Source organism: Mesorhizobium sp. M0998 (assembly GCF_040318885.1).
Taxonomy (GTDB): domain Bacteria; phylum Pseudomonadota; class Alphaproteobacteria; order Rhizobiales; family Rhizobiaceae; genus Mesorhizobium.
On record NZ_JAMYND010000025.1, the window covers coordinates 1 to 89,597 of the forward strand.

Sequence of the window (89,597 nt, forward strand, 5' to 3'; positions counted from 1 at the left end):
ACGACCGATGTGCTCACACCTTCCTGTCGGCGATCGCCTTCGCTGCAGCCTTCATCTTCTGGATCAATGAGTCCTGACCCTAGCTGGACTATTGCTCGACCGCAAGCGGCTCGTGCTGCGGCTCAGCGTGGTGGAAGACCTGTCCAAGATCGCGCGCGTCGAACGTTTGGCCGCAGACTGGGCAGTAGACCAAGTGCTTCGACTCGTCCTCTACCGGCCCGTCATGCGGCCTGCCCTCATAGCCTGTCGCGATGTTGTCGGTTCTAATCCGGGGCAACGACAAGTGCCTTTCGTCGTTTTGGCGGCCGATATTTCTCCAATAGCCGGACCTTGTCACGGTCGACCGTGACCAGCGGCCCGAGGTCGATCGTCACGGTGTCCTCGTCGATGCGCGTGACCTCGCCTTTCAGGTCGATTTGCTGGCCTCGGTTCACCTTGGTGTGGTCGATGATGGAATGTGGGAAATCGTAACCTGGGATCGAGACGCTTACGCGGTCCTCTGTTATCCGCCTTCGAACCGTGGCAGTAATCGACACCTGGTCACCAATGCCTATTCCCCGAGCCATGCCATGGATTCTGGTGCGGGCAGTGTCTTCTTCAAGAGGCTTCTAATATACGCCGGCCATCCTAAGGCTGACCTACGACCAGAGTTACAAAAGTTGAACTTCATCGGGGAACACTCCTTCTGTCTGCCTGTTCAATTTGCCAGGCGCATCCCGCGCATTCAGACAGGAGAAAGAAGATGAAACGCATCCTTTTGGCTTCGGCCGTGCTGGCAGTGTCGGCGGGGCTTTCCTTTGCCCAGACGACCAGCGGAACTTCGAGCGGAACTTCGAGCGGAACCTCGACGAGCGGAACCTCGACCACGACAACCATGCCCAGTACGACGGATCAGGGCACCGGCACGACGAGCAGCGGGACCAACATGTCCGGCGATCAGGGCACCGACACGAACACCACCAGCGGCATCACAAATCCGAACTCGGCCAGAGACTGCGCGCCCGGCCAGCAGACTGGCAGCGCTCAGCAGGCTGCGCCAGGTCAGCAGGACACGACAGCCAACACCGCCGCGCCAGGCCAGGTGAAAAAGACCGACGAAGGTTGCTGATTGGCACATCGGCACAGGTTGGAATCACCAGCGTGTGGCTGGCCAGTCTCCCCCGACCATCGCCTGAACTCAACTCGGCTGGCGAGCAAGTTCCCGCCAGCTCAACGCTCTGATGCTGAAAATACTGGACCAGATCTATGCGGTCTCACCGTTAGCGCCAGCGAAGCGATGACACCGGGGCGGGACAGGCGAGGCCGCTACAGCTCCAGGCTTGCGCACGGCGTCGACGACTTCGCGCATCGAGTCGAGGACGAGCTGCCGACGATCCGCATGCGGATCAGCAACTCAGGGTCGATCGAGGGACGGCCGATCGGGCAGGCCGCACCATAATACCCAAGCGGAAAGGCCACGCCCACGCCTGGACACTGCCAGTGTATATCGGCGGGCTGCTTGCCAATGAGCTCTAGTGATGTCGAGCGCCCGCTGCGCCGATATGAGCGTGGAGGCCATGAACAGGCGTATCAAAGGCGGGGGTCCGTCGCCTCTCCTTGCTGGCGGCGGGCTCCGCAAAGCGCGGTGTTGGTCGGAGACAATAGAACCTTATACCGCAATCCAACTTAGCTAGTTGTAATGTCCCCTCCTCTTTTGCAGCAGCCAGGAATGCCCTGCAGGCCTCCTCCGGCTCCATCTGACGCTGCCCCCAGTTTCTATCCATTTTTGAGTTCCTCAGCCCTCCAGGAACGCCAGAAGCGCCGCATTCACCGCGTTGCTCTCTTCGCGTTGAACCCAATGCGTCCCTTTCTCGAAAGTCTGCACGCGGCCATCGTCGCAAAGGGCGAGACTGCGCTTGGCCAGCCCGGATTCCAGAGCCTGGTCCTGCATCCCCCACATAACAAGAGTGGGCGTCGTGATCCGCTCCTTCAAGCTCGGGCGAAAGGGCAAGGCGCGATACCAGTTGAGCATGTTGGTCAGCGCCCCCGGCCGCTCCCAAGCCTGCCGATATTCTGCAATCTCCTCTTCTTCGAAGGCGCCTTCCCGGCTGGATGTCCTAAGTGCTCGTGCGAGCAAGGCGGAGCGCCGCGCACCCAAAACGGCTTCGGGCAGCAATGGGATCTGGAAGAAAACCACGTAACTGCTCCGCAGAAACTGCGTCGGAGATCGCAGGGCATGGGTAAACACAACGTCGGGATGGGGCGCATTCAGGATGACGAGCTTGTCCAGGCGATGAGGCAACTTTGCCCCGGCGGCCCAAGCGACGATGCCGCCCCAGTCATGTCCGACGAGGTGAAACCTTCCGATGCCGAGCGCGTCGGCCAGGGCGAATACATCGCCGAGCAGCTTGGGGAGCGTGTACTCGCTGATACCCTCTGGCTTGTCGCTGGTGTTGTAGCCCCTTCTGGTCGGGAACGATGACCCGATATCCGGCGGAAGCGAGCGTACCGATCTGCCGTCTCCACCCGATCCAGAAGTCCGGGAAGCCGTGCAGGAGCATGACCGGCTTACCCAGAGCAGGCCCGGCCTGAACGACGTGAAGCCGAATGCTTCCGGCGTTGACGAATTGATGTTCAGGCGCCAGCGAGATCATGGCTGGTAACGTGGGTGTCGTTAAAGTGATCCAGCGCAATGAGGATTTAGATCAGGCTGCGTCGTCCCGACAACATGCACGCTCAGCCGTCGCATCCCCCGCCAGATGAGCATGGGAGCCGAAGGGCCAAGTGGGGATGGCGCAGGTGTTGCTGCAGGCGGCGGATGTTTATTTGTAAGCGCAGGTCTGCACCTGCATCCTTTGGCGCTATTATACGTTTGCCCCGCGAAGAAGATGCTCCGGACCGGCGGCCATGTCGAAGAAAACAACCGAGGACGCTTACGAAGGTCAAGTGCAACTTGAGCGGCGGGCCGAACGGGAGAGCCGCGGACGCAATGCCGAATGGCCGTCAGAGATTCCCAGCCGCGGCTGGAAGGACGTGCTGTGGCGGGTCTTTGCTGAGGTAACCGAGGACCGTGTTATGCTGATCGCGGCGGGGGCTGCATTCTATCTGCTTCTTGCCCTCTTTCCAGCGCTTGCCGCGTTCGTGTCCATCTATGGTTTCGTCGCCGATCCTCAGACCATCGCTGAGCACATTGCGTTCCTTGGCGGCGTACTGCCTTCGGGAGGTCTGGATATTATCAGATCTCAGCTTGCGTCCTTGGCCGCTCAGAAGGCTGGCGCGCTCAGCTTCGGCTTCATCTTCGGCCTTGCCGTCGCACTGTGGAGCGCCAGTAACGGCATAAAGACGCTATTCGAAGCCATGAACATCGCCTACGAGGAGAGTGAAAAGCGCGGCTTCATCCACCTGAATCTCCTGGCCTTGGGCTTCACACTTGGCGCCATCCTCATTGGTATCGGCTTTATCATCTCGGTGGGGATTGTGCCGGCCGTGCTTGCGCTGCTGAACCTCGGCGGCTGGACCGAAGCCCTTGTGCGGATCTTTCGGTGGCCGATGATGCTGATCATGGTGGGCGTCGGGATCACGCTGATTTACCGCTACGGACCCAGCCGGGAAAGGGCAAAGTGGCAATGGGCGACATGGGGCGCCTTCCTCGCCGCTGTGGTCTGGATCGCAGTCTCGATAGGCTTCTCCTATTATCTTGAAAACTTCGCCAACTACAACGCCACGTATGGAGCTCTTGGGGCAGTCATCGGCTTGATGATGTGGACTTGGATTTCTGTGATTATCCTGGTTGTAGGTGCGGAGCTGAATTCCGAGATGGAGCATCAGACAGCGATGGACACCACCACAGGTGCGCAGCAGCCGATGGGTGCGCGAGGTGCCACGGTTGCCGACACGCTGGGCGGATCGGCCGATGCCGCCGACCAGCAGTCGCGTTTTGACGAGCGCAACGAGTAGCGCGCAGATCACTTTGGACGCCATGGTCAAGCGGCTGTAACCAACGCCGCGGCGCGTAGCCCAGAACGGCTCAAGGCGCTGGTCGCCCGGCTTGCCCAGGTGACTGGCGATCTCACCATCCAGAAGCAACGCAAAAGCGCCGTCGCCGATGCCGAACCCCTCGCCAGCCTCGACGAGGTCATTGTTCTGCTCAAGCGTCAGAGCCGCCGACTTGAAGGGCGAGATCGCCTCGCTAGCGACGACGACCCGCTGTGGGGCCTGTCTCGATTAGGTCTTCCGTTCGGTCAACGGTGTCGCCCGCGTACTCCTGATGGCCGAGTTGCCCGAGATTGGCACCCTTTCCAATAAGGCCATCGCCAAACTCGTAGGCTTGGCGCCGATCGCCAGTGACAGCGGCAGGCGCAGCGGTCGAAGACCGGTGCGCGGCGGCCGTGAAGGTCCGCGCTCCAGCCTCTCCTCGTCGCGCTCACCGTCGCCAGATATGATCCCCTCGCGCCTTCAGACAGGAAAGGAAAAGATGACTATTCGCATTGCGCCCGCCCGCAAGCTACCCATCATTCCCAATGCAAAAGCACGCGATGCGCGCCTCGAGTTCGCAAACGCAACTTGACACCCCAGATAGTCACTCATTGGGAACCAACGGGCCTTACCTCCGTTTGCTCCTCGAATGGAGGAAACCATGAACAACCGGAATTCTGAACGGCGTCCCCCGACTGCGGTAAGAGTTGGTGACGGTACCTCGGAAGACATAGGAGCGACCGTAAGCGGCACGTTATCCAAAGCGTCCGACATAGCGCAAGGGGCAGCGGAAACCGCCAAACGGGCGGCCGTTGGTGGCGCGTCCACTGTGACCAATCAGGTGAAGGAGATGTTGGACCGTCAGGTCGGCAGCGGCGCCGAGGTGATGGGCCAACTGGCGAGTTCGACCAAGCGTGCGGCCGAGGACCTCGACGCAAACGCACCGATAGTCGCTGGGGTCGTGCGCACCTTCGCGAATAGGCTTGATGGATACGCAGACGACCTGCGAGACAGGTCCGTCGATCAGCTGGTTCTTGCAGCGTCCGATTTCGCGAGGCGCAAGCCGGGTTTGGTGTTTGGGCTGGCCGCCGTAGCGGGCTTTTTGACGTTCCGCACACTGAAGAGCGCGCCTCCCGCACCAGAGTCCATCAAGGGAAGGCGGCAGGGAGCGAACTGATCTGATGGCACAGGAACAACTGAAGAATTCGCCTCTCCCTCAAGCACTGTCGGCAGTGTTGGCGGACGTCGCGGACCTCTTTCAAAAAGAGTTGCGCCTGGCTCATGCGGAGCTGTCCGCCAACGTCTCAACGAAGCTCCAAGCAGGTGTGTGGATGTCTGCTGCTGGCGTGCTGGGAGTGGTCGCCGCTCTGCTTCTAGTGCAAGCCCTCGTACTTGGAATAGCCAGCTTAGGGATGGCCCTGCACTGGTCGTGTCTGATCGTCGCGGCCGCAACGGCCCTCGCCGCTGCTTTCGCTTACTATAGGGGCCGCGCTGACGCGCAAAAAGAACTTCTGCCGACACACTCCATAAGCCAAATAAAGCAGGATATTGCGACAACCAAGGAGCAACTAACATGAGCCGCAATTCACAGGTCCAGGATTTTGGAACGAAAGAATGGCTTCTCAGCTCCGCTAGGAACAATCCCGAAGGCCTTCTGCTCGTCGCAGCAGGGTGCGCGCTGCTAATGCGCAGCCGCGGTTCAAGTGCCGGGCATCGCGAGCAATCCCGTGCAACCGACGGGCGCCAAAATGCTCCGCACGTACGCACCGCCAGCGGCGGGGCGTCCAAAGCGCAGGAAGAGGCTAGCGAGACAGCAGAGGCCATGCGCGACAATTTAGCCGGCATTGGGGAGAAGGTGAGTGAAACCGCAAGTCAGTACGCATCATCCGCCGCGTCATACGCAGAACGGGCCGGTCGCTCCGTATCCGAGAAGTCAGGGCGCGTGGTGCAGCAAGCCCAATCATCGTTCCAAGACACGATTGGCCGCATGGTGGAAGAACAGCCATTGGCTTTTGTTCTGGCCGGCTTCGCAGCCGGTGCCGCTATAGCTGCTGCTTTGCCGGCCAGCGATGTCGAGAGGCGCACGCTCGGCCCAGCAGGAGAGCGATTGACGGATGCTGCTGAAAAAGCTGGGGACCGCTTGAAGTCCTCGACAGCAAAGGCGGGCGAACGGCTCAAAAGCGCCGCCGAGGAACATGGGCTGAATTCGGACGGCCTCAAGGAGGTCGCAAGGGACGTTGCGGGCGCCTTTGGAAGCGCCTTGTCAGAAGAGCAATCAAGTGAACCCGTGCAGCCGCTTTCGCCAAGCCCAAGTGGATCGAGCGGTTCATCCACTCCGGCCGCCAAGCTGCAACCGGGCAGCGCCACCCCTTCGGAAGGAATAACGGCCAAATCGCAGCGGTCGGGCAACGCTCGGTCGAGCAAACCTGCCCGCCCCGGTGGCAAGAGAGATTTATGATGGCCGATCCACAACTTGAGCATCTTGAATACGAAGTTGAGGCTGCCCGGGCTAAGCTCGCCGAGGACTTGTCGACACTTCGGTCGCCAAACACGCTCTCCGAATTTACCGATGATTTGAAACACGAAGCGCTTGAGGCAAAGGATGCCCTGGTGGAGAAAGCAAGAGCCTCAATGCAATCGGTGGCGCAGGCGATTATTGACGATCTCAAGGCCAAGGCGGCTGCCAATCCGAGCGCTGCTTTGGCGATTGGGGCCGGTTTGGGGTGGCGTTTCCTCCGCCATCCGCCGATCGCAACCGCACTCGTCGGAGCGGGATTGATCAGCTTGTTGCGGACCAATTCAGCCCGGCCACCCGGCGAGCAGCAGGTTGATCACCTATCGTACGCCAAGGAGCGCCTGAAGGAGCAATCTAGCGATTTGGCGGAAAGCGTCAGTGATTTCGCTCTTGAAACGGCTGGCAAAATAAAACGGGAAGCTGCCGAGTTGACCGGCGTGGCCAAGGAAACTGTTAAAGAGAAGACAGAACGTCTGGCTGCGGGTATCCGCCATAGCGGCGTTGGGCCGCACCAGGGCGAGACTGTCGCAAAAGCATCCGCACCCTTCGATGAAGCTTCGTTAGCTGTTCAAGACGCATCGGGCAATGAGCATACCGAGGACAAACTCCTTCTGGCGGCGGCGGGTTTGGCAGTCGCCGCGGCTGTCGGCTTTGCCTATCAACGACGTCTGAATGAGCAGATGGACACCGACCGAACTGGATGAGCGTAGACAGAGGTCATTGCAGAGAAACAGTCGTCCTGAAGGCAAAGTATGATGCCGCGCTGACATTTATCGAGTCCCGACGAGTTCAGCCATCGGATTGCATATTCTGGAACCACGGACGGCGCGATGACGATGCGCACGGCGGAGAAGATCGGACAAAGCGGTCAACCCGAGCATGATGATCGTCGGCCGGTCGGTCACGGCCTTCAGCGAAACCGCCAGCGACCGGCTGAAGCGGAATTCACCCCGAAAACCGTGCAAGTGCTGCCGACCCCATAACGTGAGCGCAACGGCGCGCTCTGTCCGCTGTCAGGACGAACTTTCTCCGATCCGGCTTGGCGCTGCCGGTGCCCGCGCACGCAACTGCTCAGTCATCTGGGGCGTTCTCGGGCATTCCGCTATCGCGACCTCGTTTCGAACGTTTTAACACGCCCACTCGAGCTTGATCTCGCCGAGCGCTGCGCTAGCCCTTCCGATCTGGCTATTGCCAATGCGTATTTGACCAGGCTTGCGCAGGCGAACGCTTCGACTCGACCAGGCTTCCGCAGGCGAACGCTTCGACTCTCTAAGTGACGACGCCGCAATATTAGCATCGCTCGTCGTTGCAATTTCTCGAAATGCGCAACTCGACGACCGCCTGCTAGGCGTGTTCGTTGCCCAGCGTTCACGAAGGGGGACGCGCTAGCGGACGAATCCCGATCACCCAGTTTACGGGTACAGCGTTCCTACCCGATCACCGCTTGGCGCTGTCGCTGTCCGCTTCGGCCCGCGCAAGGAACTGCTCGGTCGTGGAGGGAAGACGGGATTTCAGCCAATCCGCCATCGCGACTTCCTCTTGCAGATTCTCTTCGCAAGCCCGAAGAACCTCGGTTTCGCCGAGCGATCGAGCGGCGGCAATCAGGATCGTGTAGGAGGCGATTTCCATGTGCTCGAACGTGTAGCTCGCGAGCGATCCTTTCATCACCTCGTCTCCAGCGAAGACGCCGCTCAGCGATTGCGCCATCGCCGTCAGCTTACCGCCAGCGTCCTTCATCGTGGATGAACCCTCGTCCATCTGATCGAGACAAGTCTTCAGCCGGGCAGCCTGCTGCTTCGTCTCGTCGAGGTGCTGTCGGATCCGGTCGCTCAGCTCGGGATAGTTCTCGATGCGACCCAACTGTCCGTTCAACATCGTTTCGGCCTGCTCTTCCATGGCATGGGCATCTCTAAGCCATTGGACAAACCATTCGCGGCTTTCTGACATGTCGAATCTCCTTTGCGATCTAAGGAAACTTTCAGAAGAGGACATTGTTCCGGAGTAGAGCCCGCCGAACGGGCCTTGACCGTCGCAGAGATCAGCGTCGTGGCGGGTCTCAATTCACCTCGCGAAAAATCCTGCAGCGATGCGTGGAAAAGGCCAAGATCGCGGAAGATCGGCGCAAGGAAAACGGCCCGTGGACGCTCGCCGCTGCGCCGCTCCATCACAAAGTCCAACTGGCACTGGCCGCTTCCTGGCCATCCGACGCGGCGACATACGGCGACATATTGAAGGTCCCGCATGGCATACTGCGACCGCTGCATGTCGTTCCTGGCAAGTAAGAACGGCAAGCAGATGAAGCTACCAGCGCTCGGCGAAGCTGAAGTGGATTCTCGACGAGGCGCTGATCGCGGCCGCTGGCGCTCCGCATTGAGCCTTGTGCCTCACCGCGCCACCGCAGTCACAAGGAACGCGACGGCCTCTCCGCTCGTTGATTGCTTTTCGACTCGAGCCGCCGTCATGAGGTTCTAATATACGCCGGCCATCCTAAGGCTGACCTACGACCAGAGTTACAAAAGTTGAACTTCATCGGGGAACACTCCTTCTGTCTGCCTGTTCAATTTGTCAGGCGCATCCGGCGCATTCAGACAGGAGAAAGAAGATGAAACGCATCCTTTTGGCTTCGGCCGTGCTGGCGGTGTCGGCCGGGCTTTCCTTTGCCCAGACGACCAGCGGAACTTCGAGCGGAACCTCGACGAGCGGAACCTCGACCACGACGACCATGCCCAGCACGACGGATCAGGGCACCGGCACGACGAGCAGCGGGACCAACATGTCCGGCGATCAAGGCACCGACACGACCACCACCAGCGGCACCACAAATCCGAACTCGGCCAGGGACTGTGCGCCCGGCCAGCAGACTGGCAGCGCTCAGCAGGCGGCGCCAGGTCAGCAGGACACGGCAGCCAACACCGCCGCGCCAGGCCAGGTCAAAAAGACCGACGAAGGTTGCTGATTGGCACATCGGCTCAGGTTGGAATCACCAGCGTGTGGCTGGCCAGTCTCCCCCGACCATCGCCTGAACTCAACTCGGCTGGCGAGCAAGTTCCCGCCAGCCGAGCATCAGTTCAGGAACCTTTGCGCTTGCTTGTGCTTTCAGTGGGGCACGCGTGGTTTCTTTTGCTTTCGGTCAGATAGATATCCGTCTGCTCGCGCATCTTGCCTGAAGGGAGCTGCGGTCGCGCTCAGAGGAGAGCCGCGCTGTATTGCCGATAGCGCTAGAGCGAAGAAGCCCTACGGCAACCGGCAGTTGGACTGACACCAAGTTGGCTCCGAGAGCGTTGGGAACAGCCTGGCACGGCACGTTGCTCAGTTTGGACCTTCGCAAAGGATGCATGGAATGGCGAAAGACGTTTCTCGCGAGGAAGAGCAACGCGGCACCGGAAAGGTCCTCATCTGGGGCGCCGCGATCGCCCTTGTTCTCTTTGTTGCCCTGCTGGCCATATTCGTTCTGGGGTAGTCCTGACTGCTGCAGCAGGATCTAACTTGGGTGCACGACGTTCTGAGCCTAGAGAGCTGCAGAGCCTACTTGGATCTTGAGCACCGTGGGGTTGAATGCAAGCTCCCGTGTGGTGCAAGTGACTGCTAGGCTTTCGCGGTTTTGGTGTCCTCTTCGGTTTAGATGCCGCGGGCCGACGTCACAGCAAGTGCGGCCTTCAGGCGCTGCTCCCGAACACGCGGTCTTTGCGTCTCGTGCCGCACGCTCAATGTCGGTCAATCCTCGTGCAGCATCCGAGGCGCGCTCGTCTCTGGCTTGTCTTTCTTTCTCGGTAGGCAACTTCCTACACTCCGATGTGCCAGCGCAGTCGGCTGTCGGCACCCAACCACGGTCGCCATATCGTATTCCACGCCAACAGAAAAAACCCGCCTCGACTGCCGCTGAGCCCGCGCATCCCCGCCTCTGGAACGCTTCAAACACTTTGCCGTTGTTAAAGGCACCTGCAGGAGCCAGGCATGAGAGTATTCCAACGAATTTTGCCGCTCGCCGTGTTCGCGTTGCAACTCTTTGCCGTGCAGTCATTTGCTCAGACCGAGCAGCAAGATCTTCCGGGGCAAGGCGCATCATCGACAACCGAAGATGCCGAGGATGTCGGCGTCGACGTTTCGCTTGGCAGGCACGAAGTGAAACAGCAGATCGCACGGGAGCTTGGAATCTCCGAGGTGGAAGTGCCTCTGGCAGTTCATGTGCCTATCGAGCTCGCCAAGCGGGTCTGCGAGAAAGAGGTATTCGACGCACGCGCCAATGTGAACCGAAGCTGCACCGCGACGAAATACATCCCGGAAATTGCCGAAGCAGCACGAAATCGTCCGCAAACCTCTGCCGTTCCGGAGCAATAGGCGAAGACGAATACTCTGGGATAAAGAAGGGGTGCTTGGCTACTCTGGGCCATCGACAAAGCGCCGCCCCGAAAGTGTGGAGCGCTTGCGCGTAAGTTTTCAGGCAGCGTCGATACCGCTTGGCTTCCCCAGAGGATGAATCAGTTTGGGGCCGTATGCTTCGACAAAAGGCGCACACCAGATTGCGAAGGCAACCTTCGACCGGTAGAGGCGGACACTGCTTGTTAGCAGCATCTTGATGATCGCCAGACTGACGAGCTTCTCTGGTCAGCATAGTAGCTTTTTGAGACTCCCCGCCCTTTTAGGTATACTTTCCCCTGACTGTCGACAATTGTTAGGGCATCGTCAGCTGTGAGCGACCATCGCCCTTCCGCCCCGATCGGGAGACAGCGCAGATGGAAACCTCGTTCAAGAACGAACTGTTGCGGCGTCTGAGCGCACCGGATCTGACGTTGCTGCAGCCTCACCTCGAAGCCCGTCACTTGGGACTGAGGACGCACCTGGAGCAGACCTCGGTCCCGATTGACACCGTCGATTTCTTCGAGAGCGGTCTCGGGTTAATGGTGGCGAAGCTTCGGGCTGAGGTCGAGGCCGAGGTTGGCCTTATTGGCTTTGACGGTATAACCGGGGCAGCCCTGGTCATGGGTGAGGACCGGTCCCCACACGATTGCTTTGTTCAATTGAAGGCTGAAGCTATTGCTATAGACGCGCGTTGGCGGATCGTTCTTATGGGCAGCCCGAGGCGGAATACATCCGACTGATCGGGACGCCCCCGTTGCTCATGATGTCACCCGTGCTGCCCTCTCTCCCGTCGCTGACCACATTCGGGAGGTGGCGATTGGCACCTGTCAGGACGTTCTGGCAAGGGTTGTCCAACGGTATGAAACCGCAGTGTCGATCCAGGACAGGATCGTTGAACATTGCAAGGAGGTCGGATTAACACCGCAAGCAGATGAAGCTTTTTTGCAGGCCCTGTGGTTGTCGCTGGCGAAGGCCAGGACGGCCTTGGAGCGTGAGGTCCCCCCGGCACCGCTGCACCTGGCCGGCCGCTCTAGTCCTGGACAATTGCCGACCTCGTCGCTGGTCAGCATGCCAGAATGTCGATGGCGGAAGCCATGAGGACCCCGATTGAATGTTCTCATTCGTTTGTGATCGGGGGTGCAAGTCAATCCGGCTCCAGCGCATGTTGGCCTCACGAACAAACCGCCGTCGCATCCGTTCAGCATCGCGAAGGACGACACGGCTGTCCACGGCCTTTCCGGTACTGCAAAGGAGACATGACATGCTCGGTCCGCAGAGGGGGTTTTCGAAGACCATCTGAGGCTTCGCGCCGCTGGCGACATCGAGGAGGATCTTAGGTGCAACTATGCTGTGGACGTGGTCCTCTTGACCTCGAATTCGAATTTAGAGGCCATGATGCCGTCCGCCTGTCGTCCAAACGCCTGCGCGAGCAGCTGCCTCAAGGTGAGTTCAACTACATCGCAAAACAGGCCCGCGGCCCCTATACACTGCTGATCTGGTCGGCAACTTCGTCCAGGTTCGACGCCATTGGGGGCCCGAGAAGAGATCGGGAACCTTGATCAGGTGCGGGCAAAGGTCCGTTGCGAAAAATGCGGCCGCAAGGACTCGATGACAGCGGAAACCCTTCAGGCAGACGATCCTCATTCCGGAACTTCCGCAATGGAGCGCAGCCGAGATGCTCAAGCCGCTGCTGGCGCGGCGGACTGAAATCAGCGGTCAACCCGACCGTCGCTCGCTGTTGGCTGCCGGTGTGCCGTCGCCGAAGGAACAACAAGAGACTGGTCCAGTTAGAGCCATGCATGCGTCGATAGAAATGAAAGAGGAGATGACAATGGCGACGAAAAAAAGCTCTCAGGGCAGCTCCAAGGGCTTGGAAGACCTTTTCTATGATGGTCTGAAAGACATCTACTACGCCGAACGCAAGATTCTGACGGCGCTCCGGAAAATGGCAAAGGGCGCGGAGTCCGAAGAGTTGAAGGCGGCGTTCGAAAAACATCGTGACGAGACGGAAGGTCAGATCGAGCGTCTGCAGCAAGTTTTCGACGCCTTTGGCAGGAGAGCCCAAGGGAAAACGTGCCCGGCGATCGACGGCATCATCGAAGAAGGACAAGAGATTTTGGAGGAGTTCCAGGAGGCTCCGGCATTGGACGCGGGTCTCGTGGCTGCAGCCCAGTCCGTCGAACATTATGAAATAGCGCGCTACGGAACTCTTGTCACATGGGCCGGCTTACTTGGTCTGAAAGACGCAGTCCCGCTACTCGAACAGACGCTCAAGGAAGAAAAAGCAACCGATGAGGCGCTCACCCGACTAGGCGAAGCAGGCGTCAACGAACGGGCGATGCAACAGGCCGCATAACTTCGGATCGACTCGACGCGACCGCGGCCAAGGCAGACGAGATTGGAGCTTGGTTGTATTCGCCAATCCTGGCACACGCGTATAGGCCGCCGAGCCGTCGACGTGGTTGGTAGCCGACCGGTTTCGACTAGCCCCGGAACTGACAATGGGGACTGCGAATGCGATCACTTGCGCACGTCTTGGGCGACAGGATGTTGGTATGAACGAGGATACCGCTCGTCGGCCCACGGCAGGCTCTTCCGGGTTCGACAGCTTTTTCATGGCTGGTTTCGAGTGTTCCTCCCACAGGCGCGCCGACGGGGCCCGTCTTGATCTGATCCGCGCGACCTCACATGACATCCATGCACATGGCGACTATCGCCGTTGTGCCGAGCTTGGGCTTCGCACGATCCGCGACGGCTTGCGCTGGCACCTGATTGAAACGGCGCCCGGAGTCTTCGACTGGTCGAGTTGGACGTCGGCGATCGAAGCAGCCCAGGCGGCCGGGGTGCAGATTATCTGGGATATCTTCCACTATGGCTCGCCAGACCATATCGACCAAGGTGGCCCGGGGTTTATCAAGGCCTACGTCCGTTTCGCCGCGGAAGCTGTTCGGGTTCATCGCTCCGCAACCGGGGTGGCTCCCCTGGTGTGCCCGATCAACGAGATTTCGTTTTTTGCATGGGCGGTGGAGGTCGGCTATTTCCCCCGCGTCGGGCCGAACAAGCGTGGATGGTTCAAACGACACCTTGTCAGGGCAGCGGTCGCCGGCGTGAGGGCCATGCGGGAGGCCGAACCCGGCTGCAGGTTCATCTGGGCTGAACCGCTGATCCATATTGCTCCTCGTGACCGTACTCACCCCGAGCGGCGGCGCGCCGAAAATGCTCGCCAGGGCCAATTCGAGGCGTATGACATGCTGATCGGGCGCGTGGAACCGGAGTTGGGCGGCAGCGAGGACGTTGTGGACGTCATCGGCCTCAACTTCTATCCGCACAACCAATGGTACTTGAATGGCCCAACGATACCGATGGGGCACCACGAATACCGTGCACTTTCGGAAATGCTGGTCGAGGTCGCCGAGCGATACAAGAAGCCGATGTTCATCGCCGAGACCGGCGCCGAAGGTTCAGGCCGGCCAGCCTGGCTTCACTACGTTTGCGACGAAGTGCGCGACGCGACGAGCCTCGGTGCACCTGTTCAGGGTATATGCCTGTACCCGGTGACGGCCTACCCAGGTTGGGACAATTCGCGCCACGCCGAAGTCGGCTTGTTCTCCACCATTCATGCGGACGGCTCGCGCACTGTTCGCAAGCCACTTGCGGACGAGTTGGAGCGCCAGCGCCAATCGTTCTTGGCGTTTGAGGAACAACAAGCAAGGGCGCCTTAGGCTCGCTGATACGACAGTGCGCGCTTTTCAGCTGCATCAACAGCACAGCATATCTAGAGCTGTTCGCCGAGAAGCCGAGAAACATGGGCCTCTTTGGCCGTGGGTCGCCCGACGCCGGTCAGGCCGGCGCATCATTCACTCGGCCGCCTCGCGCTGCGTCGGCGTGACGAGCATCCCGTTTGCTGGCAGGCGTGTCTGAATGCGCCCGAACGTAGCCAATGCCTGGCCGACCACCTGATCCATATTGTAATAGCGATATGTTGCAAGACGTCCGACGAACCAGACCTCCGGGCACGCCGCGACCAAAGCTTCGTATCGTTTGTACAAAGCCTCGTTTTCGGCCCGCGGCACCGGGTAATAAGGATCTCCGACGTCGGTGGGGTATTCGTAGGTGAGGCTGGTCTTCGGACTCTGCTGACCGGTCAGATGCTTGTACTCGGTGATCCGTGTGTATTTCTCCGTCTGCGGATAGTTGACGACGGCGACCGGTTGAAACTGCTCGCAATCAAGCGTCGTGTGCTCAAAGCGCAGCGAACGGTAGGGCAAGCGACCAAGCTTCCAGTCGAAATACTCGTCGATCGGACCGGTATAGATCATCCGCTGGAAGGGGATCTTGTCGCGAATTTCGCGGTAGTCGGTCTGCAGCATGATCTTGATCTTAGGGTGATCCAGCATGCGCTGAAACATGCGCGTATACCCGCCTGCCGGCATGTTCTGAAAGCTGTCGCCAAAATACCGATCGTCGCGATCGGTCCGGGTCGGGACTCGCGCCGTCACTGACTTGCTCAACTGGGAAGGGTCGACACCCCACTGCTTCCTGGTGTAGCCGCGGAAGAATTTCTCGTAGAGCTCTCTGCCTACTGTGCTCACCACGACGTCCTCGGCGGTGCGGACTTCTTTGACCGTTTCGCGTCGGAAAGCGAAGAAGTCCTGCAGCTGCTCGGACGTCAATTCAAGGCCGTAGAGGCGGTTTATGGTGTCGAGATTAATCGGTATCGGCAGCAGCTTTCCATCGACCAGCGACAGCACGCGATGTTCGTAAGGCCGCCATTGCGTGAATTGCGACAGATAGTCGACGATCGATTGGGCGTTGGTGTGAAAGATGTGAGGCCCGTAACGGTGAATTAGTATTCCCGCCTCGTCGTAGCAGTCATAGGCATTGCCGCCGACGTGATTTCGTCGGTCTATGATCAGGACGCTTTCCTGCCGTTGCGATGCGATACGCTCGGCCAGCACACTGCCGGCGAAACCGGCCCCTACGATCAACCAGTCGAACACGCTCACGCCCTCCTCAGGAATGGGACGACGCTCTTCATCGCATGGGCGCGCTCGATGTGGGCAGCCATCGCGCTCCAGGTCTTCTCCCAGGACATGTCGGCGAGGTAGGCGTCGGCCTTCTTCACCAGGAAATCGCGGGGGTGGGCCAGGATCGAGCGAAGCTTGGCCTCGATGTCCTCCGCCTCGACAATCTCGACAAGGCCTTCGACGCCGTAGGTACGCACAACGTCGACGATCGCCGTGGACAACACCGGCAGTCCTGCCGCAAGAAACTCGGGAGTCTTGGTCGGGCTGATGTAGCGGGTCGCTTCGTTGAGCGCGAACGGCATCCAGCCGGCACTCCAATGCCTGAGATAGTTCGGCAGGTCTGCATAGGACTTGCCGCCCAGCCAATGCAGGTTGCCTGCCGTGGGAAGGCTCGCCCGATCGATCTTGACGACAGGGCCGAGCATGACAAAATGCACGTCTGGCATTGCCGCAGCCGCATGCGCGATAAGTTCAAGGTCGAGCCGTTCGTCGATGACCCCGAAGTACCCCACCCTCGGGTGAGGTATGTCGGCCTGATCGAACGGGTCTTCACCTGGCGCCCTAGCCTGATGGAAATGGGTAACGTCGATGCTGCTCGGGAAGGGAAAGATCGCCCGATGCAAGCTGCGCTTGGCCTCGTAGAGGCTCTGCCCGCCCGTGAAGACGACATCGGCACGTTGCAACAGCGCCTTTTCCAACTGCGTCAACTCTGCGGGAGCGTCTTTGAACGCGGAGAGTTCATCCATGCAGTCGTAGACGCAGACGTCACAGGCGAGATGATCGCTGAAGCGTAGCGCCATGGGCGTGTAATACCAGGTCGTCAATCGGTCATGCGGCGTGGAGGCGAGGATCTGATCGACGAACCTGCGCTGGATTGCGTCCGCCCTGGTCGCGGAAGTACCAACTGGGATCAGCGGCGTCACTATTCTGATCTTGGGGGTAATATTGTGCACCCGCATCGAAGGGTGGCGCCTCTCATCGAAGATTGGCTCTTCGAAGTAAATTAGCTGTTGCTGTTTTGACGCCAGGGTCAGAATGTGTTGTGGTCTCTGATATACGAAGTTCCATCGGAGGTGTGAAAAGCAAATTAAAATAGACGGTTGTACAGGGTTTTTTGGTGTTTTGGCCCGGCCCGCCGCCATTTCCATGTAGATTATCCTTCGATATAGTTACAAAATGCCTCGACTAACAAAAGTCAATCGAGGCAGCTTTGACATGAAGTTCGCAGCCTTCTATATAACTTCCATCCCGATAAGTTGTTCCATAGCTCCAAACTGTCTCGGGCGAGACCAGCCGTCCGCTCCACTTGCGACGGCTCGACAGAGAAGGGGCGAGCCGGCCGCCCATTCGATCCACATGATGAAGCCCCTCGCGTCAGGTCGGGCTCCCCAAATGTGGCCCTTTGCCACAGAGCGGTTCAAATCCTTCAATCGTTCAACAACCGTTCATCAGCGGAGCTATAAATACGCTTGGAATCGATTCATCTGAGTCGCGCCGGTGGTTCATTTGAATGGAGACCGAGACGAATCGAGGGATGGCTGGCGAATGAAGATCGACTTTGAAACCAACGTCTTTCCATTGTTTCACCCGCAGGTTGTGGATGATCTGAAGGACCCTTGTCCGGTGTTCGACGGCACGCTCTGGCACGTCTTCGGCTCCAGCGGCACCGTCACAACAGAGAGCTGGAAAATCCTCCACGCCACAGCGCCGGATCTTTATGGACCCTGGACAGAGCACGAGGCGATCGTTTTGCCCGTAACCGGATCTGGCATTGCGGCGCCCGGCGTCATTCATGAGTGCGGCGTCTTCCACATGTTTATCCAGACCGAATTCATGAAGTCCGGCGGACGTTGCGAGCACGCGGTGTCCAATGACGGCTTTCATTGGGTGGTGCTCAATCCGGCGATATTGTCGCTGCCCGACACCGATGAGGACGGCATCTACGATCCCCACCCCGCAATCGTCGGAGGCAAGCGCTATATCGTCTATTCAGGCATGCCCAAATTCACCAGGGTGCCCCAGCCTGATGTCTATCTGGCGCGCAGCCAATCCGATTCCTGGTTCGGGCCATGGAAACGTCTCGGCAAGATACTCGATCATCTCGACGTGCCACATCACAATGCGCGCGAGCACCCCGATTACGAATGGGGGATCGAAGGCGCGCAGCTCGTCGAGCTGCCGGACGGTCGTGTGCTTCTCAACGCCACCTGCTTCCTCCCCGAAGGTCCGCGCGGCAGCCGGCAGCGCGTCTTCTTCGCCATCGCCGATGACGTCAAGGGTCCATACGTTTCCGTTGGCCCCGTTCTCGACCCTGGTGAGCCCGGCGAGAATGGCCATTCGACGGTGATGATCGACGGCCGGCAACTGACCTTGTTCTACCAGAGCAGGCGTGAGGCTACGAACCATCGCTGGCGGTTCGGGTTGGCTAAGTGTGACCTGGATCGGCATATACTTTCGAGAGTTGCCTAGATGGTAAGTTCCGGCATTTGCCGGAACGGAGGATAATCTGGCTGTTGGTTGGTGGGACGGATCCCTTTGTACTGGTGATTGAGGGTAGCAGGGGATTCGCAGCCAGTGGGCAAAGCTTGCGACGAGGGATCTATACACGTCAGGCAAGCCGGTCGCCTCATGGACGGCGGTGCCAGCTGCAAGCCTAGCCTAGCAATGAACTGTAACTGAGCGCAGCAACGCGGCCAGTCGATTCACGCGGTTTTGATCCTGAGCACAATGTCCTGATCGTAATTTCCAAAGCCCTTGCCGAAAATATTGATCCCGCCGGGGCGCTTGGCATCGTCCTTGACGCCGATACGGACGCGGATTGAATGATGGCTCTTCAGATCGAGTGCAGCGAGGCCGGTTTCGGAAATCCTGAGGCCGTCGACATAGGTGCCGTCATTGGCAATTCGCCAGTTCTTCAGCTTACCGTATTGCGAGCCCTTGAGCTTCCACCAGGTGGGCGTGAAGACGCCGCGCTTGTCGCCGAAATCCCCCGGCGACGTCCAGGTGCCGACATCGACGCCATTGATCGTCAGCGTGATGTCCGAGGGCCAATCGGCGCTGGTGCCCGGCACTTCCGAAGACAGCTCTATCGCAACTTCGAGTCCGGTGATCTCGGCATTGGCGAGCTTGGCATTGTTGGGGAACTGGTATTCGACAAAACCGCGCGTGAACCATAGCAGACCAGCTTTCATGCGGTCCGGATCGAGGAAAGTGTTGGGAACATCGAGCAGACCGATGATGCCGTCTGGCGAACAAAGGCCGCAGGGCGCGGTAACCTCGAAGCCGGTATAAAGCCCGATCGGCATCGACACTTCGATCGCGTCGTTCTTGACCGCACGATATTCGCTCTTGAACACGACGAGCACTTTTTCGGCGGTCGGATAGCAGATTTTCCGGTTGCCTTTCTTCGCTCTCTCGGTGCGGATCAGCCCCGCATCCTCCAGCACCTGGATGTTGGTCGAGACGGTCGACTGCGGAAGCGACAGCACGGCGGCGATTTCGTTGACATTCATCGGCCCCTTCTCATGCAGCAGTTTCAGCATCGAGATCCGCGCCGAGGAGGCAAGCCCCTTGAGCACGGCAATGCCTTCCTCAGGTTCGATCACCAGAAAATTGCGATTCATGAAATCGCCAGTCTATGCTCGTGACAGAGGTTATGGCTTCGCTCATTGCAACGGCGCTGACCGAAACGCCGAGCCGTTGATTTGGTTACATTAAGCCCTCGACCGTCAGTATGCATCGCAAGCCGTACCCGCAAGGATGGTGCGACATGTCTACATTTGTTCTCCGACCGCCAGCTCCTTGTAGTGCGGGGGTGCTTGTCAGTCCGTGGCCTCGATTTGCAGACGACTAGATGCTGGCAGCCACCAAGAGAGGCAGAAGCCGAACACGGAATTGGGGCCGTTCCCCTGGCCAAATCCCCAAGATACGGGACCTCGACGTCGATGTTAGCCGAACCGGCGCGGATGGATGCACAGGATGCGGTTCGCTGAAGTGCGTGCCGCCGTGAAGTAAATCATCGGATTCGCCACCCGATAGAGTCGGGACGGGGTTCTACCTATTGCTTTTGAGCATGATCTTTTCCGAAAATCGCGATTCCACTTCTTCGGGATCGCGCCAGTGCCGGCCTACTTCATGCTGGCCGCGGCAGCGACCCTGTCCACCATGGCGAGAACAGCTAGCGGTGCGGTGTGGTGGACCATGTGGCCGGCCTGCGGGATGATATCGACAAAGGAACCAGGAATCTCCTATTGTAGTCTAAGAGCCTCGGCTTTCGCATCGAACAACCGGTCGCCGGCCCCGGCAATAATGCCGGCAGGCATCAACAGGGTGAAGCGGCCGCCGGCCAGCGCGTCGGCCAGCATCAATCCCGATTCGGTCGCGATCGACCGCAGCTGTGAGGCCGCTGGCGATGTCCTTTGCCGACGAAGCAAACCCTGCAGAGACGATGCCGGGGCGAAATACTTGCCCATGGCGAGCGGCCAGGTGAGCAGCACAAGCAGCGGCAGCAAAATGTGGGGGAAAACACCACCGGCGACAGGCAAGGCCGGCAGCCCGCCAGTGCAAGGCCCAGGCGCGGCGGCAAGAACGGACCGATGAAGACTCCCGATCGAATCGTCGTGGCGTCACAAGGCAAGTGAACTAAGAAGCTGCACGAACCGCGGGTGATCGCGAATGGCGTCGAAATGACTTCGTGACGGATTCGTTCCAATACGTTCTGACTCACGCTTCCTCCGACGGCTCTTTCCAGGTACCGCACCGCTTCCTCCACTTCCCCGAGCACGGAATACATGCAAGCGGCGTTGTACTGCGTCACGAAGTCGTCCGGATCGATCGCCAGCGCTCTGGCCAGCCAGGAACGCGCCTTCTTCCGCTCACCGATATACGCGAGCGAGGGCGCCGCGATGCAGCGGTGCCGCATTTTCAGGATGGCGGCCAGTTGAGCGTTCGGCGCGCTCGAAACAGACCCTTGGTTCGCGAGCGGATGAAGGCGATCGCGCAGGAGCGTCCCCCCGTGTAGAGTTGCCACCCTGGATCTCGCCTTGGCCGGCTGCATTCCTGGCTGTGTCCCCTAGGATACATTGTCGAGCAGGGTCGACTTATCCAAGCCATGTGTCGGCTCAGGCGGCCATTCACCATTCGGCGTCATCTCGTTGACTGTCTCGGGTAGATCCCGCGCAATCCTTCTGATTAGCTCCTCGCGCGAAAGACCCGTCTGCATCGAAATGGACGTGAGTGTACCTTCGTCCATTGCCGCTTGGACGTCCCTTGGCTCAATCGGTTGGTTTGGCCCGCTGCCAACCCACGAGTCGACCTTCGATCCTGCCCCCACCTCCCTGAACCGGTCGAGGATCTCACCAAGGTCAGCCCTCGACACGCCATTCGTTATCTGAGCCAGAATTCTGCGTTGCGGGTCGTTTGGGTTAAGATACCCCGCTCCCGGAATCAATTCACAGAGCTTGTCGCGATTTTGGTATGCCAGAACGCCAAGCATCGCGATCGCCAATCTTCCCAGATTTGCCATTTGATCTCCTCCACGGTTTTGGCCGATGAGCGAATCGAAGCCAAGTCTTGGCCGATGACGACCCGTGTGGGCTCGAACAACTTCTTGCCGGTCGGCTCGCCGGCGGAGAGGACGCGTCCTTCGGGTTACTCGTTTTCATCTGACGTCTTCTCCTGACGCAGAATTTCGGGGCGCTGGGCCCGCAGTCGCCCTGCGCCGATCGAACGCCCTAACCCGGCGCCTTCCGGGTTTGTTCCGCTTGTCAGAGTTTGTCGGCGACGATGGAGAGCGCGACCCGACGGGGTAACTCTACCGGGTCGAGAGACAGAGTCTGCCCAATTTGACCATATTTCAGAACGACGGCGGCTCGGTTAGCCTCAGCTACCTTGGACTGCCGCCGGCTCGCGCACGAATTTCAATTTCGGCGGGACGGCGAACACCCTGAACCGCTCAGCCAGGCTGTCAAGAGCTTGACGCATGCCCACTCCCGCGGCAGCCGCACCGTGTCCACTGATGACCATGTGCGGGTTCAGGGCAGCCAAGTGCTTCACGGATCTTTCCGCCGCATCCCAGTCCGGCGTGAAGTAGCGCGGCGGACCGTGCATCTCAAGATCCTGAACGGCGACCTCATAGACTGACTCCTGACCGGTGGTGATGAAAGCGTCCCCTACGATCAGCGAGCGGTCCTCCTCGCGCCAGAGCGAGATATGCCCAGGAGCGTGCCCGGGTGTGTGTAGCCATCGCCATCCGGGCATTCCGGGGATCGATCCGTCGGCAGGTAGGAGTTCCAAACGGTTGCCAAGATCAATTGGCCCCCGTGGAAAAAGCGGCGAAAGCAGCGCCATCAGTCCACCCCCGACCCAGGGATCCGGTGGCGGATAGGATGCGGTTCCGTCCAAATAGGGGCGCTCGAGTGGATGCGCGAAGACAGGCACGTCCCACCTATTCGCGAGGTCTAGAACCGTTCCCACATGGTCGAAATGGCCGTGGGTCAGGATGATCGCGGCCGGCCGTGCGTTCGTGCCAAACCGCTTTTCCGCGACCGCAAGAATGCTGCCGCGGGACGTCGGCAACCCGGTATCGATCAGCATCCAGTTCCGATCTCCGCTGCCCGGTGCGCCGAAGAACACGACATTGACGATTGCTAGGCGCAAATAGCCCAAGTCCGGTGCGATGCTCCAAGCGCCGTCGCCACGATCCTCGCGCCTGGCGTGGTCGATCTCGGAAAGTCGAATCTGAACGGTCATGTGATCCCGTGCCTCTCTTGTTGCTGAGCAGCCGCTCGAGTCGATCGGCGGCGGTGGTATATCGCCCCGAACTTGGCACGGCCCTCCTTGTTCCTCCTTCGCCACCCAGCTCCGGACAGTCCACCACAGGAACAAAGGCTCGACCAAATCGGTTCGGCATTACCCGGTCACGCCAGGACGAGCTGGACTGAGCAACGAAGATGGCGCGCGCCCCATTGGATGCGGTATTTCGCCAACGCGGTTCCCGGTCCTAACAAGGCGGCCGAGTTCGAAGCCGACTGCTGAAAGAAGACTTCGAATGAGCGAAGTGGGGCGTATGGACGAGCACCAGGTGGAGGCTCCGGTTCCGCAAGCTTCGCCTATGACTGGTCAAGTTGGGCGCCAATGGTCGAGGCGGCCCGATCGGCCGGTGTCCAGGTTATCTGGGACATCTTCCATTACGGATCTCCAGACCATGTCGATCAGGGATCGCTGCATTTCATCGATGCCTATGCCTCGTTCGCGGCAGAAGCCGTGAGGGTACAGCGTTCGATCGCCGGAACACCGCCTCTGTTGTGTCCCATCAACTAGATCTCCTTTTTCGCATGGGCTGTTGAGGTCGGCTATTTCCCGCGTGGGGCCGAACAAACGTGCTGGTTCAAGCGGCATCTCGTGAAGGCTGCCATCGCGGGTGTTCGTGTAATGCGGGAGATCGACCCCGCCTGCAGATTTGTCTGGGCCGAGCCCCTTATCCAAATCGCTCCTCGTGACCGGACCCGCAGCGAACGGGGTCGGGCCGAAAACGCCCGTCAGGGGCAGTTCGAAGCTTACGACATGTTGCTGGGCCGCGTCGAACCTGAGTTGGGCGGGAGCGAAGATGTTGTCGATTGTCGTGGGCCTGAATTTCTAGCCGCACAATCAATGGTAAATAAACGGGCCGACGATATCGATGGGGACACCATGAGTACCGCGCTTTGTCGGAAATGTTGCTCGAGGTTGCTCATCGATGCGGTAAGCCGATGTTCATTGCCGAGACCGGCTCAGAGGGATCCGGCGGGCCGGCTTGGCTCCACTATGTATGCCGCGACGAGGTGCGTGCCGCTATGGGTGTCGGAGCATCGATTCGAGGGTATTTGCCTGTACCCGATAACGGCCTACCCGGGCTGGGACAATTCGCGTCATGCAGAGGTGGGGTTATTTTCGGCCATCCACCCGAATGGCACACGCCGCCTCCGTCAGCCCGTCGCGGACGAACTGGTGCATCAGCAAGATCTGTTCACGGCAAACCGGACGCGCTGATTGTGTTGCGACACACCGCAAGGGCGAGCACCGAAGACCAGGGCAAATTACGGTGTATTCCTCAGCCAAAATCGGCGCCACGCGATGCCAAGTGGCATGGGTGCGAGGATGACCGTGCAGCATCAGGCAGCGGTGGCCCCTTCCACCAACCCGCACTCTGAGCGTCGCTTCCGGAAGTTTGATCTGCTCCAGCGAGAAACCTTCAAACATGCAACTCCCTCCATTCGCAACATTTGCCAAACGTGTAAACGGAGAGGCAGTTCAATGTCGGCTTCCGCGGGATCTGAACTTGCCTTGTATTCCGCGAAGAGGTCGTGAGCCGAACGGCGGCTTTAACTGGTCCCTCGGCAATAACCGGACGGACAGCAAACGGCCCCCAAAAAGCCGCCAGGCGGCGACGCGCCTGATATCGCACTTCGAGATCAACTCTGCCGTTTCCTGTTAGCCGAAGTTGCAAACGGCCCCGCTCACAATCGTGGTTGCGCCTTTGGGCATCGTGGTTCAGACCGCTGGCGGATTAGAACTCATATTGGCTTTGCGATCGGCTCATCGCTGCCGACTATCGGGGACCTATATAAAGGGGCATGTCCACGCGCCGTAAAATCAATGCAACAGCGAAGCTGATTGGAGAGTGGCCTTTAACCCCGGCTGCAACGTTTGGATCGTCGGTCAGAGCGAGGGGTATTTTTCTCGAAATACGCGCCCGCCTTCCAACGGAGTTCAGGAAATTGCTCAATATCGAGTCCCGCGTGCTTACCCTGCGCCTGTCTGAGGGCGCCGAGAATGATGGGCAGGTGGTATTCGGGATCATATCCAAAGCACTGCAGAATATCGAAGACCTGCCCGTAATCCCCCGTGAAATCGAGGACATTCTGACGATCTCGACGGCCGAACGGCACCGCTGGCTGAAAGATGGTCGCTTGCAGAGCGCCGGGACGAAAACGGTGAAACTTCGCGGGCGGGCAAGGAACATCACCTTTCACGTGTTCGACCCTCAGCACGTGGAAGATGTGCTTGACCGCGACCTGGTTACGGTCTGGCGCGAACAGGACGCAGCGACAGCTGCAGAGAATAGGCGGCGAGCCGCGGGGAGGGCCGCTATGAAACGCGCTCAAAGAAGCGGTCGCGGAACTGCAGCTTCAGCTGGTTATGGGCCCGATGAGAGCTCGCACTCCAGTTTGCGCGGCTGGGAAGATTTTGAGAATGACGGACTCCTGCGCGATAAGCCGGGCGCACAAGCAGGCTAGGACGTTTGCCTGCGCCGTGCGAGATGCGCAAGGAGGGCCGTCAAACGCATCGCGTTCAGGACCCGCTTCGCAGGGACACCGCCCTTGCGCGCCATCTCGACACCCCAATGCATGTGATCGAGCTCGCGGATCGAATGAGCGTCCGGATTGATGCTGAAGATGCAGCCCTGATCGAGTGCCTTTTGATGCCAGCGCCAGTCGAGGTCGAGTCGCCACGGATGTGCGTTGATTTCGACGGCAACGCCGTATTTCGCACACGCTTTGAGGACCTTGTCGATGTCGAGATCATAACCGGGCCGGCGCAACAGCTGGCGACCGGTCATGTGCCCGATGATTGTCGTCCGAGGATTTCCGATCGCCTCAATGATACGCTCCGTCTGCTCTTTCTTCGGCAACTTGAAGCGGCTGTGCACGCTCGCGACGACGAAATCGAACGTCTCCAAAATATGATTCGGGTAATCGAGCGAGCCATCAGCCAGGATGTCCGCCTCGATGCCCTTCAGTATGCGAAATTTTCCATTGTATGCCTTGTTCAGCCGGTCAGCTTCGCGGTGCTGTTCAGCAATCTCCTGCAACGAAAGGCCGCCTGCGTAGTGAGCGGACTGCGAATGATCGGCGACACCATAGTATTCGAAACCGCGCCTACGCGTGGCTTCAGCCATTGCCTCAAGCGTTTCGGTGCCATCGGATGCGGTCGTGTGAGAATGCAGGATGCCATGCAGATCTTCATCCCGAATGAGGGCGGGTAGCTTCTGCTTTGCCGCTCGCTCAATCTCATCCCTGCCTTCGCGCAATTCAGGCTCGATAAACTGCAAGTCTAGAGCTTGGTAGATTTCTTCTTCTGTCGCTGACGCGATCAGCTTTCTCCCGCGATGAAGCCCGTCGGCGTTTAGGGTGAATCCCTTGTCGGCCGCGAACCTCTTCAGTTGCTCAAGGTGGTCTGCCGAACCGGTTGCTTCGAGCAGGCTCGCGCCAAAGTGCTTCCTGTCCGTGACAACAAGCCTGAGGGTCATATCCTCGATTCCAGTCGACGTTAAGCCCTGCGCTACCAGAACGAAGTCGGAAACGAGCTCGCAACCGCGTCGGAAGTCACCTGCAATTTCGACGCGCGAAAACTCTGGATGCTCTTCCTTTACCGATATGACCGCATGGTGGAGAAGAGCGGCGGCCTTGTGCAGGTGAAGTTGCGTTTCGCCGCTTCGCACGATGGCCAGGTTCTGCAGGAGTTTTGTCTGAAGCGCGGCGCCGAGGCCTTTGACTGGGCGGATGCGGTCTTCTCTCGCTGCGGCCTCGAGCTCCGCCAGCGAGTTCACGCCGAGCGCCTGATGAAGCTTCAGTATCTTATCGGGACGAAGCCCGGGTATGGCAAACAGCTCCATCACGCCCGCTGGAACATCCTCGCGCAGCTTCTCAAGGCTTGGGTGCGTGCCGGTTTGGTAAAGCTTGGTCACGATGTCTGCGATCGCGTCACCGATCCCCGGGATCTTGGTGAGGGCGCCGGCGGCGATGATCCGATCAAGCGGCTGCGACAGCGCCGTCAGACTGTCTGCCGCGCGCAAGTATGCCTTTGTGCGATAGGGATTGTCGCCGCGCATAGACGCCCGTTGCGCGTATTCCTTCAAAAGACTGGCGACGGTCCTCGGATCGCTTTTTGCCATGGCTTCAGCCCAACGAGGCCGATCTCCGCAGGTTCCAATCAGGCAAGATCACGAGCGCCGCGTTGCCCTTTAAATCCCGGCTTTACTGCCTTCTTCCCGCGTCGGACGCTACAGATTGGGCAAGCATTGGTCAGCGCGACCCCATCCAGCCAGAGTTTTGGAGGCTGCGCGTTTCTTTAATTCAGGAGCATCGCCCACGTGGAAATGAGAGGGCGCGTCTATTGTCTTCATCTCCGCCCACGTGATCGGTGCCGCGAAAGGAGCGCCCGGACGTGATCTTGCGCTGTAAGGCATGATCGCGGTCGCCCCGCGCTGATTGCGTAGATAGTCCACAAAGATGCGACCCTTGCGGCGCGGCTTTGACAACACGGCCGTGAAATGGGCCGGATCGCTCCGGGCGACCGCCTGCGCCAGGCGAGACGCGAAGTCCTTAACCTGTGGCCACTCGGCGCCAGGGGTGAGCGGCGCGATGACGTGCACTCCTTTGCCTCCCGTCAGCATCGGGAAAGTCGTAAGGCCCAGCGATTTAAGGATAGCGCGGAACTGAAAGGCAGCGGCGCGGACGGCCTCAAAATCGAGGCCTTCATCGGGGTCGAGGTCGAACACGAGGCGGTCGGCCTTTTCGACATCCTCGATCCGAGCCCCCCATCCATGCAGCTCGATCGTTCCCATCTGGACGCAAGTCATCAGTCCATCGGCATCGTCGACATAGAGATATGGTTCCTCGTGCCCGTCCTTCGCCGTGATGCCGACGTGGTGGACTTTGTCGCCAAAGCTGCCAGCGTCGTGTTTTTGGAAGAAGCACTTCTTCGCGCGGCCCTGTGGGCATCGAACCAGACTGATCGGCCGGCTGCCAACCCAAGGAAGCATGATCGCCGCGACCGCTGCGTAATGGTCGGCGAGCTGTCCCTTGGTGATGTTGGACTCCGGATAGATGACGCGGTCACGATTACTTATCGCGATGGCGGTCGTCGCAGACGCGGCGAGATCGGCTGCATGACGTTCCGTCTCGAGCACGACCGCCTCCGGCTTCTTGTCTTCGCGGAGACCAAGATAGCTCGGATGTCGTAACGTCCCTTCATTTGTCATTTCGGTGAAGGCAATCTCAGCGACCAGTTTCGGACGGAGCCAGTGTGCGCCGCGCACTTCGGCGCGTGGTGCGTCGACGCTGGCGGCCTTCTGCTCGAGCGGCGCCATGATCTTCAAGAGACGAAGAAGTTCAGCGGTATCGAAGCCGGTGCCGACTTTCCCGGCGTAACGCAGCTTGCCGCCATCATGAACGCCAAGGATCAAGGACCGAAACGCGCGGAGCTTGTCGGACGGCGTCCAGCCGACAATCACAAATTCTTGCCGCCTGATGCATTTGATCTTCAGCCAGCTTGCGCCGCGGGCCGCCACATAACTCGAATCCGCGAGCTTTGAGATGACGCCCTCAAGGCCGGCTGCGCAGAAGCGATCGAGCAGCTCTTCTCCGCGGCCGAGGATATGGTCGGAGTAACGAAGGACCGGATTTTTCGCAGGCAAGATCGCCTCCAGCTTTGCTTTGCGCTCAACAAGAGGAAGCCTTGTCAGATCTTCGCCGTCGAGCTGCAGCAGATCGAACGCGTAAAAGTCGATAGTCGCCGGGGCACCCTTCAATGCATTCTGAAGCGCCTGGAAGTTAGATCTTCCTTCCGCATCGACAACCACGGCCTCGCCGTCAATCAGGGCGGAGCGCACCTTGAGGTTGCGAGCCTCGGAGAGGACCGAGGGAAAACGGCTAGACCAGTCCAGACCAGATCGTGTGTAGGCTCGCGCCTCGCCTCCGCCGACGGCAACGAGAATACGATAGCCGTCGTATTTCATCTCATGGATCCAACGATCGCCGGCAGGGACCGTGTCCACGAGCGTTGCGAGCTGGACCGGCCGGAAAGCGGGCGGCGCTAAAGTGACCTCGTCACGAGCGGGCGACTTCGCTTGACTAGCGCCCGACGCATTGATTGCCTTACGCGACGTTGGCTTGACCACTCTGACCTAAACCATACTCAGAGACAACAGCGTTATCCGCCGTCCAACGCGCGACTACTTCTTTAGTTTCGCTGGCGGCCGTGTTGAGCTTTTCGCGATCATTGCCGACCCGCTTGATTAGCGCCTCGGCCTGAGGCCGTGCTTCCTGCCTCCGGCCCTTCCATTCCCGATTTTCGCGCACAGCTCACAGGCAATAATCAAGAGCTGGAACGTGCCCTCAAATGCCGCCACCGCGTATCCGGTTTCTGCCATCGGCTTTAGAAGCCTGACATTCCGGGTCCGGTCCCCTATAGTATGCGTTCGGTTTTGATCTTCTCGTCGAAACCAGGTTTCGATTGATGACTACTCGACGTGCCCCATTGACGCCGAGTACCTCGCCCAGAGCAGCTCCGATGCCAGTTTCGAGAAGTGCAAAATGGCCCATAAATGCGCCGACCAGAGTGAATGCTCTCGTATCCGGGTCTATTTCGAGCAGCGCGGACTTGGTCAGCATTAGACAGCCTAACGGGTCCTTCCCAATATAGCCATGGGCACCGGCCTGCTAGTCACGGAACACCCCCTCCTCCTTGGCGGCAGCCTCGAAAGCCTGACGGACCTCTTCCGGAGTCACTTGGTCCTGAAAAGCGTCGGCGCACAGTGCACAGCCTTCCTCCACTTAGGTCCCATCTTGGTCCACTTCATGAGTTCCTCGGCGGCACCCTCGACGTTGTTGCACCCGTAGGTGACCCCAGGTCGGTCGCTCTTGACGTACACCGGAGGGGAGAACCAGTGGTTGCCACGACAACTCCTCCTACGGGGAAAGATACATCTTTGCCTCCTTAGCGGCAGCCTCAAAGGCCTTTCGTATTATGTGGGGATCAATTGAATCGCCCTCCAAGGCTGACAGGCAGAGGGTCACCGCCTTATGCCAGTGAGGGCCCTCGCCGGGTCCATATCTTGAGCTGCTCAAGGGCTTCCTTCGCATTGGTGCAACCATGTCTGACACCGGTTTCAGTCTTCACGAACACCGGAGGGACGAACCAGATGGGCGCCATGATACCTCCTACTCAGGGGAGAGATACATGTTGGCCTCCCTGGCAGCCGCCTCAAAGGCTTCACGGACCTCTTGGGGGGACACCGTGCCCTCGAACGCGTCGACGCAGGATTGAACCGCCTTCGTCCACTTCGGGCCCTTTGTGTCCCACCCCATGAGTGCCTCGGCGGTTCCCTCGACGTGGCTGACCCCATTGCGAATGCCCGGACGTTTCGTCTTCACGTAGACCGGTGGAGAGAACCAGAGAGGACCCATAAGGGGGAACTTAGAGCGGCAAGAGCCCGCTGACCAACCCCGCTTTAGCCGCAGCTAAGGGAACGATGTAGGCCCTCGCGGGTTTGGAGGTGGCAGCGGGATTCTTCGTGGATGTGCAGCCGCTGTAGGGGGGTCCGTCGCCTCTCCCTCACCGGCGGCGGGCTCCTTTCGCGAAGGCGGTGTTGGTAATAGACACCTAGAACCTTATACCGCATCCAATTTAGCTAGTTGTCATTGGGGGGGAGTAATGTCCCCTCCTCTTTGGCAGCAGCCAGGAATGCCTTGCGGGCCTCCTCAGGTTCCATCTCGTCGAAAATCACGGCCATGCAAACGCGCACCGCGAGGTCCCAGCAAGGGCCACGCTTGGTCCACTTCATCAGCTCCTCGCCGGCTGCTTCGGCGTTGTTTACGCTGCGGATGACCCCGGGACGCTCGGTCTTGACCGGGGCCGGAGGGTTGAACCAGTGGGAGCCATGCGGTCACTCTTTGTCGGCCCGATCAAGTTCCTCCAGCAAATACTTTTGCTCAGCCCAGTTCCCGTTCTACAGGCAGAGTGAGCAGGTTGCGAAGGTAATTACGGATTACCTCTGACTATTGAAATGGCGCAGGACGGCGCGCTTCCGTTGCGATGCCACAGCGGCTGAAGTTGGCTGACAGCTACTCGCGACCGTCGATAGCCACGCAGAGGCCCATGGCAGTTGCTGCCTCGACGATCGCCTCGGTTAGTTCTTCGTTGGAGGCCACCAAATAAGGCGCAGTCTCCCGAGCTTCGCGTAGTGCCGCTTTGATCGAGACCGTGTCGCCACGGTCCGCCCTATTGAGGAGGCGGTTATTCGCGAAGATCGAACCCGACGAACAGGCCAAAGGCTGGGGCAACATTGACAATAAGCTCCACCAGCTCGCAGTCAGTTTCCGCCAGATGTGGCCCGTCTCGGCGCACCGCTGCGATAGTCTCTTTGACGGAGATGATTTGGCCGCGACGGGCTTGTAGGATCAGCTCGTGAACAAGGTGTTTGGCAGTCACTTTGTCGGGTCGGCAGTTCGTCCAAACGTTCATACAAGGCCTCCCACCTCAGCGAGAACCCAAGGGAACATTCATGATCCTCTGTCGAGAAGAATGTTTGATAACTTCTGAGTGGGAATCAGGGGGACAAGCCACGAAGCGAGCCTCTATACTCTTTGACCTGACGCTCAGCCAGCCCGCTAAGGGACTTCTTCCGTCGGCCCCTGTTTGGCCCGATCAATAGCCGCAAGTAATGACTGTAGGGTTGGCGGCAGTTCTGGTTCGACCCCCAGATTTAAGAACGTTTGTACGTGATGACGATAGCCTTCGGAACGGATCAGTTTCCGAAACGCTCCGGAGACAGACTGATGGTCTGCTTTGTTGCTCGTTGTCATGTTCGGGAAGTCCGTCCCCAATGAGCCGTAACTCGCCCGCAACGAACGGGTTCCATCAGGAGGTCGGAATATTTTGGCTGAAATTTCTGAGCGGGAGATCGGCTAACTGGCTCGCGCGAAGACCCCCGTGCCCCCTTCGATCCGCCGAGCATTAATCCCCGCTGTTTGAACAGAAGATCGTGTCGATCTAGCGTCGGTGTTGCACATAGCGACCGTTGAAATGCTTCTGTCCAATGTTTGCTCACGCTGTGATGCCAACAGGGCAGGCTCTTGCGGCAGGGTGCCGCAAGGTCGCGACGATGAAACGCCGGCCCAGTTCAACCCGCGCGACGTCCTTCAAAGCTGGGGGGATCGATCTTCACCAAGCGGTCTGCGGCCTCGACCGCAGTTCGTATCCTGCTGCACAGCGCGAGATTTTCGGCCAGCATTTCTTCAGTGCGTTGAATCGCGAGCTCGGTCCGGTGGATGCGCTGCCTGGCATTGTCAACTTCCGATGTCAAAATATCGGCCGCCATCCCGTGGCCGTGGGGTTCCATAGTGTCCATGGGTTTCTAATACATGGGGGGCGATATCGTTCCCTGATGTCGGGCGAAACGGCCGGCCGCAGAAAAGCGCGATGGGCCGAATGACCAATGCACTCCCTGTCAAAACAGCGCCAGAAACAGGCGAACGGCTTCGGCCGCTCTACCTGCCACGGGCAGAGGCGATCACGGTCCAGAGGGTCATTGATCTGTTCAGGCACGACTACAACGCAAGCGACGACACACTCAGGCGGCTGGTGATCAAGCCCCGTCTTCACAATCAGACAATGCCCGGCGCTCCGTCGAGAATAAGCGCTCCCGGTTTGGCTATGGCGCTCGCCGGCGATGATGACGCACTTGCGCGGTTGAGGCGGGACGATCGCGAGCACCGCACAACTCGGTATTTCAAGCGGCTCGGCATCCCGCGACCCTGACCTGTTATCAAAAGTTATGGTCGCGGCGACTGTCTAAAATAGACATTAAGTAGATGTCGCGGCCCGACAGGGCTCCAAGAGCGAACCGTTGCTGCCTTGCGCATCGCCCTCTAGGCCGCCGGCGTCGAGTTCATCCCGGAGAACGGCAGCCGCGCCGGCGTGAGGCTCCGCAAACCTTAGGCGTAGACTCGTTACTGCGCAGCCACACACCTACTTTTCGCCATCGGACGAAGCGGTTGCAACAGGTGGTGCGCGGGCCATAGCGCTGAGGCAGGTCGCGCCATGGAGCACCGGAGCGCAGCACCCAGAAGATGCCGTTCAGCACGCGCCGATCATCAACACGTGGCACACCTCTTGGCTTGTTGGGTAGACGCTTTATTCCATTGCTGACCATTGTCCAAAAGCGCTGTTAACCAAATTTTCTCACCCGCCAATGCTTATTCGCGCGACTGAAGGGGTGAGGTGATCGATGTGTGATTCAAACATAAGCGCGTTTCCGCTGCATCGGCGGCGGAAGTTGGTCGAAGGGATCGCCCGGGTCCTGGAATTCAAGAACGGGAAGGACGCGAACGCCTTCTGGCGCAACACCGCCAAGGCAATTCTCGTTCAACTGTCCGAATCAGGAATTGCACCCGGGGTCGCCGAACAGGAAGTTGGAACGCTTCTTCATGCTGTCTTGGCCGATATCGCCACCCGCAGTGCTGCGAAACTTGCACAATAGCATCGGCTCACGATGAAGGATTGCCGCATAGAGACGCCCCGGGGCTCCACAAGCGTAGCACCACTGCATCCGTCAAACGCAGGTTTCTCACTGCGGATGAAAAGATAGGCGCGTTCGTCGAAATAATGCGCGCGAATGTGCTCTCGGGCGGAGATACGGCTCCGCCTCGCCTGTCCGGCGGTCATCGACCAAATCGAGGTAGGCGGTGCGGAAACCCGCATTCACGAAAGGCCGACGGACCTTTTCCACGAGCTGAACCCGCAAAACCAATGAGCCGCCGTTGAGTTCCACACTGCCATTTATGCGACTGGAAACGCACAAACCGCGAACAATTCCCGGAAATCGGTCATCGGCAGTTGCATGTCGCGGCAGATGTGTTGAAAGCTAATCGGCAACGTTAGCAAACCTGAATGCTGCTCTGTTTGACGGAAAATGCAACCGTTTCCGCTCGTCACCATTCGCGGCGGCGCGCCGCCGGGACGAACTTGTCGTAAGTATCGAGTTCCGGTTCCGCTTCCTCGTAGGATACGGGGCGTCCGTCTTCGAGGAGAAGCAGAGACAGCGAGAAGTCGTAATACTCGGCGAACACCGTCATCTCGCGCACGGGCTCGCGCAGCCAGACGCTGTGGGGATGTTCGATACTGCCCCGGCCGTCAACCAGCAGTTCAGGGCGGGATGGAAGGGCAGCCGCCGGAATCTCTATGGGACCGGCCGACGTCTTGAAATACGCGCCGCTGCGCCACGCCGCATCGCTCGACCGCGCCCACAGGATATAGCCATCGCGCGAAACAACAAGAATGGCGCGCTTGCGGGTATAGCCGAGCCAGCGCAGCACCGCCGCGATAAGCGAGACGTTGTATCGTTCCGCGCAGGCACGGAGCAGCTCGATATCGACCTTCGCGCCTTCGGGAATTTGGCGTCGGAAATCGTCGAGGGGCATGAGGAAATTAGCAGCGAAGACGTTGGCCTGATGCTCGACCTGCCCGTATTCCGAATCCCACCGCACGATCTGCTGCTGGCCGCACTGAAATCCTTGCGGATACGCGAGACGGTGCAGCAGGTAGTGACCAAATTCATGCGCGAGGGTGAAATTGATCCGGCCTTTGGACGCGATATCGTTGTTGTAGATGATTCCCCAGCCCTTGCGGCCGTCCTTGGCCTTATACAGCGCGCCGTCGAAAGTGGGCAGCCGGTCGCCCTGAACGCTGACGATCGGGTCCTCGGGAAATCGCTGCTTCGAATACTCCCGGGCGATCATCGGAATATCGATCGGGAACCGGTCGGCCCCAAATGCGGCATTCAGGACATGAGTGATTTCGAAGGCCCAACGTTCGGGCGAGAACGGTGCTGTCATTCATCGTCGCCGATCAGGTCGAGCATCCGCCGAATCTTGTCCTTGGTGCCCGGGTCCATGCTGCGATATTTCCGGAAGAACGCGGTGTCCGTCGCGTCCTCGACCAGAACCGAATCAGTGATGAGATAATCGGGGGTGACGTCGAGTGCGATAGCGATCTTGGCGATCTTGTCGGCCGAAGGACGAGGGGGGTCCTTGTTCTCCAATTCCCAGATGTAGCTCTTGCTGGACTCGGCCATCTCGGCCAGCTTGTCGAGGGTGTAGCCTTTTCGTTTGCGCAGGCTGCGGATTTTGTCGCCAATCGGCGTAGCCAATATCGAACTCCTTTTGTTCCGAGTTCAGAGTAGCACTACACCAGGTGCTTGACAACGCTCATTTCCCGAGTCCATCATGTTCGGAGTAGGCGTACTCGATCTGACCTTAGTCCAGAAGGAAACCAAATTATGGTAGGAAAGCGCGGACCTGACACACATCATGTAGTACCCCATCACGGCGGCGGCTGGGATGTCAAGCGGGGCGGCGCTGACCGCGCCTCGGGGTATTTCGACACTAAACAGGCGGCGATTGACCACGGGCGGCAGGTCAGCCGCAACCAGGAAACGGAGCTGCGCATCCACAATCGCGACGGGCGTATCGCCCAGAGCGACAGCCATGGCCGGGACCCCAACCCGCCCAAGGGCTGACCACCTGGCCGTGCCCGCGGGCGCGGCCCCGTCTCAACAGGCGCCCGAGGCGGCGCCGGAAAGCGAACTGCGATGAAGCACACGCCGACGATGGACCTTGCCGACCTCCCGAAAGGCATTCAGCGCAATCGCCCCCTGCCGGACCCGGCGCTCGGCGCGCTGTGGGAATCCATCATCCTCGACGAGGACATCAAACGCCGCCTGTTGTCCCAGGCCGTGCTGAACTTCACGATGCGCGGAAAGGTGGACCGCAGCGTGATCCCGCTGCACGGCGTCATCCTGCTTGTTGGCCCGCCGGGCACCGGGAAGACATCGCTCGCCCGCGGTCTTGCGCACCGCACTGCGGAGTCTTTCGCGGGTGGCAAATTCCGCCTGCTGGAGGTGGAGCCGCACACCCTGACCAGCTCGGCGATGGGAAAGACCCAGCGCGCGGTGTCTGACCTCTTCTCTCAGGCTATCGCGGAAGCGGCAGCGACGGGCCCCACCATCGTCCTGCTCGACGAAGTCGAGACGCTCGCCGCGGACCGCTCCAAGATGAGTTTGGAAGCCAATCCGATCGATATCCACCGCGCCACCGACTCGGTCCTGGTGCAGCTCGACATCCTCGCCGAAACACATCCCAATCTGCTGTTCGTCGCGACGAGCAACTTCCCGCAAGCGGTCGACAGTGCCTTTACCTCGCGCTGCGACCTGGTCGTCCACGTACCGCTGCCCGACCGCGAGGCTTGCGGCCGTATCCTCAAGGATTGCCTGACCGGCCTTTCGCGGACCTACCCGGCGATCGGCAAACTCGCTGCCGCGCCGCAGTTCGCGCAATGCGCCGCCGCGTGCGTCGGGCTGGACGGGCGCGCGATCCGCAAGATGGTCTCCAACGCCATCGCGACGAGCCCGCAGACGGCGATGAACCCCGGCGAGGTCACGATCGACGACATCCTCGCGGCGGCCAAGGCCGCCAAGGCGAGCCGCGCGGCGGGAGGCAAGGACTGATGAGCACCGTCGCCAGCCGTACCTTCCAGAGCAGCCCGGGCCGTGACGCCCTCGCGACCTGGAACGCCATCGTCGATCTCCTGACCAAGGGTACCGCGGGCGCCGCGCGCACCGAACTCCTCGCGGTCGGCGGCGTCGCCGCCAGCATCATCGCCGACCAGGCGCCGCGGGACGCCGCAATCACCGTCACCTGCGATGGCCCCCGGACGCGCATTTATTGCCTCTATGACGACGACGCCATCGACGGCGGTGGCGCCAACGAAAACGCCCTTGCCTACGATCCTCTGAAGGGCGACTGGCGCGTATCGCTGCCGTGCGAAACCGATGACCTCGCATGGGTCCAGGCCGCGCTGAAGAAGCACAGCACCCGCATCACCGCCCGCGACCGCGAGGAAGCCGTCAAAGACACGGGCGGCGCGGAGGCCGCGGCAGCGCAGACCCTCACCCTCGATCCGAAAGGGTTCCTCGGCTCATGACCCGCGTCGCCGTCAACACCTATACGCATTCCGCGACCTACGTGGCGGACAACATCCTGAAGAGCTTCAAGGACATCGTCCGGCTCAGCGGGCTCGACCCCGGCAAGTTCGCCGCCGACTGGGAAACAAACATGCGCGCGCTGAAAACGTGGCTCGGCACCGGCGACCTGCAGTCCGTCGTCCTGGAGGTGTTCAATCCCCGGACCGGGGCGCTCATCGTCCGCTGGGATATCAACGTCGTCTACGACTGGTCCTCGGGGGACGGCAGCTTCTGGACCGACACCGACCAGCTCAAATACCACATCCGCAAAGCCTGCCTCGCGCCGTCGGACGCCAGCTACGACATCTTGCTGCACACCAAGCCGGGCCGTCCCGATGTTAGCGGGTGGGGCAAGGGTGCCTACCGGTCGACGGACGGATTCGTAAGGCACAGCCTGGGCACGACGATTGAGCACAGCGGCCTTGGCGGCAACGCGGCTTACTGGCGGAGGGCGAGCTGATGCTGACGGTCGACGACGCTTTCCGGAAATTCAAGAGCCGCCTTGAGCTGAACGACAGGGAGCAGGCGAACGCCTCCGCGCGGCAGAACGAGGTGCGCGACTATCTCGACACGAAATTCAAGATCGAGACCAGTTTCCTCACCGGCTCCTACAAGCGCCACACCAAGACGAAGCCGCTCAAGGACATCGACATATTCTTTGTGCTGAAAGACGCCGAGCGCCATTACCGCGACAAGGCGCCTTCCGTCGTCATCCAGGATTTCTGCGACGCGCTCGTCGCTAAGTACGGCAAGGACGCCGCGCGCAAGCAGAGCCGCTCGGTCAACGTCGATTTCGGCGTGTTCGTCGACGCCGAAGACAATACCGATTACCGCATCCTCAGCGTCGACGTGGTGCCCGCCTTTGCCAAGGGCCAAGACTACGAGATTCCCGACACCGACAGCGGCACGTGGATCAAGACCAACCCGAAGATTCACGCCGAGAAGGCGACGGCCGCCCACCAGGCATTCTCGAACGAGTGGAAGGGCCTCGTCCGCATGGTGAAGTACTGGAACAACAACCCCAAGCACGGCGCCGACAAGCCGGTAAAGCCCTCCTTCCTGATCGAGGTGATGGCCCTCGAATGCCTGCATGGCGGCTGGCAGGGCCGGTTCGACAGAGAGATACAGGCGCTGTTCGCCACGCTCGCCGACCGCATCTTCGACACTTGGCCGGAACCGGCGGGATTGGGACCGGCTATCAGCAACGGCATGGACAACGCGCGTAAACAGCGCGCCCGGGAGCTACTGACGGCGGCGAGCCGGGACGCCTCCCTCGCCATCAATCACGAGCGCCAGGGCCGCCACGGCGACGCCCTTGCCGGGTGGCGCGCCCTCTTCGGCAAAAAGTTTCCGCTGTCATGACGGAGAGGACCGATGGCTGAAGGCATAACGGCGCGCTGGCACGGGGACAATTACCAGTCGCGCGTCTTCTGGGAGAACGCCTTCAATCTTCTCGACGACCATTCGTGCGTCGTCGAAGTCACGTTCGAGGCAAACGGCCCTAAATCGTTCGACGATGTCGTGGTGCGCTACGATCCGCCGGTGGCGCGCTCGGGGCCCGACCGGGTCAATGCCGAGTACCACCAGATCAAGTGGCACGTGGAAACCGGCGGACGGTTCGGCTACGAGGACTTTGTCAGGCCCGACTTCATAGGGGCGAAATCCTTCTCGTTGCTCCAGCGCCTCAAGGAAGCGCGCGCCAAAGTGCCGCCGGGCCAGACAGCGCATTTCTCCTTCCTGACCACCTACCGCGTCAAAGACGGCGACCCGCTTGCGGACCTTATTTCCGGCAACGACCGCACGCTGATGGTGGAAAAGTTGTTCGACGGCACAGGCGATCGCAGCCGGATGGGGAAGGTGCGCCGGCTGTGGCGCGATCATCTGGACCTGGCGGACGATAATGAACTGAAGGCCGTAATGCGGGGCTTCCGGATTATCGAGGGTCACCGCACGCTCGACGAGCTGCGTTCGGAGATCAACCTGAAGGCGCAGGTCGTGGGAGTGATGGCTTTCAGCGCCAGCGACTCCGACTTCCGTTATGACGAGCTCGCACGGCAGATGAAGGTCAGGCAGCTCAATGCCCTGACCCGCGAGACGCTCTTGCAGCTCTGCCGCGACGAAGGGCTGCTGGTCCCGCGACCTGCGAAATCAGATGCGTGCCTGCCGGTGGCCATCCGCAGCTTTCTCGGGCCTGCGGCGGATATCGCCGGCGCCGCGCCTGAGAACACATTGGTTCTCACCGACGATTTCCGGCAGCGCTATCTCCAGGACAGGCGCGACTGGCAGCGCGACATCAGGCCCCGCGTTGAAGAGTTCCTGCGCGCGGCGGTGAAGAAGTCCGGGCAATTGCGCCTGATCCTCGACGCCCACGCGTCGATCGCCTTCCTCGCGGGCGCTGTTCTGGACGTCAAATCAGGCGTGGAAACCGAACTGGTGCAGAAGGGGCGGGTCGGGACGCGCGTCTGGCGCGCCGATGACGGGACCGCCTCGAAGGGCGCCCGGTTCGACGTGGCGCGGCATCGTCTTGGCGAGGGCAAAGAGATCGCCGTGGCCGTCAGCATCGCGCAGCCGGCCGAGGCGCAGGCCCGGCAGTATGTGTCGGCGCAGTTGCCCGGCGCAGGGCAGCTCATCACGTTCTCGATGCCGGCGGGGACGGGGCACCAGACCGTCACCGGCGGAGAGCACGCCGCCGCACTGGCGGAACAAATCTCCAATGTGTTGCGGCAAGACAAGCAAGACGACCCCGATGCGCTGGTCCATATATTCGCCGCGGTGCCGAACAGCCTGCTGTTCTATCTCGGGCAGCATCACCAGAGCGTCGCGCCCTGCGTGGTCTATGAGTTCGACTTCGATCGCCGCGGGTCCAAGACCTATCAGCCATCATTCACCGTCGATTAGCGCCTGACAGGCGTGGGCAGCACTCGTGGTCGAGAGCTTGTATCGCCGTCGATGGTGGTGGACGATTGTCTCTTAAACAATGCCCTAAGCTTGACCGTCCGGAACTCCGATCAACGTGCGACTCCATCATCGACTGAGACTACTAATCACCGGCCTCACCAACCTGCCAGGCATCAGCCTGGCCAGGTTGTTCCAATAGCCGGTTCCCGCGGAACCGTCTGCTTCCCTGCGCGGAGGGCAAGTTCATGGATCCTACGTTTGTTTCAGCCCGACTGGAAGTGCTGCACGGCGACACAATCAGGCTGTGGCCGAGCTTCGGCAGAACGATCAAAGTGAGTGGTCCAACCATGCTACGGGGAACAATAGATCCTCATGCCGATGTTCGCCCGATTGGCCGACGTTTGGAGCGATGCCAAGTAGTAGGTCATCTGCCGAGACCGAGGACTTGGCTCAGGTTTATTGAGCTCGTCGACCAGCGCCTGGCGTTCAAGGATGTTGCCTGCCCAGATCCAGATCTCCTTCTTGTAGCGAGCTGACCTGGCAGCGTCGCGTGCCCTCATCCAGAGCTTCGATCCCGGTTTGTTGTCCCGGACGATGCGTCTGGTGATCTTTCCGCCCGCGATCGTGACGGGCTTTTTCCATTCGGCGGCTCGGTCCGGCAGGGACTCTATCCGCGTAAGGAAGGCGATGCTCGCCTGCGCTTGTCGGCCGACCGCCTGGAGCGAATTCAGACTCATTGTGGTGTCGTCTACTTTCGCGTGGATGAGGACCACTCGCGGATCGATATCGTCGATGCAGATGAAATCGCAGGTTTCGGTGCCACCGTCATCACAAACGACGACGGAGAACTGATCGAGCAAATCAGCCATCGTCGGGTCGGACTCGCGTATCGCGTCTTGATGTTGAGTATCTGGCTTACCGTGAGCGGCAAAACCGAGGTGTGCGTAGACGCCTCCAAAAATGCTCTCTGATGTCCACTCCTTGACGCTCGATTTCGCTCCACCCTTTTCAGTTTTGACACCCGCTAGCCACGGAGATCCGATGACGAATTCGAGCGGCCCTCCGGGCAAGTCCTTCGCTATTTCGTCAATCGACCGTCGAGGGTGATAAAAATGCTTCTGCGCGTAGATGAGAGATGGATCGGTTGGAATGACCCTGAAGACCTGATCGCGTGTCAGCATGCCGGACAGCAGCTGCGGCTTCTCCTTTTGAGTAGCGTCCTTCCCTATTAGGTAGGAATCTAGACCGGGGCACTCGACGACATAACGGCCGCGCCGCCGCAACGTCCCGGTGATCTCATATTTGAGCTTGCCCCCGAAGTGATCGTTATCGAGTTGTATGGAGAACGACCCATCCGCTTCGACATCAAGACATCGGTCGGCGGAGATCAAACCCGCAACGCGTTCCGGTTTCCAGTTCGGTGGGGCGTCGGCACCGCTTTCGCCGATCAACTCGGCAAAGTCGAAAAGGACGTTCAAAGGAACCGCTTTGCCGGGGGAAGGAGCCGGAACCGCTTGCGCAAATCGCTCAAACGTTTTGCTGGGTTTGTCTGCCGAATCCAATTGCGCGGATACTGACGCTATCCAACTGGCATACTCCGAGACCGGCACATATTTGCCGCTGCCATCGGACACTGCGGAGCGTTGAAGGGAGAGGTAGCGCAGAGCCGAGTTTGGAGCGCCATCGCGACGAATAGAGGCGCGCACGGATGTGGTCGCCTGCATGCCCTGTGCGAGGTCGTAGAAACCCTCGCTGAAGTCTCGCATTCGCACGGTTGCAGCCCGGACACCCATGTCTGAAATATCGAGACTAAGGGCCGAGGCAACGGTCACTCGAGATGTCTCGCCGGGCTTGGCCATCGGCACCAAGAGCTGCATTTTTTCGGGGGCCTCGGGTTCGAGGCCGAGCTGCTCCGGGTCTATAACGAGCCCTTCGGTGTCCATCAGGTATAGTCTGTCACCGGCCGTGGATAGTGACATTATGCCGAGATTCCAGCTCGGCATCGCGCGTTGCGTGAGCAGCGGTGAATTGCCCCACAGCACATAGGCGATCAGGCGAACGTTCGACGGATCATCGGCGCCTTTGGGTCCAAGTATGGTGGCGTCGTGACGATCTTCGAGCCCCATCGCCAGCCTCGAAGCTTCTGCGATTTCGTCGAGGGATTTTCCACCAACGTTTCGCATCACATATGCGCGGCACGGCAGCTGGATATCGGCGAAACCGACCTGTTCGTCATCGATATCAAACCGGTCGCGGAAATCGCCCGAGATGTACTGAACAGCCGGCGAGGCAGATCGCAGCGTCTCAAAAAACTGCGTTTCCCTCCGGAGCGCATCACTGGGGTTGGCATCGAACCTTTTTTCATATGACAGGTAGCGCTCGAACCGCTCGGCAAGATCGGCACTGAATGTATCTCTTCCCATGATGAGAGCAGTCTCATTGCGTCGGCGGTCGCCATAGCGGAGAACGCGCCCAATCTGCTGTACGACGGCGCGACTGGTTGAGAACGGTTCACTTATCGCTACTCCTCCGAATCGACTGTCATCGACTCCCTCAAGCAGCTTCCATTGATGCAGCCAAAATCGAACATCGGCAGTTTCGTCAGCTGCAAGGGCCTCTGTCACACTATGGAAACGCAGCGCTGAGGCGTTCCGCTTCTCCTTATGATGGATGAGTACGCTTTTCTCGCCGCGCGCCAGGAGTTCGGTCCGAAGTGTGATTAGACTCTCGTGCGTGTCGCCACGCACAATGATACGGGCATGGTCAGGTCTTTTGGGGTTGGTCTCCTTGCCAACGGCCTCGGCGAAACGGATGAGCTGCTGCGAAAAGCTTTCGCCGGACGCTGCTCCAGGACTATCCGACAAGATCCTAACGCCGCGAATGAGCCGCCGCTGTTTCGCTTCGTGGAACGAAAGGTTGAATGCGAAACCACCGTCGATGTCGAAGTAGCGGAAGTCGTTCCGATAGGGCGTGGCACTAAATAGGATCGTTGGAAGGCCAAGGCTCCGAATGCATTGGGACCAAATGAACGCCGGCTCATAATGGCTTTCGTCAACGATCACGAGATCGAAGCTGTTCAGCAGCGCGACGAGTTTCTTTCGGTCCGGTTCCTTGAGGTCGTCGCTCTCCTCCGTGTCGGGCGGAACTGCGTCGGGGCCGACAGGCCTGCGACCGCTCAGGCGATGCGCGGGTCGGTCAGGCCGTAGAATCTGCTCTAGAGCGGCAAAGGTCCCGACTACGACGATTCGATCATCGGCGAGCGCTGCCAGGGTGGCAGCATCACTCGGTAGCAAGCGCCTGACGGGACCGTTTGATGCTCGCGATCCGATTTCGGGATCCCCGGCTGCGCGCTGCCGCACCTCGTTACCAGAATAGATCAGTCCAAAGCGGCTCCAAAGACGCGTGTGAAGATCAATCAGCATCTGATCGACCAATGCCCTACGCGGCGTGATGACCAGCGTCCGCTTGATGTCGTCAAGAGCGCAAGCCAGCGTTGCGATTACGCCGGTCTTGCCTGTTCCAGTCGGCATCTTCACGAGAGCAGCGCCCTTACTATCTTTTGCCGTGCGGCGAGCGGCTAAGTAGGCGAGCGAAAGGCCGACCGCACGACGCTGTGGCGCCCACAAGCCTTGATCCGGCAAGTACGAGCCCTGGCTGAGCGCGGCCGTCCAAAATGAGTGCGCGTCGAGCTGCGCGGACAAGTGCTGGAAATGCTTTGCGCCCGCTTCCGTTATTGCATTCTTGTCGAGGGAAATGCGACCGCCTTGCTGATTGATGGATGAATGCTGTCTTCCATCGTCAGTTTCGAGTAAGTCTTGCAGCTGCAATTCGCCCCCCCAAAACCAGCTATCGAGAAACCGTATCACCACTAAAGGCCCAGGTGGAAGAGTTGATAGCGCTGCTGATTTGAAGTGATCTCAGATTCAACTAACAATGGGATTCCGACCGGATAGAGCGGGGCAAAGAACGGGAATAAGTTTCGTTGGCACAATTGGACAGTGAACGGAAATCCTCATGCCACAGCCGCCGCGCAAGCGAATAGCAATGTTTCTCGATGGGACTTGGAACACAGTCGCGGACAATACGAATGTGTGGCGACTCCATGCGCTCTGCGCAAAGACGAGCGCCGATGGGTTGGAACAGGTTCTTTACTACGACCAAGGTGTTGGCACGCGGCTGGGTGAGCGGTTCCGGGGTGGAATCTTCGGCTACGGTCTCGACCGCAACATCATGTCGGCGTATCGATGGTTGGTCGAAACCTATTCCCCCGGGGACGAGATTTTTGTCTTTGGCTTCAGCCGCGGCGCCTTCACAGCACGGTCGTTGGTGGGCTTGGTTGCCCGATGTGGTCTGCTTCAGCCCGGCGCTCCACTTTCCCTTGAAGAGGTCTTTGAACGCTATCGACGGGCTTTGACCCTGCGTCCGCTGTATAGACTCGAATTTGAACAGCGCGAGCTGCGGCGGCGCGAAAAGCGTGGCGGCACCGCAATGGAGGATCCGCCGATCTACCCGCTGTCGCGCGAGGAAGCCTCCCTCTTGGCCTATTGCAAGCGCGTGCCGATCAAGATGGTTGGGGTGTTTGATACGGTCGGAGCGCTGGGCGTGCCCTTCGGAACCTCGCACTGGTTTCACAACACTCATCTCTCGACGATCTACAAAAACAGCTATCAGGCACTCGGCATCGACGAGCATCGCGCTGCGTTCGCGCCGACGCTGTGGACCCGCTTCACGCCTGATCCGCCCGATGCATCTGCTCGACGGTCGAAACGCAGCGCAAATATCACCGAGCAGCGCTGGTTCGTTGGTGCTCATGCCAATGTTGGAGGCGGCTATCCCTCCAACAAACTATCGCAGTTGCCGCTCGCCTGGATGGTCGAGAAAGCGGAAAGTCACGGTCTCACTTTCCGCTATCCCGTGATCGTCGACGGGGATTCTCACCGGGATCAGATCGTCGATTCGTATAGCCAGTTCATGTACGGTCTTTATTCGAAAGTGACGAACCGCCATCATCGCATTATCGGTGCACCCCGGCGCACTGTGACGAAGGGGTACTCTGACAACGTCAACGAAAGCATCGACCCTTCCGTATTTGCCCGCTGGCGAGAGGACCGCCACTACCGGCCGCCGGGACTCGTTGACTGGGCCGAACTTCGTAAGCATGATCCAGCCCAGCTGACCGCAGTTACCCCCGCATGAGGTGCGGTTGGTTAGGTCTTGCCCGGAGTGGCTTCGGAGACCCCTGCTTTATCCAATAGAAAATTGACAAGCTGTTCGTCGAACCTTGCGTCGCGGCGCAGCTGCTGGATGGCGGTCGCACGCTCCAACAATGCTTGCCGGTTGCCGACGCTTTGGTTCGCCTTCCATGCTTCGAGCGCGGTGAAGTATGGTTCCAGAAGCGATCGGACCTCGACGAAGGCCGCCATCATCGCAGCAGTCATCGCGTGGTAAGGCGCTTCGCCATCGACAAACGTGTGAAGATTGGTTTCCGCATCCGTCAGCTGCGCTGCCATGACCGGATCGTGTGGATAGACTCGCCTATTCCGATCCGCACGAAGCACCGCCTCCATCGCTCCTTTCGTCCGCAGCGCCCATTCGCGGCGCACCCCCACAAGAGCGTCCCGCGCCAAGCCGCAAACATCGATTGTGGACCTTCCTCGACCGGCAGCCCTTTCTTCTGCGGTGAGTGCAGGCTGGAGAAATCCGTCGGCGAAGAATTGCAGGTGCAGATGGGGCTGATCCTCACAGGGGTTGAGCAGCATCGGACGCTCCAGGGCAACCGCGGCCGGCGTGGTGGCGTATGAGGTTCCAGGCAGGATCGGGAAGCGATTGGCCTTGCCCGACTTGCTCTTTACAATCTTTCCGTCCCTCGACCGATGATGCTGCTTTCGCTCGCGATTGCAGTCGATGCACGACGGTAGAAGGTTGCCCCAGCTGGCTGCAAGCCAATAATAGCCGGGCTTTTTAAGAACGCCGTGCTCGTCGATATACCCGCCCTTCGGACGATAGTGTTCCACTTCCATCTGCGCGAGATGGGGGTAGTTACTCTCGCAGTATGCGCATCGTGTCCCGAACAGAGCCCGCAACGCATCTCTGACAGGCTCCTCCTTGTAAACGGAGAACGCCGGCGGCTTGGTCGGCTTTGGTGGCAGGGGATTTTTCTGTGGTGCTATCCCGCCGAAGAACCAGAGCGCATGTTCGAGTTCGGTCAACCCGTTTGAACCGATCTTGTTCAGTGCCGCGCACGCCACCACGGCTTGGTCTCGAACGACCGGGATCACGCTGCTCCCTCCACCCTAACCAGTGCCTCGCTCCATATCGACGAAAGCTCGGCATCAAGCGACTGTTCGCGTTCGGCGAGCTCAATCGGGTCGGGCGACTCAATGCGGCGCGCGAGAAATCGGTCGATGGCCTCCAGCATGCGGCGCTCACGTTCGTTCACGCCAAGCTTCTGCTTTTGATTGATATCGTTGCGCAGTGTTTCCATTCGTTGGCGGTCATCGAGGCTCAGGTCGTCCTCCCGGAGAAGCGCGTAATACTCGTCGAAAAGTGATTGGAGCGAGGGATCGAGGGTGCTTTGCAGACCAAAGTGCTCGGACATCAGGATCTGGTCCACCCGCATTCCGTCGATCGCCGGCAAGTCGGCGCGCATATGGATTCCACCGCGTGGCCCGCGTTGCAGAACGGCAACTTCACCATGGTGCAGCCCCCGCAGACATAGGGGCTCGTGCGTGGTCGCTATGACCTGCATCCCAGGCAGGATGCTCCGTACGCTCTCGACAAAGCGGAGCTTCCAGGAGGGATGGAGATGGTTCCCCACCTCATCGATCAGGACCAGGCCTTGCGCCAGGTCCGGAGTCTTCCAAGCCGGCAAGACGACTGACAGGATGTCGGCGATGAGCGCGATCACCGTCTGATAACCGTCGCAGAGCCTGGGTAGCGGGATAAGGGCGCCCCTTTCGATTATCCCGACTTCTCCATCCTGGCGGACAAGCTCGCGTTCGACGTCGACTGTCAGGGCCTTCTTGATCGCACCAGCGGCGTAGTCGAAAGCTTCAGCCGGTGCCGTGAGAAGCCATTGCTGGGCATCAACCAGTGGGATGAAGGGATCGAATAGGTTCTCGACGCGAGCATAGTTCGTGCCTTGAACCTCGGAATTCGGTTTGCGCGGCAGCAAGCGCGTCGATCCGTAGGCGAGCAGCATGAGCTGCGCCTCTCTTCCCGTCGCGGTGATCGTTCCGTCGGCTTGAATGCGTAGGGTTCGCGGCTCGGTGGCACCTGTCAGTCTGATACTGACTTCCCCAAAGTCTGCCCCGTTCCTCACCATCCTGGGAACATCTAGGTGCAAGGCATCGACGAGTTTCCCTCGATAGCGCTCTCCGACGAGTGCAAGAGCAATAGAGTGCAGGACCGTGCTTTTGCCGGTCGCGTTTTCGCCCAAGAGCATTAGCCAAGGCGCGCGTTCACTCCCGTCGACCACGTTGAGGTCGAGGTTAGCGATAGCGCGCAAATTCTTGATCCGGACAGACTCGATCAGACGGTCTCGCGTGCTGACATAGGCCGCGACGGTTTGCTCGGTCTCGGCTTCAAGCGAATAGCTCTCTTGATCAGCCTGGAATTTGTTGAGCGCGGTTTGCGCGGCGCGTTCGTCACCTGAGGTGAACGCCTTGACCGAGGCCGCGAGGGGATCATTTGCGAAGGCCAGAGCAACCATGCCGTTCGGCTTCGCCGCTATCGCCTGACTGACGAGTTGCCGGCACATGCTCGCATAAGCGGCCTCGGGCGACATCATCTCCTTCAGGCGATTGACGATCTCGGTGTTGATCTGAGGCCCATCAGGACTCCCCTCTGAAAGCGACAGCACTTCGAGCTGACTGAGGACAGCGCGAGCGGTCTGCTGCCGGGCTTTGACCAACTCGGCACGGTTCAGTGAGAGAATTTCAATCGTCGTTAGCCCACGCGGGTCGTTGCACGAAACTGTGCCGTTCGACGAGAAGAGGAGGATATTCTCAACATCGTCGACGCATGGGTCCAGCAGGAGTGGGCATTCTTTGAGAAGCTTAGATGCCGAGGCGAGCACGGGGGCCCGGTCCTTTTCGTCCTCGAGCGGGAATCTCCCGCCCTTGGCTCGACTGCACATCGAGCAGGAAAGGTAGAGGTTGGTCCACTCGTTCGTCAGCCACCAATAGTGCAGCGGGAGGTACGTGCTGCCTGCGTCGAGCACCCCGCCCTTTGGCCGGAAATTGTCGACATCGCCATAGCCGATCGCCGCAATCTGCGACTCGCAATACGCGCACTTCCCGTTGAACAGTTTTGCGAGAGCATCCCTTACGGTCTTGTGGCGGTACAGTTTGAATTCGAAGCGCGAGTGTTGCCGCTTCTTGTCGAACTCGCTGTAAAACGCGCTTGCCTTTTGAAATTCTTCGTCCGCCGCGCCGCCTCTTCCGCGCCGCAGTACTTCAGGGAAAGGAACGCTGTCTCGATCAACTTTGATCACGGTCTTCATCCCCTAAGGCTCGCCTGCAAGGCAGTGAACACTGCCGAAAGCGCGATGTCCAATACTACAGGCGATTCTGAAGCCAGGATCGATACCGGAACCCACCTTTCGTCTTGCTTGCCCTCGCGGTGCAACGGAACCGGTCCAAGTGAGTTGGCGGATCCTGCCAATCTAAGCGGCACTCAAAGAGAGAGAGAGAGAGAGAGAGAGAGAGAGAGAGAGAGGGGAAACCAAAGATGAAGTTTTCTCCGCCCCCGCAAATTCCGCCTTAGCGCGCAATTGGCAATTAATCCAAGATAACCGCTGTCGCCGTTCTTCGTCGACTACCACACGCTTGACCTCATCAAGGTCCATCGCTGCGGCAGGCGACAGGCGTGCCACCTTGGCCCAATGATAGAATTCGCGTCTATTGCCGTGTAAGCGCCCTCGTCGCGCGGCGTCGCGCTTCGTAGTAGGCGTTTTTTTCTTCAGCCACGAGCAGCCGCCGCGCGTCGTCTTGCCAACGTCGACGTAAATTCTTGCGGTATGCCAGCCACCGTCGAATGACCTCAAACATCGTGCTGATGAGACCTCATACACAACGTCAGGGATGGCAGCCCGAAGGGTGAAGACCTCAGGGCTTCAGCTTTGCCAACAGCCCGGCCCGACGGGCGACGCAACATCCCATCCTCTCGCTTCACCCGACGCATCTCACTCGGAATGCTCCTGGTCCGATCGCGCCCGCTCCACAGCTCGCCTGTTTCGCTCACTTTCCTTGATCCACTCCGGCGACTTGGTCAGGTTGTCGAGATCCGCGATCGCAGGTTCAATGAGAGTCTGCGGCACACCATCGTCGTTGAATGTGCGTTGCATATAACTCCCCACACGCGGAGAGCCGTAGAGCAAGCGGGACGATCTTCGCAGATAGTCGATTGCGCCTGTGTGCTTGGTCACAAAGCTAACCAGCATGGAGTGCAGCTTTTTCTGATTGGAATTCAGACGACGGCGATCAAGAAATGTTCTCGGCATCACTAGAAGGTGGTCATCCCCATTTGCGAACGGCGTCGCAAGCGCAAAGTCCCTGACAATCTCCCTATCCAGGACCTTGATCACAGGTTTGAACCTGTGGGATTCCTGCAGTTTCTGAAATTCGGCGCAGATCAGGCCGCCTGAGTAAGGCACGGCAAAGAACGTTATGTTCGCGCGCTCATCGAACCCGCGACGCCGCTGCCCCAGCTCTACGAGGGCGGGCCAGAGAGTGGATGCCGCGTTGTGCAACGCGGTGAACGAAAAGTGCGGTGACCTGTCTCGCGTCATCACCCGCCGATGAAAGTGTCCCGTGGCGCCGACCACATCGTTCGTCTGCAGGAGCCATACACCCCAACGCCAAAACACAAAGGTGTTGGTCGCACCGTTCAAGAAGGCCTCACCGCCGACTTCCATTTTCGCTGCGCTCATATGGTACGCGCTGACACCGATCGCGGCTTCGCCAACCTCCTCACTTTGGTGCACGACCATCTCGAAAATAGCTTCAGGCATGCGCCGCTGAAGTTCGTCATGGACCTCATGCGCGCGTTGGACGACGTGCTGCCAAGAGACGATATCCTGTCCGTACCCCTCATACGCCAGCAATAGGATGTTCTGCGGCAGCCCGGCGATACTCGCCCGCGAAGCGAGGAACTCGTTCAGCCGCATGCTGAATTCAGGATGGTTCCCTTCAAACATAGTCAACGCACGGGCTCCGAACGATTTTAAGCTGCACGCTAATACACATGTCAGTCGCTTTGTCATCTCAGCGAAAATCCCGGGCCTTCACTTTGATCTCGTCGATGTGTCCGCAAGGATCGACGAGATCCCGGGGACGCCCCTCTCAAGTCGGCGGTAAAATCAGTTGGAAACAGCGGGAAAAGGTTGGAGACAAGTTGGCCAGGCGTTGACGGAAGGTCATCAGGCCAGCGTGTCCGTGCCCTGAGAGCGTCGGTCAAACGTAAAATTTGAACTGCTGTTTCCCCTCTCCCTTGGCCGAGCCCATTGTGAGAACATCGCCCACCATGCGCGCGAAGCGAACGGTGACCGGCAGTCCGTCGTTGAAGTTGCAAGAATTGTAGTTGATCTTTGTGAGGCCCATTATGTCGGCCAAGACTGTCCGAATGTTGGGCTTTGCTCGCTTGCTGCGCATGAGGGTTATGTGCAACGGATTCGGAGTTTCAGGCCCAATATAAGTGTCGAGCTGAGGGACATACCCAGTCGTCCAAAGATAGGCCGTCTGCTCGTCGAGCAGCAGCGCCGTTCCACGCAACACCGGATAGTCACCGTCCCTGAAAAGTTTCGTCTCGCCGGAGGTGGTTCTAATCCTTACCCCGACGACGTTCGTCTCCTTCGGGGAGGCGTCGACGAATGCATTCCATTCCTCGTCGTTGAAAAACGTCTGGCCATGGATGAAGAGCTCTTTCGGAGGCTCGCCATGCATTGAGCGGTATGTGTTGAGCACGACCTCCAGGAGATTCGTCGCTGCCTCCGCCTTGAGATGATACTCGTACTCCCCGGTCTTCCACGGACCGTTCGCTCCTCGGAAGACGATACCGTCTCCTTCGTTCAGAAACATCTGCGCCGCGCAGCAAGCGTGTCCGTTGGGATCGTTCGGCAAATTCTTGTAGACCATGCCGATGTAACAGACGCCCGGCCGAACGCCGGCCAGCCGCCACGGAGGCCGCGGTTGCGTCTTGTAATAGAGGCCGGTCGCCAGGTTCCATGCGACCGTCGCCGCATCCTGTGTCCGCCGAATTGGGTAGTTGGCGCTGTTCAGGAAGGCTCCGGGCGCGAGTGTCGTCTCCCTGACCAGCTGCGTCGGGGCGATGTTCAGAAACTCCGCCTTGATCCTGCGATGGAAGTCGGGGACATCATCGAAAATCTCCTCAACGGTTTGGTCGATGACGCCAGCCGAAGCCAATAGTGGCAGATTCGATCTCGCCTTTTGCCTCTTCGCGAAATCGCCTTTCTCCATTGGGAGGCCAGTTCGCTTGGAGCCGGGTCGGCAGCGCTCGTAGACAATTTCGGGCAGAACCAGCACCCACACGTCTATGGACTGCTCTTCGTTCCGCAGATGCTTCTTCACTCGATCTATGTAAAGCCGCGCAACCTTCTCAACCGCCTCGTTGAGGTTCCATACTCGGCTTACCCGATCTATGTCATGCAACGGAATTGAGAGAAATGAGCATTTGTCCGGATCGTACGAGATCCCGAATGCTGCCTCGAGCCCAGGAAAGTTGGCGAGGTGCAGCCTGTCCTTCTTTTCGCCTTTCCCCGGAGGGGGAACCTGAACAACATCATTCAGCTTGTGGCTCCAGGTCCGAAAATGGACGATGCCTTCATTGGTCCCGACGACGCCGACACTGATTTCACGCGTCTTTTTTGCTCGGGCGTGGGGGCCATAGAGGAACAGGCCATCCTTTGGATGCGGGCTGCGTTGCGAGAACGCGAACTCGAGGTCGGGCTCATCGAAATGCTCGATCAGAAGTGATTTTTCCGGGAACTTCATCCTTCGAGTTCCTCCTCGCTCTCAGGTCGCCCCAACGTGCTTAGGTCTGTCTCTTCATCATCTGGATCCAGCACGTCTGGCAGAGCCGTGCTGACCGGCGACGAGAACAGAATCGGCGACGCTTCGAGCAAGATCGACTGCGCCGCGGAAAGCTCGAGGCGTATGTAGGCCGAATCGGGTGAAAGCAGCTCGAGGAACGCCAGCATCCGCCCATACCACTGCTTGTTGCGCCATCCGCTGCAGATGGATCGGCGCAAGCGGTGCAGCTTCTTCTTGTCATCAATCGCGACCCCTGCCGGCGTTCCGTTGTCGACCGAAAACAGCACGCGGGATTTCAACTTGAAGTGCCAGAAAGGCCAGAAGGATGGCAGAGCCGTAACGCCATACTCCCATATATGCTTCTTGGCCGAATTCCGGAGCGCCGAAGATCGTCGCTCGCCCTGCCTGCCCCACGGTATCCGTTGCCCTGTCGCGGCCAGCGCGGCGGAGGCGTGAAAGCCCGTTCCGTTGGAATACTCATACTCGACAAGCCCGCGAGCTCTGCAGAACGAATACCAGGCGCGCTTGAACATCGTGACTATGAGATTTGAAGCAACCTGCCGCTCCACCTCGAGTTTGGAAGAACCCTTTTCGATGAACTCTAGAAGCGGAATCTCGTGTTTCAGCCGAAACCTCCCGACGGATTGGAAAGCCGCGTCAATTTCCGCCTGATCGGCAAATGAGAGTATTCCTGAGCCGAGGGGTGCCGACGGGTAGGCGAAGCCGGCGATCGCTTTTTCCAGAAATCTTTGATCGGTCGCCCCGGAACTCTCGAAAAAGCGGATGACATCGGGAGCCTCAACGATGCGAAGCCAGTTCGACCTCAGACGTTCCGGCTCCCTGACCAAAGGGACCGCGCCGCGCCTGCGAAATGTCTCCCAATTCGGATCGATGATGGCGTCGTCGAGCTTGCGAGGGACCTTCTGCCTTTGCAGTGCCGCGAGGAGCGACGTCAGTCCGTCGCCCCAGCCGCGGACGAAGTCGACCGCAACGGCGTCTCCGATGCCCTTGACCTTCCGCGCGGGTCCGAGTCGAAGCGGGATTATGAAACGGCCATCCTTGAGCTCGCGCGCCATCTCTAACGCGATATCGATATCCTCCTGAACATGTGGGTCGGCGAGTGTGATCTCGCGGCTGATGAGAAGCACTTTCGCAGCTCGATACTGCAGGGCGAGGTTGATTTCTCGGCGCCACCGATCTCCGGGTTGAAGCGTCAGGATATCCGCGAACACCCGGTATCCCTCCGCCTCGAGCTTCGGGGCAAGCCAGAGCGTGAATTCGTCGTCTACGGGTGAGGATTTTATCAAGAAGATGACATCCCGTTCCGCCTTCGGCGAAGCTGGCTGCGTTTCCTCGCCGACGGAGGCGGCGGGTGGAAGCAGCCTAGCGAGCGCGGGAGGAACTGATCCGACTTGCGTGATCGCCTTGGCAACGGCGCCAGTAATGACGCTCTCCAAAACGCCGGTGCTGTGCGCCCAGAGCCCTTGATGCGCGACTTCGATGTCCTGGTATTTGCGCAGCAACGCGTTCAAGTCGTCAGCGCCGAGGATGTCGCCCGGCGTCTTTAGCGCGGGACCAATCGCCAGCGCGAGCGCACTCTTGTTTCCTGGTGTGAGCGCCACCGACGTGACGAGAATGTAGCGCTTCGGATCGAGCAATTCGATGCTGGCGCGCTCGGCCGACATCTTGGACTTCAGCTTCGAGAAACCCGATCGGGCATAGTGCTTTGCCTGCAGCACAACTGTCCCATCCGCCGAAACATGCCGTCCGTCCATCGCATCGTCGGGACCCGCGGGAAAGGTTTCCAAGCGCAGCCCTATTTCCCGACCGACGAGATCACTTGCCAGTCTTTCAAAATCGGTGGGTGACAAGCTTGAGAAGTCATAGTTCATACACGCAGCTTGGGAGCTTTGCGCATCGGCAGTCAAGCAAGCCGGCACACGTAACGGCGGCATTTGGGGCTTAACAACAACAAGTTTGTTGCTAGGCTGATATTGGAGGCCGTAACTCTGCGGCAATTGGTTTTTCACACCGATTGAGCAAGGGTGCTTCTAAGCGCGCAACGGTCGGGGTAGAGGGCTACTTCGGTCGCGCCGTGATCAAGGATCAGGAATGAGCAATATCTCCAACGAACAATCGCTCGAGATCGTACGAGCCCGCGAGGCGGTCGTTCCAACGCGGCGACCGGTGGCGGCGGGGCTGGAGGAAATTCTCTTTGAAGTCCTCCCCGTGCTTGATCACGGGTTTGTCAGGGTGGTCGATTATATGGGAGACGACAGCGCCATCGTGCAGGCTGCCCGCGTTTCGTACGGTCGAGGCACGAAGCAGGTGTCCGAGGACAGCAATCTCATCAACTATCTTCTGCGTCATTGGCATACGACGCCGTTCGAAATGGCCGAGATCAAGCTGCACGTGAAGATGCCGATCTTCGTTGCCCGGCAGTGGATCAGGCATCGCATGGCAAACGTGAATGAGTATTCGGCGCGGTACTCCATCCTCGACCGCGAGTTTTATGTTCCGGCTACCGAGCAGCTTGCCGCGCAATCGGTTCAAAACCGGCAAGGACGGGGTGAAGTGGTCGGTGCCGAAGAAGCCAAACATGTGCTTCGTATTCTGACCGAGGATGCGGAACGGAACTACGATCATTACCTCGACTTGCTCAACCACGACGAAGACGGCAAACGCCTGGATGAGGGTCGTCAAGGGTTGGCGCGGGAGCTAGCGCGCATGAACCTTACCTTGAATTTTTACACGCAGTGGTATTGGAAGACCGATCTCCATAACCTCATGAATTTTCTGCGGCTGCGCGCCGATCCCCATGCGCAATATGAAATCCGCGCCTATGCGGAGGTGATATTGGACGTGATGCGAAAGTGGGTTCCGCTGACTTATGAAGCGTTCCGGGAACACCGGTTGGAGGCCGCCACGTTTTCGGGTCAGGCGATGCGCGCTTTGCTCAGGATGCTCGCCGGGGAGACGGTCACGCATTCGGACACGTCGATGACGAAACGCGAATGGGATGAGTTTCGGGCTAAACTCGGTCTGACTTAATGGGCGGAAACCTGGACCAGGATGTTCTTAGCCGCCGCGCGGCCTATGGCGAGTGTGAGCAGGCACTCGAGGGCTTTGCGCGCCGGGCAAGCGTTCTCACGGTTCCGAACAAGTGGCCCTTTGAAGCTCGGCCAGGTGGCGCGGCAGCTGGCGCTCAACTCGCAGTCAGCTGGGCTCGATCCAACAATCCAGCGACCCTTCAGCTAGCCTCCGACGAAGCGCCTGAGGACGCCGCGAGGTCGTTGCTTCACCGGACATACGGTCTTGTAGCGACCGTCTTCGCGGATCGCATCATCGGCCGCGATGGGCGTCGGGACGTAACGGCTGGCATGCTGAAACTCGCTGTCGCGCGCCTGCGCGAACTCTACAGCGGCGACCTCGACCGGATGATTCATGGCGGGGTGATCGCATTGCTGTCGGTGGATCATATCGAGCTGGATGGTCCGAACCCCCTCCTGTACCAGCCAGTGTCGGGTGCAGTGCGCGGCGACCTTCAAGGCGTAGTGAATCGCGCGTTGGGAAGACTGGTCAATCGCCAGCGTCTGCGCCTCGAGGAGGTCGAGACCGATGTCATCGCCGGTCTGCTCAAGGAGCTGTTTTCGAACACGCATGTTCATGCCCGGACAGATCTCAACGGCGCCTTCTATCGGCGCTCTGCAAGAGGCATTCTCTTCGCCTTAAGGCCAGTCGACACTCCCCATGATAGTCACGCTGGGGGGCTCAAGGTTTTGCGCGAATACTACGCCAGTATAGCCGATGCGTCGGCACGGCCACGCGTCGAGTTTCTGGAGATATCTGTTTTTGACAGCGGTCCAGGCTTGGCGGCCAGAGCGCTCGGCAAGCCGGTAGAACAGGCGATGCCCATCAATCAAGAGTATGATCTCGTTCGTGGATGCTTCCTGAAAAACTTCACGACGCAGAGCGACCCAAGTCATGGCCTCGGGTTGCCACGTGTAGTGCAGGCTCTGAAGGCGTGCGGGGGCTTCATGAGGTTGCGGACGGGCCGACTGTCGCTTTGCAAGTGGTTCCCGCCTCGAACGCAGAACGTGCAGTTCTCGCCTGATGATACTCGGTTCATCGATGCCGGCGGAGACGACGAAATCAAGAGCTACGCGCCCGTCACGGGAGCTTCGTTTTCGATCCTGATACCAATGGGATTGGGAAGCTGATGAGCTCGTTCTTCCACTACCGTTGGCAGAAAAACGGCGTCGGCAACGCCTTGGTTCTCGTCACAACACTCCCGTTTTTCAGCATCCAGGATCTGATACGGATCGTCGATGAAGACAGGCTCGGTGGACGTCCCTATCCCGACAGCCTGATTATTGTCGTGCCAAGCGATGCCGCCGCCACGGCACGAACGAGCGTGAAGAGATCAATCGAAGCCGGTACTGCGCTGCGCTTGGCCAATGCACTCGTACCAGTCGTCATTGTGTCATTCGACGCCCAAGGTAGAATGAAAACAGGTGCAAGCTCGACGCTGCAAGGTTCAATAATACTTGCAAAGGAGGACTTTCGCTCGCTTCGAGCTGCCGGAATTCGCCACTTGGCAGAGACGCGTGAAGCTGTGCTCGTTGCGCCTTCTGGACATCATTTCATCCACCCGCGCAGAAGGCACTCGGCCGCTTTCTTTCGGGCTGCAAACATGCTCATCCAGGGTGAGGAGATCGGCTTTTTATCGTTGGTACTCCTTCCCCATCTCCACGATAGCATCAAGAAGGTCTGGGTCGACTCCTCATCGATTTCGGTTCTGGTGTTTGCAGCGTATTCTCTCAAGAGCCGACTTCGCCGCGACTTTATCACCCCGCGTGTGACGAGTTTCTCGTCATACGAAGGACTTGAAAAACTGAGCATCCAAGATCCGGACAGCGAGCTGGTCGTGATATCTGCCACCGCAACGGGCTCGTTGCCAAAGCAGGTGTTCGAGCAGACGAAGCTTCCGCCCCAGCGCGTGGTGACGCTATTTTCTACCGCTCATCAAGTGCCGGGCACCGTTGTTTTCGACGCGCGCGGTGAGATCCAAGGCCTTGATCCTTTGTCGATGGAGGTTTTCGAGCAGGAGCGGTGCCCTTGGTGCAGGAATGGCTCGCGAACGATCACCTTCGTCGGCGACCAGTTTCTTGCCGACGCTGCGACGGTCACGCCATACATGCTGGTTCATACCGATGCGCCAGCTCGGTTGCGCGATGTGATGAGGAAGTATCGGGGCAAGCGTGCCTTTGCCCTGCGGCGCAACCCCGATGGCGACCTTCATCGGCTGTTCGTCGACCTTGATCACACGCTCCTTAGTGACGGCGGGAAAAGCGCGATTGAGATTGTCGTCCGACGACACGCTCCAGCCTCGACGAGCCATGTTTTGGCGCTTCGCGGGAGGGAAAGTATCGCGCTCGCAGAGCGCGTTGCAGACGAGATCGAAGGTCTTGGCCTGCGCCGCCCGCATGTCATGCACGGTACTCACCTCGACAAAGGAAAAGAGGATCGTAGAGGCGTGGTCGTCGTTGCAGCAAGCGTTGGATCCGGTCAGTCCTTTCAGGACGCAAGCCGCGACCTCCGCGATAGATTCAAGAGCCTCCCAAGGACGTTCTTGGCGGGACTGCGAAAGTACAGTGCGGCCGAGCACCAAGTGACCTTGTTGCGCGACCTCGAGCACAACAATCAGTCGCCCAAACACACAATGTGTTTTGTCGACGACATGATGTTGCCTCACCCAAACCAGTTCACCGCTTGGAGCCGAGAACTGCGATTCTGGAACAACGCGCTCCTGCCGCTAAGGATGATAGATCCCGAGGATGCCGCCATTGCGGCCATCGAGAGTCGCATAGCCACTATATCGACAGATATCGGTGGAGATGACCTTTTCCTAAAAACAAGTTCCGACGATGCGCTCAAGCTCCGGCAGGGTTTCGCATTCTGGGCCGGGGACTACGAGAAAGAGGATATCACCCAAGGCGATATCTTTTCGACGATCGCGGCGATTCTTGAGAACTGTCGGAAGGTGCCGAAGCCGAAGCAGACGTCGGCGTCGCTGTCTCAATCGCCGTTCCATCTCAACGTGCTGTCGAGCGAAAATTTTACCCGCTACAACGACGGGATCATCCAGGCGGCTCTGTTGCGCGCTTCGTTCCCTCACGAGCTCAATTTTGCTGATGTGCAAACCGAAAAGCACAGCGCGAAGATGGCCAACCTGATCGTCAAGATGCTCGCCCAGCACGGGGAAAGCCAAGGTGAAGCGTGTCTCGAATTCCTCCTGGCACTGGCGACAAAGCGGTTGGCGCTCGCCGAGGGGGATATAAGACGGATTGCGGCGGCTCCACGCGAGGGCCTCCCTAGTCTCTTTTCGATCGCACTTGCCTACGCGGTTGGTGAGGCAACAGAGATTCCCGATGATCCTTTGGGGCCGCCGGCTTAGGTGCGCTGTGAAGCACGTTGACCTTAGGTGAAAATCACATCCACGAATCCCTTCGATTCTCGAATGCGTTCGAAATCGGTTCTGAGCGGCTGGGCCAGGCCGAGCCATTCTCGTTCATATGCGTCGAAGTCCGCCGGATCCTTGGGTTTAAACCCCTTCAGGTCGGACGCATAAATCCTCGCACCTTCGACGCGGCGTGCGATTTCGGTCATGAGAAGGCCGCGCGGGATCGTCCGGTACTTGCCGCGCTCCGTGGAAACGACGGCTTTTGCGGTGGCTTGCTCGCCCGCTCGCGGCAGCGGGAGGATCGCGTCCAGGATGGACACCGCCTCCGATGCCTTTCCTGTTCCCATATCCCACGGCGTGCTGTTTTCACTGCCGTGATGACCGATCTTCAGGAAATCGACGGGCTTGTTCAGGAGCTTATCCGGACGCTGCCACATGACGTTCCACGAGCCGTTCATCTTGCCTTCCTTGAAGGCGCCGTGCCATTCGGCATCGCCGACGAACAGCAAGCGCTTCTTCTTCCATTCAATCAGCAGGACGACGCTGGAGTTGTTCTTAAGCGTGCCGTCCAATTCCGCGAATGCGAGGGCCTGCGACTGCATTCTCGCCCGCAGCGCTCGGAATGACGCCGGGCCGACGTTCCTGGGCACGGGCAGCTTGTCGGCTTTTTCCGATTTTGCGGTGGAGATGAGCTCCCCTTCCGCGTCAAAGGTAGCCGAGCCAAGCACTCCCTTCAATGCACGCTGAGCTGGCGCACCAAGGTAATAGCGATCGAAGTCCGCCTCCGGGGCCAGAACGTGTATCTTGGCCTTATGCAGTGCGAGGCCGTATTTCTCGTTCGTGTCTCCGGCACTGACGTAGGTTGGGTCTCGCCCCTTCAGCAGCGTCTTTCGCAGGGTGTTCATCGCACCTTTATTGTCGATCTGAAAAACCGACAGCAGCTCGTCCATGCGCGGACTGAGCTTCAGTCCTGAGGCCGCGACACGGCGCATGGCTTTCTCAGCCACACCCCGTATTTTGCGTGTCTTTCCAGCCTGCGGGTGCTTCGGATTCATCGCGCAGTTCATCCAGACCGCGCCCACCTCGATGTTCTCGAACAGTGCCGGATCGAATCCCGCAATGTGATCTTTGTGTTCGTGCGTCACAACAACGAGGTCGAGCCGCTTCTTGCCACCGTCGCTTGTCGGCAATTCACTTTCCAGCTGCTTGATGGCGGCCTTGAGCAGCTTTCCTTCGCTCCAAGTTCCGCAATCGATCAGCAGATGGAAGGCGTCTTCAACTTTTGCACTCTTGCCCGGTATCCGAACATAGATGCAATCGCCCAAGCCGACATCGTAGACCCGGATCAGGAGCTCGTTTGCCATCTCAGCGCTCCAAACTCGGTTTCATGGTCATCGTGAATATGAAAGTGGGGTGAGAGCTCGAATCGGACCGATCCATCGACTTCTCGCGCGATCAGAGGCGGTGTCAGCCCGCCGACCAAGCCTTCCGGACCGGCCAGTTCCTCGCCGACCATGCCTTCGCCGACACGGCGCGCCAGAACATTTAGGTATTCCAACCGCCGCCGCTCGCCGGCCTCCATTTCGTCGAGTGCGGCGACTTCCGTCCCGAAAAGATCCTTGCGTCTTTTCCGCTTTCGCATCGCTGCCGCCGCCGTTGCCGACGGTTCGCTTCCCGGCTTCCGCGTCCAATACAGCAGACTTCCATTTACATCGAAAACGAGGGTGCCGCCACACAGGAGGCTCGTCGTCTTCCCGTTGAATCGGCCGAATTTCCGGCCTTCCAGAACGAGTTCCTCGCGCCAGAGATATTGAAGGATGATCTGCTTGGGTTGGAACAGGCCCATGCCTACCATTTTCTGGGCCGTGAAGACCTCGTCGACGATGATGTCGACATGGTCTGGGATGAAGAGCTTGTCGCGATTGTCGTCGAGATATCGATACGCCTCGGCGCGCGAACTGCCTATGCGCTCGGCGTCGTGCGCAATAGTTCCCGGCATCCGCTCATAGAGAGGCCCACGTGCGAGGAGCGTGGCGGCTTCCTCCGCAGTCAGGATTTCTCGGCGGACGAAGACGCTGGCGATCATGTCCCGATACTCGTTTTGATCAATCGGGTCAGCAATTGCGAGATTACGCAGAACTGCGCGTGCGTAGTCGTTGAACGTCACCTCGACGGGAGGCAGGAAGTCCAAAGCCTGAATGGCGATGACCTGCATGCGAGCGACGGCGAAACTTAGCGATTGGGCTGGGCTGTGCGTCTTGCCGTCGGTGCGTTCTCGTTTGAGATATTGCTCGGTCAACGCGACGAAGATGTCGAACATCGCCGCGGTCATGACTTCCGACAGAGCATGCGGTTCGACCACGTCCTTGTATTCGCCGAGCGTGTGTTCGTTGGCGGCGCTGCGAAGATACGGCTGTCCAGACACCGCCTCACCGAACTCTGCCGCTACGGCGGCAAGCAGATCGCTGCCCGACTTGGACCTGAGATCGCCCTGCGTCCTGGTAGCCAGCTCCCTTCGGAATGAATTGTTGCGAAGGGTCATCAAGATCGCGGTGAGGTCGCCCAGAAACTCGTGGAAGGCACCGGTCTGGGGCGAAATAGCCTCTAGGTAGTATGGCCGTATGCCATCCAGCAGAGCGTGACCAAATTCGTGGTTGACGATGTCGCTCGACAGGCAGGTATGAATGCGCTGACCGGCCTCGTCATCGAAGTAATAGAACTGGAGGGACTTGCTCTCACGGTCATAATAAGCATTCGCACCGTAACCAGCGTTCGGTGTGACGAGCAGGCGATTGCCCTCGAATGCCCAGGAGATGCGTCGCCCAAGCCCACTCGGACTCTCGAAGAAGTCGAGCGTGTTCTGAAGGATGGCCCAGGTGCTCACCTGACGAAAGTGCGTCGTTTCCCTGACGGACTTGTCTACCCTACGGCCGTCCGGCGTGGAGAAGGCCTTCTGGCGCGGGTTCCAGACCGCCGGGTCCTCAAGCTTGTTGGCGGTGCTGTCGTAGTCGACGATCGCAAACCGGGCACTGGTCGGTCCGTCGCCGATGCGCGGCTCCCAGGGCACATAGAACTCGCTGTCGATTTCCAAACCCGGGTTTTGCTTTGCTACCAGCGGATCCTTGAAGTACGTGTCAAAGCGCGCCTTCAGTCCGAGCGTCCTTTGCGTGCCGCCATCCAGAAATCGACGCGCTGAGTAGACATCGCGCGCCTCAGCCGGTGACAGAACGCCCTTCTCGGAACCGCGACCGCTTGGCATAGCCCTTCTAGCCACTCCTACACCCGTTTCATCACTAGACCAGTACGCGAGCTTGCCCGCGCCTCTCTCTAATTGGGCTGATCCGCCGTGCAGTGGCCCGTCGCGAAAGCCAGGTTGAGCAAGTTGGCCAGCCGTAGGCCAGCGCGGCCAAGCTGCCCGTCGAGTACAGGCAGATTCGATCGCCTGTAAGCGTCGTCGAGCACGATGTTCGAAGGAACGGCTTTGAGTGCCGCCACTGAAAGCAGATGGCTTTCGTTGGCCCAGTCGATTGTCGTGCCGGCGGTGACTGCCGATGCTTCAGCCAACCCGACTCAAGCCGCTCCACAGAGCTCCCCCAAGACCAGGTGGTCTTGTCGATGAGGCCTGCGTCCCACGTGGAGTGCAGGTTGGAATTGTAGGGAAGATTGCCGTTGACGGCTTCCTGAGTAACGAGCGTCACGACAATCCCGTTGCCTCCTCCCTGGTCATCGATGGTGTGGAGAGGCTGATGCAGGTCGCCAACGAAATGCACGAGAAATTTGAGAGCACGCTGGCGCGACACCAGCGGTTGCGTCGGGCACGCAACGGCCGCGAGCTGCCGCTCTATCGCGGCGATGAGACAATCGCCGAGGGCTGGATCAAGAACACAATCCCGGGAAGCCTCATACGCGATGGCTGCGCCGGGAATGCTGACGAAGTGCCATCGGGTGGTGGTTTTGTCCCGGGCGCGCTCATCATCCGCCCAGCTGGCGATCGACGCGAGCGACGCTCCAGGCCCGAGCAATTCCGCCACACCTTTCGAGGCATCTGCATTCAGGCGTCTTTGGGCGATCTCGGCAACGACGGAGTGCCCAGTTGCACCCCAGGCATTGGCAGCGCCCGCAGCGGAAAAGACGATGGAAACCGCCACTCCGATACGACGTAGCAAAGCCGCCTCCCTCAACAATCGACCATGCGGCCAATACTTCATTGGAAAGTCCCAACAATCAAGATGAGATAAGATAAGTCGCTTGGTATTTCTTGATCTGCTGGTATGACACTCGCTCCCGACGTTCAACCCAGGTAGGGGGTAAACGCCTGCCCGGGTAACAGGTGTGAAGCCGCGCTTAGAGGGCCTTGCACTCCTTCGCCTGGGCTTCAATAGCGGCCCTATCGAAGTTGTTGACCTTCTCCCAGAACTCGACGGTTCCAACACCGATCTGTTTGGTGTCGACTTTCGCCTTGATCACGCCGCCTCCAGTAGCAAGTCCTAGTAAGCCGCAAGCGCAAGCACCGATCATTTGAACCGATCGATCCGAGCCGACTAGCGGCCCATCGTCATGAGCATTTCGTCCATTCGCTCGAAGAGCAAATTCTCAGGGGGATCACCGGCATCGGCCCCTGTGAGCATTCGACAAAGATCCTCGAGATCGATGACGAGAATGAGTTTCCCATATTCACGCAGGAGCGCCTCCGCAGACTTACGCGCGCTTGCGTTGGCACCCGATCGTGCCACGACGATGGCGACGGTCCTGAGACCCTTGTCGAAAAGATACTTTTCGGTGATCTCGACTTCGCGCTGACCGATCGGATCGCGATAGTTTTTTGCATCGAAGACAACGTACCGGGAAGAAAAATCCGTAGCGATCATCGACCAGAATGAACCGCGATCCGATTTGATCCGGCCGATCAGATCCATGCGGTTCAATTGATCGTCGGTACGCTGTTGGGCTTTGAGATTGGAGAGCTCAGCTGCAAACAGGAACCGGATTGCCTGCTCACAATATTTCTCGAATTCGGTCCAACCTTCCTTGCCAGGCGGCACTTGCCGAAGGCGCGCGGCAATCTTCGTGCCCGTCAGCGATTCTGTTTCGGGCGTTGTGCGGGTACCGGAATCGCCATCGAGCACTGTCTCAGACACGAGCTCTTCAAGTTCGTTTGCAAGCTCGTCATCGTACGCGGCCAACGATCTCAATTTCGCCAGTCCCCAGATTTCAACGTCAGGCGCCGCCGGCGACTTGAGTTCAGCGAGGATCTCCTCCGGGAGGTCTAGCGAAACGATGACTATTCCACCGTCGAGGCCATTGGTCTTGATGACTTCGTGGGTATGCGCGATCGCATCCCGGAGGCGGCGCCGCCAATCCGTTTGCCAGCGGAACATTTTGAATTCTACCGCCAATGTTGTGGTGGCTGCGTTCGGCGTAAACGTCAGGTCTGGAAGCGAGCGATACGTCGCCCATTCGTCTTCGTCTGCAGGCTCTTCGTCCGGCCTCGTTCCAGCGGCCCGCCCAACCTTCTCTTGCGCAAGGATCCTAATTAACAACGCTTCCCAATCTCGTGCGAGGTTGTGGGTCTCGATCTGCAGCTCTTTCATCTTCCCCATTCGTTTGCCCTCACCCTATTCGCTGCCGCCATCGTCATCCGTGAAAACTGGTGAAATGTCACCGGCCAGCAGCTTCGCCTTGGATAACAGCCCTGCATCTTCGAGCGCCTCGAAATCCGGCAGGTCGCGCAGCGTGTCGAGCCCGAACTCCAGCAGGAATTCTTTCGTCGTCACATAGGTGTAGGGCGCGCCAGGCGTTGGGCTGCGCGGACCGGAAGCGATCAGGCCGGCACCGCGCAGATGACCAATAAAATCGCGACTGATCTCCTTGCCGAAGAAAGACGACAGTTCGGCGCGGGTGATCGGCTGGAAGTAGCCGATGCACATCAGCACCAAAACCTCCGACTGCGTAAGGTCGGCCGTCTTCCCACTTCCACCGACAGCGGCGCGGATGGCGTCTGCATAGGCAGGCCGGGTCAAATGTTTCCAGCCGCCGGCGACCGAAACCAGATCGTAAGGGCGGCCGCGCAGCTCCTCGCGGATGTCGTCGATGAGAAGATCAATGCTGCAGCTTTTCCCGACGATGCGGGCGAGCATTTCGCGGTCGACCGGCTCGCTAGCGGCGAAGATCGTTGCTTCGACCCGGTGCATCCATTCACGCCAACGCGCTTCCGGCGGCAGATGATCGAGTTCCCGGTCAAACAGTTGGTCAGCTGATCGAGGGTCATCTGGCTGGCTCCCTCCTCGCCTACGTGCACTCTCCGCCATTGTCTTCACAGCCCGTAGATGCGGAAGGTGGCGCGGCCGGACAATTCACGCACGGCACCGAGCTCGACCAGCCGGTCGAACAGGCGGCGCAGGCCGCGATCGCTCATGCCGGCGATTTGTTCCGAAGCGACGATCGCGTCGTCAGAGAGCAGCTTTTCCACGACGACGTCCGCCGCCTTGGCCCTGAGTTTCGGCGCAACCGCAAGCAGCCTATCCGCGCGGCGCTCAAGTTCGGCGAAAAGATCAATGGCGCGCAGCGCAGCGCGCGCCTGTGCGGCCAGCAGGCTTTTAGCCCAATCGGCTGTTTCGGCGCCGGCAGCCAGAGCGGCAGTCGCTGGTCGACGCGGCCGGCCCGTACCCACAGCTAAGGTCGCTTCGGCGCCCAACAAAGGGATTGCATGTGTCCAGCCTAGCCGCTGCGCGAGCAAGACATCGGCAAGCCAGGCTCCGAGAACGCGCCGGAAGCCGTAACGCTCCGCGGCCGCGAAGGCCCCGACCAGCGTTTCGACCGTGCCGGTGTTGGCGGCAAGCTGTCGCAGATCGTCCTTCAGATCGCTGACCGCCTTATCGTTGAGTGTGAGACCTAGATCTTCCAGCACCGCCGCGACATTTCTCTCCGTCAGCAGATCGTCCGCTGGCCGAGATGCCAGCCGCCGCCAAGCAAGAAGGAAAAGGCCGGCGGGACCGACACTGTCACCCGGTCTTGTAAGCAATACGGCATCGCGCAAGGCCGCTTCGTCCTCGACGCGGCCCGCCTGCTTCGCCGTTACCGCGGCCGCCGAAAGCGCCAGGCGGTGCCGCCAGGCGCCGGCCCACCGCTCCTGCCGGCGGACCACCGCATCGAGCGCGCCGATGGCGGCGCCTACAACGAGCGCCACATCCTCTACGTCTTTGCTCGCAAGGCTTTGCGCATCCGGGATGGCCCGGCGCAGCCAGGCAGGCACTGTTGCCATCGGCGCGGTCGATGCGGCACCGGCAAGCGTGACGTAGTGGCGCGGAGAGGGTTTGGGACGCAGAATCATCGTTGAGCAGCATGAGTGAGCGCGGCGCTTTTGGCAATCTATTTGCACGACATCCGCCGCACTTGTCTTGACACAACAACGAACGATAATGTTGCATTATCGTTCGTTGTTTACGAGCCTAGGGAACCATGGTAGAATACACCCGAAAGGTAGATTTTTGGAGTCTTTCGTGTCCCTGAACATCAAAAATCCGGCCACCGTCGCTCTCGCCGACGAACTCGCGCGCCGCCAGGGCATCAGCAAGACAGCAGCCATTCATCAGGCCCTGAGCGAGCGCTTGCATCGCTTGGGCTTTGGAGAGACCGCTCAGGAGCGTCTGCTGGCAGAATTGCGCGCCATCCGAGAAAGAGTGGCACGATTGCCTGAACTGGATAGTCGCAGCGACGAGGAGATCATCGGGTATGACGAGCATGGAATCCCTAACTGATGGTGATCGACACCTCAGCTGTTGTAGCGATCCTTCGAAGCGAGCCTGAGGCAGCAAGGCTGGAACGAGCGCTGGTCTTGGACCCAATCCGTCTGGTCCCGGCAACCTGCGTGCTCGAGGCACGCATGGTGCTGGTCAGCAGGCGCGGCGAACACGCATTGGCCGAGATCGATCTGTGGCTGCGCAAGATCGAGGCCGACATCATCGCCGTGGATGCCGATCTCGTCGATGTGGCAACGCAGGCTTGGCTCACCTACGGCAAAGGCCGCCACCCGGCCGCCCTGAATTTTGCCGATTGCCTCTCCTATGCTTTGGCAAAGCGTGCAGATGAACCGCTGCTTTTCATCGGCAAAGACTTCTCCCAAACGGATATCGAAGCGGCATGAGCATGGCTGGCGACGCGCAACGATCATCCGCTGCTTCCGGCGATGACGACATGCCCGACATCGTCGATATCGTCATGCAGATGGGCGATGCCGACCACGGCTCGCCCCCTCCCCTTCCAGCCATTGCCAATCCCAGCCTGCGTGCGCATCTTGAGGCGCTCGCCGGCCGCGCGCGCGATTATATCGAGGCGGCGAGTTCGGCCAACACGCGCCGCGCCTACGCAGCCGACTGGAAGCATTTTTCGAGCTGGTGCCGGCGCCAAGGCATCGAGATGTTCCCGCCCGATCCTGAGGTCGTCGGGCTCTATATCGCCGCCTGCGCGTCAGGTACGGCCACTGGCGACAAAAAGCCCAACACCGTTTCAACCATCGAGCGCCGGCTTTCGTCGCTCTCCTGGAATTTTGCCCAGCGCGGCCAGCCGCTGGACCGCAAGGATCGGCATATCGCCACGGTGATGGCTGGCGTTCGCAACACCCACGCCTCCCCTCCCCGGCAGAAGGAAGCGATCCTGCCTGAGGATCTGATCGCCATGCTGGAAACCCTCGACCGCGGCACGCTGCGCGGGCTGCGCGACCGCGCCATGCTGCTTCTGGGTTTTGCCGGTGGGCTGCGGCGCTCGGAAATCGTCGGGCTCGACGTTGGTCGCGACCAGACCGAGGATTCTTCTGGCTGGATTGAGTTTTTTCCTGACAAGGGCGTGCTGGTGACCCTGCGCGGCAAAACCGGTTGGCGCGAGGTCGAGGTCGGCCGCGGCTCCTCCGACGCCACCTGCCCGGTGGTCGCGCTGCAAACCTGGCTGAAGCTGGCGCGGATCGGCCATGGCCCTTTGTTCCGAAGGGTAATAGGGCAAGGCAAAAGAGTCGGCGCCGATCGGCTTAACGACCAGGAAGTTGCGCGGCTGGTCAAGCGCACGGCGCTCGCAGCCGGCGTGCGTGGCGATCTGTCGGAGGGCGAACGCGGTCAAAAGTTTGCTGGCCATTCGCTGCGCGCCGGCCTCGCGTCCTCGGCCGAGGTCGACGAGCGCTATGTGCAAAAGCAGCTCGGTCACGCCTCGGCCGAGATGACGCGAAAGTATCAGCGCCGGCGCGATCGTTTCCGCGTCAATCTCACCAAGGCGTCCGGGCTCTGAAAAGCCCCCTCCCTGCCCCGTTTTGTCCGCTGGGATGAGGCGGTCAGATCTCAGGCGATAACATACCTCATCCAGCACAGCGAGCGCTGTATCCAGACTATCGGCGGCCGACGCTTCGTAGTCAGGCATGATCATCAACTGCGTTATGGCACGGCCCACAAGAGGGCATCGCGATAAAAGTACGCCAAACAACGCTAAGGGAGAACAAGCAGTGATCTGATTTCGTTCGACGCTCGTTTTCGAGAGCCGTTCTGGGTCGTTCGCAATCAACTGTGTAGGCCAGCGGAGCGAGCAAGGAGCGCCAGATCCGGACAGGGCTGAGTGGGGTGTTTCTCCGAAAGGTGGGCCATGCCCTAAGGGACACGAGATGTAGTGGACTCGTCGATCCGCGCGGTTTCGATTCGCGCACCCGGGCACAACGCTTGGATAAGTCCCATCAAATGCTCTCCGGTGCCCGTCATCTGTATAGCTGACATTGGGCCGAGGGCTTCCAGCACGAGCCACATGGCGCGGGTATCGGCCGTGACCCATGGTGCGCCGCCCCTGCCGCCAGTTCCAGCGGCGGCACGTGACACCGGAATCGTCGCACCAGATGACTTCGCCCGGTTCGGGATGCTCGGTTACCATTTCACCTTGCTCGATCGTGTCGAATGGCTCCGCTCCCTTCGCAATTAAAAGTCTCGGGACCCCTGGTAGAGATCGAGATCTTCCCCGCCAATCGGAACGCCATACAACACGCTGACGGCATTGTAGGCATCAACCAGTGGGGAAATCCGCGGGAGAGAGCCATCTTTCCGCACCCGCTTGAGCAGGCGAGATCGCCAACGACATGATCTTCGCCCGATGCCCTACAAACACAATGCCAGCCGCCGCCACCGAGTCGCGAAGATGAAATTCAAGGTGACAAACTGGCCGGAATACGAGGCGGGCCTTCGGCGGCGCGGCAGTCTGACGCTGTGGTTGACAGAAGAAGCCTTGGCCAGGTGGCATGCGCCGCGAAGAACGACCCGCGGCGGCCAGCCCCGCTATTCCGATCTCGCCATCGAGGCGGTCTTGACACTGGGATGCGTCTTCGGGCTTCGTCTGCGCCAGAGCGAGGGATTGGCGACCTCGCTGCTCGATCTGATGGGGCTTGATCTACCGGTTCCCGATCACAGACGCCAAGCCGCCGGGCGCAGATATGGGAACCATCGGCCAAGCGGCAGCGGCATCCCGAGGACGGTCCGCTGCATGTGCTGATCGATAGCACCGGATTTGAAAGTCTACGGCGCCGGCCAATGGCTGGAAGACAAGCACGGTGCCAGATCACGCCGGACCTGGCGCAAGCTGCATTTGGTTCTCAATGCCGACAGCGGGGAGATCATCGCCCATTGTCTGACCGACCAGGACGGCGACGATCCCTCGCAGGTGAAGCCGCTGCTCGACCGGATCGACGCAGAGATCGACCAATTCACGGCCGACGGAGCATATGATGGCGGTCCCACCTACTGCGCGGTGCTGCAACACAGCGTCACCGCAAGGATAGTCATCCCGCCACGTTCAACGGCCGGAGAGTGATGACACCGGACCACCCGGTCAAAGGGACGGTCACATCACGGCGATCGCCAATGATGGAAGGCTGAATTGGCAGGCGTCCACCGGCTATGGCAAGCGCGCCCTGATCGAGACCGCCGTCGGGCGCTACAAGAGGCTGATCGGACGTCGCCTGCGAGCCCGCTCCTTTTCGGCTCAGCAGACCAAGGTCGCCATCGGCTGCGCCGTTCTCAACCGCATGACGGCGTGCGCACGCCCGGAGTCCGTTCGCTGCCCGGCAAGGCCGACATAGCAGGCGGCATCAAAGAGCTGATTGTGCCTAATGCCACATTTGTGCACCCAACGCCTTGTGGCGCGGGCAGCCACAGGCACAGGCTACGCGGAAAATGAAAAGCGGGGCCAACCCATTCGCTTGCACACAGCCTGGGTTTTGCCAGCTCCTCAACCGCAACGTGCTGTCAATCTTCGTCTTGCCATGTCTTGAACGCCGAACTGTTCACGCCATTGGCGCCGCTTTGTCATCCCGTGCCCCGAAATGAGGCCGTCGTTCGAACGATATGCGCAGTTGCTTATCCGCCAGAAACCGGCGAGCCAGATCGGTGTCGCGCTTACCCACGCGTGACACCCAGTCCGAAAACAGGCGAACCGCGCGCCGGTTCATATGCCGCGAAGGACAGACCAGCCAGTATCCCGGAAACTCGATGACCTCGAACTCTATCGAGACCGGAACCAGAGAACCCGACACCAGGTCCTCGAATGCGATGGATGTGCTTTCCAGGACCACACCTGCACCGTCCTTCGCCAGTTGAACCGACATTGACGAACGGTCGAAACGATAGGGATACGTCGTGCGGGCGCCCTGGATACCGTTGCACGGCAGCCAATAATCCCACCGGAAATAGGCCTTCACACTGTCGATCAACCGCGCATGGCGAAGCTGCTCGCGCGGATCCGGTGAGATCGCGCGCAGTTCGGCAAGATAGGAAGGCGAGCACATCGGCAGGATCAGATCGTTGACGACGCAATCCGAATAAAGGCCGGCCCAGCCGCCGCCGCCATAACGAAGATCGAGATCGATGACCTCCGTTTCGAAATCCGAGAAATTGGGCGTGGCGTCGACGCGCAAATTCCAGCTCGGATAGCCCTTGCTGAACTCGGCCAACCGCGGCGCCAGCCATTTCTCGCCGAAGGAAGGACTGACGCGCAGGCTAAGCTGGAAGCTTTCGCGCTGCCGCACAATGGCATTACGCACCTCGCGTATGGATTCGAAAGCCTGGGTCGTGGTCTGGAAGAGCCGCTCACCGTCAATCGTGAGCGAGAGATGGCGCTTTTCGCGCTGAAAAAGCCGCACCCCGAGTTGGTGTTCGAGCAGCCGCAGCTGCTGGCTAACCGCCGAAGGTGTCACCTGCAATTCCTGAGCGGCCTTTGCCACGCCGCCGAGCCGCGCGACTGCCTCGAAATGCGTCATCGAATTGAACTTGATGTCTGACCTCGTCCTCGTCAGTTAAGCTCAGCTACACAGAATGTTAAGAAACGAAAATTGAGCCGAATGTCAATCGGTCGCACAGTGGTCCCGGAAGGAGATACAGGATGGAGCCGAGTTCAACCCAAAGCTTGGGTAGCGCCGGCAACGTGCCGGGAGTTGGACAGGTATGGACCAGGAAGCCCCTGATCGAAGCTGCCAATATCGAGAAGAGTTATGACGCAACCCGTGTCCTGCGGGGTGTGAGTTTTCAGGTCCGGGCCGACGAAATCCACGCGCTCCTGGGCGGCAACGGCGCCGGCAAAAGCACTCTCATCCGCATCGTCACAGGGCTGACCTCACGCGAAGCCGGCGAGATTGGCTTCGCCTCGTCGAAGGCCGACCACAACAGCCCGATCGTCGCGGTGGTGCATCAGGAGCTGGCGCTGTTGCCCGAGCTGTCCGGTCGCGGAAAACATCGGCATTGTGCATGCGAGGTCGGGCTGGTCGCAGATCAGCCGTCGCCGCACGCGCGAGACTGCGCTCGGAGCGCTCCAGCTGATCGACCCAGCGATCGGCGAAGCGATCATCGATAATGCCGGCACGCAAATTGTCCCTCCACGAAGGCCAGATCGTCCGGATCGCTCGTGCCCTTTCCACCGGAGCCGAAGTGCTGCTTCTCGATCCCGGCGATCCGGTTGGGGAAACGCGCTGGCTGCAGGAGATCGCCAACAAGCGAGGCTTTCCGCATGGCATCGTCGGCTATGCCGACCTGTCCCAACCCGACGTCGGCGACCTCCTCGACCGCCACATGGAATATCCGAACTTCCGCGGCATGCGGCAGCCGATGAATTATCATCCCGACCCCGCCAAGACCTATCTGGCGCGGCCGGAGGTCAGTCGTACGCCCGAATGGCGGCGCGGCTTCCGGGAGCTGGCGAAGCGCGGGCTGAGCTTCGACCCGCAGCTCTACTATCCGCAGATGAGCGAGTTCCTCGAACTGGCGCGCGACTTTCCCGACGTGCAGATCATTCTCAATCACACCGGCATGCAGGTCGACGGCGCCGAGCATCGAGGAGGCGATCGCAGCCTTCGGCGTCGGCCGCTCGATGTTCGCGACGAACTTCCCCGTCGACAAGCTGTTCTCGAGCTTCGACGCCATTTTGAACGCCTTCAAGGAAATTACGATCGCCCACACGAGGAGCGGCTCGCGCTGTTCCATGACAACGCCGCCCGGTTCTACCGACTTTAGATCACCGGCAAACAGAAATAGCAGGAGAGTTCGACTTGTTGCTGAAGGGCAAGGCCGTGGTGATTTCGGGGGCCGCGGGCCCCCGGGGAATTGGCCGCTCCACGGCAGCGCTGATGGTACAGCACGGGGCTCGCGTTGCAATACTCGACCTCGATGACGGGCAAGCGCGTGACGCCGCTGCGTCGCTTGGACCCGACCATATCGGCCTTGCGTGCAACGTCGCGGACCTCGACGCCTGCAAGAGGGCGGCGGCGCAAGTGACAGAAACCTTGGGCAGGATCGATGTGCTCTGCAACAATGCGGGCGTCACGCAGCCGGTCAAGACGCTGGAGATCAGCGCGGCTGACTGGGACCGCATCCTCGATGTCAACCTACGCGGCGTGCTCCATCTCAGCCAGGCATTCATCCCGAACATGCGCGAAAATGGCGGCGGCTCGATCATCTGCATGTCGTCAGTTTCGGCCCAGCGCGGCGGCGGCATCTTCGGTGGCCCGCACTATTCGGCTGCCAAAGCGGGTGTTCTGGGGCTTGCCAAGGCCATGGCGCGCGAATTCGGTCCCGAAGGCATCCGCGTCAACTGCATCACACCGGGCCTGATCCAGACCGACATCACCGGCGGCAAACTGACCAACGCCATGCGCGCCGACATCATCAAGGGAATCCCGCTCAGCCGGCTGGGCGAGGCGCGCGACGTAGCCGGCGCCTATCTCTTCCTGGCTTCCGATCTGGCCAGCTACATCACCGGCGCCGTGATCGATGTCAACGGTGGGATGCTAATCCATGGCTGAGTGGACAACGGAGCTTGAGATGCCTCGCGCTGGCAGCAATGTCAGCCTGGCCGAACGAGCCTATCGTATCCGCCGACACGCCGTGCGGATGGGTCAAGTCCAGGGCCAAGGTTATGTCGGACAGGCGCTGGGTGTCGCCGACGTGCTTGCCGTCGCCTATTTCCATGCGCTTCGTTACCGGCCGGAGGACACGTTGTGGGAGGGACGCGACCGCTTCCTGCTGTCGATCGGACACTATGCGATCGCGCTCTACGCGGCTCTGATCGAAGCGGGCGTGCTGCCGGAGGAAGAGCTCGAAACCTATGGCAGCGATGAAAGCCGTATGCCGATGTCCGGCATGGCGCCATACACGCCCGGCATGGAGATCACCGGCGGCTCGCTCGGTCACGGCCTTGGCATTGCCGTTGGCATGTGCATGGGGCTGACGCGCAAGCGAAGCGACAGTTTCGTCTACAATCTTTTGTCCGACGGCGAGCTCGGTGAGGGCTCGACCTGGGAAGCCGCGATGTCGGCCGCCCACCACAAGCTCGACAATCTCATTGCCATTGTCGACTTCAACAATCAGCAGGCCGATGGTCCGTCGACGGCCATGCTCTCCTCCGAACCGGTGACCGACAAGTTCGAGGCGTTCGGCTGGCATGCGCAGCGCGTCGACGGCAACGACATCGAGGCGGTCCGCAAGGCCTTCGACATGGCGCGCGGCCTGAAGGAACCTCGTCCGCGTGTGATCGTTTGCGATACGCGCATGGCCAAGGGTGTGCCATTCCTGGAAACCCGCGACATCACGCATTTCATCCGCGTCGAACCGCACGAATGGACGTTAGCGCTCGAAGCTTTGGAAAAGGGACGTCCGCGTTGAGGTTGTCAAAGTTCGCGCCGCGCCACGCCGCCAATGCCGGTGAGCGCAAGACCACATCGGCGATGATCGCGTCGATCGCGCCCGATGGCGTACCGACACGCAATGCGCCGTTCGGGCACACACTGGCCAGACTGGCGCACCAGCGGCCCGGGATAGTTGGCCTGACGGCGGACCTCGCGAAATACACCGATCTCCATGTCTTCGCACAGGAGCATCCGGACCGCTTCTATCAGATGGGCATGGCGGAGCAGGTGCTGATGAGCGCCGCCGCCGGCTTGGCGCGGGAGGGTTTTACGCCCTTCGCCACCACCTACGCCGTCTTCGCATCGCGACGTGCCTACGATTTCATCTGCATGGCGATCGCCGAGGAGAAACTCAATGTGAAGATCGTCTGCGCCTTACCGGGGCTGACGACCGGCTACGGCCCCAGCCACCAGGCGACGGAGGACATCGCGATTTTCCGCGGGATGCCGAACCTGACGATCATCGACCCTTGCGACGCGCTCGACATCGAACAGGCCACGGAGGCGATCGCGGACTACAACGGGCCGGTCTACATGCGGCTTTCGCGCGGTAAGGTTCCTGTCGTGCTCGACGAAGACGACTATACATTTGAAATCGGCAAGGCGCGAATGCTGCGCGAGGGCGCGGACGTATTGTTCATTTCCAGCGGCCTGATGACCATGCGCGCGCTGGAGGCCGCGAAGGCGCTTGAAGCCGACAGGATCGGCTGCGCCGTTCTGCACGTTCCGACGATCAAACCTCTGGATACGGAGGCGATACTCGCTGCCGCGCGCCGTTCGGGACGGCTGGTGGTGGCGGCGGAGAACCACACCATCATTGGTGGCCTTGGCGAAGGCGTTGCCGCGCTGCTGATGCGCGAGAGAGTGACCCCAGTCTTTCGCCAGATCGCCCTGCCCGACGAGTTCCTCGACGCTGGCGCGCTGCCGACGCTTCACGATCGCTACGGGATCTCAACTTCCGAGCTCGTGCGCCGCGTCCGCATTTGGAGCGAATGAGAAGTAAGAGCTCTCCCCACACAACAGTTGAGTCATCGACCTTGACCTTGCCCCTCTTATCTAATCCGGTTTGAAGTTCGTTCTGGCCCATCGAGAGGACCAGGACATGAAACGTAGCCGCTTCTCTGAAGAGCAGATCATCGGAATTTTGAAGGAACATGAGGCCGGGGTATCGGTTGCCGATCTGTGCCGCAAGCACGGGGTCAGCGACGCCTCGATTTACAACTGGAAGGCCCGCTTCGGCGGGATGGATGTCTGCGAGGCTCGGCGACTGAAGGCTCTGGAGGACGAGAACACGCGGCTGAAGCGGCTTCTGGCCGACGCCATGCTCGACAATGCCGCGTTGAAGGATCTTGTGGGAAAGAAATGGTGACGCCCGCGGCCAAGCGGAAACCTTTCCAGCGACCAGATCGATCAACTTCAACGCCGACTGCAACGGACCAGGCGATCAAGGAAAGGTGCATCATGAAGCATTCGCGGAGCCGACAATAGCCGACGCCATTCTCGACCGGATCATCCACAACGCCCATCGCATCACCCTCGAAGGCGACAGCATGAGAAAGCAAAAAACACCGCCGCCCTTGACCGGCGCCGAAAACGGCGAAATCAATCGCAAATGACTTCAACCAGGCAACCGAGCGCCGACCCCATCCTGCTGTCCGCGAATTAGTGAAACTGCTGTCCGCGATTTAGCGGAACGACTGTCCCGTTTTTGCGAAATACGCACGTCCGACGCAGCTTGCGTTGACAGAGGCGGTTTTACGCGCAGTTGCAATAGCACTTCCGCCGGCCTATTTTTGTGGAGTTCAATTGTGGTTCGGCCAAGGGCGCTTTGGGCGCCGGACCGGCCCCGTGTAAACCTCATTAAAGAGAGACGAACCCTGCCATGGAAGAATTCTTATCGCGCATCGCCACTGGTGCCGGCATCGGCCCGGCTCTCGCAGAGAAGGCCGTTGGGTTAATGCTGGGTTTCCTGCAACGCCACGCGGCCGACGGTCCCGTTGCGCGCATGATCGCGGCCATTCCCGGAGCTTCGGAATTAGTGGCGAAGTATCATGGCAACGACCCAGAGGGCGGAGGCGGCCTCATGGGGCTCGGCCAGCAATTGATGAGTGAGGGTCTCAGCATTCTAAAGATCGCCGCCATCGCCAACGAGACGATCGCCTTCGCCAAGGAACATGCCGGCGACGAACTCGTGGACGAGGTCCTCAATTCCGTTCCTGGCCTTCCCCAGTTCGTCTGATCAGCGGCAGCCGGGGGCGCATGATCTCGTGCGCCCGTGCCGGCCCGTCTGCGCAGGTAGGCATTCTCCGCCGAGCGCTCCGTACCGATCTCGCCAGACCACCAACCGCCGGGCACGCGAAGCGAGCGTTGGAGTACTTCATTCGTCTGTCCCAAAATCGACCGCAGGCGAACCGATGTGTATAACTTCCGGCGGTAAGGGTTTATCGTGAACGCTTTCGATGAAGCCCGCGAGATAAGCAAACGTATTGTATTTCTCAAGAACCAACCGCTTCGCCTCTTGTATTGCGCCGCGACGCTCCTTCCAGAGGTCCGAGTCGATGATTTCTTGAATTTTTTGGATTACGTTCTTGTCCTCTGGGTCAATCAGAACCATTGAGTCGGAAGGGAAGAACCTCGTGATTGCCGGGCTGCCGTAATAGATCGGCATTGTTTCAGCAACGAAGCAGTCCATAAGCTTCTCTGTAAAATAGTAATCAGCACGAGTATTCTCGAAAGCTATACTGTAACGGTACGGTGCGAGTGCGTCCCATTTATCTCCAATCAGCCGAAAACCTCGGCCGAACAGGTCAAAATCGAGCTCCTCTCTCAGCCGTTCCAGAAACGCCAGCCGATATCGATGCCCTTTAAGCAGGGCGATGTTACTGGTAATCCATGAGAGCCGAAGCGGCTTGTCCACGACTTCGCTGACCAGAAGTTGGTCATATGTCTTTGTTACAGACCAAGACCGAGTGATAGGTGGAGACAAAACGAATCGGCGCTCTGCATTCTGCCGAGCAGCCAGCTCTGCGTCAGACGTCAGGACGATGGTATTTTTCCCTTGCCCTTCATGAAATGCGCGATGAGCTTTCGTCGGCGGTTCGCCGATTGCAAAAATTGTCCTGTTTGGACTCGCCTCGATATCAACAGGGAGCCCAAAAATAGAAGCAGAGTTAAAGACAATATGCCAATCGGGCGCGAAGGATGTCCTGCGTACAAAAGCGACATTGTTCCAGATTCCACTGCCCTTTGGAGTGAGATGGTGGATTGCATCATCCAAAACGCCCCAAGAATCCAGACATGTAGCAACAATGGGCGCCGGACGTTCCGTCAACAATTTGGTCGACAAAGCAGTTCCACCCCATTCACTTCCGTTGGACCGGGAGCAACTCGTGCATCGGGCGCAAGACCTCTCTGCGCCTGAAATAGCTCGCGATCCTGATCGGTATCAAACACACGATTCTGTGCGACTTCGCGATTCTGTGCGACTTCGCGCCATTCGACAACTCATCTCTAAGACCGCGGGAATCCCTTCACTCGTGAAGGTACTCAATCGCCATTTCGGATTGCGGTAAGATTGGGCAGCATAAACCTTCCGGGACCCGCTGTCGAGGCAATTGTCGCTTTGCACCTAACCAGGTTCTTCCTCACTTTGTGTGGTGATCAGGCCGGTTGAGTGGCAGCATGCGTGCCCTCTAAAATATGGAGACTACATTCTTATTATTAATCGGGATATACGACCAGTTTAGAGGCGGCTCGCCTCTCACAGGCGACGTTTGCAGCGGCGACGGCAGATCGAGATATTGGCGGGTTGATGCCGGGGCTTTGTCCGAAATCTGTGGTCCGATTTCGGACGAAGTGACGGTCAAGATGTCCGAAATATGCTACGAATTTCGGACAAGCTTCACACACAAAGCGCCGCGGCTTTGCCCGACATCATCGATATCGTCATGCAGATGGGCGATGCCGACCTAGCCTCGTCCCCTCCCCTTCCAGCCATTGCCAATCCCAGCCTGCCTGCGCAGCTTGAGGCGCTCGCCGGCCGCGCGCGCGATTGTATCGAGGCGGCGAGTTCGGCCAACACGCGCCGCGCCTACGCAGCCGACTGGAAGCATTTTTCGAGCTGGTGCCGGCGCCAAGGCATCGAGATGTTCCCGCCCGATCCTGAGGTCGTCGGGCTCTATATCGCCGCCTGCGCGTCAGGTACGGCCACTGGCGACAAAAAGCCCAACACCGTTTCAACCATCGAGCGCCGGCTTTCGTCGCTCTCCTGGAATTTTGCCCAGCGCGGCCAGCCGCTGGACCGCAAGGACCGGCATATCGCCACGGTGATGGCTGGCGTTCGAAACACCCACGCCTCCCCTCCCCGGCAGAAGGAAGCGGTCCTGCCCGAGGATCTGATCGCATCTTCGAGACCCTCGACCGCGGCACGCTGCGTGGTCTGCGCGACCGCGCCATGCTGCTTTTGGGTTTCGCCGGCGGCCTTCGCCGATCCGAAATCGTCGGCCTCGACGTCGGCAGGGATCAGACCGAGGACGGACGCGGCTGGGTCGAGATTTTTGCCGATAAGGGTCTGCTTGTCACATTGCGCGGCAAAACCGGCTGGCGCGAGGTCGAAATCGGCCGCGGCTCCTCCGAAGCCACCTGCCCTGTGGTCGCTCTGCAGACCTGGCTAAGACTGGCGCGCATTGCGCACGGACCGCTGTTTCGGCGCGTTGCTGGTCAAGGCAGAGCCGTCGGTGCCGATCGCTTGAACGACCAGGAGGTCGCACGCCTGGTCAAGCGCACGGCGCTCGCCGCCGGCGTGCGCGGCGATCTGTCGGAGGGCGAACGGGCCAAGAAATTCGCCGGCCACTCACTGCGCGCCGGCCTCGCCTCGTCGGCCGAGGTCGACGAACGCTATGTGCAAAAACAGCTCGGCCATGCCTCCGCGGAGATGACGGAAATTATCAGCGCCGGCGCGATCGTTTCCGCGTAAATCTCACCAAGGCGTCCGGGCTCTGATGCCCCCGTTTTGTCCGCTGGGATGAGGCGGTCAGATCTCAGGCGATAACAATTACCTCATCGAGCACAGCGAGCGCTGTGTCCAGACTATCGGCGGCCGACGCTTCGTCGTCAGGCATGATCATCAACTGCGTTATGGCACGGCCCACAAATTCCGGGTTTAGCTTTTCCAACCGATCCTTGGTCCGGGAGACCTGTTCCGGGAATGCGCGCAGATTGAAGCGAACAAATGACGAGGTCTCTTATCCCCGACACGAATAGCTCGCGATCTCATCGGGATTTCCCTTACCGCCATAGGCAGCTTGAGTGGGATAAGCGCAGATCGGCTGGTGCTTGCCGGGGAATGCCTTGCTGCCAGCCGCGAGAGAATCCGGAGCCTTGTCTTGGTTTATCCAGCCCTCGATGGCGGCCAAAGGATCAAAGTCGTCGAAGGCTTGGCCATCGCCGCAGTGGGTCATCCCCGGGATTATGAACATGCGCACGAAACGGCGAGTCGCTTCCAAATCGCCGCCGCTTGTGACCTCGACGACTTGCTTGTACCAGCGCACCAGATCGTTGGCTGAGAAGACCGGATCGGAAAGTCCCTGAAACAAGAGCAGCTTTCCACCGTGGGCAGCGAAGCTGGCGAGATACGTGCCGGTCGCATCATTGAGCTTGGCCGTATCCGCAACGCGTGCCGGATCCTTGTCGAAGTCGAACTTCAGGGGGTCAAAATTCGGCGCCGGGGGCGTCATGAAGTAGTATTGAAGCGAGCGGGCTCCCAGAACGATGTTATTTGCATCCGACTGGGAAGTGGGGGAATTGCCCAGCTTCCACATTCTCCAGTCCGCGCCCGCAACGCCCGTATCATATGGCCAATCGCTGTAAAGCTTTTCGCCATCGGAGCTTTCCGGACCCGCGAACGCGCGGCTCATGGCCTGCACTTGACCAGCCGTGAGGCAGCTGTCCGTCTTATCGCCTTGGCAGGACAGGACCTTTGGGTCGAACCGGCACTGCTGCCAGGCATTGATGACGCCATCCTCAATGCCATCGCGAGCATCACAGGCAGCGAGAACCGCCTTGGCGACGATGTTCAGATCCTGCTGGGAGAAGGCGCGGGATAGAATGGGATGGCCGGCCTCATCCTTGGGAGCGATGCTCATGTACTGGCGAGTATCCCAGGCTTCGGCAATGTTGGCGGCACTGAGACGAAAACCCGGGCTACCTGCAACAATGCCGTCGAACTCGAGCGGATATCGCTGAGCCGCTATCAACGCCTCACGACCGCCATTCGAGCATCCCATGAACACCGACTTTTTCGGAGCCGCCCCATAGAACTTTGCAATCACCTGCTTCGAGACCGAAGTGACTTTGCCAATGGAGGCGTACGCAAAATCAATGCGTGCGGCTTGATCGACCCCGAAAGCCGGATCGGGGCTTGGGTGCCCGCCATCCATGCTTACAACAGCGTAGCCGCGCAAGAGCCCGGGAGCCGCGGTCGAGTTCCGGCAAGGAATGGTCCCGACGGCCGGCGCCAGGAAGCCATCAACTGCGCCGCCGCCCTGGAAAAGGAACATGTCGTTCCAGGTCGTCGGAAGACGCACCTCAAACCGGGTGCCATATGATTGACCATCGACCCCCTGGCGTTTCCCGATAACACCTCGGACAAGGCAGTGCCCGCCAACTTTTACCGCCTGAGGCGAGGCGCCGGTGAATGCAGTGAAGGGATCTGCGGGGATCTCCTGCGGCTTTTGAAGGCTAGCCTCGCTAAAGATCACGCTTGGAATTTTGAGCTTGGCGATGGACCGGCACGCCTGATCCGACGCGTTTGCCGCCAGTGCAGGCGCACATACACATATGATCGCCAACATCAGTGCCAGCGTGCACCCGCGGTCCCGCAGCTTGAGCCCGTTAGCCAAGAACATACCCATCCTCCCTGGATGCGCCCGATAGCCCGAAAGCTGATCGCATTGGTAGCTAGTTGTGAGCTTTCAGTAGCTTGTCCATCCGGTCCGAACCGGGAAAGCTGAGATTGTCGAAGCTTCAGTGACTCCAGGGGGACCGGATGAACATCCATAAGAATACCGGTCTGACGCCGCTCGGTCGAGAGCGGATTTTTTGCGCCTGGGCGCGCCGGCAGCACCTCGGAGGTGTTGCCGCCTGATCCGCAGACCGTCGGCCTCTACATCACGGCCCGTGCATCCAGAAAGGTTACAGGAGACAAGAAACCAAACTCTGTGGCGACGATCGAGCGCCGTCTCTCCTCCCTGGCGTGGAATTATACGCAGCGTGGCGAGCCGCTCGATCGAAAGGACCGCCATATCGCCACCGTGCCCGCCGGCATCCGTAACAGCCATGCAAAACCGTCTGTGCAGAATGAGGCCATACTTCCCGAAGACCTGATCGCCATGCTGGAGACGGTGCTCCGCAAGACCCATCAGGTCGCCCCAGGCCAGAGCAACCGGCTCGTCCCCGGGGAGGACGAAACGGTCGACCACTCCGCTTGTTCGACTTGTGTTCGGGCGACTATCCCGGCTTCTATGCATCGCGCTTCGGCGCGGCGAGCTTTGTCCAACGCGCCAAGCCTTTGAACCGAATCGCTGTAGACGGAAGTCGCGGCGAGCTTCGCGTTGTTGATCGGAGCATCGAACCAGGCGTCGTATCCGCGGTATCCACCCCATCGTCTGTCGCGCAATCTGTTGGCGAGCGCGTCCTCAGCCGTTCGATCGCGGCCGTCTTTGCCGCAAACTATTATGTGGCGGCCGCCGATGCCATTCGGGCGCGCAATATCTCAGGGGTTGAAGGATCGTCGATCAGTTTTCCGATGTCTTGGCGGGCCGCGATGATCTGCACATGACCCTACAAAGATTGCGCGTAGTAGGAAATACTGGTGCAACTGGTCACCCAGGCGTCAGGATAATCGTAGAACCAATCGAACGAATGCACGCATCGCGGTTTGCCTACAGCACTGCTCTCCTGTCCCGATAGCGCAAATTCGCGGTTACCTCCGGCCACGAACAGTCGGACCAATTTTATTTGTAGGTTAGACCTTCGTCCTCGGCAAGATTGGCCAAGCGATCACTCGCTGCTGAATTGCCGGCCCGCGCGTGATGAGCGCGAAGGCGTCAGGTGCCCCCGCCGTCAAGACTCAAGCCGCAACGTAATCAGGCGGGAGTGCCTTCCGCTAGGTGGGGATGGACTGGCCGCCGAAGTCGGAAGCAGCAAGCCTGGAGCATAATGGAAGACCTCGACCATGTGAAGCAGGCCGTGAAGGGCGACCTAGCCTATTTGCAGCCACCTGCTCAAAGCCGTGACATGAAGCCAGCCGCCAGCCTGCTAGTTCGACAGCAACCGTTCAGCTTGCTGCCGCCGACCGCTTGAAAACGATGGTCACCTTCGTCCCTTTGTTGGCGCTGGACTCGACGGCTAGCTGCGCCTTGGCGTTCTCGGTCAGCGATCGCGCGATCAGCGCTCCGAGCTTGCCTGGTTTGGGCCACACCTCGCCTTCCGGCAGGCCGATTCCGTCGTCCGCCACTATAACCCGGCAGCCGTCGCCATCGACGACGCTGTGCAGTGTTATCGTGCCGCCATCGCGGCCGCGGAACGCATGCTTAAGTGAATTGGTCAGCAATTCATTTACGACCAGCCCGGCCGGCATGGCGACGTTTATTGACACGGGATATGTATCCACCTTCATATCCAGCCGGATCCCCTCGACTGCATGCGAGCTCATCACCGCGGACGCGATCTGGCTGAGATAGACGCCAAGATCGACCTCCTCCTTCGGCTCGTCGGCCGTTAGCGTCTGGTAGAGGATCGCCAGAGCGTCGACGCGACCGGCAAGCCGCTCAAACCGTCTCCGGTCGGCCTCGGTCGCGTTGCGGCTTTCCAGCCGGATCAGCGCGGTGATCATCTGCAGGTTGTTCTTCACCCGGTGCTGCAGTTCGCGCAGCAGCGTGTCTTTCTCGCTGACACGCTCCTCCACCGAGCGCTGATCTCCCGCCTCGCCGTGAGCCGATACGTCGACCAGCGCCACCAGCCGGAAGCAAACCTTGCCGTTATCGTCTTCTATCTCGTTCGAATAAACGTCGACAATCGCGGGTTTGTCCTCGCCGCGTTCCAGCCTGAAGGTGCCGACCAGATCGGTTCCCTCGACCACGGCCTCGGCTAGCGGCCTGTCCTGTTGCTGATGGAGGCCTGTGCCTAAAAGGGCCGCCCAGTTTTCTCGGGTGAGCCTGGCGGCCGTCAGGCCTGACAGTTTCTCGAATTCCGGATTGGCGTAGACCACGCGCTCTTCACCGGCAAGGTCCGAAACGGCTATGGCGATCGGCACCTGGTCAAGGAATTTCTTGAACTGTTCGCTTTCGAGTGCTGTTGCAAGGTCAGGTGTATCAAGCAGCTGCTCGACCGCCTCAGCCTTCTCTGAATCCGATGTCATTTGCGCGCCTGTTCTGTGCGGATGATATCAACAATGCGGCGCGCCTGCCATCGCCAAAACTGGAGCTGCATCTCACGTTTCGCATCACGCATCTGACAACCAGCTCTGCATCGCGTAACGGCCGCACGTCCAGCATTGCGACCGGCCGAAGGAGAGCGGCAAGGATCGGCTAGAATCCAGGTGCCTGGAATGTCGAAGCGACCGGTCAAGTGGGTACGCTGCGGAAGATCGATAGAGCAGGCATTCAGGGAGAATGAGTTCGCGTGCCGGCCTCGGCGATACGTGCCGACACTGTCAACCTCATGACCGCATGCGGGCTGAAAGAGCAGCGCTTCGCTCCAGCGGTAATTCAGGCCGCTAGCTGCCTAACTGCGGCAAGCCCATCGATCGTGTATGTTGAGACGCTATTGCCGATGCCTAAATATCGAACCCGTCATGGCAATCGTTGTGACGGGAAGCGCTCGCTTATGGGCTGTGCTGGAATGCGCATGAAGTATACGCCTGTGCGCCGCTTCGTTGATCTCTTGGCCTTCGAGGAAGTCGTCAATCTCATCGTATGTGAGACCGGGACGAGGTTCTCCAGGTCGGCGGTCGGGATCTTTTCAACAAGATCAGACGGAGCGCCCAGATACACTGCCAAGGCGCGAACTCTGCGCTTGTTCAGCCCGGAAAGAGGAAGAATGTCTGCGGCACCATCGCCGAACTTGGTGAAGAAGCCCATCAAGGCCTCGGCTGCTTCGAAGCGACTTCTGAAAAAGAAGTGTGGGTTTGCTCTCATACCCTTTGCTGAAAAATGTTGTCATAGAGCGCATGGAATGCCACGCGCTTCGAATCGGAGTAGCCATCCGGGAAGCCTAAGCCCCTTTGAAGCGCATGTCCGGCAGCTATTCATAGCGTGGATGACTTTGATCGAAACAAACGATTTCATAACTCTTCGGAAATCTTGCATGGACAAAAGCACGTCCGCACCGGTCACCCATCCAAAGGAGAAAATCTTCCATGCGCCCTGACGTGCAGTGGAGGTCGTGCCGAGAAGTGAGTTGCAACTGGCCGATCATGTCGGCGGTTCGACGCTAGTCGTCCCCAATGTTCCTGAGCTGCGAAGTCTTGCAGGCGAGCCAGCTGCCCAGCGCGATTCTGCTTGTGGCGGGCTTTTTGCCGCAGGCAGTCCGCTCGTTTGGGCAGAGGATTGGAGACCCGGCCGGCAGCGCTACCATACAACATCAGCGCACTTTACATCTACGCGGTATTGCCGGGCTTCCAGTCGGTGCCATGTTTGGCCGACGAATGACGCGATGCGGCCTCCTGCACAAGCGAAGGCGTTATCGGATGTGCGACCGGGAAGCAGGCGGACAGTGCAGCACATGTCAGTCGCCTGTGCGACGGTCTTTCGGGGAATGAAATCGGGCCAGTTCACGGCGCGGCATTATTCGTCAACAGCCGCCCCTTCGCAAGGATATAGGCAGCCCGCGTCACAAGTTCGTGCTGCAGATGAAAACGGCATCGCCGGCATGCAAGTCAGCAGCCGCTCAAGATTCGATGATCCAGCCAAGCTCTCGGCGTCATGGAATGGCAGGCGCCACGATCGAAGCATCTCATGTTGATTCAGGCGGACCCTTATGAGGCGTTCTTTGATGCCGGTGATGCCTGACAGGCGGTTGCAGCTGCAAGCGACAACGCGGCCTATTTAGTTGGAAACGGTCTGAGGCAGGCCAATTTGGCTTGCCCGTCACTATGTGGAGAAAGAAATGCTGTGTCTAGGAATTAGCGGCGGACTTGACCAAGTCCATGAAAACCGATTCGAGCTTCGGAACGCCTTTATGCACGATGGCGCCGCGGTGCTCGTCCGAGACGGACGGGTGATAGCAGCCGTCGAAGAGGAACGCCTCAATCGGATGAAACACTCCAACAAGCTCCCAATTCGTTCGATTCAATACTGTCTGTCAGCGGCGGGGGTTCAGCTCAACGACATTGATCGTGTCGCGCTCTACGCCAGCGAGCCCTATGCCAACGCCATGCTTGAAGGTATGTCCGCATCCCACCCGGACATTCTCTCCATTCCGTTGGATGCTAAAACGTTGGTGCAGGATCTGTTAACGCGTGAGTTCGGCACTAAGTTGGACAGTTCGCGTATTTCATTCGTAAGTCATCATCAGGCGCACGCCGTGAGCGCCTTTGCAATGTCGGGCTTCGAACAAAGTCTCATTCTAGCGATTGATGGCTCTGGTGATTTCCTATCGGGCCTCTTGGCGGTAGGGTCTGGCACAGAAATTACGCAACTCGAGGCTTTCCCCGAGAACAATTCTCTTGGGCTGTTTTATCTCGAGACGATCCGCTATCTCGGCTACGGCTTGTTCGACGAGTATAAGGTAATGGGACTCGCGCCCTACGGCGACCCCGCTCCGTATCGCGAGCTCTTCGAGCAGTTCTACGAGCTCTCCGCCAACGGCGGTGGCTACCGTGTTCACCTCGACCGCATCGGTCCGGCGTTGCTCCGCAATATCGAGGTCAGGCGAAAGGGAATGCCCTTCACCCAGCAGCATCGAGATGTGAGTGCGTCACTGCAGGAAGCGCTTGAGCGGATCGTGTTCCACATTCTCCGGCATCACCGTGAGGCCACCGGCATGAAGCGGTTGTGCCTGGCGGGGGGGGTGGCCCACAACTGCACGATGAACGGTAAGCTGCTGTATTCAGGGCTTTTCGAAGACATTTTCGTGCAACCCGCGTCTCACGACGCTGGCTGCGCATTGGGAGCTGCGCTGATAGTCTCTAACGAGATGGGCCGCCCCGCGCCGTGTGAGCGACTGCAGGGGGTCTATTGGGGTCCTGATCTCGGGAGCGAGCGCGCCGTGCAACAGGAACTGAATGCATGGGCCGGACATCTCGAGGTTGAACGCTCTGATGACGTGGCAAGCAGTGCAGCCGACTGGATCGCCAACGGCGCCGTGATCGGCTGGGTGCAGGGTCGTTCGGAGTTTGGGCCACGTGCGCTGGGCAACCGCAGCATTCTTGCCGACCCTCGGCCCGCCGCAAACAAGGACCGGATCAATGCGATGGTCAAGAAGCGCGAAGGCTATCGGCCCTTCGCGCCATCTGTGCTGGAGGAGGATGCGAGCGAATTTTTCGACCTCCCGGACGGTAGGCACGAATTTCCATTCATGAATTTCGTCGTTCGCGTGCGTGACTCAAAGCGCGCCTTGCTCGGTGCCATCACGCACGTCGACGGTACCGCTCGCCTGCAAACAGTATCGCGCAACGCCAATCCCGCGTACTGGGAGGTCATCAATGCGTTCAAGAAGCGCACAGGCACTCCAATTCTGCTCAATACGTCCTTTAACAACAATGCCGAACCGATCGTGGATTCGGTTGCAGACGCGATTGCCACCTTTCTGACGACAGAGCTGGATGGACTTGTGGTCGGGCCCTTCCTGGTAAAAAAGCGGGCTGCAACGCTGCAGGATTGGACTGCGCTTGCGGTTTCGTTGCCGCCCTATGTGTCCCTCCATCAAACCCGCGCTTACAAAGCGCCAGATCGTCGGGAGACTCACTGCGAGATCAGCACGACCCACTTCAGCAGTGACAGTGTACGAATTTCACACGACTTGTTTAATCTGCTGATGCGGATTGAGGGCGAAGCCGTGTTGGGAGATCTCCTCAATACAATTGCGCCGGATCAGGCTAAGCGTGAAGCTCTGATGGAGGGCCTGCGACGGCTGTGGGAGCAGCGCCTCGTTCGATTGCATCCCTCACAAGCTGCTCGCATGGATCAAGACTGCGATCAAACGCTGGACCAGCATAACAGGCTCTCAGCGTGATAGAGGTGCCGCTATCCAAGCTCGGCGAATAATGGTGTTCATCGATGCCGCCTGCCACCTCACCGCTGGCAGGCAGTCGACTTCATCACAGGGTTGATTCGTCCACTTCACCTTGGACGACCGGACGCGCAGAAAAAAGCGGCTGCGGCGGGTCCTTGCTAGCGACCGTGATGCGGGACCACAGCGACAGGGCGTGCCCGAGACGGTCAATGCGGCCGGCGGTGTCGTCGCCGGCGGCGACGGTCGCATTCAGGATCAGCATCGACCAAAGAGCGAGGCCACTGCCGTTATGCTCCGAGATCTGGGGACGGCGGCTTGGCGATCACCGTCTACTCGGCGTTGCCGAACTCACTGCATGCGAGACCGTGACGAAGCCCCTCACATTGCGGGTCGGGACATAGCTGGCTTTCTTGGCGCGCCACCATCGCTAGAGATGCAGACTTCGCCCAACAGCTCCTGCTGGAGCGCGGCTTGGATCTGATGGCAGAATTCTTGCGGAGACGCGGACAAAGTGGGGAGCACTCCAACCTACACACGCGTCACCGGGCTATCAGTGTTGACCGTATAATCTTCGGAATGGCAATGGCATATTTTACAAAGCACGACGGCAATCAAATTATATACCGCAGCTGGGAAGAGCCGGAACAGTCAAGCGCAAGGATGAGAATTTTGGTCCTCAAGCTTGATCATGTCGGCGACTTTTGGATGTCTCTAGGGCCTCTAAAGGACCTTCGTCAGCGTTTTGCGCATGCCCACATTACGCTGGTGGTGGGAAGCTGGAACATCGCTACTGCAAAACAGTTCGACCTCGCCGACGATCACGTTGCTTTTGACTTTTTTCCTCGCAACCCAAAAGTCAAAACGCGCAAAGAAGCCGCGGACATCAGGCCGCTGCTGACCGGCGAGTTTGATCTTGCCATTGATATGCGTGTTCCGGAAGAAACAAGGCCGATCTTGCTTGAAGTTCCCGCCAGGCACCGTGCGGCGATAGTTGATCCGTACAGCATGCATCAGATCGATATTGCGATAGCGCCATTCAATCTGAAACTGCGCAGAACCATTTTCTACAAGCTGGTCCAAAAAATAGGGCTTGCTAACAAAATCCCCCGTAGATGGCTTGATTGGTTCATTGACCGTAAGCAGGTGCGTCTCCAGCATGTGTCAGAAATCCTCCTCTTTCTGGTCGCAAAGGCAGCTGCCTATTTCGAAAGCGGAGCGGGTCACCCACAGAATTCGACTACAGGCAATGCCCCGATTGTCGTGGCTCCGTTCTCCAATTCCAGCCTGCGAGATTGGCCGATTGAAAGTTTTGGCAAAGTTGTCGCTGCTCTTTCGACCCGTGGTGAGGTGGTCCTCGTTGGCCGTGGCGAATGCCTGGAAGCGCTTGAGGAGGTTGCGAAGATAGCTAGGGAACGTGGGGCCGCGAACATTCGGACGGCTGTCGACTTGTCAGAATTGGAATTCAATTGTCTCGTGAATTCGGCCGCCCTCGTCGTTTCGAACAATTCAGGCACCGGCCATGTCGCTGCCCAGCTTGGCCGCCCTACTATCGGCATTTTCACGGCGTCACATCTACCGGAGATTTGGGGGTTTCGAGGTCCCTTGGTCAGCATGCTTATGAGTGTTATTGAATGTCGCGGATGTGGTCTGGACCAAGTGCGGCATTGTCCGGTCAAAGTCCGATGCAAGTTCGACATCACGCCGGATCTCGTGATTGCCGAGGTAAACGCCTTGATGAACCATTGTAAGGGTACGGCACAAGCTTAGTGGCTCGCGGTCACCACAACCGCGATTGCCCAGCCCTTATCGCTGATTCAATCGCTACAATCATCTAAAGGCCGAAATTCAGAATCGAATCGACTTGTTCGAAGGACCGCAGTGGCGATGTCACATTGGCCGACAGGTGGTGACCTTGCCCCTCTGATCTAATCCGGTTTGAAGTTCGTTCTGGCCCATCGAGAGGACCAGGACATGAAACGTAGCCGCTTCTCTGAAGAGCAGATCATCGGAATTTTGAAGGAACATGAGGCCGGGGTATCGGTTGCCGATCTGTGCCGCAAGCACGGGGTCAGCGACGCCTCGATTTACAACTGGAAGGCCCGCTTCGGCGGGATGGATGTCTCCGAGGCTCGGCGACTGAAGGCTCTGGAGGACGAGAACACGCGGCTGAAGCGGCTTCTGGCCGACGCCATGCTCGACAATGCCGCGTTGAAGGATCTTGTGGGAAAGAAATGGTGACGCCCGCGGCCAAGCGGAAAGCTGTCGCTCGCCTGAAGGAAGGCTTCGGGATGAGCGAAGGGCGGGCGTGTAAAGCCATCGGCTGTTGCCGCATGACGGTTCGCTACGAGACCAGCAGGCCGGACGACCGCGAGCTTCGCGAGCGGATGAAGGCGATCGCGCAGGAGCGTCGCCGGTTCGGCTACCGGCGTCTTCTCGTGATGCTGAGGCGGGAGGGCCTGGTCGTGAACCACAAGAAGCTGTTCCGGCTCTATCGGGAGGAGAAGCTCGCCGTTCGCCGCCGTGGCGGCCGCAAACGGGCGATCGGGACCAGGGCGCCGATGGTGGTGCCGCTGAGGCCCGACGAGCGCTGGTCGCTCGACTTCGTATCCGACCAGCTCACAGACGGGCGCCGCTTCCGCATCCTGGCCGTCGTCGACGACTGCACGAGAGAGTGCCTGGCACTCATCATTGATACGTCTCTCTCGGGCATGCGGGTTGCCCGCGAATTGGACCGGCTCATCACCGAGCGCGGCCGGCCGAGAATGATCGTCAGCGACAATGGCAGCGAGTTCACCTCGAACGCCATCCTCTCCTGGGCGGATCAGAACCGCGTCGAATGGCATTACATTGCGCCCGGCAAGCCGATGCAGAATGGCTTCATCGAGAGCTTCAACGGCCGACTACGCGATGAACTGCTCAACGAGACGCTGTTTACTTCGCTGGCTCAGGCACGCGTCGCCATCGCCCTGTGGCGCGCCGACTACAATCCTGTTTCATAACACCCATCTGTCTATGTCGTTGAAGTGAATAGGTTTTGCTGATCTGGATGCGATCCCGTGGGGTATT

General features: G+C 59.5%; 72 protein-coding genes and 11 pseudogenes. 43 read left to right on the top strand and 40 right to left on the bottom strand.

All coding sequences use genetic code 11. The features are described 5' to 3' along the window. Window positions 1–263: 263 nt before the first annotated feature. Window positions 264–566 carry a hypothetical protein gene (locus NKH59_RS22090; RefSeq protein ID WP_352974103.1) on the bottom strand — a complete coding sequence of 101 codons (303 nt, stop codon included), beginning with the start codon at window positions 564–566 and terminating at the stop codon, window positions 264–266. A 176-nt stretch (window positions 567–742) separates the two neighbouring features. Here NKH59_RS22090 and NKH59_RS22095 point away from each other — a divergent pair, with 176 nt between their 5' ends. Then, complete coding sequence (locus NKH59_RS22095) at window positions 743–1,108, top strand: hypothetical protein (RefSeq protein ID WP_352637594.1); 366 nt, start codon at window positions 743–745, stop codon at window positions 1,106–1,108. Between the two features lie 666 nt (window positions 1,109–1,774). On the opposite strand, the gene NKH59_RS22100 is transcribed toward NKH59_RS22095, so the two are convergent. After that, window positions 1,775–2,617, bottom strand: a complete 843-nt coding sequence (locus NKH59_RS22100; protein WP_353023097.1) for an alpha/beta fold hydrolase — start codon at window positions 2,615–2,617, stop codon at window positions 1,775–1,777. Window positions 2,618–2,886: 269 nt separating this feature from the next. Here NKH59_RS22100 and NKH59_RS22105 point away from each other — a divergent pair, with 269 nt between their 5' ends. The 6 genes from NKH59_RS22105 to NKH59_RS22130 all read left to right on the top strand — a co-directional run bounded on the left by NKH59_RS22105 (window position 2,887) and on the right by NKH59_RS22130 (window position 7,173). After that, window positions 2,887–3,936 carry a YihY/virulence factor BrkB family protein gene (locus tag NKH59_RS22105; RefSeq protein WP_352467848.1) on the top strand — a complete coding sequence of 350 codons (1,050 nt, stop codon included), beginning with the start codon at window positions 2,887–2,889 and terminating at the stop codon, window positions 3,934–3,936. A 310-nt stretch (window positions 3,937–4,246) separates the two neighbouring features. Further along, the gene (locus NKH59_RS22110) at window positions 4,247–4,546 is read left to right on the top strand and encodes a transposase (RefSeq protein WP_352637597.1); all 300 of its coding nucleotides are present in this window, start codon (window positions 4,247–4,249) and stop codon (window positions 4,544–4,546) included. A 237-nt stretch (window positions 4,547–4,783) separates the two neighbouring features. Then, entirely contained in the window at window positions 4,784–5,131 is a 348-nt protein-coding gene (locus NKH59_RS22115) for a hypothetical protein (protein WP_352467850.1), read from the top strand. Between the two features lie 4 nt (window positions 5,132–5,135). After that, the gene (locus NKH59_RS22120) at window positions 5,136–5,531 is read left to right on the top strand and encodes a phage holin family protein (RefSeq protein ID WP_352457931.1); all 396 of its coding nucleotides are present in this window, start codon (window positions 5,136–5,138) and stop codon (window positions 5,529–5,531) included. Continuing rightward, the gene (locus NKH59_RS22125) at window positions 5,528–6,412 is read left to right on the top strand and encodes a hypothetical protein (RefSeq protein WP_353023022.1); all 885 of its coding nucleotides are present in this window, start codon (window positions 5,528–5,530) and stop codon (window positions 6,410–6,412) included. Before NKH59_RS22120 ends, NKH59_RS22125 begins: the two co-directional genes overlap by 4 nt. Further along, on the top strand, window positions 6,409–7,173 hold the full coding sequence (locus NKH59_RS22130; RefSeq protein ID WP_352467852.1) for a hypothetical protein: 765 nt from the start codon (window positions 6,409–6,411) through the stop codon (window positions 7,171–7,173). The genes NKH59_RS22125 and NKH59_RS22130 overlap by 4 nt, the downstream gene beginning before the upstream one ends. Window positions 7,174–7,906: 733 nt before the next feature. Here NKH59_RS22130 and NKH59_RS22135 read toward each other — a convergent pair. After that, on the bottom strand, window positions 7,907–8,416 hold the full coding sequence (locus tag NKH59_RS22135; protein ID WP_352637601.1) for a ferritin-like domain-containing protein: 510 nt from the start codon (window positions 8,414–8,416) through the stop codon (window positions 7,907–7,909). A gap of 143 nt (window positions 8,417–8,559) precedes the next feature. Here NKH59_RS22135 and NKH59_RS22140 point away from each other — a divergent pair, with 143 nt between their 5' ends. The 6 genes from NKH59_RS22140 (at window position 8,560) to NKH59_RS22165 (ending at window position 14,550) form a co-directional block, all read left to right on the top strand. Next, window positions 8,560–8,751, top strand: coding sequence for a hypothetical protein (locus NKH59_RS22140; protein WP_023680339.1), 192 nt, complete (start codon window positions 8,560–8,562; stop codon window positions 8,749–8,751). Window positions 8,752–9,071: 320 nt separating this feature from the next. Next, window positions 9,072–9,425 carry a hypothetical protein gene (locus NKH59_RS22145; protein WP_023680319.1) on the top strand — a complete coding sequence of 118 codons (354 nt, stop codon included), beginning with the start codon at window positions 9,072–9,074 and terminating at the stop codon, window positions 9,423–9,425. Window positions 9,426–10,423: 998 nt separating this feature from the next. Beyond that, the gene (locus tag NKH59_RS22150) at window positions 10,424–10,807 is read left to right on the top strand and encodes a hypothetical protein (RefSeq protein ID WP_352473695.1); all 384 of its coding nucleotides are present in this window, start codon (window positions 10,424–10,426) and stop codon (window positions 10,805–10,807) included. 395 nt (window positions 10,808–11,202) lie between these two features. After that, window positions 11,203–11,568 (top strand): hypothetical protein, encoded by a 366-nt coding sequence (locus NKH59_RS22155; protein ID WP_353023024.1) that lies wholly within the window; start codon window positions 11,203–11,205, stop codon window positions 11,566–11,568. 1,091 nt (window positions 11,569–12,659) lie between these two features. Beyond that, a complete protein-coding gene (locus tag NKH59_RS22160; protein WP_353023099.1) occupies window positions 12,660–13,184 on the top strand; it encodes a YciE/YciF ferroxidase family protein in 525 nt (174 codons plus the stop codon). A 199-nt stretch (window positions 13,185–13,383) separates the two neighbouring features. Further along, window positions 13,384–14,550 (top strand): glycoside hydrolase family 1 protein, encoded by a 1,167-nt coding sequence (locus tag NKH59_RS22165; RefSeq protein ID WP_352851964.1) that lies wholly within the window; start codon window positions 13,384–13,386, stop codon window positions 14,548–14,550. Window positions 14,551–14,685: 135 nt separating this feature from the next. Here NKH59_RS22165 and glf read toward each other — a convergent pair whose 3' ends face one another. After that, complete coding sequence (gene glf, locus NKH59_RS22170; protein ID WP_353023101.1) at window positions 14,686–15,828, bottom strand: UDP-galactopyranose mutase; 1,143 nt, start codon at window positions 15,826–15,828, stop codon at window positions 14,686–14,688. A gap of 2 nt (window positions 15,829–15,830) precedes the next feature. Beyond that, window positions 15,831–17,003: a glycosyltransferase family protein gene (locus tag NKH59_RS22175; protein WP_352467856.1), complete on the bottom strand. Its 1,173-nt coding sequence runs from the start codon at window positions 17,001–17,003 to the stop codon at window positions 15,831–15,833. Between the two features lie 397 nt (window positions 17,004–17,400). Between NKH59_RS22175 and NKH59_RS22180 the strand changes: the two genes are divergently transcribed. Further along, a complete protein-coding gene (locus NKH59_RS22180; protein ID WP_352473704.1) occupies window positions 17,401–18,324 on the top strand; it encodes a glycoside hydrolase family protein in 924 nt (307 codons plus the stop codon). A gap of 233 nt (window positions 18,325–18,557) precedes the next feature. On the opposite strand, the gene NKH59_RS22185 is transcribed toward NKH59_RS22180, so the two are convergent. From NKH59_RS22185 to NKH59_RS22200, 4 genes are all read right to left on the bottom strand, one after another. Further along, entirely contained in the window at window positions 18,558–19,478 is a 921-nt protein-coding gene (locus NKH59_RS22185) for an ArsR/SmtB family transcription factor (RefSeq protein ID WP_352516188.1), read from the bottom strand. A gap of 624 nt (window positions 19,479–20,102) precedes the next feature. Continuing rightward, window positions 20,103–20,399, bottom strand: coding sequence for a hypothetical protein (locus tag NKH59_RS22190; protein ID WP_353023026.1), 297 nt, complete (start codon window positions 20,397–20,399; stop codon window positions 20,103–20,105). A gap of 527 nt (window positions 20,400–20,926) precedes the next feature. After that, window positions 20,927–21,379 (bottom strand): YidB family protein, encoded by a 453-nt coding sequence (locus NKH59_RS22195; RefSeq protein ID WP_352503351.1) that lies wholly within the window; start codon window positions 21,377–21,379, stop codon window positions 20,927–20,929. A gap of 356 nt (window positions 21,380–21,735) precedes the next feature. After that, window positions 21,736–22,605: an MBL fold metallo-hydrolase gene (locus NKH59_RS22200; protein WP_352492316.1), complete on the bottom strand. Its 870-nt coding sequence runs from the start codon at window positions 22,603–22,605 to the stop codon at window positions 21,736–21,738. A 1,862-nt stretch (window positions 22,606–24,467) separates the two neighbouring features. Between NKH59_RS22200 and NKH59_RS22205 the strand changes: the two genes are divergently transcribed. Beyond that, complete coding sequence (locus NKH59_RS22205; RefSeq protein ID WP_353023028.1) at window positions 24,468–25,130, top strand: hypothetical protein; 663 nt, start codon at window positions 24,468–24,470, stop codon at window positions 25,128–25,130. Here the strand turns inward: NKH59_RS22205 and NKH59_RS22210 are convergent. The 7 genes and pseudogenes from NKH59_RS22210 to NKH59_RS22245 form a co-directional block, all read right to left on the bottom strand. Beyond that, on the bottom strand, window positions 25,127–26,788 hold the full coding sequence (locus tag NKH59_RS22210) for a DNA polymerase/3'-5' exonuclease PolX (protein WP_352739902.1): 1,662 nt from the start codon (window positions 26,786–26,788) through the stop codon (window positions 25,127–25,129). The two genes, NKH59_RS22205 and NKH59_RS22210, sit on opposite strands and share 4 nt — an antisense overlap. 108 nt (window positions 26,789–26,896) lie before the next feature. Beyond that, entirely contained in the window at window positions 26,897–28,795 is a 1,899-nt protein-coding gene (ligD, locus tag NKH59_RS22215; RefSeq protein WP_353023030.1) for a DNA ligase D, read from the bottom strand. Window positions 28,796–29,837: 1,042 nt separating this feature from the next. Continuing rightward, complete coding sequence (locus tag NKH59_RS22225; RefSeq protein WP_353023034.1) at window positions 29,838–30,083, bottom strand: DUF982 domain-containing protein; 246 nt, start codon at window positions 30,081–30,083, stop codon at window positions 29,838–29,840. A gap of 224 nt (window positions 30,084–30,307) precedes the next feature. Continuing rightward, window positions 30,308–30,514 (bottom strand): annotated as a pseudogene (locus tag NKH59_RS22230) (DUF982 domain-containing protein); the annotation flags it as partial. Between the two features lie 398 nt (window positions 30,515–30,912). Continuing rightward, window positions 30,913–31,140, bottom strand: coding sequence for a hypothetical protein (locus tag NKH59_RS22235; RefSeq protein ID WP_352458909.1), 228 nt, complete (start codon window positions 31,138–31,140; stop codon window positions 30,913–30,915). Between the two features lie 658 nt (window positions 31,141–31,798). Beyond that, window positions 31,799–31,996, bottom strand: coding sequence for a hypothetical protein (locus tag NKH59_RS22240; protein ID WP_353023036.1), 198 nt, complete (start codon window positions 31,994–31,996; stop codon window positions 31,799–31,801). 636 nt (window positions 31,997–32,632) lie between these two features. Further along, window positions 32,633–32,830: pseudogene (locus NKH59_RS22245) on the bottom strand (transposase); the annotation flags it as partial. Between the two features lie 75 nt (window positions 32,831–32,905). Between NKH59_RS22245 and NKH59_RS22250 the strand changes: the two are divergent. Further along, window positions 32,906–33,157 carry a DUF6074 family protein gene (locus NKH59_RS22250; RefSeq protein ID WP_353023038.1) on the top strand — a complete coding sequence of 84 codons (252 nt, stop codon included), beginning with the start codon at window positions 32,906–32,908 and terminating at the stop codon, window positions 33,155–33,157. A 451-nt stretch (window positions 33,158–33,608) separates the two neighbouring features. Here NKH59_RS22250 and NKH59_RS22255 read toward each other — a convergent pair whose 3' ends face one another. Both NKH59_RS22255 and NKH59_RS22260 read right to left on the bottom strand, forming a co-directional pair. Then, complete coding sequence (locus tag NKH59_RS22255; protein ID WP_353023040.1) at window positions 33,609–34,511, bottom strand: ImmA/IrrE family metallo-endopeptidase; 903 nt, start codon at window positions 34,509–34,511, stop codon at window positions 33,609–33,611. After that, window positions 34,508–34,825 carry a helix-turn-helix domain-containing protein gene (locus NKH59_RS22260; protein WP_353023042.1) on the bottom strand — a complete coding sequence of 106 codons (318 nt, stop codon included), beginning with the start codon at window positions 34,823–34,825 and terminating at the stop codon, window positions 34,508–34,510. The genes NKH59_RS22255 and NKH59_RS22260 overlap by 4 nt, the downstream gene beginning before the upstream one ends. 129 nt (window positions 34,826–34,954) lie before the next feature. Between NKH59_RS22260 and NKH59_RS22265 the strand changes: the two genes are divergently transcribed. The 6 genes from NKH59_RS22265 to NKH59_RS22290 all read left to right on the top strand — a co-directional run bounded on the left by NKH59_RS22265 (window position 34,955) and on the right by NKH59_RS22290 (window position 39,595). Further along, window positions 34,955–35,194, top strand: a complete 240-nt coding sequence (locus NKH59_RS22265) for a DUF2188 domain-containing protein (protein WP_353023044.1) — start codon at window positions 34,955–34,957, stop codon at window positions 35,192–35,194. Between the two features lie 72 nt (window positions 35,195–35,266). Further along, on the top strand, window positions 35,267–36,181 hold the full coding sequence (locus NKH59_RS22270) for an AAA family ATPase (protein ID WP_353023046.1): 915 nt from the start codon (window positions 35,267–35,269) through the stop codon (window positions 36,179–36,181). Beyond that, the gene (locus NKH59_RS22275; protein WP_353023048.1) at window positions 36,181–36,657 is read left to right on the top strand and encodes a CBASS system Cap8 protein; all 477 of its coding nucleotides are present in this window, start codon (window positions 36,181–36,183) and stop codon (window positions 36,655–36,657) included. The genes NKH59_RS22270 and NKH59_RS22275 overlap by 1 nt, the downstream gene beginning before the upstream one ends. Continuing rightward, a complete protein-coding gene (locus tag NKH59_RS22280) occupies window positions 36,654–37,157 on the top strand; it encodes an HORMA domain containing protein (RefSeq protein ID WP_353023050.1) in 504 nt (167 codons plus the stop codon). The genes NKH59_RS22275 and NKH59_RS22280 overlap by 4 nt, the downstream gene beginning before the upstream one ends. Continuing rightward, window positions 37,157–38,059, top strand: coding sequence for a CBASS oligonucleotide cyclase (locus tag NKH59_RS22285; protein WP_353023051.1), 903 nt, complete (start codon window positions 37,157–37,159; stop codon window positions 38,057–38,059). The genes NKH59_RS22280 and NKH59_RS22285 overlap by 1 nt, the downstream gene beginning before the upstream one ends. Window positions 38,060–38,071: 12 nt before the next feature. Beyond that, window positions 38,072–39,595, top strand: coding sequence for an SAVED domain-containing protein (locus tag NKH59_RS22290; protein WP_353023053.1), 1,524 nt, complete (start codon window positions 38,072–38,074; stop codon window positions 39,593–39,595). Window positions 39,596–39,945: 350 nt separating this feature from the next. Here the strand turns inward: NKH59_RS22290 and NKH59_RS22295 are convergent, their stop codons facing one another. After that, window positions 39,946–43,422 carry a DEAD/DEAH box helicase gene (locus tag NKH59_RS22295; protein WP_353023055.1) on the bottom strand — a complete coding sequence of 1,159 codons (3,477 nt, stop codon included), beginning with the start codon at window positions 43,420–43,422 and terminating at the stop codon, window positions 39,946–39,948. A gap of 187 nt (window positions 43,423–43,609) precedes the next feature. Between NKH59_RS22295 and NKH59_RS22300 the strand changes: the two genes are divergently transcribed. Then, complete coding sequence (locus NKH59_RS22300; protein WP_353023057.1) at window positions 43,610–44,791, top strand: T6SS phospholipase effector Tle1-like catalytic domain-containing protein; 1,182 nt, start codon at window positions 43,610–43,612, stop codon at window positions 44,789–44,791. Between the two features lie 11 nt (window positions 44,792–44,802). On the opposite strand, the gene NKH59_RS22305 is transcribed toward NKH59_RS22300, so the two are convergent. The 5 genes from NKH59_RS22305 to NKH59_RS22325 form a co-directional block, all read right to left on the bottom strand. Next, window positions 44,803–45,873, bottom strand: coding sequence for an HNH endonuclease family protein (locus NKH59_RS22305; RefSeq protein ID WP_353023059.1), 1,071 nt, complete (start codon window positions 45,871–45,873; stop codon window positions 44,803–44,805). Further along, the gene (locus NKH59_RS22310) at window positions 45,870–48,098 is read right to left on the bottom strand and encodes an AAA family ATPase (protein WP_353023061.1); all 2,229 of its coding nucleotides are present in this window, start codon (window positions 48,096–48,098) and stop codon (window positions 45,870–45,872) included. The genes NKH59_RS22305 and NKH59_RS22310 overlap by 4 nt, the downstream gene beginning before the upstream one ends. Window positions 48,099–48,779: 681 nt before the next feature. After that, a complete protein-coding gene (locus NKH59_RS22315) occupies window positions 48,780–49,799 on the bottom strand; it encodes a glycosyltransferase family 47 protein (protein ID WP_353023063.1) in 1,020 nt (339 codons plus the stop codon). A gap of 250 nt (window positions 49,800–50,049) precedes the next feature. Continuing rightward, a complete protein-coding gene (locus NKH59_RS22320) occupies window positions 50,050–51,606 on the bottom strand; it encodes an argonaute/piwi family protein (RefSeq protein ID WP_353023065.1) in 1,557 nt (518 codons plus the stop codon). Continuing rightward, complete coding sequence (locus NKH59_RS22325) at window positions 51,603–53,537, bottom strand: toll/interleukin-1 receptor domain-containing protein (protein ID WP_353023067.1); 1,935 nt, start codon at window positions 53,535–53,537, stop codon at window positions 51,603–51,605. Before NKH59_RS22325 ends, NKH59_RS22320 begins: the two co-directional genes overlap by 4 nt. A gap of 220 nt (window positions 53,538–53,757) precedes the next feature. Between NKH59_RS22325 and thyX the strand changes: the two genes are divergently transcribed. From thyX to NKH59_RS22340, 3 genes are all read left to right on the top strand, one after another. Next, the gene (gene thyX / locus NKH59_RS22330) at window positions 53,758–54,696 is read left to right on the top strand and encodes an FAD-dependent thymidylate synthase (RefSeq protein ID WP_023699069.1); all 939 of its coding nucleotides are present in this window, start codon (window positions 53,758–53,760) and stop codon (window positions 54,694–54,696) included. 329 nt (window positions 54,697–55,025) lie between these two features. Beyond that, window positions 55,026–55,865 (top strand): hypothetical protein, encoded by an 840-nt coding sequence (locus NKH59_RS22335; RefSeq protein ID WP_244846076.1) that lies wholly within the window; start codon window positions 55,026–55,028, stop codon window positions 55,863–55,865. Beyond that, the gene (locus tag NKH59_RS22340; RefSeq protein WP_353023070.1) at window positions 55,865–58,102 is read left to right on the top strand and encodes a hypothetical protein; all 2,238 of its coding nucleotides are present in this window, start codon (window positions 55,865–55,867) and stop codon (window positions 58,100–58,102) included. Before NKH59_RS22335 ends, NKH59_RS22340 begins: the two co-directional genes overlap by 1 nt. Before the next feature lie 23 nt (window positions 58,103–58,125). On the opposite strand, the gene NKH59_RS22345 is transcribed toward NKH59_RS22340, so the two are convergent. The 8 genes and pseudogenes from NKH59_RS22345 to NKH59_RS22380 all read right to left on the bottom strand — a co-directional run bounded on the left by NKH59_RS22345 (window position 58,126) and on the right by NKH59_RS22380 (window position 65,438). After that, window positions 58,126–59,472, bottom strand: a complete 1,347-nt coding sequence (locus tag NKH59_RS22345) for a ComEC/Rec2 family competence protein (RefSeq protein ID WP_353023072.1) — start codon at window positions 59,470–59,472, stop codon at window positions 58,126–58,128. Next, window positions 59,454–61,367: a gluzincin family metallopeptidase gene (locus NKH59_RS22350; RefSeq protein WP_353023074.1), complete on the bottom strand. Its 1,914-nt coding sequence runs from the start codon at window positions 61,365–61,367 to the stop codon at window positions 59,454–59,456. Before NKH59_RS22350 ends, NKH59_RS22345 begins: the two co-directional genes overlap by 19 nt. Before the next feature lie 68 nt (window positions 61,368–61,435). Next, complete coding sequence (locus NKH59_RS22355; protein ID WP_353023076.1) at window positions 61,436–61,672, bottom strand: S1/P1 nuclease; 237 nt, start codon at window positions 61,670–61,672, stop codon at window positions 61,436–61,438. Window positions 61,673–61,770: 98 nt separating this feature from the next. Next, a pseudogene (locus NKH59_RS22360) lies at window positions 61,771–62,316 on the bottom strand (S1/P1 nuclease); the annotation flags it as partial. Between the two features lie 136 nt (window positions 62,317–62,452). Then, the gene (locus NKH59_RS22365) at window positions 62,453–62,575 is read right to left on the bottom strand and encodes a hypothetical protein (RefSeq protein ID WP_353023078.1); all 123 of its coding nucleotides are present in this window, start codon (window positions 62,573–62,575) and stop codon (window positions 62,453–62,455) included. A gap of 74 nt (window positions 62,576–62,649) precedes the next feature. Further along, on the bottom strand, window positions 62,650–63,699 hold the full coding sequence (locus tag NKH59_RS22370; protein ID WP_353023080.1) for a hypothetical protein: 1,050 nt from the start codon (window positions 63,697–63,699) through the stop codon (window positions 62,650–62,652). A gap of 24 nt (window positions 63,700–63,723) precedes the next feature. Beyond that, the gene (scpB, locus tag NKH59_RS22375) at window positions 63,724–64,416 is read right to left on the bottom strand and encodes an SMC-Scp complex subunit ScpB (RefSeq protein ID WP_353023082.1); all 693 of its coding nucleotides are present in this window, start codon (window positions 64,414–64,416) and stop codon (window positions 63,724–63,726) included. A 5-nt stretch (window positions 64,417–64,421) separates the two neighbouring features. Beyond that, window positions 64,422–65,438, bottom strand: a complete 1,017-nt coding sequence (locus NKH59_RS22380) for a DUF1403 family protein (RefSeq protein ID WP_353023084.1) — start codon at window positions 65,436–65,438, stop codon at window positions 64,422–64,424. A gap of 169 nt (window positions 65,439–65,607) precedes the next feature. Between NKH59_RS22380 and NKH59_RS22385 the strand changes: the two genes are divergently transcribed. Genes NKH59_RS22385 through NKH59_RS22395 form a run of 3 tightly spaced genes read left to right on the top strand, consistent with a single transcriptional unit; the run spans window position 65,608 to window position 67,381 of the window. Further along, the gene (locus NKH59_RS22385) at window positions 65,608–65,865 is read left to right on the top strand and encodes a type II toxin-antitoxin system VapB family antitoxin (RefSeq protein WP_031195575.1); all 258 of its coding nucleotides are present in this window, start codon (window positions 65,608–65,610) and stop codon (window positions 65,863–65,865) included. After that, window positions 65,865–66,251, top strand: a complete 387-nt coding sequence (locus tag NKH59_RS22390; protein WP_353023086.1) for a type II toxin-antitoxin system VapC family toxin — start codon at window positions 65,865–65,867, stop codon at window positions 66,249–66,251. Before NKH59_RS22385 ends, NKH59_RS22390 begins: the two co-directional genes overlap by 1 nt. Continuing rightward, window positions 66,248–67,381, top strand: a complete 1,134-nt coding sequence (locus NKH59_RS22395) for a site-specific integrase (RefSeq protein ID WP_353023088.1) — start codon at window positions 66,248–66,250, stop codon at window positions 67,379–67,381. The genes NKH59_RS22390 and NKH59_RS22395 overlap by 4 nt, the downstream gene beginning before the upstream one ends. 671 nt (window positions 67,382–68,052) lie before the next feature. Here the strand turns inward: NKH59_RS22395 and NKH59_RS22400 are convergent. Next, window positions 68,053–68,226 carry a phenylalanine--tRNA ligase beta subunit-related protein gene (locus tag NKH59_RS22400; protein WP_502908712.1) on the bottom strand — a complete coding sequence of 58 codons (174 nt, stop codon included), beginning with the start codon at window positions 68,224–68,226 and terminating at the stop codon, window positions 68,053–68,055. Between NKH59_RS22400 and NKH59_RS22405 the strand changes: the two are divergent. After that, window positions 68,225–69,206 (top strand): annotated as a pseudogene (locus NKH59_RS22405) (IS5 family transposase). The gene NKH59_RS22400 and the pseudogene NKH59_RS22405 sit on opposite strands and share 2 nt — an antisense overlap. A 204-nt stretch (window positions 69,207–69,410) precedes the next feature. Here NKH59_RS22405 and NKH59_RS22410 read toward each other — a convergent pair. Next, window positions 69,411–70,382, bottom strand: a complete 972-nt coding sequence (locus NKH59_RS22410; RefSeq protein WP_353023090.1) for a LysR substrate-binding domain-containing protein — start codon at window positions 70,380–70,382, stop codon at window positions 69,411–69,413. A gap of 122 nt (window positions 70,383–70,504) precedes the next feature. Between NKH59_RS22410 and NKH59_RS22415 the strand changes: the two genes are divergently transcribed. From NKH59_RS22415 to NKH59_RS22450, 8 genes and pseudogenes are all read left to right on the top strand, one after another. Further along, window positions 70,505–70,972 (top strand): ATP-binding cassette domain-containing protein, encoded by a 468-nt coding sequence (locus NKH59_RS22415; RefSeq protein ID WP_353023092.1) that lies wholly within the window; start codon window positions 70,505–70,507, stop codon window positions 70,970–70,972. An 86-nt stretch (window positions 70,973–71,058) separates the two neighbouring features. Beyond that, window positions 71,059–71,628 (top strand): annotated as a pseudogene (locus NKH59_RS22420) (amidohydrolase family protein); the annotation flags it as partial. Between the two features lie 35 nt (window positions 71,629–71,663). Then, window positions 71,664–72,416, top strand: coding sequence for an SDR family NAD(P)-dependent oxidoreductase (locus NKH59_RS22425; protein ID WP_352453729.1), 753 nt, complete (start codon window positions 71,664–71,666; stop codon window positions 72,414–72,416). 19 nt (window positions 72,417–72,435) lie between these two features. Next, the gene (locus NKH59_RS22430; protein ID WP_352453734.1) at window positions 72,436–73,275 is read left to right on the top strand and encodes a transketolase; all 840 of its coding nucleotides are present in this window, start codon (window positions 72,436–72,438) and stop codon (window positions 73,273–73,275) included. Next, window positions 73,272–74,294, top strand: coding sequence for a transketolase family protein (locus tag NKH59_RS22435; RefSeq protein ID WP_502895560.1), 1,023 nt, complete (start codon window positions 73,272–73,274; stop codon window positions 74,292–74,294). Before NKH59_RS22430 ends, NKH59_RS22435 begins: the two co-directional genes overlap by 4 nt. Before the next feature lie 106 nt (window positions 74,295–74,400). Next, window positions 74,401–74,687: pseudogene (locus NKH59_RS22440) on the top strand (transposase); the annotation flags it as partial. A 71-nt stretch (window positions 74,688–74,758) separates the two neighbouring features. Further along, window positions 74,759–74,914, top strand: a pseudogene (locus NKH59_RS22445) (ATP-binding protein); the annotation flags it as partial. Between the two features lie 266 nt (window positions 74,915–75,180). Next, complete coding sequence (locus NKH59_RS22450; RefSeq protein ID WP_352453730.1) at window positions 75,181–75,537, top strand: hypothetical protein; 357 nt, start codon at window positions 75,181–75,183, stop codon at window positions 75,535–75,537. 138 nt (window positions 75,538–75,675) lie between these two features. On the opposite strand, the gene NKH59_RS22455 is transcribed toward NKH59_RS22450, so the two are convergent. Continuing rightward, window positions 75,676–76,644, bottom strand: coding sequence for a glycosyltransferase family 10 domain-containing protein (locus NKH59_RS22455; protein WP_352453731.1), 969 nt, complete (start codon window positions 76,642–76,644; stop codon window positions 75,676–75,678). A gap of 532 nt (window positions 76,645–77,176) precedes the next feature. Here NKH59_RS22455 and NKH59_RS22460 point away from each other — a divergent pair. Next, window positions 77,177–78,299 (top strand): annotated as a pseudogene (locus NKH59_RS22460) (site-specific integrase). Window positions 78,300–78,541: 242 nt separating this feature from the next. On the opposite strand, the gene NKH59_RS22465 reads toward NKH59_RS22460, so the two are convergent. Next, entirely contained in the window at window positions 78,542–80,209 is a 1,668-nt protein-coding gene (locus tag NKH59_RS22465; protein ID WP_353023094.1) for a tannase/feruloyl esterase family alpha/beta hydrolase, read from the bottom strand. A 185-nt stretch (window positions 80,210–80,394) separates the two neighbouring features. Here NKH59_RS22465 and NKH59_RS22470 point away from each other — a divergent pair. Further along, window positions 80,395–80,713: pseudogene (locus NKH59_RS22470) on the top strand (integrase); the annotation flags it as partial. A 2-nt stretch (window positions 80,714–80,715) separates the two neighbouring features. Here the strand turns inward: NKH59_RS22470 and NKH59_RS22475 are convergent. From NKH59_RS22475 to nadE, 3 genes and pseudogenes are all read right to left on the bottom strand, one after another. Then, a complete protein-coding gene (locus NKH59_RS22475; protein WP_352453904.1) occupies window positions 80,716–80,973 on the bottom strand; it encodes an aminopeptidase in 258 nt (85 codons plus the stop codon). A gap of 660 nt (window positions 80,974–81,633) precedes the next feature. Beyond that, window positions 81,634–82,716: a sensor histidine kinase gene (locus NKH59_RS22480; protein WP_353023096.1), complete on the bottom strand. Its 1,083-nt coding sequence runs from the start codon at window positions 82,714–82,716 to the stop codon at window positions 81,634–81,636. A 404-nt stretch (window positions 82,717–83,120) separates the two neighbouring features. Further along, a pseudogene (gene nadE / locus NKH59_RS22485) lies at window positions 83,121–83,452 on the bottom strand (NAD(+) synthase); the annotation flags it as partial. 1,012 nt (window positions 83,453–84,464) lie between these two features. Here nadE and NKH59_RS22490 point away from each other — a divergent pair. Then, on the top strand, window positions 84,465–86,531 hold the full coding sequence (locus NKH59_RS22490) for a carbamoyltransferase family protein (RefSeq protein WP_352474134.1): 2,067 nt from the start codon (window positions 84,465–84,467) through the stop codon (window positions 86,529–86,531). 85 nt (window positions 86,532–86,616) lie between these two features. Here the strand turns inward: NKH59_RS22490 and NKH59_RS22495 are convergent, their stop codons facing one another. Then, entirely contained in the window at window positions 86,617–86,793 is a 177-nt protein-coding gene (locus NKH59_RS22495; RefSeq protein ID WP_352457364.1) for a hypothetical protein, read from the bottom strand. A gap of 320 nt (window positions 86,794–87,113) precedes the next feature. Here NKH59_RS22495 and NKH59_RS22500 point away from each other — a divergent pair, with 320 nt between their 5' ends. Together NKH59_RS22500 and NKH59_RS22505 are read left to right on the top strand one after the other, a co-directional pair. Then, window positions 87,114–88,298 carry a glycosyltransferase family 9 protein gene (locus NKH59_RS22500; RefSeq protein WP_352453586.1) on the top strand — a complete coding sequence of 395 codons (1,185 nt, stop codon included), beginning with the start codon at window positions 87,114–87,116 and terminating at the stop codon, window positions 88,296–88,298. A 204-nt stretch (window positions 88,299–88,502) separates the two neighbouring features. Then, window positions 88,503–89,518: pseudogene (locus NKH59_RS22505) on the top strand (IS3 family transposase); the annotation flags it as partial. Window positions 89,519–89,597: the final 79 nt, after the last annotated feature.

Excerpts from the sequence above, each read along its gene's own strand:
- NKH59_RS22090 (WP_352974103.1), bottom strand. The coding sequence starts at position 566 with ATGGCTCGGGGAATAGGCATTGGTGACCAGGTGTCGATTACTGCCACG.
- NKH59_RS22095 (WP_352637594.1), top strand. The coding sequence starts at position 743 with ATGAAACGCATCCTTTTGGCTTCGGCCGTGCTGGCAGTGTCGGCGGGG.
- NKH59_RS22105 (WP_352467848.1), top strand. The coding sequence starts at position 2,887 with ATGTCGAAGAAAACAACCGAGGACGCTTACGAAGGTCAAGTGCAACTT.
- NKH59_RS22110 (WP_352637597.1), top strand. The coding sequence starts at position 4,247 with ATGGCCGAGTTGCCCGAGATTGGCACCCTTTCCAATAAGGCCATCGCC.
- NKH59_RS22120 (WP_352457931.1), top strand. The coding sequence starts at position 5,136 with ATGGCACAGGAACAACTGAAGAATTCGCCTCTCCCTCAAGCACTGTCG.
- NKH59_RS22125 (WP_353023022.1), top strand. The coding sequence starts at position 5,528 with ATGAGCCGCAATTCACAGGTCCAGGATTTTGGAACGAAAGAATGGCTT.
- NKH59_RS22130 (WP_352467852.1), top strand. The coding sequence starts at position 6,409 with ATGATGGCCGATCCACAACTTGAGCATCTTGAATACGAAGTTGAGGCT.
- NKH59_RS22135 (WP_352637601.1), bottom strand. The coding sequence starts at position 8,416 with ATGTCAGAAAGCCGCGAATGGTTTGTCCAATGGCTTAGAGATGCCCAT.
- NKH59_RS22145 (WP_023680319.1), top strand. The coding sequence starts at position 9,072 with ATGAAACGCATCCTTTTGGCTTCGGCCGTGCTGGCGGTGTCGGCCGGG.
- NKH59_RS22150 (WP_352473695.1), top strand. The coding sequence starts at position 10,424 with ATGAGAGTATTCCAACGAATTTTGCCGCTCGCCGTGTTCGCGTTGCAA.
- NKH59_RS22155 (WP_353023024.1), top strand. The coding sequence starts at position 11,203 with ATGGAAACCTCGTTCAAGAACGAACTGTTGCGGCGTCTGAGCGCACCG.
- NKH59_RS22160 (WP_353023099.1), top strand. The coding sequence starts at position 12,660 with ATGGCGACGAAAAAAAGCTCTCAGGGCAGCTCCAAGGGCTTGGAAGAC.
- NKH59_RS22165 (WP_352851964.1), top strand. The coding sequence starts at position 13,384 with ATGAACGAGGATACCGCTCGTCGGCCCACGGCAGGCTCTTCCGGGTTC.
- NKH59_RS22175 (WP_352467856.1), bottom strand. The coding sequence starts at position 17,003 with ATGGAAATGGCGGCGGGCCGGGCCAAAACACCAAAAAACCCTGTACAA.
- NKH59_RS22180 (WP_352473704.1), top strand. The coding sequence starts at position 17,401 with ATGAAGATCGACTTTGAAACCAACGTCTTTCCATTGTTTCACCCGCAG.
- NKH59_RS22185 (WP_352516188.1), bottom strand. The coding sequence starts at position 19,478 with ATGAATCGCAATTTTCTGGTGATCGAACCTGAGGAAGGCATTGCCGTG.
- NKH59_RS22195 (WP_352503351.1), bottom strand. The coding sequence starts at position 21,379 with ATGGCAAATCTGGGAAGATTGGCGATCGCGATGCTTGGCGTTCTGGCA.
- NKH59_RS22200 (WP_352492316.1), bottom strand. The coding sequence starts at position 22,605 with ATGACCGTTCAGATTCGACTTTCCGAGATCGACCACGCCAGGCGCGAG.
- NKH59_RS22205 (WP_353023028.1), top strand. The coding sequence starts at position 24,468 with ATGTCCACGCGCCGTAAAATCAATGCAACAGCGAAGCTGATTGGAGAG.
- NKH59_RS22210 (WP_352739902.1), bottom strand. The coding sequence starts at position 26,788 with ATGGCAAAAAGCGATCCGAGGACCGTCGCCAGTCTTTTGAAGGAATAC.
- NKH59_RS22225 (WP_353023034.1), bottom strand. The coding sequence starts at position 30,083 with ATGGGTCCTCTCTGGTTCTCTCCACCGGTCTACGTGAAGACGAAACGT.
- NKH59_RS22235 (WP_352458909.1), bottom strand. The coding sequence starts at position 31,140 with ATGAACGTTTGGACGAACTGCCGACCCGACAAAGTGACTGCCAAACAC.
- NKH59_RS22240 (WP_353023036.1), bottom strand. The coding sequence starts at position 31,996 with ATGGCGGCCGATATTTTGACATCGGAAGTTGACAATGCCAGGCAGCGC.
- NKH59_RS22250 (WP_353023038.1), top strand. The coding sequence starts at position 32,906 with ATGTGTGATTCAAACATAAGCGCGTTTCCGCTGCATCGGCGGCGGAAG.
- NKH59_RS22255 (WP_353023040.1), bottom strand. The coding sequence starts at position 34,511 with ATGACAGCACCGTTCTCGCCCGAACGTTGGGCCTTCGAAATCACTCAT.
- NKH59_RS22265 (WP_353023044.1), top strand. The coding sequence starts at position 34,955 with ATGGTAGGAAAGCGCGGACCTGACACACATCATGTAGTACCCCATCAC.
- NKH59_RS22270 (WP_353023046.1), top strand. The coding sequence starts at position 35,267 with ATGAAGCACACGCCGACGATGGACCTTGCCGACCTCCCGAAAGGCATT.
- NKH59_RS22275 (WP_353023048.1), top strand. The coding sequence starts at position 36,181 with ATGAGCACCGTCGCCAGCCGTACCTTCCAGAGCAGCCCGGGCCGTGAC.
- NKH59_RS22280 (WP_353023050.1), top strand. The coding sequence starts at position 36,654 with ATGACCCGCGTCGCCGTCAACACCTATACGCATTCCGCGACCTACGTG.
- NKH59_RS22285 (WP_353023051.1), top strand. The coding sequence starts at position 37,157 with ATGCTGACGGTCGACGACGCTTTCCGGAAATTCAAGAGCCGCCTTGAG.
- NKH59_RS22290 (WP_353023053.1), top strand. The coding sequence starts at position 38,072 with ATGGCTGAAGGCATAACGGCGCGCTGGCACGGGGACAATTACCAGTCG.
- NKH59_RS22300 (WP_353023057.1), top strand. The coding sequence starts at position 43,610 with ATGCCACAGCCGCCGCGCAAGCGAATAGCAATGTTTCTCGATGGGACT.
- NKH59_RS22310 (WP_353023061.1), bottom strand. The coding sequence starts at position 48,098 with ATGAAGACCGTGATCAAAGTTGATCGAGACAGCGTTCCTTTCCCTGAA.
- NKH59_RS22320 (WP_353023065.1), bottom strand. The coding sequence starts at position 51,606 with ATGAAGTTCCCGGAAAAATCACTTCTGATCGAGCATTTCGATGAGCCC.
- NKH59_RS22325 (WP_353023067.1), bottom strand. The coding sequence starts at position 53,537 with ATGAACTATGACTTCTCAAGCTTGTCACCCACCGATTTTGAAAGACTG.
- thyX (WP_023699069.1), top strand. The coding sequence starts at position 53,758 with ATGAGCAATATCTCCAACGAACAATCGCTCGAGATCGTACGAGCCCGC.
- NKH59_RS22335 (WP_244846076.1), top strand. The coding sequence starts at position 55,026 with ATGCTGAAACTCGCTGTCGCGCGCCTGCGCGAACTCTACAGCGGCGAC.
- NKH59_RS22340 (WP_353023070.1), top strand. The coding sequence starts at position 55,865 with ATGAGCTCGTTCTTCCACTACCGTTGGCAGAAAAACGGCGTCGGCAAC.
- NKH59_RS22345 (WP_353023072.1), bottom strand. The coding sequence starts at position 59,472 with ATGGCAAACGAGCTCCTGATCCGGGTCTACGATGTCGGCTTGGGCGAT.
- NKH59_RS22350 (WP_353023074.1), bottom strand. The coding sequence starts at position 61,367 with ATGCCAAGCGGTCGCGGTTCCGAGAAGGGCGTTCTGTCACCGGCTGAG.
- NKH59_RS22370 (WP_353023080.1), bottom strand. The coding sequence starts at position 63,699 with ATGAAAGAGCTGCAGATCGAGACCCACAACCTCGCACGAGATTGGGAA.
- scpB (WP_353023082.1), bottom strand. The coding sequence starts at position 64,416 with ATGGCGGAGAGTGCACGTAGGCGAGGAGGGAGCCAGCCAGATGACCCT.
- NKH59_RS22380 (WP_353023084.1), bottom strand. The coding sequence starts at position 65,438 with ATGATTCTGCGTCCCAAACCCTCTCCGCGCCACTACGTCACGCTTGCC.
- NKH59_RS22390 (WP_353023086.1), top strand. The coding sequence starts at position 65,865 with ATGGTGATCGACACCTCAGCTGTTGTAGCGATCCTTCGAAGCGAGCCT.
- NKH59_RS22395 (WP_353023088.1), top strand. The coding sequence starts at position 66,248 with ATGAGCATGGCTGGCGACGCGCAACGATCATCCGCTGCTTCCGGCGAT.
- NKH59_RS22410 (WP_353023090.1), bottom strand. The coding sequence starts at position 70,382 with ATGACGCATTTCGAGGCAGTCGCGCGGCTCGGCGGCGTGGCAAAGGCC.
- NKH59_RS22415 (WP_353023092.1), top strand. The coding sequence starts at position 70,505 with ATGGAGCCGAGTTCAACCCAAAGCTTGGGTAGCGCCGGCAACGTGCCG.
- NKH59_RS22430 (WP_352453734.1), top strand. The coding sequence starts at position 72,436 with ATGCCTCGCGCTGGCAGCAATGTCAGCCTGGCCGAACGAGCCTATCGT.
- NKH59_RS22450 (WP_352453730.1), top strand. The coding sequence starts at position 75,181 with ATGGAAGAATTCTTATCGCGCATCGCCACTGGTGCCGGCATCGGCCCG.
- NKH59_RS22465 (WP_353023094.1), bottom strand. The coding sequence starts at position 80,209 with ATGGGTATGTTCTTGGCTAACGGGCTCAAGCTGCGGGACCGCGGGTGC.
- NKH59_RS22480 (WP_353023096.1), bottom strand. The coding sequence starts at position 82,716 with ATGACATCGGATTCAGAGAAGGCTGAGGCGGTCGAGCAGCTGCTTGAT.
- NKH59_RS22490 (WP_352474134.1), top strand. The coding sequence starts at position 84,465 with ATGCTGTGTCTAGGAATTAGCGGCGGACTTGACCAAGTCCATGAAAAC.
- NKH59_RS22495 (WP_352457364.1), bottom strand. The coding sequence starts at position 86,793 with ATGCTGATCCTGAATGCGACCGTCGCCGCCGGCGACGACACCGCCGGC.
- NKH59_RS22500 (WP_352453586.1), top strand. The coding sequence starts at position 87,114 with ATGGCATATTTTACAAAGCACGACGGCAATCAAATTATATACCGCAGC.